This is a genomic window from Candidatus Endomicrobiellum agilis (assembly GCF_020328115.1).
In the GTDB taxonomy this organism is placed as follows: Bacteria; Elusimicrobiota; Endomicrobiia; order Endomicrobiales; family Endomicrobiaceae; genus Endomicrobiellum; species Endomicrobiellum agilis.
The window spans coordinates 1-115,343 of the sequence record NZ_JAIXMW010000004.1; the positions used below are offsets into that span (position 1 = coordinate 1).

The following is a 115,343-nucleotide window of genomic DNA, read 5'->3' on the forward strand; positions in this document are numbered from 1 at the left end:
ATTAGAGGCAACCCATTTCAAAACTGCACATCTTTTTTCCACTCTTCCAAACACCCGCCAGCGATACCCTTGCGGTCTCTTTTCATATTAGCCCCCATAGACTCAACAGCTCCAGAATCATAAACGAGCCATCAATTAAGTTGCCAAGCATAATAAACAATACCACAGGAGTTACTGTACATAGACAGATTACCACGATAGCAATCCTAGCTATTATACTCAGCAACTTGTCCCGATTCATTCTTACCTCTCAGCTACACACTCCCAAACGCAGACTGCAGACAGTTATAATCCCGTGATTATATACAGATTATGCGCATACCAGCCTCGCATTTCCTCTTCCGCATTCCCAAATCAATTTTCAGCCTCCCCTTACCAACGACAAAACGATTATAATGCATATTTCGGGCATTTCCGTGCGTTTTAAGCGTATGCCGTGAAGTTTATCGCCTCACCGCTATGCATATCGCACCGAGTTCGTCTCTCACTGTCTGCATGGTATGCCTCTCTATACGCCGACTTCAAATAAACAGCACATGTGTGGTTGTATAAACAGCAACGTCTTTGCTTTGAACACGTGTTGTTTGTGGTTATACGGCATGTATAACCACAACAACAAAGACAAACGGCTTCTGCTTTTAATAAAAAGACTTCTTTAACAGCAAAGACAACAACAAACGGCAAAGGCAAAGACTTTCGCCGTTAACAAAAAAGACTTCTTTTGTGACTGGTTGTGTCGGTTTGTGTGACACAACCTAGATACACCGCAAAAGTTTCAGTCGCCGACACAGAAGGTTGTATAACAACCAAACAAGCAGTAAAGCTTATTATAGGGATATATCTAAACAAGCTGTACACTACACAAGCCCTACACGAACCAATTAATTGGTTCGTATACAACCTACACACAAGAAAGCTACAAGGGTCGTTTGCCGTTCGTCTTTTTGGCAGTAGTGTGCCTGTTTCAAAAGGCACACTGCAACTGCCTATTAAATATATATTAAGTATATATTAAAAACATTAACTTCTTGATTTTTCTATTTTCTCGAAAACAACAGCATCAGTATTCACAGATAAAACTTTCAAAATATTAGTTTTTTTGTTATACAAAATGATACACGCATCAAAACGCCCGTGAAATACTTTTTCCGTGTCGCACAGTAAGAGTGAGAAACTAATATAACCTTTATCTTTAAGTTTTTTTTGCAACTATGTCATTTTTACAGACATAAATACGCACAGACACAGCCGCAACTATCAATACAAAAAGAATAAGAATTGATATTTTAATTATCTTTTTTACCATTTGAAACATACCAATTCCACGTATCTATAATTTGAGGACACATCCACATACTGTTGTTAACAACGTACTCCATTTTTTTTATAAGCGCTTCGAAGAAGGCTTTATTTAAATCATTCTTTGCCAAATTCCGTATTCTTTTTGCGTATTTCCACTTTCTATCGCGTGAAACATAATCCGCAACAAAGATTATTTTTTCGAGAACACTCATATTTTCTCTTCCGAGAGTGTGGTTTTTTATCGCATTTAAAATATCTTTGTCTTTTATTTTGAATTTTTCCCTGGCGACATTTCCGCCAGCGAAAGAATGTAAAAGATGAGGCGAAAATTTAGATATATCTTTGAAATATTTCAAAGTTTTATTGCGCTTTTTGAAAAAATCAATAAGTTCTTTATCAGTCATAAGCTTTGCACAATCATGCAAAAGCCCTGCAGTTCGGGCTTTTAGTGTATCGTTTGAACTGTGTCTCGATGCAAGGTCTGCCGCAAGCATTGCGACATTATAAGAATGCTCAAGTTTTTTAGGAGTTAAATTTTCAGATAAATAATTAAATATTTGTTTTTCAATGTTTTTACACATATTGTTTTCTTATTTTTATGATATTCATCATGTGAAATTGATGTTTAACGCCACTGTAGGCAAAACTAATTTGAGACATAATCGCGGGTTGACACTGTAGGGATTACATCACATCTGGCGTCGAATGTAAATTTTGACATAAGTTCTAAATAAATATAATAGTGCTTTATATGTTGTTGCCATAGGCAAGCTTAAAGATTGTCTATCGCGATGACGTGATAAACAATTTTTATTTATACAGTCCGTTTTGAATTATGTAATTATAAACCTTTTCGCTAAGCAGCGGAGCTGCTTTTTTGTGATCTTCTTTTATCAGTTTTCTTATTATTGTAGAAGAAATGTCTTCTATCCCCTTGTCTATAAAGACGCATCTGTCTAGATATTTTACATTCTTGTTTATTTCAATTCCCGCCCTCTTTGCCACTATAAATTTATAACGACTTGCCAGATAATCTATATTCTTCCAAGTGGGTAAGTCTAAAAGAGAATCCGAACCTATAACCATATATATTTCATCTGCGGGATGTAAATTTTGAAAATAGTCCAGCGTCTGGTATGAATACACTGTTTCCAGCTTTTGGGCTTCATAGAGACTGATTTCAGCTTTTTGTATATTCCCAGCGGCAAGTTTTAGCATAGAAATTCTGTCTTTAATGTGGGCATATTGTTTTATTTTATGCGGTGGAGTATAGGCTATAACAAAAATCAGCTTTTTTAAATCAAGAGATTTAAATGCGAGTTTTGCAATTTGAATATGCGACTTATGAACAGGGTCAAAAGATCCGCCGAAAATTGCTATTTTATCCATTGATGTTTCCTATAGCTTTGTTTTCAATCCATCCTGTAAGACTTTCATTCCCATATCTGACTTTTATATTATTCCAGTCTCCGCTTTTAACTATTACAGATACAACTTTTCCTGCTGGAATTGTAAAAATATCAGTATCGTTTTCACTGGGACCACTTCTGACATTTGATGTGTAGAGGACAACTGCTTCTTTTAATACAATTTCATTGTAAGCTTTTAAAGCAAAAAGCGGTATGCATATAATCAAAAAAACAACTAAAACTATCATAGTTTTTTTTAATATTGGCTTTCTTTTTATGATAAATAAAGACAGTACCGCAAAAAGCAGAATTACAAAAGCAGCAGATACTACAGTTATTTCATTTAGAGAAAAATACTGTAGAAAGGTATCTGAAAAATTTTTTTGACGAACATGTTCAGCAACAGCATTGAGATAATCAGCATTATTTCTTATTTCTCTATCACGAGGAGCAAGTCTTAACGCTTTTTCTATATTTAAAATTGCTTTGCCAATATTTCCATTTCTATAGTATGCATTTGAAAGATTATAAAAAATATATGGATTATTTACTTTTTCTATTTTTATGAGACTTTCATATATTTCAATAGTTTTAGAGAAGTTGTCTCTTTTGAAATTTTCTTCAGCATTGTCTATTTGCGTTTGGTGTATGTTTTCAGCAAAACAAATACTGAAACACAGACAAACAGTGATAAATCCTAAAAATTTTTTCATATTTGCTTTAACCTTAATTGTCATTGTTTTGCGCCCAAAATAGCAATAAAAATATTCTTATTATCATTTAAGATTTAATACTATAGTAGGTAAATCTTATTGCTGTTTCTATTAAATATATCTTTTTGAATGAATTTATGTATTTGTTTTGTAAAACTTCTTTGTCGTCTTTTGAAGTTTTGATGACTTTGTTCAAAGAAACCAGTACCCATTGGTCTAAATTATTTGAAGACCGAATATAAGTTAAAGAACCATATTATGATTCTTTATTTTTTTCGAAAAAATTAGAAAGATATAAAACAGGCTTTGATCAGTATTTTAAATCTACGAACTGAAGAGTTACAAGGATTTTGCCTATTCTGCCGTTGGTGTCGCAAAAAGAATATATTATCCCAAATTGATAATGCCTAATACAATTTTTATTAGATATAGTATATCTAAATTTTTATTATACTAAAATTTTCCTAAATCAGTAAGTAAACATGAAAACTTCTCTTTATAGTAAGAAATAAAAAATGCGTTTGTTAAATTAAAACTGCCTACTTAGATTTTGGTTTTTTCTGATTTTTCTTGGAAGTTTATACCTGCCTCCTACATTGACCTTCTCTTAATATAATTCCTTAGATGAAAAAATCGGACTATTTGAGTAGAAAACTTCCCAATTTGCTTTTTTTATTTAAAAATTTTAGATTCCGAATTTATGGTCTACATTTAGTCAAAATATAGCCAAGTATCCATTTACTGTTCAGAAATAGACATCAGCATACTATTTGTAAAAAGTCGTATTTTAAATTTGGTGTCAGACAAAAAGGAAGCTCATAGTTGTCTTCCAAAGCGAAGGAGTATGTTCCATTTTTAATAGGGATTATAACAATTTCTATAATTTCTATAATTTCTATAATTTCTATAATATTATATTCTAGATTTCCTTATTAGAAGATGTTTCTTTTTCTCATACAACTCCACTTCTTATAAGTTCATCATTATATTATGAAATTTGTCTGTATGAAATTTTTATGATATTATAAAGGCAGATTTAAAATTTTTGAAATTTTGTGGGTGCTTCACCATAGTTTTTTTTATCCACATGAGGCTGAGAGAAGGATTGAGTCCTTTAACCATTTGAACCTGATATGGATAATACCGTCAGGGAATATAAAACTTGTGCTTTATAATCCCTTTAGGTGTATTTCCTGAAGGGATTTTTTTATTGCCAGTTTCATTGGAGAGGCTATATATGAGCAAAGATATTTTCAATATTGCAGGTATGGAACTTAAAAGTAGAATCTTTATAGGAAGCGGCAAATTTTCAAACAATGAACTTATACCGAAAATAATAGAATCTTCACAAGCACAGGTTATGACTGTCGCTGTAAGAAGATTTGATTTTCAAAATCCGAAAGAAAACATTTTAAGTTATATACCTGAGAACGTACATATAATGCCAAACACTTCAGGGGCAAGAAATGCTGACGAAGCAGTACGGATTGCGCGTGTTGCGAAGGCAGCTGCTAAAACGAATTTAATTAAAATAGAGATAATAAATGACAATAAATATCTTCTGCCTGACAATTATCAGACTGCAAGAGCATGTGAAATACTTGCAAAAGAAGAATTTAAGGTTTTTGCGTATATGAATGCGGACTTATATGCTGCAAGGGACATGCAAAATTCCGGGGCAACAGCAGTTATGCCTTTAGGATCACCTATCGGAACGAATAAAGGGTTAAAAACAAAGGAAATGGTAAAGATTTTGATTGAAGAAATCTCATTACCGATAATAATTGATGCGGGAATCGGTAAACCTTCTGATGCTTGCGAATGTATGGAAATGGGATGTGCCGCAGTTATGATAAATACCTCAATCTCTTCAAGTTCGGATCCGGTTCTAATGGCTGAAGCTTTTAAAGATGCGGTAAATGCCGGAAGGAAAGCGTTTTTGGCAAAACTCGGAGTCGTATCAGACAGAGCGAAAGCATCGTCGCCGCTAACAGGTTTTTTGAACTAACCTTGCTATATGCTTCTTTTGCATTGCAATCTTTAGATAGGAATCCATCTTTATTTACTATACTGCGGCGACTATATTGGTGAGGTATCCAGTCTTTCCGTATCTTCTAAGATTGCGTCGTATCAAAAAAAAGTGACTTAACGGCAAAGATATAGCATATAAAAAGGAACAAATAATAAATTATGACTTTTTACGATATTAAACAACAATATGATACATTTGATTTTGAAAACTATATTGCCAAAGTTTCGGATATAATGGTCAAAGATTCTATACGAAAAGAAATTTTAAATAACATGGATTTTTTGAATCTTCTTTCTCCGAAAGCTCTAAGCTATATTGAAGAAATGGCACAAAAAGCGCATGAAATATCAGTAAAACATTTCGGAAAAGGTATACTTTTATATGCTCCGTTATATGTTTCAAATTTCTGCATAAATAACTGTGCTTACTGCGGTTTTTCAACAAAAAACAAAATAAAACGCAGAGTTCTTTCTTTTGAGGAAATTGAAGAAAACTGTAAAATAGTTTCAGACTATGGCATACGACATATACTTCTTGTTACCGGAGAAAGCAGCGTAAAAACCCCATTGAGCTATTTGAAAAAATGCGTTGAGATGTTAAAAAAATATTTTAATGGCGTCGATGTAGAAATTTATCCTTTAAACGAATCCGAATATAGAGAACTTGCAGATGCTGGAGCTGATGGACTGACAATTTATCAGGAAACTTATAATGAGCAACTTTACAAGCTGCTTCACACAAAAGGAGCAAAATCAGATTACAAGTACCGTTTGGAAACATGCGAAAGAGCAGGCAGAGCAAACTACAGGAATTTAAATGTAGGAGCGTTGCTAGGACTAAATGATTTTGTAAGCGAAGTATTTTTTGCGGGTATTCATGCAAAATATCTTCAAAGGAATTTTCCATCAGCAGAAATAGGTATGTCTTTCCCTAGATTTCGTCCTGCTGTAGGAGCATACAAGCCTAAAATCATAATATCTGATAAAAATCTTATTCAGGCAGTTTGCGCAGTTAGACTTTTTATAAATCGTATAAACATAACAGTATCCACTCGCGAGAGCGGAGAATTGAGAAATAATTTAATACCTTTAGGTATTACAAAAATGTCAGCAGCATCAAGCACCGAAGTAGGCGGTTATGCTGAAAAAGAACGGTCTATCGGACAATTTAAGATAAACGATACGGCTACGGTTGATGAAGTAAAAAGAATGATATATCAAAAAAACTATCAACCATTAATGAAGGACTGGACAATACTGTGAAAAAACAGATGCCAAAAGGACTATACGCAATAACGGCGGAAAATTTTTCAAATGGAAAAAATAATATTACTGTGGTAAAAGAAATGCTTGATGCGGGAATAAAAGTTCTGCAATATCGTGACAAATATAAAACGAAACTTGAAAAATTTAGGCAATGTGAAATTATACGCAGATTGACTTTAGATTATGATGTTTTTTTTATAATAAACGATGATATTGATATGGCTTTATCTCTTCAAAGCGAAGGCGTTCATCTAGGACAAGACGACTTGCCGATTATAAAGGCAAGAGAAATTGTCGGAGATGACATAGCCATAGGAATATCAACTCATTTGCCGAAGCAAGCGCTTCTTGCTGTAGAAAACGGAGCTGATTATATAGGTGTGGGACCTATATACAAAACTTTTACAAAAGATAATGTTGTAGATCCTGTAGGGCTTGAGTATTTGGATTTTTGCGTAAAGAATATTAAAATTCCAAAAGTTGCAATAGGCGGAATTAAACTCTCAAATCTTCTAGAAATTTACAAGTATAATCCCGAAAATATATGTATGGTGACTGAAATAACGGCATCAGGAAACATAGAGTTTACTATTAAAAAGATAAAGGAGACAATAAATGATTACTATTAAAGTCAACGGAGAAAACAAAGAATTGGAAAAAAGTACGGACATAATTAATTTTCTAAAAAGTAATAACATTGATCCTATAGGAGTAACAATAGAACATAATTTTGAAGTTATCAATTCAGAGAGTATTCCAGGAATTATGCTCAAAGACGGAGATACTCTTGAAATATTGAGATTTGTAGGAGGCGGATGAGATGAAAAATAATCTTGAAAGATACCAAAGACAGCTATTACTTAAAGATATAGGAGAAGATGGACAGCAAAAGCTTTTTGATTCAAAAGTGCTTGTATGCGGAGCGGGAGGACTCGGAAGTCCTGCGCTTACATATCTTGCAGCGGCAGGCATAGGACATATCGGTTTGTGTGATTTTGACGTTGTGTCTCCGAGCAATTTAAACAGGCAAATTCTTTATACTCCCACAGAACTGGGAAAACAAAAAGCGGAAATCGCAAAAACAAAACTTGAAAAATTTAATCCCGACGTTGAAGTTACGATATATTCGCAAAGACTTACAGAAGATAATGCTGGCGATATTTTTAAAAATTATGATATTTTAATAGACGCTGTGGACAACTTTCCAGACAGGTACTTAATAAATGCGTCGGCTTATAAAAGCTCCATGCCTTTGGTATGCGGTGCGGTATGCGAGTTTGAAGGAATTTTAACAACAATAGTGCCAAAAGAAAATACAAGCTGTTTTCAGTGCATATATCCTTTTAAGCCGTCAACTGATTTGACATCAAAAACATTCGGAATATTTGGAGCAATAGCTGGAATAATAGGATCCATGCAGGCTTTAGAGACAATAAAATTTATTTTAGGACTGCATTGTCTTAGAAATAAAATTTTGATTTTTAACGGTATCGAAAATACATACAGAGTTAAAGATGTGGTAAAAAGAAAAAACTGTAAAATTTGCCAATATTAACATTTCATAGGATTTGACTATATTGGGGCTTTAAGGTATAATTTTAAGTCGTCTATATTCTATATACATATGAAAACAAATATTTGAAGAGGAGTGCGGCAATGGCAAAGCTTAAAACAGGTAGGCATACATCTGCTCTTAAAGAAGCAAGAAAAACAATAAAAAGAACTGCAAGGAATTCAGCAATAAAAAGCAAAATAAGAACTTCAGTAAAAAAAGTTGAAGAAGCCGTGAGAAATAAGGATGCAAAAGCCGCTCAAGAACAATTGACTGTAGTTTTCTCAGAATGGGATAAAGCAGCAAAAAAAGACGTAGTGCATTTTAAAGCGGCTTCAAATCAGAAAGCGAGACTATCTAAACTCGTAGCAGGAATGGTAAGATAGTTTTCAATAAAATCTAAAAGACACCGTTTTATTTTTTTGATAAAACAGTGTTTTTTTTCTTAGCACCAGGTATTTAAAAGTTAGTTAGCGTAAAGGATAAGAGTATCTATTTGCATATAGATAATATAGTTTTCTCCAACGCTGATGTTGCGTCATTGCTTCCAGTTTTAATTGCAATATCGGCTTCTAGTATAATTTTTAGACTTTCTTTTAATGTTCTTGCACTGTGTTTTTTTAAATTTGTAAAAAAAGTTCCTGCATAAAAACTATGTATTCTGAGTGTTGAGGCAGTTTCAACGGCGGATGTACTTTGTTCTTCAATCATACTTTTTGCGCTCAGCATTTTCCTTACAGCTAAAGAAATTGCAGAGAGAATCATCATAGACTCTTCGCCTTCTTTTAAAAGTTTTTCCAAAACAAACATAGCCTTTTTTAAATCTCTCGCTTCTATGTTGGAAGACAAGTCGTATATATCTGCTTCTTTTGTATATCCGCTAATTTTTTCTAAATCCTCTTGCATTATGTCTTTTTTATTTCTTCCCGCAAATAATGATAATTTTTCTATCTCATTTGAAATGTTCAGCAAATCATTGCCATTTTCTTCAATGATTCTTGAAATTACACCATATGAAACCGCTTTACCTTTTTTGGCAAATTCATTTTTTATAAATTCTTTTACCTTATTTTCATATTGCTTCCTGCAGTTTACAGAAATACAGTTTTCTGAAGCAATACATTTATTTATAAATTCTTTTCTTTTTACAACGGTTTCTTTCTTATAATTATCAATGTACAAGAGTATAAGACACGATGTTTCAATTATGTTTGATAAATATCCCGTAAGTCTCTGAGCATCAGTTGCTTTTATCTTATTGACATCTTTAACGATAACCATTCTCCTCTCGCTTAGAAAAGGAAGTGTTTGAAGAGCATTTAAAATGTCCTCTGCAGAAGATTCAGTGGCATAAAAAATCTCCTTGTTTAAATTATCTGCAGCGATAAGTTTTTCTATTTTATCAAGACACATATTTATAAGATAAGGTTCTTCGCCTGTAAATAAATAGGCAGGCGATATTTTTTGGGAAGATACTAGTTTATTGAAATCCTGAACTTTTAAAATGGTCATAAAAGTATATTTGAGGTTTTTAACTTTTTTCGCTTTATTGCATTTACTTCAGTCTTGACTCATAGTTTGCGATTTGTTGTTTTATTTCTAAATATAATACTTGAATGCAATTTCAGCGAAGAAAATATTTTAGCTTTTAGGGATTATTCGTTTGCGCAGTTTAAAAAGTATTAATAGCGCTAAAAGTAGTCCGGCACATGCACTTACGAATAAATCACCATATTTTGTATAAAAAGTTTTAAAATCATTTTGGAGAAATTTACCTGTAAGCAGAACATTTTGTGATGACGAGGTTTTTTCAACGATTACGCCTGATGCTTCAACTATGCCGGAAATCCCAGAATTCGCAGATACTATAACGGCTTTGCGGTTCTCAACTGCTCTGAATATGTTCATAATAAAATGCTGATGCGGCGCAGCGGTGTTAAAAAACCATGCATCGTTTGTATGATTTGTAAGAACTTTTGCTCCGGAAAGAACAAAGTTTCTTGAAATGTCCGGAAAGAAATTCTCGGAACATATAGTTGCTCCGGCGTATATTTGACCATTGTCAAAAATGTCCGTGTCTTCACCTTTGGCAAAGTCTCCCATTTGGGTCAAAACACCAAAAAACTTTGAAAGCAGAGTTTTAAGCGGAATATATTCTCCAAAAAGCACTAGGTGATTTTTTTTATGCACCGCTTTATAATCACCACTGCTTTCGAAAGCCAAAGCAGCGTTAAATTGTCTATAATTTTCATTATATGGAGAACCGATAATATTGAAACTCCCCGTTGTCTTTACTATGTACTTTGTAATGTCATATAATTGTTTGTCTTCGGGAATAAAACCTGGAAGCACAGCCTCTGGCCATATAACCAAATCGGGTTTATTTTCAGCAATTTCAGAAGCATATTTTTTAAGATTAAATAAAATATCGTCTTTATAAAACTGATCCCATTTTTTATCCTGATCGATGTTGGGCTGTACAATGGCAACAGTAAATTCCTGATCGCCGAAAAATCTAAACTTATAAGTTCTGACTGCTCCAAATATTGAAAACGTGATTATAAGTGCCAAAGCTGTATATAAATATTTATTTCCTTTTTGCATTGAAATCCAAAAATAAAAACACAAATTGCAAAATATTATAAGAAAAGATACGCCGTACACGCCAGTAAACTCGGCTACTTGTATGATTTCAGTGAATTTAAATTGAGAATACCCAATAAGCATCCATGGGAAACCGGTTAAAAAATATGTTCTTATATACTCAAGCAGAACCCACATACATGCACTGAAAAGAATTAGAATAACGTTTGAATACGAATTATCTTGCAAAGTTTTGCGCAGAATGTTTTGTGAGAAATTTAGATATAAACACCACATCCCCCAGTACAACGCAAGATATATCCATAAAATACAAGCTGCTATTAATGCCTGTATATAAGAACCGGTATTGAACTGAAGCATCGGAACAAGCCAGTAAAGCCCTACCGCGTTAAAAACAAATCCAGAAAGAAGTCCATAAAAGAAAGAACCTTTTAATTCTGATCTGATTGTTACAAAAATAAGCGGAACAAATGCTATCCACGCTAAGAAAAATAGATTTATTTTAGGAAATGCACAGACTGCCAATAACCCTGTTATTATGCAGAATATAATTTTTTTTAAATTCATATATATTAAATTTTGTAAACTTCAGCTGTCATCTCAAGTGATACCTGAAGTAGCTCTTTAGCAATAAAACAATAAAATATTCAGTTCCATCAATCTGATAAATTTAAATTTTGGACATATAAATTGAGGATATACAGTTGTTGTGTCTTCTGTCACATTATTATTGCAAGCTTGAAATGGAAATACTTTCAGCTTGTTTGTTTTTTACCGATTTAAGTAAGGATAGGCACTTTACGCGTTTACCTGCCGCAACATTTTTTATACTTTTTTCCGCTTCCACACGGGCAGAGAGCATTTCTTCCTATCTTATTTACATTTCCAGTTTTAATCTGCTTAATTTTACCGCCGTCATTCTTTGTAAAATCAGGACTTTTTTGGGGTAGATTTGAATCCTGTGGATTTATTATTACTTCTTGAGACTTTGTATCAATCTGAACTTTAAATGTATACTCTACCGTATTTTCCCTTATCCTTTTCATCATGGATTCGAACAAGGCAAAAGATTCTTTCTGGTATTCGATTTTCGGATCTTTCTGTGCATAAGCCCTAAATCCAATACAGCGCCTTAGCTGATCAAGTTCGTATAGATGATCCCGCCATGAAGAATCTATCATTTGCAAAAGCACCATTTTGTGCATACTGGACATCAACCCCAGCGCAATCTTTTCCTTTCTTTTTTCATATACTTCAAAAGCTTTTCCGGTAATATCGGATTGAACGAATTCTCTGGTTATATTATTCATTTCGTTTTTATTTTTAATTTCATATTTGATACCAAAAGTTCTAAGCAACCATGCTCCTATGCTTATCCAATCCCATTCTTCCGCATATTTTCCGACAGTCCATTCAGTAATTTTTTCTTCTATTGATTCATTTATCATATCTTTAATTGTATTTGTTATGTCTTCTCTGTCGAGAATCCTGTTTCTCAACCTGTAAACAGCTTCCCTCTGCTTATTCATGACATTGTCAAAATCTATAAGTTGTTTTCTTATGTCAAAATTCATTCCCTCAACTTTCTTCTGAGCATTTTCTACAGCTTTTGATACCAATGTATGCTGTATATCTTCGCCTTCTTTTAAGCCTAGTTTTTTCATCATTATAGATATTTTATCGGAACCGAAAAGACGCATAAGCTCGTCTTCCATAGAAAGGAAAAATCTTGAAGATCCCGGATCTCCTTGTCTGCCCGAGCGACCTCTCAACTGATTATCTACTCTTCGCGATTCGTGTCTTTCCGTGCCTATTATGTGAAGTCCGCCGTATTTTTTAACTTGTTCATTTTGAATTGCATCGCCCGCCCCAAGAATAATATCAGTTCCCCTGCCAGCCATATTTGTGGCTATTGTGACCGCACTTTTTGCACCTGCACCTGCGATAATTTGAGCTTCAAGTTCGTGATACTTGGCATTTAAGACATGGTGTGGAATACCCTTTTTTCGAAGCATTGTCGCAATCTTCTCGGATTTTTCTATTGATCTTGTTCCCACGAGCACAGGCTGTCCTTTTTTCCATAAAGATTCAATTTCACTTACTATTGCGTTGTATTTTTCTTTTTCAGTTCTGTATATAACATCTGGGTAATCTTTTCTTATCATAGGATTATTTGTCGGCACTTCAACTACACCGAGCTTATAGATTTCCCAAAATTCCTCAGACTCCGTCGACGCGGTTCCAGTCATGCCCGCGATTTTTTTATACATTCTGAAGAAATTCTGAAATGTTATTGTCGCAAGTGTTTGATTTTCCTCTGCAATTCTTAGATTTTCCTTCGCTTCAATCGCCTGATGAAGTCCGTCAGACCATCTTCTCCCCGGCATAAGTCTTCCAGTAAATTCGTCGACAATGATAACCTCGCCGTTTTTCACTACGTACTCTACATCTTTACGGTACAAATTATGGGCTTTTATAGCCTGCGTTATGTGATGCACCCACTCAGACTGTAAATCATCGTAAATATTTTTTATTCCCAATATTTTTTCCGCTTTCTGAACGCCCTGTTCTGTTAGAACCGCCGAATGGTTTTTTTCATCGATGAGATAATCGTACCCTTCTGCCAAATCAATGTTGTCATATTTTGCCTTTATTTCTTCATTTTCTGTAATTTTTCTACCTTTAAGTCTAGGGATAATTCTGTCTGAAACATAATATTTGTCTGTTGACTGTTCGCCTGCACCTGAAATAATAAGAGGAGTTCTTGCTTCATCTATGAGAATTGAATCAACTTCATCTATAATCGCATAACTTAAAGGGCGAAGGACTCTGTCATCCTTCGCGATAACCATATTATCTCTTAAATAATCAAAACCAAGCTCGTTATTTGTGACATAAGTTATGTCGCAGTTGTAGGCTATTCTTCTCTCTTCGGTTTTCGTTTCTTGCCCCACACTGCCTACTGTAAGTCCGAGTTTTTCATAGATTGGACTCATCCACTCTTTATCTCTTTTTGCAAGATAATCGTTGACTGTCACTATATGGACACCAGTCTGAGGTAAAGCATTGAGATAGGTGGCAAGCGTAGCGACTAAAGTTTTACCCTCTCCGGTTTTCATCTCGGCAATCTTGCCTTTATGAAGAATATATCCTCCTATGAGCTGCACATCAAAATGCCTTAACCCTATTGTTCTTACCGAGGCTTCTCTGACGCATGCAAAAGCTTCGGGTAAAATATCATCTTGAGTTTCTCCTTTTGAGAGACGCTCTCTAAATTCAACGGTTTTTGCTTTCAACCCACTGTCTGTAAGTTTTTTTATAGAAATCTCAAAAGCATTAATTTGTTCAACTATCGGTTTTATAGCTTTTATATCTCTTTTGTTTTGGGATCCAAAAATCACGCCTAAAATGCTTTTTAACATATCTTGATATACCCTTTATTAATAATTGCTTATTTCGTTGATTATATAATTTATTTGACTGCTTTTACAATTTACCGATATACAGGTTTTACAATATTGAGATTGCAGGTTTTGCCGTTGTGAAATCCTCTGTAGGCAATAGCCAGAGATAATTTAAATTTTTTATTTTTTACTTTGTAGCGCTTTATCCTATGCTATGAATTTTGAAATGATTTGATTAAAAACGAAAACATATTCTTTGGCAAGTTTTATTTTGCCGTTTTTCATTTTCAGCAAATTGTTCTTCAAACATTCCGATAACGCGTTATGGTGTTTAGGATTGTTAAAAAAATTAATATCTATTCCTTCGTTTAAAAGCCTTAGTCCGAGCATAATAGTTTCTGTTTTATAAAGTTTATCACATATATACTCATTTTCTATTTTCAAAAGTGACAAATTGTCGTGTCGTTTGGAACAATATTCTTTCTTTTCTTGCAATAACAAACACAACTCAATATATTTTTCAATATTTTCAGTGTTTTTATATCTTCTTTTTTCCAAATATCCTGCGGCTCCAGCACCAAGACCTATGTATTCAAGATTGCGCCAGTAATTTGTATTGTGAACAGATTCTTTTTCTTTTTTAGACCAGTTCGAAATTTCATAATGACTGTATCCGTTATTTGCCAATATCTCTGTAGTTTCGTCGTACATATCTCTTTGAATATCATCGTCTGTAATTATGTCGTTTTTGTAAAAAGGAGTGCTTTCTTCTATTGATAATGGATAAAGAGACAAATGTTCGCTTTTAAAGAGCAAAGTTCTTTTCAGAATTTGTTCCCAGTCTTTTAATGTCTGATTTGGCAGACCGTATATTAAATCAATGTTGATATTGTCAAAACCTTCTTTTCTTGCCGCATTGTAAACATCGCAAAAATTTTTAAAATCGTGTATTCTTCCCAAAAATTTAAGAGGTTTATCTTCAACGGATTGAAGTCCTATACTTAATCTAGTTACTCCAAATTGTTTGAGAAGACACAATTTTTCTTTTGAAACCGATTCGGGATTTGCCTCGAATGTGAATTCTTGTACTGCCGACAAATTGAAAATAGCATTTAACGCTTGTAAAAGTTTTTGTATTTGTTTTAAAGATAGTACTGATGGTGTTCCGCCTCCGACATATATTGAAACTATTTTTTCATTTTTAAATTGTTCTGCGTGTTTTATTAAAGCATCGATATATTTATCTGCCAAACCAGCATCATATTTTACCGAAAAAAAACTGCAATAAGGACATTTTTGTTTACAGAATGGAATATGTACGTATAAACCTAGCATATCAAAAGTTATTTTTCTGTTCCCGTATATAGTCGAGCTTAAACCAGCGTTATTCAGCGTCCCGCCAGTAAACAAATATTTCCAGCGCCTTTATTTCTTTTACGGTTTTTAACAAATCTGGCATAATGTTCATAAGCTGCTCTTTTATTGTTCATTCGTACCCTTAGTTTGCCTTTAGCGGACGACAAAGAGACAGCTGCCTCGACTGGAGTGAGTTCAGCCGTGTAAAATATCTTTTCCTTCGGAAGTGATTCTATGATGGGATTGTCTTTCCACTGAAATAGCACGCCGTTCTTACCACCGCAATAACAAAACCAACCCAAATGACTCTCTATGTAACCGTTATTTCTTCTCTTAGAAGAGAGGTATCACGAGAAAGTTCTCTTTTAAAGTATTTCTTGTCTTATTATCTTTTGTAGCGCATGCACAAAAGGAACAAAAATAAGATAAAGTGGTTTGAACATCTTTTGCTTGAGTAACAGTGTTACCCGGTGAATTTTGTTTTTGCCAGTTTAGATGTGTCTTTAAACAATTCCGCTATACCGCCTATTGAAGCTGTGACACCGGCAGTTTCTAAAGGCAGGAAAATTTTGGTTGCCTGTCCGTCGGCAACTTTACCAAGCGCTTCGAGATACTTAATAGCAATAAGGTCATTGGTCGGTTTACCTTCGTGTATGGCGTTATAAACTACTTCAATTTTATATTTTTCAGCTTCCGCAACTTTTCTTATTGCTTCAGCTTCGCCAGTAGCTTCTAAAACCTGTTTTTCTTTTACAGCTTCTGCATCAAGGATGACAGCCTGTTTTGCGCCTTCCGCTTTAAGAATCGCAGCTTGTCTTAAGCCTTCGGCTTCTAAAATATTTGCTCTTTTTTCTCTTTCGGCTTTCATCTGTTTTGACATGGCGTCGGTAATGTCTCTGGGAGGATCAATTTTTTGTATTTCAACCCTTGTAACTTTTACGCCCCATTTATCTGTAGCTTCATCCATTACAACTCTCAGCTGAGTATTAATTTTCTCTCTTGATGTAAGAGTGCTGTCCAATTCCATATCGCCAATTACATTTCTCAAATTTGTTTGTGCAAGTTTTAAAGCGGCAATTGCAAAGTTTTCAATATTATAAACTACTTTTACGGGATCTGTAACCTGAAAATAAATGATGGCATCCACAATTACGGAAACATTGTCTTTTGTAATAACACTTTGCGGAGGGACATCAATAACGCGCTCTCTCATATCAACTCTCAACATTCTCTGAAATATTGGAATAATAATATTTGCTCCAGAAGCTTTTGTACCTGTATATTTGCCTAAGGTTTCAACAAGTCCCTTTTCGTATTGTCTTACTATCTTTACAGAATTCGCTATAAAAATAACTATAAAAGCTAAAACTGCCCAAATAAGCACTGACATTCTGCCCTCCACTTTTATTTATATTATGCTATATTTTTTAAACTAGGTGAAAATATTTCTCCTAAGTCCTCAAGACGCTTTGAACTCTCAAAAGCGATATTTTTTCATGTCATTTTTTAACTGTAAGAGTTGTTCCGTCTATCTTTTTTATTTTTACTATTTCACCTACTTCAAGTTCAACATCAGATTCAGCTCTCCATATTTCGCTTAAAACTTTTACAAAACCGATTTTTGAAGGTGTTATCCTTTCAGTAACTACGGCTACCATTCCTATAAGGACGTCAATATTTGAATTTACAGTTTCGGATTTATTTATCATTTTTTTAAATATCGGTCTTATAAGATATAGAGATAATATGGAAGTAACTATAAAAATAACAAACCCGATCCAACTTGAAATGCCAAAATAAGCTGCCAATGCTGCAAAAACAGAACCTACCGCAAGGCAGATGAAGAAAAAAATCGACGGCGTTGCTATTTCAAAAATTATAAGAACAACCGCAATTATAAGCCAAGAAGTCCAAGTCATATTATCCTCCAACGTTTAACTGGCCAATATAAGAACAATGCTTTGCCCTTTATGTATTTATCGGGCAGAGGTCCCCAAAAGCGTGAATCAAAAGAAAAATCTCTGTTGTCGCCCATCATCATATAATGCTTTTTAGGAACAATAATAGGCCCGAAATTATCTCTTACAAAAGACGTGGGAACTGAAATAAATTTGCCTTTTTCCCAAGCGTCCTGATATTCTCTCTGAGTATTGAATAAGTTGAATTTTTGAAAAACCATATGATCGCTAAAAGTTGCGTATGCTTCTTCGACGCGAATGTTATTTATATACAATTTTTTATCTTTTATTTCAACTACGTCGCCCGCAACAGCTACGCATCTTTTTATGTAGTCTTTTTTTGTTCCAGATTCTCTTTCGGAGATTGGCAAAGCTTCAGGCGGGCACTGAAAAACGACAATGTCTCCGCGTTTTATATTTTCTAAAGCTGCGTACCGCTTTCCGCTGTTAGTAAATGGAACATGAAAACCGTAAATAAATTTATTTGCAAAAAGATGATCACCCTCCAAAAAAGTTTCTCTCATGCTGCCTGATGGAATTTTGAAAGCCTGTATAAAGAAAAACATAATAAAAGAGGCTAACATAAGGGCACTCCAGCCCGTATCAATCCATAAATAAATGCTTTTAAAGAGTTTTTGTGATGACGGAGTCTTAAAAAGTTTTTTTATGGCGAGCATAAGCATAGCTATTGTAAAAAGGACACAACCTGCAAGAAAAAGTTTCAGTTCCATGATCATAATAATAAGCCTCTTTTAGTAAAACGACAAACCTCTGGCGACAGTACGGATTGTCACAGTGACTGTACAGTCCTGCAGTGATGCAAAGCGTATATTTCCTGCATATTTATTATTCATCTATTTTTAATACTGCGATAAAAGCTTCCGGTGGTATATCCACTTTGCCGAACTGTCTCATTTTGCGTTTGCCTTCTCTTTGTTTTTCAAGAAGTTTACGTTTTCTCGTTATATCGCCACCGTAACATTTTGCAAGAACGTCTTTACGCATTGCTGATATGGTTTCTCTGGCAATTATTTTATTATTTATTTTTGCCTGTATAGGGATTTCAAACATGTGTCTCGGGATAATGCCTCTTAATTTTTCGGTGAGATAATGTGCAACAGATTGTGCTTTGTCTTTATGAGCTATGACAGTAAAAGCGTCGACAACTTCTGCATTTATCATAATTTCAAGTTTTAACAAGTCGCCAAGCTGCGAATCAATATGCACATAATCAAAAGAGGCATACCCTTTTGAAGCTGATTTTAGAGCGTCATAAAAACCGACAATAATTTCTGCAAGAGGCATATGATATTTAAGTATCACAATTTTGGTGTCCATATATTTCATCAATGTTTGTTTTCCTCTTCTTTTCTGGCACAGATCAAACATGGAACCCAGATAATCTGTAGAGCAGATTATCGTTGCTTCAACATAAGGCTCCCATATTTCCTCAATATCTGCAATATTCGGAAATTTTGCAGGATTATCTATTGTAATAAATTTACCTTTATACTTTACTTTATACACGACATTTGGTGCTGTAACCAAAAGATTCAAACCAAACTCTCTTTCAAGTCTTTCTTTAACTATTTCTAGATGCAGAGACCCCAGAAACCCGCACCTGAATCCGAAACCTAAAGCCACAGAAGTTTCAGGGAAATAGACAAGTGAAGAATCCGAAAGTCTTAGTTTTTCTAAAGCTGTTTTTAAGCCGTCATATTCAGACGTACTGTTGGGATAAAGTCCTGCAAAAACAAAAGGATTTATTTCTTTGTATCCTTCATGTAGATGCTTTGTTGGATTTGCGCTTTCAACAATCGTATCACCGATTTTTATGTCGTGTATGTCTTTTATTCCTGCAATTACATATCCGACTTCGCCTGATGAAAGTTCATCAGATTCAATCATTTTTATTTTCATATATCCGACTTCAAGCACTTCATATTCTGCATTAGATGCCGTAAATCTCACTTTCATACCCTTTCTTATTTTCCCGTCAAAGACTCTTATAATAACTATAACACCTCGATAGGAATCGTAGAATGAATCAAAAATTAAAGCTGACAAAGGTTCTTCTTTTACGATTTTTGCTGAGGGAACGTTTGCGATCACGGAATCAATTATCTCGCTTATGCCTATGCCTTCTTTCGCACTTGTAAGTATAGGTTCTGCATCAATTTTAAGTCCTTCCTTCATCTGCTCATAAGTGCTGTCCACGTCGGCAGTAGGCAAATCTATTTTGTTTATCACCGGAATAATCTTAAGTTTTGCATTTCTTGCAAGCATAGTATTTGCAAGTGTTTGAGCTTCTACGCCCTGTGTTGCATCAATTACCAAAATCGCACCCTCGCAGGCAGCGAGAGATCTTGACACTTCGTAAGTAAAATCTACATGACCGGGAGTGTCAATCAAATTGAGTATATACTTTACACCTTTTCTATCTGTATAATCCATTCTCACAGCTTTGGCTTTTATAGTTATTCCCCTTTCTCTTTCAAGATCCATGCCGTCAAGAATCTGATTTTTCATTTCTCTTTGGGAAATTGTACCGGTATATTCAAGAAGCCTATCAGCAAGCGTACTTTTACCGTGATCTATGTGGGCTATAATGCAAAAGTTCCTTATATTGGACATTATTATTTTTTCCTTAAACACAACCTATTTGCTGAAAGCTTTATCTTTCGCATATGGTAAATAAAAAGACAATGAAAATAGCAGATTTGGGTAAAATCTCAGATTAAGTTTGTCCGAAATGACGACAAAAAATATAACAATAACGCATATCTTAAGTAGAAACATCCAGAAATATTTAAACATCTTCCATCTTCGAAAGAGAAGAGAGAAGAAATATATTATTGTATTTGAATGGTGCTTATAATCTTTGAAATTGAATCTCTATCGCCACATTTTAAAATTTCTTCTGCAACTTCTTGGACATTTTTAAAAGATATGCTTCTTATAACTCTTTTAATTTTCGGGATCTGTGCTGATGCTACGCTAAACTCATCAAGTCCGAATCCCAAAAGAATAGGGGCATAGTACGGATCGCTTGCCATTTCGCCACACATACCTACGCCAATTCCCGCTTTATGACTTTCATCTATAATATGTTTAATAAATCTTAAAATCGTAGGATGCAGGGGGTCATAAAGACTTGCAACGTTTTCGTTTACTCTGTCAACAGCAAGCGTATACTGTATTAGATCGTTGGTCCCTATCGAAACAAAGTCAACTTCTTTGGCGATAGCATCGATTATCATAGCGGCGGACGGTACTTCTATCATTGAACCCACATCCATTTCTTCGTCGAACTTTATATTTTCTTTCTTTAAATCTTGCTTTACTTTTTCGAGGATTTTGTTTGCTTCATGAAGTTCGGTAAGCGTCGATATCATGGGATACATAAGTCTGATTTTCCCATAAGCCGATGCTTTCAAAATACCTCTTAACTGATTAATAAAAATGTCGGGATATTTAAGGCAGAGTCTTATAGCTCTTAAGCCTAGAAAAGGGTTTGCTTCCCGTTCCATATTTAAAAGACCCATTTTTGTAAGTTTGTCTCCGCCCAAATCAATGGTTCTTATGATGGTTGGGTAAGGTGACATTGCTTCTGTGACTTTAGAATATTTTTCAAAATGCTCTTCTTCCGACGGCATAGTATTGCGGTTAAAGTACATAAATTCTGTTCTGTAAAGTCCTATGCCCGTAGCACCGCTGTCTAATACTGTCTGTACTTCGTCGGGATTATCAATATTTGCAAAAATTAAAACTTTGTGGTTATCGATTGTTTCAGCTGGTAAATCCTTTAATTTTTCAAGTTTTTTTCTTATTGCAAACTGTACGTTGTATTCTTTTTTATATTTTACTAAAGTTTCCGGCGATGGATTTAAGATAACTTCGCCTTTGTTTCCGTCAACAATTATAATGTCGTCAGCTTCTACCTGCGAGGATATTACTTTTAAACCCGCAACAGCAGGAATTGCAAGTCCTTGAGCGACAATTGCCGTATGTGAAGTTTTTCCACCAATATCCGTAGCAAAACCTTTGACCAATTTTTCTTTTATCGTAACAGTATCACTGGGAGTTAAATTGTGGGCAACCACTATTGAATCTTCATTCGAGTTCGCAAGAGTTTTTCTTTGTTTGCCAAGGAGATTTCCTATTATCTTCTTTCCTACGTCTTGAATGTCGAGTTTTCTTTCCCTGAAATAATCATCTTCTATGGTTTCGAAAGAACGAACAATTTTATCTATAATTTTAAAAATTGCATATTCTACATTGACGCCGTCATCTATAAGTTTATCAACATCTTTTCTTATTGTTGGATCTTCTAAAATTAAGAGATGAACATCGGCTATCTGTGCATAGTTTTTGCCAAGAACGTTGTTAATTTTATCATGGGTTATTTTAAGTTCAGCTTTAGTTTTTTCAATGGCATCGTTTAAACGCTTTTTTTCATCTTTCCTCGCATTCTCAGGTATTTCTTTGCGAATGAGGCAGATATCATCATTTTCAAGAAGAAAAACTTTACCAATGGCAATTCCCGGTGATGCCGCAACGCCTTTGATGATAATGTCTTTTTTATTAGGCATTTTCTCTCCTATTCACCAAATTTAGATTCAAACAAATTTTCAATCGCAATTAAAACTTCATTTTCATCGGGACCATCGGCGACAAAGTTCAATTCGCTTCCTTGCCCTGCAGCCAAAGTCATAACACCCATAATGCTTTTTGCATCAACTTCAAAATCATCTTTTAAAATTTTAACCGTAGACTGATATCCGTTCGTAGTTTGCACAAGCATAGCTGCAGGTCTTGCGTGTAAACCCATTTTATTTGAAACAACAATAACTTTTTTTTTCATCTTTTACATTCCTAAATATGACATTATAATACATGTCAATATTACGCCGTAAAACAGAGGAACTGAGCCAAATTTCTTTGATACAAGAACTGAAAGCGCAAGCACAGCGCTATATTTAAATACAATTTGTATATTAGCTCCGGAAGACACACTTTCAGGTCCAAATCCAAAAACTTTTAAGTATAAAAATAATACGGTGATAGGAATTATAACTTTGCCAAGGCGACCCATTTTCCACAAGAACTTAAAATCAAGTTTTGATAAATTGGCAATATTTTTTTTGTCAAATAGAAAACCCATAAAAATAAGACGATATCTTATGAGAATATGCACGGCATTATAGAGGGAAATAAACACTAAGGGAACTAAAACACCATACGCTGCAAATCGACTATCTGGTGCTTTTAAAATAATCAGTATAAATATGCTTATAAGTGCCATTAAAGGTCTTAATGTCCCCCAAAAAAATGAATCGCCTATTGCGGCTAAAGGTCCTTCCATTACGCTTTTAATCATATTTACTTCGGAAACTTTTTCGCTGCAGTTGCCTTTAGCTATTTCCTTTTCCATGTTTGCGATAACTATAATTATCATGTTAGACATATAAGGATGCGTATTAAAAAATCCTGTATGTCTTAAAAGAGCTTCCTTCCGTTTATCTTCACTCAAATAAATTTTATATAAAAAAGGTTTCAACACAAATAAAAGTCCAATGTTTTGCATTCTCTCATAGTTCCATAATGCCTGTAAAAAAAGTGCCCTTAAAAACATTTTGGAATATATTTTAATCATCCCAATGACTCAAAAATAGAATTTTTATGTTTCTACGACGGTTGTGGAAAAACCTTGGCGAGTTCCAATTTCGGCGTGGGTGACGATGATGATGATGGTGGTGATGGTGATTATGGTGCTTCAAGAATAGAGGCTTTACATTTGTGAGATTGTATATAACCATCCCCAAACCGGCTATGGGCAGTAGATACCAAGCCTTTTTAAAACCGATAAGAATGGGTTCCGGAAATTGTAAATAGATGCCTTTATATATCCATCCGCCGACAACCATTGCAAATACGTAAAACAGAAATGCTCTTGCAACAAAAAAGAACACGCCTACAATTATGCCTAGGTTTATTCGTCCATACTTTTCGTTTTGTATTCCTTTCTCCACCCAGTGCATTATCTTAATATTAAAATTTCTTCCAGAAATGTCTATTCCTCTGTATAAATATGCGAACGGTATAGCTAAAATCAAACCCCATATTGCAGCTTCCTGTGAATTCATAAAATATTTACAAACCCAGAAAGTAGATAAAATGCCTATAGGAGAGGCATCAATAGGAACGGCTACGCCCATAGGTATTGCATTTATCCAAATCATTTCTGCTATCATTCCTATCCAAAGTCCTGTACTGATATCACTCATAAAAAAGCCTATGAGAGGAGCACAAAATATTGGACGGCATATCATGAATTGTCCAAACGCAATTATGTCCACAGTACACAAAGCTGCAATAAACGCAAGAAAAACAATATTTTCCATTAGCGTATCCATTATTATTTAAAATTTATATCGCTCCAAAAGAAATTTCTTTGAGTTTTCCATGATTAAAAATAGTACACTTTACAAATATTGCAACTACTGTGTCCGCGACAAATTCCGTCATATTTGCTATCTGAATTTAAAATCATTTCCATTGTATCGCCTGATAAATTTTTTTAAAAGCACAATCGAAATTTTCATCTGTCTGGCAAATTGTGCGTAAAAGCGAAAAAGATAAATTTATCTTCGTTTTACCGCTTGCACATTGCTTTATATTCTCTTTCTATCAGAGGTATGATATTTATTCTCTCGTCTTCAGGGAGAACACGTCCTTCTATTTCAATAGCTCTAATACATATTTTGTAGAGATTTTCCACATCATTGTCGTTTACACAAAGATTATATAAAAGCTGTCTTTTCCCGCTTATAAAATGCATTCCACCGATGTTTACGGACTTAAAATTTGCTCCGTTTTCTATCATATATAGTATGTCAGATGGACTTACAGCCAAGACCATTACTCTTTCTTTATTGTATTTTCCGCTTATAATTGCATTTGTCGCATCTTTCGGGCTTTTTATATCAAGTTTTATATTGTGCGGTACGGCCATAGCCATAAGCATCTGCTGCATAGTATCCTGTACAACTATATCTGAAGCAATTAATATAGTGTTAACATCTATTGTTTTCAGCCAGCCTTGCACTATCTGTCCATGTACCAGTCTGTCGTCTATTCTTACCAAAACTATAGGCATTATACCCTCGTTTTATTCAACAAATCAAAGCTTAAGTCTTTATCCTCGTATACTCTCACAGTCTCATTCCTACCTGTTACATGACTGTGGGCTACATATCTTAATTTCCCCTCTCTGAGTCTGATGCCATTATCTTTAATTCGTTTTGTAATGGCATGATATAGAGAGCAGTGAGAGAAAAATATTTTTTTATTTTTTGAATAACATTTTTTTAACATTTATTATGCTTTTTTGTCCATCAAGTAAAACCTTTTCCACTAAATCTGAAACAGCTTTCGCATTTTTATTTGAAGATATCGCAGATAACACCATAGGAAGATTGACGCCGGAAAGAATTTCCGTATTAAAAGATCCGCATATTGAGGCCGAGGCATTGCAGGGAGTTCCTCCAAACATATCAGTAAGCACCAAAGTTCCATCTTCATCATCTATATTTTTTAAAAGATTACTTATTCTTTCCTGCATTTGTGCTAAACTGTCATTGTCACTTTTTTTAATAACATAGAGGTTGGACTGTCTCCCAGAAATAAGCTCTGCGGAATTTACCAGTTCCTGTGCCAGTTTCCCATGTGTTGCGATAACAATTTTAATCATCTTTCAGATTCTCCTGTGCAAAAAAACAAAATAAAAAAACTTTCTTTACAGTTTTAACGCATGTTTTATCGTTTTAAAATTTATAAATCGCATATTTTTTTTCATACATTTTTGCAAGTTTTCTGAAGGAGTCGTCCCTTTATTTTTGATGGCACGATCAAATATTCTGTACCGTGATTAAAGTTTTATATCGACACTGCACAATCTGAAAGTCTATAATCTTGATTCTCGATTCTCGTAAAACATACATCATAATGTCATAAATATAACAATTTTTATCAAACGTTAATTAGTGCAAAATATCTCTATGATTAATTTTTACTTTATACTTTCTGCTTTTTAAAAATCCGGCAAGTTTTTCAGCCGCAAAAACCGATCTGTGTCGCCCTCCCGTACATCCTATTGCTATAGTCAGATAACTCTTGCCTTCCTTAATATATCCAGGAAGAGTTTTCTCTATAAGTTTTGAAAATATGTTAAAAAAAACCTTAAATTCTTTTTGGGTTTCTATATATCTTCTAACGACTTCATCTCTGCCTGTCTTAAGTTTCAATCCGTGTACATAGTTTGGATTTGCTATAAAACGCACATCATAAATTATATTGGCGTCAGTGGGCAACCCGTATTTGTACCCGAAAGAAAGAACTGAAATATTTAAATGCTGTTTTCCGGACCGCTGAATGCCTGCAAGTGCTGAAATTACTTTTTTTAGCTCTCCTATCGTAATATCTGAAGTATCTATAACTTCGTCTGCAACCGCGAGAATTTTGTCCATAATTTTTCTTTCGAGTTTTATTCCTTCAAAAACTGATTTTCCAAGAGGATGCCGACGACGTGTTTCCGAATAGCGTCTGAGCAAAATAGAATCAGAAGCATTAAAAAAAATAACTTTATAACCAATATTTCTCTTTTTAAAAACGGCAAGTAAATCTTTGAAAGATTCAAGAGCTTCTCCGGCACGCGAATCTACGCTTATTACCACATTTTTGTATTTGCCAGAATTTTTAAGACATATATCGGTAAAATCAGCGACCATCTGAACGGGTATATTATCAACGCAGACAAAGCCAAAATCCTCAAAAATTTTGAGAGCCTGACTTTTTCCCGCACCTGACATTCCTGAGATTATATAAAATTTTGTCATAAACTATTTTTATTTATCTCTTTTTGCAGTTTGCCACTCAAATCTTTCATTGTAGAATATCCTTTGTTCTTAAGTCTTTGGTTTAAACTTGCCACTTCGACAAGTCCGGCAAGGTTTCTACCGGGAGCTACTGGAATCGTGATTTCAGGAACTTTTACACCTAAAAATTCAGTGTAATGTTCATCGAGACCCATTCTTTCGTATTTCTTCAGAGGATCCCATTCCTCAAGTTTTATTACAAGCTCTACACGGGATTCATCTAGAATATTTCCTATGCCGAAAAGATCTTTTATATTTACTATTCCTATGCCCCTTACTTCTATAAGATGTTTTACAATTTCAATACTGCTTCCCACTAAAGAGCGTCCGGAACGTTTTCTGATATTTATGACGTCATCGGCGACAAACTTATGCCCTTTTTTTATAAGTTCAAGAGCGCACTCCGATTTGCCTATCGCCGATTTGCCGACAAGCAAAATGCCGAGACAGTAAACATTTGTCATAACTCCATGTATCTTAATTGAAGGTGCAAGTTTCTTGTCTAAATAATAAATTAAATCCCCTATAAATGAAGAAGAACTTAATTTTGTCCTCAAAAGCGAGATGTTCAGGTCGGCAAATATTTTCATCATTGCCTCAGTGGGTTCAAGTCCTCTCGTTAGAATGCAGCATACGGCATTTTCATGAGAAAATATCTTATTTAAAATTTTTGTCTGAGCTTTATAGTCCAAATGTTTTAAATAAGTATACTCGCTTGTTCCTATAATCTGCGTGCGCTCATACGAGAAATGCTCAAAAAATCCAGTAAACCCAAGACCCGGCCTGTTAACATCGGGTACCGTAATTTTTCTGTTAAGTCCGCCGTATCCTGTCAAGAGTTCAAGTTTAAAATCTTTGCTTTTTTCTTTAAGAAGTGTGTCTACGTCCATAAGATTAATAAGTATCCTCTTGTTGTATTATTTTTATGATTTCTTCCGGCGTAACGGCATCTCTTATAGCTTGTCTTAGAAATTTGTTTTTAAAAAGTCTTGAAATTTTTGACAGTGCTTTCAAATGCTGTCCTGTCACTTCAATAGGTCCAACTAGAAGAAAAATTATATGAACCGGTTCTCCATCGAGAGAATTAAATTCTATGCCCTTACGCGAAATACCCAGTACTCCTATCTGTTTTTGCAAAATATTGATTTTGCCATGAGGTATTGCAATCCCCTGTCCGATTCCCGTAGAACCGAGTTTTTCTCTCTCCAAAATGACGTTAGTAATCTCATCTGTTTTTTTAACTTTTTTTGTGTCTTTTAGAATTTCCACAAGCTCAATAATTGCTGATTTTCTATCTGTTGACTTGAGATCTACAATAATTGCGTCTTGACTCAAAAAATCCATAATTTTCATTTTTTCTCCTCTCTCGTATTTACATTTCGTTGGGTTCTAAAAGGACTATTGATCCGCTCTCATTGCGATAAAGGACGTTTATTTTGTCGTTTGAGCTATCTTTAAACATATAAACTCTGTACCCGAAATTATCCATTTCATTGATAGCTTCTTCTGCAGTTACAGGTTTCAGGTCAAAATGTTTTATCTCGGAAATTTTTATTCTTGAATTTTCTACAGTATCATAAGAAAACACTTTTTTAGTGTTGTGTTTTTTATTTTTTAGAACTTTTAAGTTACCTTTTCTATGGAGTTTTGAAATCTCTTTCTGTTTTTTGAGTTGTTTTTCAAGTTTGGCTATTGACATATCTATTGAAACATATAAATCTGAGGATTGTTCTTTTGCTTTAAAAGCAAGTTTACCTATATGAAAAACGACCTCTGTTATATGTCTGTTTTTTTCAATGGACAATATCACATGCACCCATACATCTTCGCTGTCATAAAATTTACCAACTTTTATGATCTTTTTGCGGACATAAAAGTCGATTGAATCGGACAGTTTCAGATGTCTTGCTGTAATATTAATCTGCATTCCTTTCTCCTTTACCGCGTAAGCAAGTACTGTTTTCTTGTCATAAATGTATAAAATTCACTTTAATTATTACAATAATTTTATTCACTTCTGAATTGCACTAATTTGTTGTTTGTCTTTCGGAATCGATTTGTTCTTGTTTGCTCTGTTTTTCATTCTATTGCTTTGATGCTATTGTTGATTTCAATCTTTTAAATGTGGTTGACTACGGCAATCACATCTTAAAGTTGTTGCCTAAATAGAATTTTCTGGTTTTAGAATTTTCGAGTAATTCTTTTGCATTTCCCTCAAACAAAATTTTTCCTTCATGAATTATATAGGCTCTGTCAATAATCTCAAGAGTTTCTCTAACGTTGTGGTCTGTTATAAAAATGCCAAGGTTTTTCTCTTTTAATTTTTTAATGATTTTTTGTATATCATCAACCGTTATTGGATCAATTCCTACAAACGGTTCATCCAAAAGCAAAAATTTAGGATCTGTTATCAAGGATCTTGCAATTTCCAGCCTTCTTTTTTCTCCGCCAGACAGCGTGACGCTTAACTGTTTGCGTAGTTCTACAAGGTTGAAATCCTTAAGTAGCAAATTGATTTTTTCTTTTTGTTCGGCTTTTGAAATGGGAAGCATCTGAGCTATGGATATAAGATTATCTTCAACGGTAAGTTTTCTAAATATTGAAGGTTCCTGAGAAAGATATCCGACTCCGGCTCTTGCTCTTCGGTACATAGTCCAGTTCGTTATTTCCGTATCATCAAGATAAATACTGCCGTCATAAGGTTTTACAAGACCGACCGTCATGTAAAAAGTTGTGGTTTTTCCCGCTCCGTTAGGTCCAAGCAAACCGATGACTTCGCCCTGTTTTATACTTATGCTTACACCATTTACAACCGTTCGATATTTGTACTTTTTAAATAAATCTTTAGTTCTTAATATCATTGTGTTTATCTTCCATTTTAATTTTTCCTGTAACAGAACCGTTCATAATTATTTTTTTATCACCATCAGATCCTTGAAAAACTATCTCGTCCGCTTCATAATATCCTTTATTATCATCGTAAGAAATATCCACTACAGGTCTTTTTTCATATTTTTGGAAAACAGCGTTAAACGTTTTTCCATTAAAAGCGACGTTATCTGAATAAATTGTTCCACCCGTAGCCGTAACTACAACATCATTATAAGCGTTCAAAACTTCTAGGTTTCTGTCAATATAAATTTCTTGTGCATTTAAAGTGAACGGCGGTGACGAATTATTCTGCATAAAGTATTTGGCTGTGGTATTATCTCCCCAGAATTTTCCCTTTTTGTCATTTATGTAGTAATGTGCAAAACTTCCGTGTATTTCAAACTGTCTGCCGTCTTGCATCTTTGACGATAACATAACGTGGTCGAATGCTGAAAGAACAGAGTTTTTTTTGTCGTAAATTATTCTATGAGCTGTTATCGCATTTTGATCACTGACAACTTTTGAATTACCTTTTAAAATCGTAATTTCTCCAGCTTTTCTTACTTCCATTTCATCTCCCGTTATAGTAGTCTTTATGGAAGCACCGTCGGCAAAAGAAATAGCGGTAAATATAAAAATTATAAATAATAAGCCATTTAATTTAATCAATTGAAATCCTTTGATTTTTAATGACCATCTTATTTAATTTTGTGTCAGATCTAAAGCTTGTGCCATATACCTTTTCTCCGGGTCTTATAATCTTAACTGGATTATTGCTATAAATTAATCCTTCTTTTTCGCTGTACATCAAATCCACAGTCTGCAGATGTTCATTATTTGCACTATCTACAGTACACTTGCCATTGCCTTTAATGTCATACGAGGACATATTTATATCAGCGCTTTCGGCAACAAAAGTTGAAAGATAATTGCCTTCATTATAAAACTTTATTACAGGAAATTTTAGATGGGCGACATTTTTACTTTCATCTACAACAGCGGATTCCGCTTTCAAAACCATTTCCAGTTTCCCTTCACGCATTGCCGTTATTGTGAACTTCTCTATCATTTGTTCAGACGTAGGCGGAGTTCCTTCAATATCAACTTTTTCCGTATTACAACCAAAAAGCATGAAAACGGAAAGAATTGTTATAAGCCATATATTGTATCTTTTACAAAAATTCATACCGGTTACCCTTTCTTTTAAAGGACTACAGTCGGGAGCATAAAAAGAGAAATGAACAGGAAAATACAAATGTTATTTTTACTGCTAACTTCACTCTCAAGACTTGAGCTTTGCACTATCTTTTTAGATATTTGTCCCATTTTTTGGAGAAAATAAATGTTCTGTAATAATAAATTCTTGAGAATTCTTGTAAAATATCTCTCAGCATGTATATCTGTCCAAAGATTTTTTCCACTCACCCTTTGCTTTCATAATAAGTTCTATTACTTCTCTTACAATACCTTCGCCGCCGTTAAGAATTGAAACGTAATCGACATATTTTTTTACATCTTCGCAGGCGTTCATAGGGCATACTGAAAGTCTTGCCGCCTTTAATACGGATATATCTATTATATCATCACCAATATATGCCGTTTCAGACACTTTAAGTCCGCTTTCTTTTAATATTTTTTCCAAAGCCACCATTTTATTTATACAGTTTTGAATGAGATAATCAATACTCATATTCTTTGCATGTTTTTCAACTTGAGAGGACTGCCTACCTGTTATCCATGCGGTTTTAATTTTTGGAGATATTTTTGAAAGTTGATTGTATCCTGTTCCATCTTTAACATTCCATATTTTTATCTCTTCGCCATTATTTAATACTATCATTTCGCCATGCGTCAGGATACCGTCGACATCGCAGGCCAAAAGTTTAATGTTCTTTGCCTTTTTTACAATGTCTTTTTTATTTTTCATCGTTTCTCCACCGTTTCTTTACTATCGCTGTACTTAAATCGTGTCTTAATCGCAAAATTTTACCTCATACCGATTTCAAAATAATATCAGCACAATAATACACAAAAAAATATTCTCGGGGGTTCTTGTGTACAGTCTTATGCAGATTTCAATAAAATATTATTTTCGTATTTTTTCCTTTGGGGTTTATATACCGCTATTTTCCCTGATTCTTCAAACTGCGGTTTAACTTTTTTAAGAAATCTTAAATTTTATTTTGTCACTCCGTCTATAACTTTTGTATACCTGAGTATTTGTTTAAAATATTTTAAGTCGACGCTGTTTGATGCGTCGGAAAGAGCTTTATCAGGGTTTTCATGAACTTCCAAAAATAATGCAGCAATTCCTATCGCTGCCGCCGCTTTTGAAAGAGGTAAAATAAATTCTCTGTTTCCTCCACTGCATGTTTTATGATATCCGGGAAGCTGAACGCTGTGCGCCGTATCAAAAATAACCGGATATCCCGTTTGCTTCATTATTTCTAAGCCTCTGAAATCTACAATAAGATTGTGATACCCAAAAGAAGTACCTCTTTCAGTAAGTGCTAAATTTTTATTGCCAAAGTTTTCTACCTTTTTAACAATGTTAAACATATCTTCAGGAGCCAGAAACTGTCCTTTTTTGATGTTAACAGGCTTGCCCGTGATGGCGCATGCTTTTAGTAAATCTGTCTGACGAGATAAAAATGCAGGCACTTGCAGAAAATCTACGGCTTGAGCAGCTTTTGGAACCTGATTTTCATTGTGAACATCCGTAGTAACGACTAAATTTAATTCTTTTTTCACTTTTGTGAGGATATTAAGTCCTTCTTCGACACCAGGTCCTCTGTAGGAACTACATGATGAACGGTTTGCTTTGTCATAAGAAGCTTTAAAAATGAAAGGAATTTTTAATTCAGAAGTTATTTTTTTTAAATTCTCAGCTAATCTTAAAACATGTTTTTCGCTCTCAATAACGCACGGTCCCGCTATGACAACAAACGGTTTATCATTTGCAAGAATAACATTTTTACCGACTTTTATCTGTTTACTTTGCATTGGCAATCCTTACAAATACTTTTCAAGCTCTGAAGCATCTTCGGGTGTATCAACACCTATAGAATTATGTTTTGTGATAACAATTTTTATTTTTTTGCCGTTTTCCAAAATTCTCAACTGCTCAAGGCTTTCAGATTTTTCTAAAGGCGACATTTTATTTTTTGAAAACTCCAGCAGAGATTTTCTCTTGTATCCGTATATTCCTATATGCTTATAATATTTAACTTTTATATTTTCTCTATTGTAAGGTATTGCGAATCTTGAAAAATATAGTGCGTATCCATTTTTATCAAAGACGACTTTAATAGCATTGGGATTCTTTGTAAATTCTTCTTTGATTATCGGGGAAGCGGCAGTTATATATTCAAGAGATTTATCTTTTTTAAGCAAAAGTGCCAATTTATCTATAAGATTGGGTTCTATAAGAGGTTCGTCACACTGTACATTAATAAAAATGCCGTAATCTTTCAAAAATTTTAATGCCGTGAAGGCAATTCTGTCTGTGCCACTTTTACAGGTTTTTGGCGTCATAAAAACATTAAATCCCATCTTTTTTACAGCGTCATAAATACGCTCATCATCGGTTGCAACTGCTATGAAATCAACCTCTTTGCACTTTTTAACCCTCTCCAAAGTAAACTGTATGAGAGGTTTTCCTTTTATTAATGCCAAAGGCTTGCCGGGGAACCGACCTGAACCATATCTTGACGGTATAATTATAGATGTTTTCATTTTTTATAAGAATCCCTTATTGTTTTTTCAAGTTCACGTGGATTTGTCGTTGCTGTTCCAAGTTTTCCGACAACTATTCCTGCAGCAAAATTGGCAATCTCTGCAGCGTTTGCCAATTCTGCTTTTGCAGCCAATGCCAGAGTCATTGTTGATATAACCGTATCTCCAGCACCTGTAACATCATAAACCTCTTTTGCTCTTGTAGGAATATTTTTAATCTTATCGTTGCTTTGAATAAGTGTCATTCCTTTTTCACCGCGTGTAATAAGAACAGAATCAGAATTCAGAGTCTTAAGAATTTTTTTGCCGAGTGACGCTATATCTTCATCAGTTTCTATATTTTTTGCACTCATTCCTATAATTGCTTCTTTTTCATTTGGAGTTATTGCCGTAACTTTTCTATATTTTTTGAAATGCTTTACTTTGGGATCAACCGTAACCGGTATTTTATACTTTCTTGCAAGAGAAATCGTACTTTTGAGAACTTTAGAACTTACAACTCCTTTACCATAATCGGAAATTATCACAGCGCTTACTTTAGGTATCAGTTTCTCTATATTTTCTACGATTTTTAATTCAGTGTGGTGATTAAAAAAACCTTTTACTTCTTTATCTACTCTGGCAACCTGCTGACCTGACGCTATAATCCTCATTTTTATGATTGTCGGTCTTTGCGGATCATAGACCAAGCAATCCGAACTTATTCCTTTTTCTGAAAGCATTTTAACTAAAGATTTCCCGTTAGCATCTTCACCGATTGCACTCACTATAAATGCCTTACCCCCCAAAGCCGTTATATTATTTGCAACATTTGCTGCTCCTCCGAGAGTTTCTGTTTCTTTTGTAACCTCTATGATAGGAACAGGCGCCTCAGGAGAAATTCTTTTTACTTTTCCCCATATGAATTTGTCAATCATCACATCGCCAATAACTAAAACAGTCTGTTTTTTAAATAAAGATATCAATTTCAAAAGTTTCATATTCAGACCGCTATCATAAATAAGATTTATTTTTTTAATAGGAACAGTAGTCTTTAACGGAATCTTCAGACTCTATAAAAGGTTTTCTATAATCCGCATTTCTGAGACTATTCACTTTTACCTGCATAAAGTATTGATATTTTGACACTTTAAATAATCAGGTATTTCAATATATCCTATGTTTTCTTTTTTACTGACAGCTGCAAACATAGATTTTGCACATCATTCCATGTTCTTGATTTTCCCATACCAAGATTAAAAACTTTCATTTTTAACGGACTTTTAAATAAAAAATACTTGAATGGCACCTTTTATTGCAACTTCTGAGTTGTTCATTATCCGCGTAATTCTCACCGTAGGACTTATTGAGTAGTTTTATTGATTCCTTGTTAAAGACCTCATCGCGACTTTAACAAATTATGCTGCGTAATCGCCCTTATGGCATTCGTTCGAACTAAAAAGATGAAGAGTTTTATACCGGTAGCTTTATTAATATGACTGTTATTCAAAAGTCATAAATCAAAACATATGTTTTGAAAAAAAACGTAAATATTTAAATACGACAAGCTTTTTGCTTTTGATGTATTGTTGTCACAATTGCATTTTTCATCTCCGGGCGTTTCAGCAGACAAAGCATAAATGAAAGAAATTACAACTTCAAAAGTCCAAAGAAAAAAGGACTTTAGAATATTTATAATTGTTTTTGTGTAATAGTCTGCGGTGGAAAAAGTTGTAAAACTGTATGCGCTAATAAGATGTACAATAGCTTGGTGTTTGGAATTTGCCTGTTTATTACGGCGTTAAAAAAGTCAGTTTTTTGTGTATAATTGTAAAAATTTTTGCCGGGAAAAATTTTTCGTTTTCTACTGTCATTAAGATAATTAACAACGAAAATGTCTTTCATGTCTTCTTGATTTAATTTCTCAAAAAAACAGTTGCTCATATCGTCTGCTACGCCAGTCAATGCTATCATAAACTTCCCCTTATTTCCAAACGTATATTATATAAAAAGATAATTTTATCTGTCAATTCACACAGACTTTAACGAGAGTACCAATAATTGTTAAAAACTATAGGCTAAACGGCGTAATAGCAGTGTCTTTTATTATGACGTGGTTTTAGTGAAAAAGATTAAAAACAATAAAAGTGGATAGATGTTTTCTGCGGTGTCTTTTTTGGTTATAATATCCCGGTAACGCATAATTGTAGTTTTATAATTATTAAACTCGTATATAAAATCCGAGCCGGGAGAGGAATTTTTTGAGATATTCTAAACTATTTGCTATTATCATATCTTTTTTTAGTTTAAGCACATAATATTTGCCTGCTGTAAATTCTATTGTTTTTAAATAATCATTTGTAAGTTTTGTTATGTCTGCTTTTGAGAAATCAGCTTTTTGAGAAAAATACATATATATATAGCTATTATCCTCAGCTATTCTTTCAATATTAAGTTTTTCAGCAGCAATCCTTAAATTCATTATTTCAAATAACATTTGCGTTTCATCGGGAATTTTCCCAAAACGGTCGAGGAGTTCACTCTTTATTTTTTCTATTGCTTTGATATCCTGTGCATCGGAAAGTTTTCTGTAGAATAAAATTCTTATGTCTTCATCTTCAATGTACTTATGCGGAATTAATGCATTAATTTGTAAATCTATCACAATATTTTTCTTTTCTTGCGCTTCGGACAAATTTCCTTTAACTTTTTTACCCTCTTCTTCAAGAAGCTTTGCAAACATATCATATCCTATATCCCTTATAAAGCCGTGTTGACTCGAGGAAAGTATACTCCCAGCTCCTCTTATTTCCAAGTCTTTAAGGGCAAGGCTGAAACCTGACCCAAGTTCACTAAATTCTTTAATCGCTTCAAGTCTTTTAACAGCTTTATCGTTCAGAGTCTTGTCCTTGTAGAATAAGTAACAATGCGCTTTTTTTCTGTCTCTGCCTATTCTGCCCCTTAACTGATAAAGCTGTGAGAGTCCAAAATTTTCCGCTTCTTCAATTATCATGGTATTAACCGACGGTATATCTAAGCCCGATTCTATTATTGTTGTAGCTAACAAAGCATCCAGTTCCATGTTTGTAAATTTCCACATAATTTCTTCAATATCTTTTGCTTTCATCTGACCATGTACAACACCAAGTTTTATGTCCGGTACAAATTCTTTGATACTTGCGGCTTTTGTAAGAATTGTTTCAATTTTATTGTAAACGTAAAAAATCTGTCCGTCTCTTGAAAGCTCCGCTTCAATAATATTTTTGATGAGTTTTTCGTCATATAATGAAAGGCTTGTTTCTATAGACAATCTACCGGACGGTGGAGTTTCTATTACAGACAAATCTCTGAAACCCGACAATGCCGAGGACAATGTTCTGGGAATAGGTGTTGCTGAAAGCATTAAAATATCAATATTCTTTTTCATTGACTTAATTTTTTCTTTCTGTTTTACGCCAAACCTATGTTCTTCGTCAATTACCAATAAACCCAAATTTTTGAATTTTACATCTTTTTGTAAAAGTCTGTGAGTACCAACTATAATGTCAATCAGTCCATTTTCTAGATTTTGCATTATCTCTTTTTGTTTTGCTTTAGACTGAAATCTGCTGATCACGGCAACTTTTACCGGGAAAAGAGAAAGTCTATTATAAAAAGTATTGTAATGCTGTTGTGCCAAAACAGTAGTGGGCACTAAAACAGCGGTCTGCATACCATCTTGAGCTGCTTTAAATGCAGCGCGTACGGCAACTTCTGTCTTGCCATATCCCACATCGCCACAGACAAGCCTTTCCATTGGATAGGGTTTAAGAAAATCATTTTTTATGTCCTCAATTGCCTTGAGCTGATCAGGTGTTTCTTCATAAGGAAAAGTATTTTCAAGGTCTTTTTCCCATGTTGTTTCCGGACCGAAAGGCTTTCTTTTTATCAGACTTCTTTTAACGTAAAGTTTTAAAAGTTCTTTCGCAAATTCTGCAGCAGCTTTGCGTGCTTTTGATTTTACTTTTTCCCAGTTAAGAGTGTCCATAGAATACAGCTTAGGTTTAACGCCCTCAATACCTATATACTTTTTTACGGCTTTTATTTCTTCTGGCGGGACGTAGAGTTTATCGCCGTTTTTGTATTCTATGCACAAATATTCTGAACTGCTGTTTTCCCTGGAAATGATTTTCAATCCTATATAACGCCCAATTCCATATTTTTCATGAACCACATAATCGCCTGCCGATATTTCCCAGATACCTTCCAAGCGTCTACCGCCTTTTATTTTGGGGAAGCTTACGGGCTTTTTCCTGTACAGCATTTCTCGACTTGAAATACACAGTATTTTGGCATCTTCTAAATAAAATCCCTGTGATAAATTGCCATATAAAAATTCAGGACTTTTATAATTCCAACGGTTTTCATAGAATATATTTAAAATACGTTCGCGTTCGCTGTTGCTTGTACAATAAATTTTTATTGTTGCGCTATTTTCAGCGAAACTTTTAAGTAGATTTAAAAAAAAATTTATGTTGCCTTGAAATCCAGTAAAACTTTTGTACCCTTGACACTGCGACTGAGAATTTAACATATCATTTATGACGAGTTCATACTCATTAAACGATTTTTCCATTTCTTCATCAATCGGGTAATCAAAATAGAGTATAGTATTGCCTTTGCCGTTAAAGTTAAAGTAATCTTTGATTGTTGAATTGCATTCTGAAAGAGTTACAGGCAGTATTTTAACCTCATTGATAAAAACGTTTGAAAGCTGATTCCCCGGATCAAAGACTCTTATGGCTTCGACTGTATCATATTCAAAAAGTATTCTGAAAGGCGTCTCGCTTGCAACAGGCCAAATATCTATGATATCGCCCCTTACCGCAAATTGCAGTTTATCTTCGACAAAACATGTTCTCGTATAACCGAAAGAAGAAAGCGATGTTACTAAATTATTGAAATCGTACTTTTGATTTTGTACGGCAGCAATGCCGATATTATTTTTGGGATCTGATACGGGAGAATTAATTGAAATATTAGTAGCACACACAACGAAACTTTGCAAATTTTTTATTTTATCTATTGTAAAAGTTCTCTGTTGCATATCGTCCGATGGAAGTATGAATATATCAATAGCAGGGTATGAATGACTGGGAGCGGGATGAGAGTCTGAGTTAAAACCATAGCTTTGCCGAATCATTTTCTGGTATTGTGCGTCGAGTGAAGGAAGAGAGTTAAAAAAAGAATGTAAATCGTTATAAAAAGAATTGAGTTCCCCGTCTTTGACAAAAGCAAAAATACGCAAATCTGAAATTTTTCTTATACTGTCGTCGCCGCTTTGTATTTCAGATATGCGTCTAAATAAATAGTGAGCTTTAGCACTGCCGCCAAGTCCTGATAAGTACGTTTTGTTCAAATTATAACCTTTTGTGTCAACTTAAAATGCTTTCATAACTAGCTTCCCGTTTTTAAACTTTTTGTGCTTTCAAATTTTTATTTATCAATATAATGTGTTACTGCACACTAAACAACGCTATATCTCAGCTGTGTTCTTTTAGATATACTTTTATTCTATCATATCTTCAATAGCTTTTTTATAAAAAGGAAAATTTTTACAAAGTGTTTTATTTCTGACTTTAATTTTAGGTAGGGAAACTGCTAGTTTATAAATTCATTAAGTCTTTTAACTAATTTATAAACTGTAGTTGCAGGATTCTTTTTATGATTTGATATGTTATTTTTATGATGTTCATATAATAATCTCTCTGTGGAATTTATTACATCTTTTTTAAAAAAATTCGTATATTGTTTTATCATTTTTCTTATATGTCGTTTTAGAATCATCATCTTTAAAATTTTTATTAAGTTCGTCTTTTTATTGTTTTCTATTTAAGACTGGTATGTAATAGTGATAGTGAAGCATATACCAAATTTCAAAACATTCGTTTAATAATGCGGCAAACATATTAATTTCACCTTTTTCTTTGCTTTCTTCTATTTCTTAATTGCATTATCAAAATCCATGTTCTTATCAAAATTCATCTTTGTCAAAAACACACCAAACTCCACTGTATCTTTCAGGTTTTTCATCGCACTTTTTTATGGTAAATTCAACTAAACTCAGCGTATTTTTTACCAGTATCCCGTATTTCTAATTCAATATCTTCTTTATCTTCATCATTGATAATGCCCTTAAACGATTTAAAATAATTTGATTCTGTTCTTTTTAAAATCGTTTTAGTTTGATAAAATGGCAGAATCATGAATACATAGTTTTTCAAAGACTATGCCTCTCTGAGAATGATAAATAATGGTAAGTTATAAAAAATCTTTTAAAGTATATCTTTTGGAAATGACAGATGGTGATGCAATTAATTGAACTATCAGAACACTTTGTTGCGTTATTTCTGCGAAAAATAGATATCCTGTCTCTCCCCTTCATTTTGACAGTTGAGCCCTTTTCTTCTATCTTCGATTATTCTCTAAATGACTAGAAATAATGATAACTTAGACACCCGATATTTAGAGAATCTAGTTGTTATAGATACTTCAGTTACTCCATTCTCTTGATTATGATACGACAATGACAAAGTCTTTTATTTGCCCTTCATGTCCTCACATTCGAAGAAGAAATAGCAGAACCAATTAGCAGTATAGATTCCTGATAGAATTTCTCGAGAAGGATACTTTGTTTTTTATGCTCATGTCGGCAGAAAATTTTAAAGTCTCTTGAAGTTTTCTTCTGCTAAATATGAGCTGCGGACGTATCTGCCAGAAACGACTTGCTTTATTCCTATTGAAACAGCAAAATCTTCCATCATTTTAAATTCTTTTGGGGTATATTCTTTGATTACGGGGTAATGCTTTTTTGTCGGAGCAAGGTACTGCCCTATTGTAAGAGTATCGATATTTGTATTTTTTATATCTTTAATTGTTTCAAAAACTTGCTTTTCAGTTTCGCCAAGTCCCAACATTATACCTGTTTTAACTTTAAAACCTGAGACTTTTACATATCTTAAAATTTCAAGAGAACGTCTATAGTCAGCTCCTTTTCTTACTTTACTGTATAAAGCGTGGACCGTCTCTAAATTATGTGAAAAAACGTCTGGTTTTGCATTCAAAACAACATCAATGAATTTTGTATTACCTGAAAAATCCGGGACAAGAACTTCGATTTTATTTTCGGGAAGAAGGGCTTTTATTTCATTAATTGTCTTTGCGAAGTGTTCTGCTCCGCCGTCCGGCAGATCATCTCTCGTTACAGAAGTTATAACACTGTATGAAAGTCCGAGCTGTTTAATTGTCTTTGCAATTTTTGACGGTTCGTTTACATCCACAGGTTCAGGATTATATTTCTCTACAGCACAGAAATCGCATTTCCTAGTACAGTATTTACCTAATATCATAAAGGTTGCGGTTCTTCTTCTAAAACATTCTCCTATATTAGGGCATTTCGCACTTCGGCATACTGTATTAAGTCCTTTGAATTCGAAATCTTTTTTTAGCGCCACTATGTCTGAAATAGCAATTTTCTTTTTTTCTTGTTTCATTTTTTTATCAATATATATATTTATTTTTCAGTTCATTTAATTTTCTCTTATTTTTGACAGGGAAAGATTTAACAAAATTTTTCACGGCATACGTTTCAATTTCTCTAACAGTAACATCAGAATATTGCTAAATCTGGAAACCTCATCTTTACCTATCTGCTAAAGGAATTTAAAGATATATTGTAAATATTTTTTCACTGGGGTCAAGAGTAATAATTGAAAACATTACCGATTAAGATTTCCCTTGTTACATGCGTTATAAGTTTTCCTTTAAAAAATTTTTTAATTGAGTATTCCAATTTACATTTAAAACCTTTACTTTTGCAATTTGCCGTTCTGCGATTTCAGACTCTTTTTTTCTCTAGCAAATCAATTTTGTTAAAAACAACATCAAACTTTTTTCTATAATATTTACACTGTGATGGCTGCTGTAATTATGCAATGAAACACTATATACTCTATATAATATGCGTTCTAATTCCGATAATAGCACACCGAATAAGTTCTGCGTAACTGTGCTGATAATAATCTGACGTTGTCTTGTAATATGTGTCTTTTTATAAAAAAACAGAAAACACAGGGTTGAAATCGACGTAAAATCTATTTTCATATCAATGTTTGAAATGCCTCATACCTGTGGCAATCATCGCTATATTTCTCTCATCTGCGGTTTTAATTGATTCATTATCCTTTATTGAACCTCCGGGCTGTACTATTGCCGTAACGCCGATTTTAGCGGATTCTTCAACTACATCAGGGAATGGAAAAAAAGCGTCTGATGCAAGGATAAGCGGGAATTTTTTTTCATCTAATCCGCTTTTAACGCCCTTCATTTTTTCAGCCGCTATCTTTAATGAGTCAATACGACTCATCTGTCCCGCACCTATTCCTACCGTCTGTCTTCCTCTTACGAGAATAATAGCGTTTGATTTAACATGTTTGGAAACTTTCCATGCGAAATCTAAAGATTCGTTCTCCTCTTTTGTCGGACTGCGTTTTGTCATAAGTTTTTTTTCAATCAAAAGCTGATTGTCTCTGTCCTGCGCAAGCATTCCATGAGACATTATTCTATATTCAATAAGGTTTTTTTCTTCTTTATATAGTATTTCTTGTATTAAAATCCTGATATTTTTTTTCTGCGTTAGAATATCCAAAGCATCTTCAGAATAACCTGGAGCTATAATGCACTCAACGAATAATTTGCTTACTTCGGCGGCTGTATCTTTTTCAACAGGCTTGTTAAACGCTATTATGCCGCCAAAAGCACTCACCGGGTCGCAGGCTAAAGCTTTTAAATAGACATCTTTGATATCAGATAACTCATTAGCAAAATCGGTACGAAGCGGATTGCAATTGTAAGGATCAGGCTCCAAAGAGGTTATATCTGTACTTTCCGCACAACCACAAGGATTATTATGTTTGATTATAGCACACGCCGGATTATTAAATTCGCACACCAGTCGCCACGCAGCTTCCAAATCAAGATAGTTGTTGTAAGACAACTCTTTCCCGTGAAGCTTTTTTGCGGATATTACGACAGGTTTGTCCCGTTCTGTGCCGTTAGAATATAACGCTGCTCCCTGATGCGGATTTTCTCCGTATCTTAATTCTGAAAGTTTTTTAAGCGGTATTGCGGCTTCCGAAGGAAATTTTTCATAGGTTAAATAAGTTGAAATTAAGGAATCATAATATGCCGTATGACGAAAAGCTTTTGCCGCCAAAGTGAGTTTTAGTTCTTCTGAGATAGAATTATTTTTCAGGTTTTCAATAACAGTTTTATAGTCATTTACGTCGCATATAACAATAACATCTTTGTAGTTTTTTGCCGCGGCTCTCAAGAGAGCGACTCCGCCGATATCTATATTTTCTATAACGTTCTGATTTATTTTTTTATCTACCGGTTTTGGTATTTCGTTTATTGTTGCTTCAAAAGGGTATAAACTCACAACCACGATATCTATTGTTCCTATTCCGTGACGTTTTAGCTGTTCAATATGGTCGGCTTTATTCTTTACTGCAAGAATTCCGCCGTGGATTTTGGGGTTTAACGTTTTTACTCTGCCGTCTAAAATTTCGGGGAACTCTGTGACTTCAGATATTTCGCGGCATTCAATAGAATTTTCTTTCAAAGTTTTCGCTGTTCCACCGCTAGAAATTATATTCCAACCCAATGTTTTCAATTCCTTTGCAAAATCGATAATTCCTGTTTTGTCTGAAACGCTCAACAATGCTGTTGACATAATGTTCTCCTTATTATTTGATAAAAACATTTTTACATTCTATCTCAAAGTGAACGCGCTCTAAATGCTTTCGTTATATCTTGATAAGAAAAGCCTCTTCTTAATAAGAACGATGCTATTCTTCTCGCTTCATTTTTATCTTTTCCGCTAAATTTTTCAAATTTTGTTTTTAGTATCTTAATAATCTGTTCATAAGGCTCGATATTTGTTTTGATTATTTCCAAAGCTTCGTTTATTAAACTTTCCTCTATACCTTGTTCTTCAAGTTCAGCTCTTATTGCAAATTCTCCTTTTCCTTTTTGCGATAAATAATCCGCACAAATTTTTGCAAATTTTTTGTCGTTAATATAGTTTAGCTCTTTAAGTTTTCTAACAGCTTTTATTGCGTTTTCGGAATCGTAACCTTTCTGGATAAGTTTTGCGCATAGGCTTTTAGCGCTGTAAGATCTTTTTGACACCAAAACCAATGCGTCAGAAGTTGCTCTTTTTAATTTGTCGTAAGATGCAAGCTGTTTATAGTCGTTTTCCGAAATATTGATCCCTGTTCTGATCCCGAATTTAACGATGCTGTCAGCGAAAATTGCCAAGCTTTCGCTATTTTCAAAAAATACTTTGAACATATTTTTTTTAAATTTTATTTTTTCAATTTTTTCAATTCTCATTTTATTATGATGTAGTATTTATCAGATATCGCTTTAACGCAAAACCTTTAAGATTTTACTATCTCGTGTAATTATAAAATTAGTATTTTATCAGTTCATAATCTCTGGTTCCTAATCCCAATTCTTCCGCATATTTTAATTGAGTTGTGGAATCTATTTCAGGATATATTCCTTTAAAGAAATTTTTTCCGAAAGCTTTGTTTACCAAATCATAACTTGCCTGATCTACAGCAACGGGATCTATTCCGGCAACAATTCCGACATCGTCCATAAGAGACTCGTTTTGGGCAAGACCAAAGCAGTCGCAGTATTTGCTTATATGATTTAAAAAGTTTATATACGCACTTTTTTTATCTTTTAGAACTCCTACCGCATATTCAATTATTTTTTCTTGAACTGCAGGAGGATCTTCATTCCATTTTAGTTCAAAAACTTTAAACAGGCAATTTACTATGCACTGTCCGCACCCAACGCATTTTTCGGTGTCCATAACTACTTTTTTGTTTGCAAGCGACAATGCTTCTTGATAACAGTGTTTAACGCATGTCCCGCATCCCATGCAGAGTTTCTGATCTACTGTAGGTTTTGACAAATGGTGCATAGCGTATTTGCCAGCTTTGCTTCCGCAACCCATACCTATGTTTTTCAGCGTTCCACCGAATCCTGTTATCTCGTGACCTTTAAAATGGCTAATAAATATAAGCCTGTCGGCATTGTATATTTCCCGCGCTATGGCAACTGTTTTAAAGTGCTTTAAGTTAACTTCAATATTTTCTTCGGTGTTGCCTATTAATCCGTCTGCAATAATTACGGGACATCCGCATTTTTCAATGGTAAATCCATGTTTATTTGCAATAAGGAGATGGTGATATGCATCAGATCTTTTGCCTACATAAATCGTACTTGCGTCAGTTAAAAATGGATAAGCATTTTTTTCTCGGGTAATTTTCACAACTTGCGAAATATATTCAGGCTTGATATATCCTTTATTACCTTCTTCGCCGAAATGTACTTTTATAGCTATAAAATTTCTCGCTTCTACATAATTAAATATCATTGCAGATTTTAAAAAATTATACAGTTCGTTTCTTCTTTTCCAAGAAAGAAAATATACTCTGCTTGCCATTTTATATGCTCCTCATTTTTAGCTGTACTGTTTCCGTGGATTACAGCCGCCCTTTCCTTCCCGCCGTTAAATTGCGATCCCTCCGCATTACAATGGTAGAAAAGAATAGACAGAGTCAGAGGAGATAGCAAAACACAGTGATTATTTTCCGTATTTACGAAGCTGTTTTATTGTAATTTCAAAATCTTTAGGCAACTGTGCTTCAAAAGTTTTTTCGTCTTCATTGCCCGGCAACGTTAAAGTTAAAGTCGCAGCGTGAAGCGTAAGTCTTGAAATAAGCGGTTTTTCACTTCTACCGCTTTTTATTTTATAGTTGCGCTTGAGTAACGATAGGAATATTGGATCTGAGGTACCGTATTCATCGTCTATTGCAAGCGGATGCCCGAGACTCCAAAAATGTATTCTTATCTGATGTCTTCTACCGGTAAGAGGCAGAGCATTGACTAAAGTGTAGCTCTTGAAATTCTCTAAAACTTTAAAATTAGTTATAGATTCTTTCCCATTTATATCAATACGTACATCTCTTCCGGAAATAAGAATGGGCTTATTTATCGTCCCTTCGCCTTCTTCTAAAACTCCTGACAATAGAGCAATGTATTTTTTGCGGACTTTTGAGTTTTCAAATTGTATGCTTATGTTTCTGTGGGCTTCCGGGTTTTTTGCAAACACCAGAACTCCCGTGGTATCGCGGTCGATTCTATGAACCACCCATATTTTTTGCTTTAATCGGTTTTTTAGTATTCCGACAAGCGTTTCATTTTCACGATTATGTTGGTCTGGAATAACAAGCATATCGGACGGTTTATTTACAACTAAAATGTTCTCATCTTGATAAATTATTCCAATTTGCTGTTTCATTTTCTGCACCTTGTAGTCGTTGCAAAATTGCGCAGTTAAAAGAATCTGAATTTTTAACTAATATAGATTGCTTCTTTAGAATTTTGCATTTCCTGACAACTATAGGTAAATTCTGACGTTTATTTTCCGATTAATGTATCAAATTCTGTTTCATCAATAATTTTTATATTTAATTCTTTTGCTTTTTTGAGCTTTGATCCTGTATTTGCTCCAGCGAGAATATAATCTGTTTTTTTACTTACAGAAGAATTAACTTTTCCTCCGAGTGACTTTATAACTCCGCTTGCCTGTTCTCTTGTGCGGTTTTTGAGTTCTCCGGTTAAAACAAATACTTTGCCGTCGAGCTGCGTACCGGATTGCTCTGTTTCAGGTTCAAGCATATTTATGCCGGCATCAATCAGATTATCTATTACTTTCCGCACAGTTTTATTCTCAAAAAATTCTTTTAAGGACAATGCTAGAACGTCGCCGATTTCAGGAATTCTCGTAAAGTCCTCAATGCTCGCGTTAAACAGGGCATCCATATTTTTAAATCTCTTTGCAACAATCTCGGAAATTTTTCCCCCGATGTGGCGTATTCCTAAAGCAAACAACAGCTTACTCAAAGGTTGTTTTTTGCTTGCTGTAATTGCTTTCATCAAGTTATTGGTTTTCTTTTCTTTAAATAAGTTAAGCTCGATAAAGTCATCGTATTTTAAATGGAATATGTCGGCGAGAATCTGCAATTTTTTTTTATTGAGAAGCTGGTCTATTATTGCTTCGCCAAATCCGTCAATATCCATGGCATTTCTACTTACAAAATGTATTATATGTCTTCTAAACTGTGCCGGACACTCGGGATTAATACATCTGTATGCAACTTCGTATTCATTTTCTTTGACGATATTGCTGTTGCACGACGGGCAATAACGCGGAGGCTTAAAAACCCCCTTGCTCCTTTTTTTTGCGACTTTAACTATTTTAGGAATAACATCACCTGCACGCTCTATTAAAACAGTGTCGCCTTCGTTTGCGTTAAGACGCTCAATTTCTTCAAAATTATGCAATGTGGCGTGCGATATTTTAACACCCGCAAGCATAACAGGCTCTAAAATTGCCGACGGTGTTATTATTCCAGTGCGTCCTACCTGTATACGAATTTTACTTAACCTTGTCGTTGCCTGTTTTGCAGGGAACTTAAATGCTATAGCCCACCTTGGACTTTTATTTGTATATCCCAATTCCTTTTGCAGTTGTAAACTGTTCACTTTAATTACAATCCCGTCAATTTCATAATGCAGCAGATCTCTCTTGTCTATCATAATATCTATGAAATCCGTTATTTCTTTCAGAGAATGGCATATTTTGAAATTATCCTGTAATTGAAATCCACATTCTCGGCAGTACTGCAGAAAATCCGACTGATTTTCAAATTGCTTTTCGTCTATTTTTCCGAAAGAGTGTACAAAGAAGCGGAGTTTTCTTTCGGTCGTGACCTGTGGATTTTTTTGTCTTAAAGAACCTGCTGCTGCATTTCTAGGATTGGCAAATTTTTGTCCACATGACACAAGTATTTCTTTATTTAGTTTTTCAAAATCCAACTTATCTATGTAAACTTCACCACGCAATTCAAAGAGATGCGGAGGATTGTATGTTTCAAGTTTATGTGGAACATTTTTTATCGTTTTTATATTTTCCGTTATATCTTCGCCAGTTTCTCCGTCACCGCGAGTTGCGCCTGTGATTAAAATACCGTTTATATAAGTTAAACTTGCGCTCACCCCGTCAACTTTCGGCTCGATTGTAAATTCTATGTTTTTGTTGTCAAGATTTTTTTTGATTCTTTCATACCATTTTGCAGTTTCTTCCTGCGAATAAGTATTATCTAATGAAAGCATCGGAGAGGAATGTTTCACCTGCTCAAAAGATGATGAAGCAAAACCTGATACTTTTTGTGTCGGAGAATTCGACGAAGCAAAAAGAGGATTTTCTCTTTCGATTCGTTCAAGTTCTTTTACAAGACTGTCATATTCGCTGTCGGATATTTCGGGATTGTTCTTTTCATAATAAAGACTGTTATGCCGTAGCAGCTCTTTCCTTAAATAATCGATACGGCTTTGGATATTTTCCATAATCGTTGATATCACCCACCGAACAGACCGGGTTTGTTCGGAATGTCAGCAAACAACTTTTTTTACTTTGGATTTCTCTGCGTTCTTATGATTTTAAGTTTATCTAAAATACCATTGACAAACTTACTTGAGTCCTTTGTAGAATATTTTTTAGAAATTTCTACAGCTTCGTCTATTACAACTTTAATTGGAGTATCCGGAGTAGTCATGATTTCATAAGTTGCAAGTCGTATAATATTACGGTCAATAACTGCCATTCTTTCAAGTTCCCAGTTTTTCGCGTATTGCCTAATTATAGAATCTATATCTTCCTTATTCTTACAAACTCCCTTAAACAAATTTATTGTAAACGTTCTATAAGCTTCGCCTTTTGGGAAACACTCTATAAAAGAATCATATATGCTTTCAATCGGAGCATTACAGTTATCTACCACATAAAGCATCTGTAAAGAACATTCTCTCGCTTCTCTCCGGCTACCCATAGGTTCACCTATTACTTTTTAGTTAAAAAATTCTATAAAAATTAAAGCACGGTTTCAATGACCGAGTTGTCCGCAGGCGGCATTAATATCTGTCCCTTTTGCCTGTCTTATATTAACTGTAATGCCGTTAAGTTTCAAGATATTTTTAAATTTTTGGATTGATTCCTGATGCGGCGTTTGGAATTGTGCATCGGTTATAGGATTAAAAGGTATTAAGTTTACCTGAACGTCAGGGTTTAGAAGATTGTGCTGTTTTAACAGCCTTGCGAGCTTGTGTGCATCTGCTGCGGAGTTGTTAATTCCCTTTATAAGAACATATTCTATTGTAAGGCGTGAATTTGTTTTTTTAAGATAATACTTTCCCGTATTTAATATATCTTTAATACTAAAACCAAAATTATTCGGAATTAACTTTTTTCTTTGTTTTTCATCAACAGCATGTATGGAAATGGCAAGTCGAATGCCGGAATTACCATCTGCAAGTCTTTTTATTAACGGAACAATGCCTACGCTTGAAACCGTTATATGTCTTTTACCTATACCAAATTCTTTGTTTGATAAGAGTGAATCCAAAACAGAAGTGATATTATTAAAATTAAGCATAGGCTCGCCCATACCCATAAATAAGACTCCCGAAACTTTTTCTTTGGTATCGTTTTCAATCTGTAGAATCTGCTCTATTATCTCTCCTCTGCTTAAGTTTCTTGTAAATTTGACTTTTCCAGATGAACAAAAAGCACACATTACGGGACAACCTATCTGTGATGAAATACATACTGAATTTTTATCTTTTGCAGGAAGAAAAACAGCAAAAAAATATTTTTTATCCGCCGTCTGGAAAGTATATCTAGTTGTACCGTCGATTACAGATTTTTCTTTTTTTACTGTCTTTAATATCCTTAAGAAAAACCTTTCGCTGAGTTGTTCTCTCAATTCTTTTGGAAGATTTGTAAAATATTCAAAAGAAATAGCTCTTTTTACGTAAACCCATTCAATAATTTGATTTATTCTGTAATCTTGTCCAATTATAGACTTTACAGCTGTTTTCAACTGTGCGCTAGTCATGTCTAATATGTATTTTCTGCGATTTTGTTTTGACGGTTGCATACAGTTTATCATTTTATCTTTCCCTTCTAGCTTTATTCATCCTTCCTTTCCTGCAGAGCGAGGGAAAAGGGCAGAGGGATGGTAACTAATATGCAATTATTTTTTATTGTGATTGAAAATTCTTATTAGATTTTTTGTTGAATTATCATGTTTATTATCAGCTTGTCCTTTAAGTTCCGGCAGAATAACATTTGCTAAAACTTTTCCGAGTTCAACACCCCACTGGTCAAAACTGTTTATGCGCCATATAATTCCTTGAACAAATATTTTATGTTCGTATAAAGCAATTAAAGCTCCGAGTGTTTTAGGCGTAAGTTCATCAATTAATATACTGTTTGTAGGTTTATTGCCTTCAAATATTTTGTGCGGAGTTAGGATTTCTATATCCGCAAGAGAAATACCCGCTTTTTTTAGGTTTTCGATAACTTCGTCTTTGGTGAGTCCAAAAGCCAAAGCTTCTGTCTGAGCAAAATAGTTTGCCATAAGTTTTTCGTGATGATCTCCAACTTTTTTAGGCGGATTTACAAAACCTATAAAATCGCAGGGAATAAATTTTGTTCCCTGATGAACAAGCTGATAAAAAGAATGCTGACCGTTTGTACCCGGTTCGCCCCAAATTATCGGTCCAGTTTCATAATCGACTCTATTTCCTTCAAAGTTTATAGTTTTGCCGTTGCTTTCCATGTCCCCCTGTTGCAAGTATGCGGGAAACCTATGCAAATATTGACTATAAGGTAAAACTGCATGGCTTGAAGCTCCAAAAAAGTTATTATACCAAAACCCCAAAACAGCCATAATCACGGGTATATTTTTTTCGTAAGGAGTGTTTAAAAAATGCTGATCTATGTAGTGAGCGCCCTCTAAAAGTTCAAGAAATTTATCAAAACCTATATAACAGGCAATAGGTAACCCTATTGCAGACCACAGCGAATATCTGCCGCCGACAAAATCCCAAAATTCAAACATATTTTTTTCGTCAATACCGAATTCCTTGACTTTTTTTACATTTGTGGAAAGCGCGACAAAATGGTTTGCGACAGCTTTATCGCCAAGCTTACCGGTAAGCCAACCTCTTGCCGTTAAAGCGTTTGTAATTGTTTCAAGAGTTGTAAAAGTTTTTGAAGCAACTATAAAAAGAGTAGTTTCTGGGTTTAATTTTTTTAAAACTTCGTGTATATCCGCACCGTCGATGTTAGAAACAAAATAAACGTTTGGTCCGTCGGCATAGTATTTTAACGCTTCGCAGACCATTTTAGGTCCTAAGTCTGATCCACCTATACCGATGTTCACAACATCTGTAATTTTTTTGCCTGTTGCACCGCGCCATTTTCCGCCTCTTAAATCGTTACTAAATCTCTCCATTTTCTCGAGAACCGCATTAATTTCAGGCATAACGTCTTTCCCGTCAACACAAACAGGCGTATTACTTCTGTTTCTCAAAGCTGTATGCAGAACAGCTCTTTTTTCAGTCCAGTTTATCTTTTCTCCAGAGAACATCTTTTTTGCATATTCGTTTACTCTTGCAGCTTTTACAAATTCTATCAAAAGCTTGAAAGTCTCTGAATTTATAATATTTTTTGAATAATCAAAAGTTATGCCTAAATTGTTATCGCGTATAGAAAACTTATTAAATCTATTTTCGTCTTTAAACAAATCTCTCAAATGAAGTTTTTTAGTTTCTTTATAGTTTTTTTCAAGGCTTCGCCACTGCGGCGTATTTTTAAGTTCAAATTTACTCATATGCTTCTCCTTATATACAGAAAATCCTAAAGTAGAAAATAAAAAAATTAAACAAATGCTGATAATTAAAGATTTAAAGTATATACGCACCTATTCATCCTTGTTGTTTATTGTTTAGTATATTTTAAACCTCTCGGCAAAATCCACATTTATGTTTTAAATACTACAATGTCTGCAGAATAAAATATACTTTTGAGATATTTAGTTAATTTACATTTTATTTTTACATTATAAACGCAAAAAGTCAATAACCTATATTTGACTATATACATTGGCAAAATTTTAAAATTCTGGGACATAAACAACTTTAAACTTTAAGACGACAGTCTAACTCCTAAATCCGTAGTTACATCTTTAGCTGAGTCTTATAATTTACATACTGCTATAGGACTTTTCAATTCTCCGTCCAAATATTTATACGCTGATTTATTCTTTATTCAGATGTTTTAGATAATATTGCAGATAGTAGTTTATATTGGAGATTTTAATGTTGCGGTAAATTATGCCGGCTGTAATGTTGTTGCTGTCGTACCAGTCAGTATATTTTCCTCATTCTCATTTTGTCTGCTTCTTTCACATTAGCGAGATAGGATTGTCGCCACAGATTTAAATTATTTTGATTTGGAAACATTTTCTCAGTAATATTTTTTTAATGAATTAAACTTGGATTTATCTTTACAATTTTTGATTTTGCCATCGAATCGGCGTAATCTTGTTTTATAGTGTGTAACGTAAAAGTAAAGAACTTTTTCTATTAGTTCTTTATATTTTTTTCTGTTGTTTTCTATTTATTTTGCTACTTTTCGTCACAACCATAAGGAACCAGATGTGCCGACCAACCGCCGTCTTTTGCTTTTAAATATGCAGATATGGGGTTATCTTTGCCGCTCACCAACTGCGCTGAAGCTACTTTGCTTTCTATGTAATTAATCCCAGCTGCAATTGTCGCCAGAGAAAAGACAATGGCAGAAGCAGGTCCAAATAATTCTACTGCATTTGCAATTGCAAATTCCATAATCCCAAATTGCATAACGGATGCAGCTTCAACCATAGCCGCGGTTAGTCTTGTTGCTCCTGTGAAAGTATCTTCTTCTTTTGGAAACATTGAACCTTTTACATTGTACGTTGCAGCTGCAGAGTAAACTAGAATCTGAGGATATTTTATTCCCAGTAATTTTGCGAATAACGGTCTTTTATTATTACTTGTTTTTTGACGGAGAATAACTTTGACTTTTTGTTTATTGAAAGTATTTCCCTCGACGAGCCATGAATGACTGTCTTTTTTATACTCTTTCTTTTCCAAAAAATGAAAATGCTTATCAAAACTCAAATAAATACACCGATTAGTCGTAGAATAATATTTTATACCTTTTGAATTTCTTCTTAAACCTAAATTGTTTTCAAGTTTTACAGGAGATAATATGACGTTATAATCTTTGCTTAAGTTATCTATTGTAGGCACGCCGTAATAGTAAGCATAGTATCCTTTTATAGTCATATCCTGAATTTTCTGCAAAGTATTGATAATTTGTTTTATCTTTTGCACCCCGCTGTTGCTTTTCTCACCGAATATTATACCGGTCTTGTGTTTAAAATCTGACAAAGGATTTTCAAAGTGAAGATTCATTGTTGCGGGAAATCCGCCTATAATGTCAGTAGAATAGGAAGCCAACTGTATTCCTCTCGGATTCATTCCAAGAGACAGAACTACTCCCATAAGATAATTTGTTTCTCCGAGAAGATTTAAAACTCTGGCTTTACACGTAGCCAGCGATAGAGCTATATTGTCTGCTTCGTTTTGCATTGTCATTCTGTTCCTTATAAGATGAGCTATATTCAACATCATTGCCCAGCTGATGACAAGTATTATCACGAAAACTAAGAAATAATATAGTGTTTGTCCCTTATGACAAAATAACTTATGCTTACAAAAATTGATTTGCCATATATCAATTCTTTTCAAATTTTTTTGCTCCCGGAAAAGCTTTATAATAGTATTCTTCATCAGGTGACGGAACCATTCTGTTTCTTGCTGACTGATATCTTCTATTTTTAAAAGAATTGCCTTTTGAGACTAAACTGCCGAACAGCACCCTGGTAAAATAATATATTTTAACCGTTTCTTTAGCTATAATTTTCCCGGAATGATCTCTTGTAGTTTTTTCGCCTTTCCAAATTCTTACGGATTTACTTTCAGGATCTGAAGAATTGGTATCCGCAAAAATTTCTTTGGAATCATCTTTCTCATATTTGTCAGATTCTTTGAAGTATTTTTCAACAGTTTTTTTGTCAGAAAAAACAAAATGTGAAGGGGTAAAATTACTTGTTCCAAGACTCGAAAAGGGATAAAAAAATTTAAGATAATTTTTTGCTCTCTTCTCCGCTTCTTCAGCACGCCATTTATTTCTTGTAACAGCTGCTGAACGCATTGCAACAAATGCAGCCTCATTTGCAATCATATCGTCAACAGCTATAATACATATCTGTATAAATGCAAACATTATAATGGTCGTAAATACAACTACAAACAACGCCTCAATAAGAGATTGTCCTTTATTTTTAACTGTATTTTGTCTCATTTAACATAACTCATTTGAGATCCAGACATCTTTGCAGCAGTCGCGAGCATTCCCGAAGTAGTAGAAACCCGTTCGTACTTTCCTTTCCAAAACTTTCTATAGATAGCGAAAATACTCGACGTTGCCATAAGCAAAACGACAAATACGAGCAAAAACTCTGTTGAAGTCTGCCCTTTATTTATTTTCATTATTGTTTTTCTATTAATTTTGTGGTGACAAAAATAAGTACATTTGTTTTTCCTTCAACATCTTCAGTACTTCTAAATAATGCCCCCAAAATTGGAATACTGCTTAAAAACGGAATACCTTTTTTATTTTCTGATTTTGTGGTTTCAATAAGACCGGCTAAAATCATTGTATCGCCGTCTTTTATTTGAAGATGCGAAGAAGCTTGTCTTGTTAATATTTCCGGATAGCCTGCAACAGAGACGCCTTTGTTAATTTTTGAAAGTTCAGCACTAATAACAATATCAATCATGTTATCTTTCATGACACTAGGAGTAATTTCCATTATTATTCCGTGTTTTTTCCATTCTACCGAAGATTTTTCGGTAATTGCGTTTGACGATACGACGGGGAATTCTCCGCCGACCATAAATTTTGCGCTTGTGCCTGATTTTGTAATAAGTTTAGGTTTTGATAAAATTTTTGCAGCACCGCTTTCTTCTAAAGCTTTAAGAGTCGCAGAGAACTTTGCTTCCCCTTTAAAAAAGTCTGGTGTGACGATGCTTGGGATATTGGGTTTGGTTGTCAGAGCTGTACCTATACCTTCAATATTGAATTCAATACCGAGTTCTTCTCTCTTGTTTTCGTTGATCTCAGTAATTTCTACAGCGATTTCAATCATCTGCTCTGAGGCATTCGCGAGAGCTGCAAAAAATAAGAGTAAAATAATAATTAATCTTTTCACTTTTGCCTTTTATAGAAAGGTTTGGGAACTGTCTTTACCTTTCTTCTATTATTATGAATTTCAATTTCCAGTTCCTCTGTCTCAGCGTTTGCCTCAATCAATGCCATACCTATCGCTTTTTTTAATGTGGGAGAGAATGATCCACTTGTTACATAACCGACTTTTTTATTACATGAAAAAACTTCGTTTGTATTTCTTGCGATGCCAGACAAGCATTCAAAAGCTATTAATTTTTTCATAGGATTGTCTTTTAAAAGCAGTAATTTATTTTTACCTATAAAATCGTTGTCCCAATTTATTGTTTTTTGGAATCCGACGTCAATCGGGTTAATCTTCTCGCTGATCTCGTGTCCGTGCAAAGGCATACAAGCTTCTAATCTCAAAGTATCGCGACAGCCAAGTCCGCATGGCTTTACGGAAAAACTCATAAATTTTTCCCAAAGTTCGACTATATGCTCTTGCGAGATAAAAATCTCAAAACCGTCTTCTCCTGTATAACCAGTTCTTGCAATTCTGCAAAAATCTGCATTTATATCTTTTAACTTTAATTCTGATACTGTAAAGTATTTCATGTTTGCAATATCAGTTTTAGAAATACCTCGCAATATTTCAACAGCTTTTGGTCCTTGTATTGCAATAAGACAAACATCACCGCTCATATTTTTTATTTCTGCTTTTCCTGTTTTATATTTGTTTAACCAATCAAAGTCTTTTTCAAGATTCCCGGCATTTACAACAATCATATATTCTTCACCGCTGAATTTATAAACTATAATGTCATCTTTTATACCGCCTTCTTCATTCAATATCATTGAATATCTTGCTTTTTTATCCGGCAGTCCCGATATATTCCCAAGTGTGACATAATCCAAAAACTTTTCGATGTTTTCTCCAATTACTGTGAAAATTCCCATATGAGCTGTATCAAACATCCCAACACTTGTTCTTACGGCATTATGTTCGTCAATAATTGACGTGTATTGTACCGGCATTTCCCATCCACCAAATTCCGTAAACTTGGCCCCAAGCTTTTTATGCTCGTCATACAGACATGTTCTTTTCATTTTTTTTGTGTTCCTCTTATTTATTTCTCATAAGTTACTCAAAAATCACGCTAGTCTTCTATTATTTTTATTTTATCATTGAATCTTTGCTCTATTTTCCACCCTTAATTTATTTTACAGGATATATTGTTTTTAGACAACTTGCCGGAAATATGAGTTGATCTGCTACCATTACATATGATTTATTTTTTGTTCACAGTTTTAAGTTATTAAGCTTTTCCTTTTTTTCCAAGCCTTGCGCTTTTTTATTCAAAGTAATACAAGCATCGTTAATCGTCTTAACGATCATCGTATATTTCATAAAAAAAAATGCCGACATAATTGCTTAAAAAAGAAACTGGCAAACTGCAAATCTAAAAAAGCATCAAGTACAGTAAGAGTTCTATTTGGACTAAATTTACTTCTCCACAATAAATGAGCATGTTTTACTTCTAAATATTGCGGTGCAAAGAATCTGTAATTAAAATATTTATGTTCTTCAAAAAATATTTTGATCCTTTTTTTTAGCCAGTTCCGTGCATTTTCCGAATGCATCTTCATAAGCATTTAGCAAACTTTCACTAAGCGATGGATGGAATATAGTTTCCCGCGAAATATGTTCCATGCCGCTTTTGAGAATCTGTGAAGCTGTACTTATAAGTTCGTCGGAATGCGCTCCGACAATCCAAAAAGCTAACGGTTTTTTTGTCGCTCTATCAACAGCACATTTTACAAAGCCCGCACGCTCATTTTCAATAAAAGCTCTGCCACTTGCAGTGAATGGGAATTTTCCAAAAACTATATCCTTATATTTTGAAAAATCTGATACTTTTACAGAAGAGCTTTGCGGCATTGCAAAAACAGCTTGAGGAACAATAAAGTTATCAGTTGCAATAGAATTTCCTTTAATTGCATTTTCAGCAGCTATAGCTCCTTCGTTCTGCGCAGTATACGCAAGTAAATTTTTTCCTGCGATATCTCCCACAGCATAGATATTATCAATATTTGTTTGACAAAACTTATTTGTTTCTATGAAACCTTTCTTTACTGTTTTAATTCCAGCAATTTCCGAACATAAATCATTGTTTGGCGTTCTGCCGGCAACTATCAGTACTTTTTCATATTTGTCTGAATTATCTAGTGCATTAGAACACGAAGTCAACACATCAACGCCTTGTATTAATAGATTTTTTCTTATTTTTTCCGATATTTCACTATCTTCGTTTGGAAGCAAGCAATTTTCATATTCAGCTAAAGTCACCTGACAACCGAATCCAGAAAATATCGTCGCCATTTCAATGCCTATCGCACCTCCACCGATTATAAGCATATTTTTTGGTATTTCCTTAAGGTTTAAAGCTTCTGTCGAACTTATTATTTTATTGCCGTCAAAAGCAAAATCTTTTATTGCTGAAGGTTTTGTGCCTGAGGCTATAATAATTTTATTCGCAAACACCTCGAATGCTTCATTTTTTGAGTCATTTAGAACTATAAGAGTATTTTTATTTTTAAATGAAACAGTGCCATTTATAATATCTATGTTATTGTATGAAGACAATATAGTTTCCATACCTTTTCTGATATTGGCAATATTCCTGTCTTTTTTTATGATTATATCCGCAAAAATGACAGGTTCTAAAGCTGCTTTAAAACCGTACTCATAAGATTTCTGAATTTTTTGTTTTGTTTTTAATGACTGCCATAGAAATTTCGTTGGAATGCATCCGCAGTTTAAACAAGTCCCACCCGTAAAAGATTTCTCTATTATTGCAATTTTTGCTCCAAGCTGCGCTGCTCTCACAGCTGCAGTAAATCCGCCCGGTCCCGAACCTATAACAGCAATATCATACTTATTCACGCTTATTTTATCCTCAATATAAGATTTTACTTAGAATAACTGATTTTGGTCATTTTTACTATTCATGAGTTCATAAAACAGTTTTTTCATCGAGGTAAAAAAGTTTGGCAGTCGGTATTTCCTTTTTGACACTTAACCGCACTCATTATATAACTTTATTATCTGGTATGTTTTGCTCTCATTTTTTACTATTCTTATGAAACCATTATACTTATCTTCTAAAAGTATTTCAATTTATCACTAAGCTTGGTCTGTGCTTCATTTATTGATATAAGCGTATATAAAAATTGCATTACTTTTTAAATATTCTCAGCAGTTCATTTACAGTTTCTTCAGGACTGAGAATTTTAACGTCGTCCTTACCGCCTCTCCTTGCTTTTAATTCTACGTTTCCTTCTGCCAAATTTTTTTCACTGATTGTTATTCTGTAAGGAATCCCCATCAAGTCAGCATCTTTAAACTTAATTCCGGCCCTTTCATCTCTATCATCAATTAAAACATCTAATCCTTTTGAAAACAATTCTTTATATATTTTCTCTGTTATCTCTTTAGTTTTTCCATTTGTATAATTTAGAGGGACAATTATGACTTCAAACGGAGCAATATTGTCAGGCCATATTATACCATTGTCATCATGAGATTGTTCTATTGTGGCGGCAAGTATTCTTGTAACTCCTATGCCGTAACAACCCATAATAATAAAGTTCTCTTTTCCGTTTGTATCAAGGTATGTGGCGTTCATTGATTTTGAATACTTGGTCCCCAGTTTAAAGGTATGTCCTATTTCAATACCTCTTGAAAATCTTAATTCTTCTTTTTTACATCTTGGGCAAGCGTCGCCGTGCATAATTTTTCTTATATCAGCAACTATATCTGCATTATAGTCCCTTTTGTAGTTTATATTTTTTACGTGGCAATCTTTCTTGTTTGCGCCGGCTACCGCATTTGATACTTCAATAACGGATAAATCAGCTATAATTTTTGTATTTTTAAGTCCTGCCGGACCTGCAAAACCTATCGGTGCATTTGTAACGGAAACAAGAGTCTGTTCGTCCGCGAGTATTACTTCATTTGTACCAAGCAGGGTCTGAAGTTTTATTTCGTTTATCTCATGATCTCCTCTCACTAAAACAGCAACGGGTTTTTTGTCTACAATATAAATCATTGTTTTTATAAATTTCTCAGGAGACAAATTCAAAAATTTTGCAACATCAGCGACAGCACCCACATTCGGAGTAAATACTTCTTCCGCAGTAAGCGCTCCTTCTTGCGATTGTTCGATTTTTAAACACTCGGCTTTTTCACTGTTTGCACCGTAACCGCAATTACACCATGCTATTTCTTCTTCGCCGGTATCTGCCAGAACCATAAATTCGTGAGAAAATGATCCTCCGATTGCACCCGATGCTGCTTCAACAGTACGGAACTTAAAACCACATCTTAAACATATGTTTGTATAGGCGTCAAACATGATTTTATAGCATTTGTCTAAATCAGCCTCGTCAACATGAAATGAATAAGCATCTTTCATTAAGAATTCTCTTGAACGCATCACGCCGAAACGCGGGCGGATTTCATCCCTGAATTTTGCCCCAAACTGATATAATATAATAGGAAGCTGTTTATATGATTTAATATCTTTTCTTACCATATCGGTTACTGCTTCTTCTGCGGTTGGGACAAGACAAAATTCAGCGCCTTTTCTGTCTTTGAGTCTGAAAAGTTCTTTACCGTAAACGTTCCATCTGTCGGTTTCGAGCCACAAATCTTTAGGAAGGATTAAAGGAAAAATTACTTCCTGTCCGCCAGCGGCGTTCATTTCCTGTCTTATTATATTTTCAATTTTTCTTAAAACTTTAAGTCCCAAAGGCAAAAATTCATAAACTCCCGACGCAAGTTTGCGTATCATTCCCGCTCTTATCATTAATTTTGCGGAGATTATATCAGCGACTGACGGAGCTTCTCTCAGTGTTGGAATAAGCATTTTTGAAAAAAACATAGAATCCTCCTGCAGCTCCGATTAAATAAAAACGGTTCTCGCTGTTGACGTATTTTCATTTTATAATCTTGATTTTCCATTCTATCGGCAGTTATCTGTAAATCTTCAATATTTTAAATTTTGTTTTGCCTGCGGGCAACTCAACTGCGACTGTCTCGCCGGCTGTATGCCCTAGCAACCCTTGCACAAGTGGTGACTGTACCGATATTTTGTTTGCAGCGGGGTCCGCTTCTTCCAAATCCACAATGGTGTATTTATAATCGTCTCCGGATTCATCCTGTATTATTATGGTAACGCCTATAAATACTTTATCAGAATCAATATTTTGTTCTTCAATAATTTTTGCACTAGCTATTTTTGAATTAAGTTCCATAATTCTACGCATGAGATTAGTGAGAGTTTCTTTTGCAGCATGATATTCAGCATTTTCTCTTAAATCGCCATGTTCCCTTGCTTTCGCAATCTCATCTTGAATCAAGGGTTTTCTCTTTTGAAGTTCTTCTAATTCTTTGATAAGTTTTTCTCTACCTTCTCTAGTTAAATAAATTTCTGCCATTTTCTGCTCCCAAAGTCATCTTAACTGTTATAATCTTTTACCATAGATATAATCTTTGCGACCCATTTATCAGGACTAACCTTTCCTATGATCTCGCCGTTTTTAAATAATATTCCCATATTTTTTCCACCAGCTATACCTAAATCTGCATCTTTTGCTTCTCCCGGACCGTTTACGATACAACCCATTAATGCTACTTTTACAGGCTTAGAAAGTCTTTTTAGATTTTTCATTGCAAAAGTTTTTTTTTCAATTTCTGAAACTATTTTTATCAAGTCAATTTCGCATCTCGAACAGGTGGGGCATGAAATAATCTCTATTCCCGAATTGCGAAGTTCCATAGATTGTAAAAGAGAATAAGCTGCTTTAACTTCTTCGACAGGATTTGCGGTAAGAGAAACTCTGACGGTGTCGCCTATGCCTTCGTACATCATTATGCCAAGTCCTGCTGCGGATTTTATAGTTCCGCTAAATATTGAGCCTGCTTCCGTTATTCCTAAGTGTAGTGGATAGTTTCTCTTTGAAGCAAAAAGCTTATATGCTTTTACCGTTATATCAATATTTGAAGCTTTTAAAGAAACAACTATATCTTGAAAATTGTACTTTTCTAAAATTTTTACATGTTCTATTGCCGCATCCGAAAGAGCTTTTGCACGTGAAGAATTATCAGAAAAATTATGAATTTTTTTTAGAGATCCTGCATTAACTCCTATCCTTATAGGAATACGCGCTTTTTTTGCTTCCTTTACCAAAACACCGATTCTATCTTTTGAACCTATATTCCCCGGATTAATTCTTAGCTTATCAACACCCTGTTTTATTGCTTCAAGCGCTATTGCGTAATCAAAGTGAATATCTGCGACTAATGGGATTTTAACGTTTTTTTTAATTCTACTTACGCTATAGGCGGATTCTATGTCGGGAAGAGAAATTCGTACGATTTCGCAGCCTGCTTCTTCGAGCTGTTTTATTTGTCTTACGGTAGCTTTCCAATCTCTTGAGTTTGTATTTGTCATCGATTGGACTGCAATGGAAGACCCGCCTCCTATTATAACACCGCCGATATTTATTTTTCTCGTTTCAATTCTTTTGTAAAATTTCATTTTTAAATTAAATCAAAATTCAACTTATAAATAAAATTATTCGTTTTTTTCTCATTTTTCAATTTTATGTGGTACGCTTATCAAACGACTATCTGGTTTAGCTCTATTAAGGTTCTTTCTGAAACATATGAAGCATATTTTTATTTATAGACGCTAGAGTTAAATTTTTCGTAACGTATGTTTCCTTTCAAAGTGGTGATAACCGAATATCGCGCGAAATCTGTTTCTGATATTGCCCGGAGATTACAACGACAGTGGGAATCAAAACGCTAATATTAATAGCTCGCTAATATTATGAAAAATCTAAACTTGCGAAATCGACGGTAGCGGTAGCGACACAATCTCTCCCGTATAAGCAACGAGAGAGATAGCCTGTAGATATTAGCGAAGACGCGTTTTGGCTAGACGTTCTTAGATATTCCATTATCATTTGAGCTTTCGCATATAGAATACTTTGCATAAACAGAAAAAGAGAGCAAGAATCCTAAACATCCAAAGAACCGTCTAATTGGTGAACAGGGAGTGGAGCTAGTCCGACGAGATACGGTCATTGTAAACAGAAATTCGAGATAGCGAGACTAAAGTTCGAAAATAGATAGAGACAGCGATGCCGGACGACTAAATCTAAAGGATATGTTAAAGTCTGTGAAAAGAGGAAACAGCTAGAAGATTCTTACCGTTCTGCTGTCATTCCTTTCCAAGAACAATCAGACGCAAAAGACAATGAAATCTACGAAGTAAATTCAAAAGGGTGGCGGCTAACACAAGCGGTATTGCAGTTAAAAGATATGCTGTCTCCCGAAATTTAAATAAAGCAGAGTGAAAAAATATGACTTCCAACCTTCTCGCGAGTTATGTGCGCGACTGGATTCTTTCTTATAGCGAGGATATGCCTTAAAAAATATTCATTTTTTCATAAATACTTGCCAGCGTCTAGCGACTCTCTTCTTAAAATCGCCTGACACCGCCATTTACTCCTGCTTCGCCGATATTGGGCGATGTGGCAAGCTTTACAGCAGATGAGATTTACGTTGATATCTCTGGAGAAAAATATAAATCAGAATATGCTCTAAACATCTTACAAATGCAACAGTCTATCAATTCCCAGACAATTCTTGTTATAAACTCAGAGACAAATACTAATAGACGCAACGAGGGGAGCAAACGATTGAAGGTTTTAAATTTCTTAATCAATTTCTTATAAAAATATCTGAGGAAATTTGGAAAAATTCAAAATCTCTCAGCCACTCCGACTGTTGTTCCTTTTACTTCTGCTTCTGCCCCACACACACAAGTTCTTTCGCTTCTTCTAGTTCAAGTGTGGAATAGAAAAAATGAGAAAAAAACGTTTTTGCGAATATATTCGGTTCATGCTGATATTTGTTTTAAAAAAATCTTATAAATTATACTTTATTGATTAATTTCTCTGCATATTGTCTCGACCATAAGTCAGCTTCAATAAAATTATCTAACGATGTATTTTCCGAAATTTTATGGGCTTTTACGGTTTTTTCAACAATTTTTGCAATATCCGTAAACTTTATTTCTTTGTTTAAAAAGGCGGCAACCGCCGCCTCATTTGCGGCGTTCATTACCGCAGGCATAGTACGGCCTTTCTTTGCAGTATAATATGCAAGCTTTAAACAGGGAAACTTATTAAAATCAGGCTTGTAAAATTCCAGCTTATTAATCTCGACAAGATTTAACGGCTTAATATTTGATGGCAGCCTTTCCGGATAAGTTAAAGCGTACTGTATCGGAAGTTTCATATCCGGATTTGAAAGCTGCGCTATAACGGAACCATCTATGTACTCTACCATTGAATGCACTACAGACTGCGGATGTATAGCAATTTCAACTTTATCTATAGGTATTCCGAAAAGAACAGATGCTTCAATAGCTTCAAGCCCTTTATTCATAAGCGTAGCGCTGTCAATCGTTATTTTTTTGCCCATCTTCCACGTCGGATGATCTAAAGCCTGTTCGGCTGTTATTTTAGAAAAATCTTTATCATATTTATAAAATGGACCGCCGGAAGCCGTAAGAATTATTCTTTTTATCTGTGATTTTTTCTCGCCTGCACAGCATTGAAATATTGCCGAGTGCTCGCTGTCAACAGGAAGCACTAAGACGCCGTTTTCGGCAGCAAGTTTCATTATATAACTTCCCGCCATAACAAGCGTTTCTTTATTTGCGACAGCAATATCTTTCTTCGCTCTTATTGCTGCTATAGTGGGCTTTAAACCGATAGTTCCGACGACTGCGATGAGAATCATGTCGGCTTTCGGCATTGTTACAAGTTTCTCAAGTCCCGTATTTCCGCTATAAACATCGGTTTTTATATTATTTGAGACACACCATTTTCTTAAATTTTGAGCATCAGAAGAATTGTTTACGGATACTGCTGCAGGCTTAAATTTTCTAATCTGCGATTTTAAAATTTTTACATTAGAACCAATGGCAAGACCTTCAATAAAAACATTATCTTTCATTTTAGAAACTATATTAAGAGTCTGTCTGCCTATGGAACCAGATGAACCTAAAACCGTTATTCTTTTCATTTTAAGAGTTGTAAAGCGTAGTACATTGCAGGAGCGGCAAACATATAAGAGTCAAATCTGTCAAAAACTCCACCATGCCCGGGTATAATTTTTCCGGAATCTTTAACACTACCATCTCTTTTAATAAGCGATTCGGCAAGATCTGAAAATTGCCCCACAACAGCAACTACGAGACCAAGTATTGCGGCATTCTGCAGAGTTAAAATATCACACATAAATATATATCTACAAGCAACTGCCGCTAAAATGCCGAAAACAATTCCTGCCGCTGTGCCTTCTAACGTTTTTTTAGGGCTGACATTTTTTGCAAGTTTGTGTTTCCCAAAGACTTTCCCGAAAGCGTAAGCCATAGTATCTAAAGTCCAAACGACTATAAAGATGAAAAATGTAAGTTTCATACCGTTGGTTAAATTGCGTATATAAACTATGTGCATTAAAGTAAGCGGAATAAAAAAAGCTCCTAAAAAAGATGATGCTATTCTGCCGATGCATAGGACGGGGTTTTTTCCGAAAACCTCAATTCCGAAAAGAACGAGCATTATTGTAACAGCAGCAACCGCGACTTTATTTACCGGGATATCTTTGAAAAAATATAAAAACACAAAAAACGCAGCAGCCATTACTAACGACACAACGTTGTGCGGATTATATTTTTTTGAAATTATCAAATATTCATGAACGCACAAGAACGATATTATAAGCATCATTATATAAAACGGAACATTTCCGCAGTATACGCACATAAGAATAAGGGGCATTCCAATAATAGCTGTCAACATTCTAGTTAGTAACATCGCAAACTCTAAAAATTATATTTTAATGGCAGATCAAATTTACTACAAATATCTTGATTTAATTTATAGTTACGAATTGCTGATTACATCGTGCTTAGCGATCACGAAAAGAGTCGTAAACTGTAAATACAAAAACAACTGTGGTAGTCAGACATATAAACTGCCTGAGACGATACGTATAAACTTATTTAAAAGACAACAGTCTTTCTGATAAAGCAAGAAGATATCTTTATGAAAATGCTATATAATCAGCGACACAATCGCTATTGCTGTCATAATCCGCCAAAACGCCTTTCTCTTTTTTGAAATTCCGATATCGCGATCTCTAAGTCTTGTTGTGTAAAATCAGGCCATAATTTACCTGTTACGTAAATTTCAGAATACGCTATCTGCCACAGAAGAAAATTTGATATTCTGAATTCTCCTGAAGTACGAATAAGCAAATCTGGATCAGATTGTCCCGCAGTATACAAAAAAGACGAAACAATTTCTTCCGTAGGCTTTTTTATACCATGCTTTGACATCTCTTTGAAAGCATGTATAAGTTCTTGCCTCGCTCCATAATTTAAAGCTATATTTAATTCAAGTCCCGTATTTTGAGATGTAGTCTTGCGTGCATTTTCAACTTCAATTCTTATAGTTTCAGGAAATTTTGACAAATCTCCAAGTATTCTCAATTTAACGCCTAAACTACTTAAATCTTTTAATTCTTTTTTTATAAACTGTCTGAGTAAAGAAAATAATATTTTTATTTCAGATTGCGGTCTTTTCCAGTTTTCAGTAGAAAAAGCATATAGTGTCAAAACTTTGATTCCAAGACTGCTTGCAGCCCTGACAATATTTTTTATAGTTTTAACACCTTGTTTATGACCGAAAGCTCTGGGTAAGGATCTTTTCTTTGCCCATCTGCCGTTCCCATCCATTATGATAGCTACGTGTCCGGGTATCAAAAAAATTCCTTTATTGTTTAGAAATAGCACTTACCGGACAGGTCGATTCGCATGCTCCACATCCTTGGCAAAGCTTAGTATCAATTTCGTATTTATCGCCGTTCTCTTTAATAGCCGAAACAGGACAATTTCCGGCGCATGCTCCGCATCCCACGCAAGTATTTGCATCAATCTGATAGACCATTATGTTCTCCTGATTTTATTTATATCTGCATAACTTCTTTTTCTTTAACCGCTATATTGTCATCTATTTTCTTTATATAATCGTCGGTAATTTTCTGAGCTTTAGCTTCAAATTTCTTCTTATCGTCTTCAGTTATAACTTTATCTCTCTCAAGCTTCTTTATATTTTCAACCAAAATTCTTCTTTCATTTCTTACGGCAATTCTGAATTCTTCCGCCATCCTGCCTACAGATTTTGCTATCTCTTTTCTTCTCTCCTGCGTAAGAGAAGGGACAGAAATACGTATGAGTTTTCCGTCATTTACCGGAGTCATTCCTATGTCGGCTTTAAGTATCGCTTTTTCTATTGCGTTTAACTGCGAAACGTCCCATGGTCTTATTTCTATTGTTTTTGCGTCGGGGATGCTAATAGCCCCAATCTGATTTATAGGCATGAGAGAACCGTAACTTTCAACTTTTATTCCCTCTATTATAGCACTGCTTGCCCTGCCGGTTCTTATTGAAGACAATTCGCATTTTAATCTATCTATAGTTTTTTTCATAGCTTCTTCTGACGCTGAAAAAAAACTCTGAACTTGCATTTTATGCCTCCACCGTTGTACCTATTTTTTCCCCGTTTAAAACTTTCTTTAAATTACCATCTTTATAAAAATCAAACACGGTAATTGATATATTTGTCTGCATGCACAATGAAAAAGCTTCAGAATCCATTATTTTTAAATTTTTATCCAAAGCCTCTTTAAAAGTTAAAGAATTAAACTTTATGGCATCTTTATTTTTTTTGGGGTCTGCACTATAAACACCGTCAACCTGCGTGGCTTTCAATAACATATCAGCTTTTATTTCTGCGGCTCTTAAAGCGGCGGTGGTGTCCGTCGTGAAAAAAGGATTGCCCGTACCGCCTGCAAAAATAACCGTATTCCCTTGTTCAATGCACCTAATAACTCTTTCTCTGTTAAAGTTTTCGACAAAACCGCTTACACCGTTTGCCGAAAATAAATTTGACTTCATGCCAGCTTTTGCCAGAGCATCGCTTAAAGCAAGAGAGTTCATAACAGTTACAAGCATTCCCATTTTATCTGCAGTAACTCTTTCTATAAACTTGCATGCGCCTCTCCATATATTTCCCGCGCCAATAACAATTGCAAGTTGTACCTTACTGCGAGTGACGGCTGATTTAATTTCGTTTACGGTTCTTGAAAGACTGTCTGCGCTTATTAAAGACGAGTCACCAGAAAGAGATTCTCCAGAAAGTTTTAAAAGCACTCTCTTTGCAGGCATTATTATTCTTCTCCGAGTTTAAATCTTGCAAATCTTTTTATTATTATGTTCTCGCCGATTTTTGCAATGGCATTTGTCACCAAATCTTTTATTGTCTCTTTACCGGAAATATCTCTTATATAGATTTGGTCGTACAAACATACTTGAGTGTAAAATTTTTCAATTTTACCTTCAATAATTTTATCGTAGATTTTTTCTGGTTTACCTTCTTCCTTAAGCTGGGCTTTATAGATTTCTTTTTCCGCATCAAGAACGCTTGCAGGAATTTGTTCGCGCGAAATATAGGTAGGAGCAGCTGCAGCGACTTGCATTGCAATTTCTTTAACTAAATTCTGAAAATCTTCCGTTTTTGCTACAAAATCAGTTTCACAGTTTACTTCAATTAAAACACCCAGCGTACCATTGCCGTGTATATATGAATAGACAAGTCCTTGTTTTGCGAGTCTTCCCGCTCTTTTAACAGCTGATGCTATGCCTTTTTCCCTAAGCCATTGGCAGGCTCTGTCTATATCGTCATTTGATTCTTTTAATGCGTTCCTGCAATCCATTATTCCTGCACCTGTCATCTCTCTTAACTTTATTATAAGCTCGGTTGACATTATTTTGCTTCTCCTTCTCGCGTGTTTTCCTCTTTTTCCACAGTCGATGTCGCTTCTTTTACATCGTTTTTTTCTTTCTTACTGGCAATATCTTTACCTTCCAAAACAGCGTCTGCGATAATAGAGCAGAAAAGCTTTACGGCTCTTATGGCATCATCATTTCCGGGGATAGGATAATCAACCAGATCCGGGTCACAATTTGTGTCACAGACTGCAACAATCGGGATTTTGAGTTTTCTTGCTTCTAAAATAGCGGTTGCTTCTTCGTGAGAATCTACGACAAACATAAGTCCCGGAAGATTTGACATATTTTTAAGTCCTTCCAAAGATTTTTCGAGTTTTGTTCTCTCCCTTTCAATTTGAGACTGTTCTTTTTTTGAAAGAAGTTTAAAAACTCCATCCTCTTTCATCTTTTCTATTTCTTTATATCTTGCGATTGATTTCTTCAATGTTTCAAAGTTTGTAAGCGTTCCGCCAAGCCATCTTTCGGATACAAAATATGCTCCGCAACGCAATGCTTCTTCTTTTATGGTAAGCTGCGCCTGTTTCTTTGTTCCTACAAATATTATGCTTTTTCCTTCAGAGACGAAATCTCTTACAACTCTATAATTTTTTTTCAACTCTTTGAGTGTTTTCTGAAGGTCAACGATGTGAATTTTGTTCCTTACTCCAAAAATGAATTTTGCCATTTTTGGATTCCATCTTCTGGTTTGGTGTCCAAAGTGGACGCCGGCTTCCAGCAAAGCTTTCATTGTAATGTTTGCCATATTTTTCTCCTTCGGTTTTTTGCTGCGTTTGCAATGCAGCTTCCGCTCTTAGACAGCTTATATTTCTGTCTCACGGCTTCCACAATCTTCAATCTCCGAAACCCCAAAATTCGGTTTTAGAACTTAAACTTTAGGGACCTTTGGCAAATCCGACTGTGTGTTTATTTAATATGTTTTCCCCATGTAAATATCTATTATTTTATCAAAAAAAGCTTCGTTTTTCAAGAAATCTATCATTAATAAGTGAATACAACTTTCTAAGAGGCGAAAATACGGATTAAGTTTATCTAAACAATATACTTTTTTACCATACAGCGTTAATTTAATTTGCTTGTAATATGCGTTTTCGTCTTTTCCTTTTGGGTATCATTAATTTGTCACAGTTGATTTAGACAGCTCTTCTCCGCAGTTTTGTTTTATCCGGTAATTTAAAGTCTTTTGGTAAAATATTAGCAGTACGGCGAGATTAGTTAGCGATAGATTTTCATTACGTTTTTCTCGCCACCGATGACAGTGTATTTTATATGACAGTTAAAATTGCAATTGGCGTGTTTTCTTTGTCTGTTGATAAGTTAACAATAAGTTTAATCTTTTTTTAAGATTTCGTCGGTGATACTTTTTCCGTATCCGTTGTGTAAACAAATCGGTTTATGCAACTTCCGCTATGTTTTATTGTTGATTTGGTTCGAGATGTCTCGCTGCATATTGCGTTTTTGCCGGTGAAAATGATGAAGGTACGACGATTGTAGATGCAACAATTGATGTTATAAAATTTTTTGGCACAATTTTTTAATCTTCTTAAAATTTAAATAAATCTGACAAAACATTTTACATAAATCCCAATCGTGATTGTCTTATGTTTAAGGACGCGTCGTTATGAGTTAAATAAATTTTTTAGGTCTTTTAAATAAAAGTTATGAAATCTCTATGGATTTTTATTGACTGTTCTGAAAAATAAAAGATATTTGATATTTGAAAAACAGTATTTTAAAATCAAAGATTTTTTAACAGATACAAAGGAATAAACTAATAAAACTTTTAAATTCCTGCTGCCAAATATTTTTGCGTCGTCAATTGCGAATTCTCCGTATGTCGGCGCCGAGTTTTTTAAACTTTTTTTCAAGCATATCATATCCTCTGTCCAAATGGTAAATTCTTGAAACTGTAGTCTTGCCGTTTGCGGCAAGTCCGGCTAAAACAAGAGCCGCTCCGGCTCTTAAATCCGATACCATTACCGGCGCTCCCGAAAACTTTTTAACGCCTTTTATATTCGCGGTTTTACCGTCTATCGCTATATCAGCGCCGAATCTCTGAAGTTCGGCGACATGCAGAAACCTATTTTCAAAAACATTCTCTTCTACGCATGATTTCCCGTTTAAAAGACACATTAAAGCCATCCATTGAGCCTGAACGTCGGTGGGAAACCCCGGATATACTTCCGTCTTTACATTTTGCGGTTTTAAACTTTTTATCCACTTTACGAAAATTGTATCCTTCGTTTCTTTAATGTACAATCCGCATTTTTTCAAGTTATCATTTACAGATTTTAAATGCTGAGGAATGACTTTTTTAATAATAATTTCGCCTTTGGTAATCGCCGCGGCAATTACATACGTAGCAGCTTCTATCCTGTCGGGAATTATCTCGTGCGTAAAACCATGAAGTTTGTCCACGCCATCTATTGCAATCTTTTTTGTTCCTGCTCCCGTCACTCTTGCTCCCATTTTCTTTAAAACTTCTGCCAAATCTTCTATTTCCGGTTCACAGGAGGCATTAGTAATTGTAGTTTTACCTTTTGCTAAAACTGCGGCAAGCAATATATTTTCTGTCGCGCCGACGCTTGGAAATCTAAAGCTTATCTGTGCACCTTTTAGTCCGTTGCCGGCAAAGGTTTTTACATAACCACCTTCTACCGAAATCTCAGCGCCTAATTTCTTAAATGCGTCCAAATGCATATCTACAGGTCTTGCGCCTATAGCGCATCCGCCGGGCAGCGATACGTTGACTTTTTTAAGTCTTGCAAGCAAAGGACCCATTATTAAAACGCTTGCACGCATTTTTCTTACTAAATCATAAGGTGCTATATGCTTGTATTTATCTGAAGAATAAGCTTTTACTGTATTTCCTTCTTTAACAGTTTTTTTACCTATAAAATTTAAAAATGCTACCGTCGTCTCTATATCAGCAAGAGAAGGAATGTTCTTTATTGTTGCGGGGTCATCTGTGAGCAGAGTGGCAAACAATATGGGCAACGCGGAATTTTTTGAACCTGACACAATAACTTCACCTTTTAACTTCTTGCCGCCATATATTACTATTTTATCCATTTACAATTCCCAATGACGCGACTGTAAGCTCAGTCTTTTAATTCCTTTTTTTGTCACTTTATATTTAACGACACTAATAGTGATGTTAAAAAATAATCTGAGATCAAAATAAAAACCATTGAGGACATAACGGAACTTGTAGTTGCTTTCCCAACGCCTTCCGCTCCTCCTTTTGTATTGAAACCTTTGTGGCATGCGATTATTACGATAATCAAAGCGAAAAAAGACGATTTTATAATTCCGTGAAAAAAAGTCTTTATCGTCATAAAGTCCAAAACTTCAGACCAATATGAGCTTGGAGAGACTTCCCATAAGTTTGTTGTTAGAGTCATCCCGCCGTATACTCCGATTATGTTGGCAATTGCCGTGAGCGCAGGAAGCATAAAAAAACAAGCTAAAAATCTTGAAACGGCAAGAAATCTTACCGGATCTGTGCCGAGCGTATATAAAGCGTCAAGCTGCTCTGTAATTTTCATTGTGCCGAGTTCTGCCGTAATTGCGGCACCGACTCTTCCTGTTACAACTATTGCCGTAAGAACAGGTCCTAGTTCTACAACTAGAGAAAAACCCGTTATCGTGCCGACATAAATAGGCTCATTGAAAAGATTTGTGGTTGCAGAGCCTGTTTGAAGAGCCAAAACCATTCCGGTAAAAAAAGATGTGAGCGTTATTATGGGAATAGAGCGCCATCCAATTTCAACCATTTGTGAAATAGTGTTTTTTACGGGTATGCTGCCTTTGAATATCCATAAAATTGTCTCCGCTGTCATTAAAACTGCTTTTCCTAGTCCCTCTAACGACGGAACAAAAATTTTAGATGGTATCATTTTGCTTATTTTCATCTTAGAAAGTTTTGTTTTTATAAATTTTATCGTATTCCCTTTTAATATGCAACTGATAAATTTGCATAAAACTACTGCATTGCCCGGACATAATGAAAGATTTTACCTGTTTGAATGGTGGAATGCGAGTATATGAGGATTGTCGCTGCTATACCGTTTCTGCTCGTTGTGTTAACGTTCTACCTTTGGAGACTTTTAACTTCTGCCGTATCTCTGCTAATTCCTCGCATATATTTTTTTTCCATTTCCCTTTCTATTTTTGAATAACATATTGCAGTACTCCACCTTGATATAAAAGTCACCGCGTTTGCTGTACGTTTCTTGCTTTGTCTCATGCTAAGAACTACATTTGTTAGTTGATTGTTAAGGTCTCACGGCATTAATTATTATACCTAACTTTTTGCCTACCTCTAGTCTATTGCCTTTATCGGCGGTTTTTGTGCTGACATTGGCGGCTGTATCTTTTTTCCCTTACGAGAGGTTCCCTGTCGGTATTCCGTATAGCGATTAATATGCCATCGCCAACAATATGGGACCAAAAAATTTCCAACTAACATTTAATATATAGTTAAAAACAGAGATTATTTTTTTGTTTTAACTTCTCTCATCTCTTCTTAGATTATTTCTCTTACAGTATTAATTCCCATTAGTCTCTTGCAACCTGGGATAACGCACATAAGTAGACAAAAAATTAGTGCCTTCCCTAATACTCGGATTGGTCAAGCAAAGACTTCTAAGGCTCTAATGATTGGTCCACGCTAATTACCACATGTTTGTTTCCGAACTGACGTAATGTGAAGCAATACGTAAAATAGTTAATCAGTTTTTATTAAACAACAATTCTCGGCACTCGCACAGATATAGCACATATAACTTCATAATTTACCGTATTTTGTATTTTTGCAAGCTCGTCAACTTTTATCTGTTCTTTCCCTTGAGATCCTATCAAAACTACTTCGTCTCCGAGTGCAACGCCTTTTACGTCGGTTACATCTATCATTGTCATATCCATTGTAATTCTTCCCGCAATCGGACAGCGTTTTCCACACACCAAGACGTCGCCTTTATTAGACAACAACCTATTATAGCCGTCAGCATATCCTACGGGAATCGTGGCAATAACAGAAGCTCTGTTTGTAACAAAAGTCCTTCCGTAACTCACGCAAAAACCAGCTTGGACTCTCTTTAAAAACGTTATTTTTGTTTTCCATGAGAGAACGGGTTTAAGTTTTAACAATCTCTCTGCATGTTTAAAAGGCGTAAGTCCGTAAACGCTTAACCCTGGACGCACCATATCGAGATGCGTGCGCTTGTTTTTAAACAATGCCGCCGAGTTTGCGGCGTGCGCAACAAATTCTAGTCCGAGATTTGTGCGTGCAAATTTAATAATCTTCGTAAAAATATTTAGCTGCGATTGCGTAAAAACAGAGTCAATATCTGCGACGGGAAAATGAGTGAACATACCGGTCATGTCTATTTTGGACATTTGCGGAATTTTTTGCAGTATGGGATACGCAGCCTCTGGTATAGCGCCGATTCTTCCCATACCGGTATCTATCTTTAAATGAAAATTAATTTTTTTATTTAATCTTACTGCTAGATCTTCTAAAGCTATGAGTTCTGATATCTTAGAAATTGTGGGAGTCAGAGAATGAGCTACCGCAACCTGAAAATTTTCAAAAGGAAAAATATTTCCTAAAATCAAAATATTAGTTTTTATACCAGCTTCTCTAAGCTGTATTCCTTCTTCAAGCGAAGAAACGCCGAGCCAAGATACTCCGGCTTTTTGCGCTTCTTTTGCAAGTACAATTCCGCCATGCCCGTAGGCATTGGCTTTTATAACGAGCATAATTTTAGTGTCTTTTGCAATATACTCTTTTATTTTTTTTAAATTAAAATGAAAATCGCTTTTGTCAATTTCAATCCAATTCTGTCTGAAAAAAACTGTTTGTTTCGTCTTGTTTTTTACGGTTACTAGTACTACAGGAGGCAATTGCTTTTTCATTGATGATCATCCTGCATCTGTATTTTAGATTCATCGGAAAACTTTGTATATTCGCCTTCAAAAATCAAGTTCACGTCGCCTGTTGGTCCATTTCTCTGTTTACCTATTATAAGTGTGGCTTTTTTTTGTATATCGGGATCTTCTCTGTTGTAATAGCCTTCTCTATAAAGCATTGCAACCACATCGGCATCTTGTTCGATTGCACCGGAATCTCTTAAATCAGAAAGCTGCGGTCTATTATCTTTTCTTCCTCTGTCTTCCGTTCTCCTTGAAAGCTGCGATAAGACGACAACCGGTATATCTAAATCTTTTGCTAAGGCTTTAAGAGATCTGGAAATATCAGAAACTTCCTGTTGACGGGACTCAAATTTTCTACCTGAACCGTCTATAAATTGAATATAGTCTATTACTATCAAAGCAAGCGGATTGTTTTTTGCTTTAAGTTCCGTTGCAAGCTTTTTTGCTCTTATTCTGAGTCCTACGACGTTTATATTAGAATCGTCGTCAACAAAAATAGGAGCTTTGGCAATTTTTTCCGCTGCACCTGTAAGTTTAGGCCAATCTGTGCTGTTATATTGTCCATTTCTTAACCTACCGATATTAACTCTTGCTAAAGAAGCAAGAAATCTAATCATTAACGCTTCCTGTTTCATTTCGAGTGAAAAAATACCGACAGGTTTCTTTTTTACAACAGCCACATGTTCTATGATATTTAAGGCAAGGGCAGTTTTACCCATAGACGGACGCGCTGCTATAATTATGAGCTCCGCCGGATGAAGTCCGGTTGTTTTGGAATCAAAATCGGCAAAACCTGTCGAAAGCCCCGAAATTTCTTTTGGATCGGAATGTAGTTTTTCAAGTTTTTTAAGCATAGGGGTTACTAGCTTAGAAACGCTTGAAAAACCTTTTTTCCATCTCTGATATGAGATATTAAATAAAGCTGTCTGCGATTTATCCAATATTTTATCTGGATAGTCTTGTTCTCCAAAAGCATCATCTGCTATTTCAGAACTTATGTTAATAAGCTGTCTTAAAACTGATTTTTCGCGTATAATTGAAGCATGCCATTCTACACTCGCGGCAGTCTGTACGGAATCAACCAATGTTGTAAGATAATGTGTGCCTCCGATTTTGGAAAACATATCTTTCTTTTTCAAAGCCTCTGAGACCGTGAGTAAGTCGGCCGGCTGGTTTTCAAAATAAATATCACTAATTGCTGAAAAGATTTGTTTATGTATATCTTTATAAAAGTCATTTTCATCTATTATATCCACAACTTTCAAAATGGCTTCTTTTTCTATGAGCATTGCGCCTAATACGGCCATTTCTGCACCTATAGCCTGTGGTGGAATTCTTTTAGTTGGTTTTGCCATTTTTCTTATTAAAAAGTTGTAAATTTTGGCTTGTTTGCCAATATAAAATTATTCTTTCTCGTTTATAACAGAAAGTCTTATTTTTGTGGTGACTTCCGGATGAAGTCTCACATTTATTTCGTATTTCCCAATTTCTTTTATGTTATTTGAAAGAAGAATATCGCGCTTATTTACTTTAAACCCGTTATCTTCAAAAATCTTTATCAAATTTGCAGGCGTTATCGACCCAAAAATTTTGCCGTTCTCTCCGATTTTTACTTTTACGGCAAATTCTAAAGCTTCCATCTTAGAAGCAACTTCTTTTGCCGTATTAATTATTTCTTCTCTGCGTTTTGCCAGCTTTACTTTTTCTCTTTCCCAGATTTTAAGATTTTGGGCGTTGGCCTCCATAACAAGATTCTGAGGAATAAGATAATTTCTCGCAAATCCCGCCATAACATCTTTTATTTCGCCCTGCCGTCCGATATTAGTGATATCAGACTTCAGTATAACTTTCATTTTTTCCTCCGCTACGTATCGTAAATCCAGTTTACTTGCAGACACAAGCCGTCAATTTACCGTAAAAGGTAAAAGCGCAATCATTCTTGCTCTTTTAATTGCCCTATCAAGTTCTCTCTGATGTTTTGCGCACGTGCCAGTTATGCGCCCTGAAAGTATTTTTCCTTTGTCGGTTACAAACGTGCGAAGCAGACTTACGTTTTTATAATCTATCTCAATTTTATCAGCACAGAAACGACAAACTTTTTTCTTTATTGGTCCACCTCTTCTGAACTTTCCGCCGGGACGTTCTCGCCCACCAGCCGAAGGACTTTGAGGTTTTGCCGGTCCCACGTGTTTTCTCGTAAATGCCATATTTTTTCCTCCCGTCGTTTAAAACGGTATTTCATCGTTATCATTATTTATATTATCAGACTGTCCTTGCGATTCATTTATACTGTCAACAGGTTTTGCATCTATCGGCACTGATTCCTGCCTTACTATAAAAAGGAACTGTACTCTTGAAGCCACGACTTCTAAGCGACTTCTTTTAGTTCCATCGTTCCCCTCCCATTTATTACTCTGAAGTCTTCCCTCTACATGCACTGGAACTCCCTTTTTTAAGCGCTCTCCGCATCTCTCCGCTTGATCACCCCAGACAATAATGGGAACAAATGTCGGATCGGCGTCTTTCCATTCGCCTGTATCGGCATCTTTTATTCTCCTACCAATAGCTATATCAAACGAGCAAACTGCTTTTCCCGTACCTGTGCGTCTCAATTCGGGATCTCTTGTAAGTCTGCCCACCATAATAACATTGTTTTGATCAGGTAAGCGGAGACTGTTCTGTTGCTGGTTCATTTTGCTTTACCTCCGTTGCTTGTTGTAACTTTTCCACTTCCGTCGCTTCTACTTGTGATTCTGCTTTCACAGTCGGTTTTGCAATAACTTTCTTCTTTTCAACCTTAACCGTCAAAAATCTTATAATTGAATCGTTAAATTTAAAAAAGCTTTCAACTGCATTGACCGTTTCGCCATCACCGCTGAGTTCTATATAGACATAGCTTCCTTCACGGAGTTTATTGATGGGATAAGCAAATCTTTTTTTTCCAAGCTGCTGTATCGTTTTAACAGTCCCTTTCAAATCTTCAATGATTTTTGCTACTTTTGCGGTGAGTTCTTCAACTTTTTCTGTCGGTAGGTCGGGAGAAACAATAAAAGTGATCTCATAATTCATATTTTACACCTCCTTTTTGGAATTCCCTTAAGGGTTTTATCTTTGTAAAAACTCTGTTTTTTTGGGATTTAGCCTCACGCAATTGTACGCAAAGCAAAGTTTGTTCATTATTATATACAAAATAAACAAGTTTTTTCAATATACGGAATCGTGCTTAGATAAAGCGACGACTGAATAAAAAATCAAAATATCGTTTAAGAATGTTGATCAGCTGCGACAGAAGAATGCTCTCGTTGTGTCAGCAGAAAAGTAAAGAAGCACAACACAAAAAACTAAGCGAAGAGCAACAGCAGCAACACTATATCTGCACTAGAGCGGGAGCTGCTGGTCGTGAAAAAGTTGAGTACGGTGACGATTGTGCTAGTCTCAATGTCACTAATGCTGATGCTGATGAGAAAGTTGGTCGATGTCTTTTGTGATTCGGCGATGTTAGATGATAAATTGGCGCGTATTTCCATATGTAAATATTTAAAGGATTAAAGAATGAAAAATAACATCTCCTTAGTTTTTCTTGCATTAAATAGTTCTTATGAAAGAAATAGAACTTTTTCTGATTGAGATAAGTTGGTTTTTAATAATGAAAAAGTTAGCTTTTCTGATTATAAGTATCTCAGTAATTTGCTTTTAAAACGAGATGAAAAGCTACTCTAAATCTAATAAGAGCTTCTATTTCTTTAGTATCATTTGTGTACGCTTGCTTAATCTCTTCTTTTCCTGTTGCGATAAACGCTCCTCCATTAAATACTCCGATTAGTTTTATTCCATTATTGATATATTGCTGTATGTCTTTTGGTAACATATTGTTTCCGTTTATTGCATAACAACTTGACGGCTCGACGGCTTGTGATATTACAATCCGAGCGGTTAATTCTTTATAGTTTCTTCATTTAACGCATAGCGAAGCGACGACCTCGCCTTGTTTCCTTTTAGACAACATATATATGCTTTACAAATTACATATTTAATTTAAAATTAGAGTAGCTAAGTATTGTTTCTAAAAACGACCCATAAGTTTTGCACGTTCTCTTATATTGTTAAACTCCTAACTTCTAAGAGGCAAAAAATCTAGTATGAGTTCGGAATCAGTATCAAAATAGCCAAGAGATTTCATTCTTTTATAAACCATACGAAAAACAATCCTTTTGTTGCTCATTTCAAAATGATAGAGGTATTTCCGCCTAGCGTCGAAACGAACAGGACATGTCTGAAATTGATTATAAGAGAGGTATACAAAAATCAATTTTTTTATCCTCTTTCACGTTCTGCTTGTTCTGGATCTACTTCATTTTCTGCTGGGTCTGGTTCTGTGTCTATTATCAAAGACGTGTCCTCGTTTTTATCCGTACTTAATTCTTTGACAGGTGGTAACTTTCTTTCAAATTTACCTTTTAAATAATAAAGTACAATAAACTATAACCAAAGTAATCCCAATTATATTAAGCGGCTTTTTATACTACCCCAAAGCTGTAGACTCTGGCAGCTTAGGCTCATCACTAGCAAGATTATTATCAGCACTGATAACAGAATTGCCAGCAGGTTCAGCAGGTAAGTCAGCAGATAAATCTTTATGAACAATTTGTTCTTTTGGCTGACAACCAGACACCAAAAATATACATATAATCTTTTTCATTCTATTACTTAGACATTCCTAATTTTTTCATCAACCAAATTATCGGAGATTTCAGGAATTTCAGGTATTATATCTCCTTTTTACGGATTAGGTTTTTTAGGTTCATAAAGATGTCTAAAACGAGAAAAATCACTAACCTCTTCATTTAAAACAGGTTCCTCTTCAACCCGTTTATATGTATTATCGTCAACTCAATAACCATTTGGACAATCCCAATAACAACTTTTAAAACCAAATATTTCAACGCTATAAATAGCAATATTAACAGTTTTTTTAAAAGTGGGTATAGGAATATCCACATGCAATTCTTCAGGTTCAAAAAATTTAGATTTTGCATGTCCCTACAACTTATAAATACAATAAGACGCAAAAACGAGAATGAAGATATAAAGCAAAATATTAAAAAAAGTAAAAAAAAGGATTACCGATATTACTAACAGGAAAGTATCCATACCGAACAACACAAGAGGAAGAAGGCTTACCATTAGCGGGCGGATTTGGAACAGTTTCTTTCTGTGAAGGCTGTAACGTTGGTTCTAGTGTCGGCTTTGGAACGCCTTCGCTTCTTTTTTTTCAACAATAGTATCCGCAGGATTTCCATTATTGGAAGATTTGCCACAACCAAATATCAGACATATACATATATCTCTTTCATTTTATTTCTTAGATATTCCTAATTTTTTCATCAGCTGACCAATAATAAATTTCAGGCGAGTTATTATTCCTTTTTTAAGCATATAGAGAAATCTGTAAAATTCTGTATCTCCTCTCTTCACTTTCCAAATGGAAAACATTGCTAACAATGTAAGAAACTTCTGTTAAAACAGCTTCATCAGTTCTAAAATCACACCACCAATTATGATAATAATGCTAATAACAACAAGTTCTATAACCAAGCTTACCAAATTCGGAATTATCAATTTAAAGTTTAGTCAAAGTTTTTAAATCAGGACGAGGGTAATAAACATAAAGATTTTCCCTCTCATAGCACAACTTAAAAATGCTATAAGATACGGCGCAATCAAACAACCTATATAAATGCTATAAGATATAATAAAAAGCGTAAGGACATAAATAAAATCATTCAAAGCATAATTTTAGAATTGAGTTATCTGTATTAATCGTATGGAAATATCAAGAAATCCAAGAAGAAGGCACAACATTAGAAGGCAGATTTGGATTAGTTCTTTCGGCGCAGGTGGTAACATTAGTGTTGGCGCTGGTGTAATTGAAGACTTAAACATTGGCAGAAGTGGGGGCGACATAATGATAAAATTTAATACATAAAAACAGGGCAATCCATGCGCTAAAATTGCCATATGGCGCTTTGCCGCTATGTTCTTGCTCTTTATATGTTCGGCAGGTCGGCGGACGGTCGTGTGTCCGCATGCCATTTTTGTGAAGAGGAAAAGTTCGCAATTAGGTTATCCAAAAAAATAACCACAAAAAAATCATGAAAAGAATATTATCATTGTTCTTAATTACAAGCTTAATCGCAGGTTGTGGTAAACTTACTATCAATAACAAGGCTATTAACCTTTTCATTTCTATCCTATCAGAAAGAACAGCATAAGAATTTTTATTAACATTTTTGCATATTAAATACTTATCTCTTGCGGCTGACGCTTATTCGTCTGGCTTCCCGCACTGACACATTTCTTACTTTTGTATTTAAGAATTTGTTCTTCAATTACATCCCAACACATCGTCGTTAATGATACTTATTTCCTATTTGACCGCTCCTGCAGCTTCGCCCAAATCATATAATCAACTCTGACATTAATACGACATTTCTAGTCCATTTTCTCGTTACTAACTCGCCCAAAATATTCGTTAAACAACTGCTGCAAAACTCCGCTAACAGTTAATATCTTCCTGTTCTTTCACGATATCTTTTAAACAATTCATCGTTTGAGCAGTTCCCCAAAGTTGCACCAATTTACTCGCTCGGATTTTTCTTTCTTTTGTTGTTGGTTCTTTTTTTTTATCTTACCATATATCTTCTTAAAAAAATTTTCACTTTGATATTTAGCGTCTTTTGAAATTTCGCCCATAGATTTTGCATATTCAAAAAGTGCGCGTTTCTGCGCGTCACTCATAGATTTAGGAACAGAAATATTTATTTTAACATAAAGGTCTCCCCTGTTTTTTCTGCCAAGTTTAGGAAATCCCTGCTCTCGCACTCTTAAAGTGGTTCCGGGCTGCGTCGATGGCGGAATTTTTACTTTCACATACCCTTCTACGACAGGCACCTTATATTCAATTCCCATTGCTGCTTGCGAAAAAGAAATAGAAATTTCCGTGTGTAAATCGTCACCGTTTCTTTTAAAACCTGCGATTTGTTTCATATGCACTATAACGTATAAGTCGCCCGCTGGGGATCCATTATAACCGGCATTGCCGGAACCTGCGACTTTCAAAGAAACACCTTCGTCGACACCCGCTGGAACTCTAACCTTAATAGACCTTCTCTTTCTTACAGCACCTACACCTTTACATTCGGGGCACGGATTACTTATGATAGCTCCTTCACCTTTACATTGTGGACATTCCTGACTGAGCGAGAAAAAACCCTGTGAAAATTTTACCTGACCTTTACCTTTACACCTCGTACATTGTTTTGGTGCAGAACCATCTCTGCTGCCGGTCCCGTTGCAGACGGAACAGGTTTCTTTTTTAGGTACATCAATGGAAATTTCTGTTCCCTTCATTGCATCAAGATAAGAAACTTCTATATCATAGCGTAAATCTTCACCACGTCTTTGATAGGCTTTACTGCGTCCGGCGGAACCGCCGCTAAAAATATTGCTAAAAATATCGCCGAAAATATCGCCCACACTTTCTCCGCTGTACTGCGTATAGCCACCTTGTCCGTCAAAAGGATTTCCGCCGCCGGGCATTCCGCCGGTTGCATCGTGTCCAAAAGTATCGTATCGTTGTTTTTTCTGGGCGTCGGAAAGTATTTCGTAAGCTTCGTTTATCTCTTTAAACTTTTCTTCGGTTTCTTTATTGCCTTGGTTTTTATCAGGATGGTATTTCAAAGCCAGCTTTCTGTATGCAGATTTGATTTCATCTGCAGAAGCGGTTTTACTGATTCCAAGCACTTCGTAATAATCGCGTTTCATTTTGTTTTTTTCCTCAATTAATTCCTCAACTTATATTTCAAGCAGTTACACAATTTGTAATCAGTCCAATTTATTTTCTCTCTTTTATTGCTATTATACCCCTCGAGATAGAAAAAGAAAAAGAAGAAAGATGTACTATTTTATCCATTTGGTTCCGTATAAATAAATTTCAAATATCTAAAATTATTTAATATTTCATCTTATAACTTTAAAATTCTGTTTCTCTTAAATAAAATGGGAGAGTGTGCGGTTATCTAGTTGACATTCTCAATAATCACATCATAAACTCCTACCAAACTCTTTAGTATTTCTTTACTTCCAAAATGAATTACTCTAAAACCTTCTTTTTCTAAAAACTCAGTTTATCTGCAACTAATTTATCATGCTTCCACCGTCTATTTCAATAATTAACTTTTTTGCAAGACAAATAAAATCCGCAATATAATTATCTATTTAACGCCGTTTGCGAAAGTAACAATCTGTTTGTTCATCTCGTAAAATATTTCAAGTTTAATTTTTCAACTGCAGTTGAATTTTTGCGAGCAAGATATGACAAACGATACAAATTTTTATTAATTTTACTACTTTCCATCATCTTCACTTAGAGTTGAAAGCACAGCAGGAAATATCATTTTTTTGCAGCGCTGGAAAAGCTGAACTTTTTAAAAGTAGCTGACATTTTCTTTTTCTTTATTTTAAAGATTTTTTCCGACCTCACTTTTTCCTCTCTCTAGAAAAAAGGAAAATATGAATTTATATTTATTTGTTTTTATCGTCCACAACTTCAGCGTCAACCACTTTCTCTCCGTTACAGGCAGCTTGCTGTGTATCGCCTTGAGGCTGCCCTTGCTGGTTCCCTTGCGCTACGTCTTGGGAATTCTGTGTTTGTGAAGCTTTATATACTGCTTCGGCAAGTTTGTGCGAAGCTGTTGTCAATGTCTCTTTTGTAGATTTAATTGCCGCAACATCGCTGCCTTTTAAGGCTTCTTTTGCCGCAGTTAGCGCTTGTTCTATCGCAAGTCTCTCATCGGAAGAAATTTTATCGCCGTGATCTTTTAGACTTTTTTCAACTGAATAAACGAGATTATCAGCTTCGTTTTTTATTTCAATTTCTTCTTTATGTTTTGCATCTTCGGAAGCGTATTGTTCCGCTTCTTTTACATATTTATCTATATCATCTTTTGAAAGTTTTGTTGACGACGATATTTTAATAGATTGCTCCTTGCCTGTTCCTTTGTCTTTCGCTGAAACATGCAAAATGCCGTTTGCATCTATATCAAAAGTAACTTCAATCTGAGGGATTCCTCTGGGCGCAGGCGGTATTCCGTCAAGCATAAACCTGCCGAGTGATAAATTGTCTTTTGCCATAGGTCTCTCGCCTTGAAGAACATTAATTTCAACGCTCGGTTGGTTGTCAGCAGCTGTTGAGAATATCTGGGAACGTTTTGCAGGAACAGTGGTATTTCTATCTATCAAAGAAGTTCTCACGCCGCCCATGGTTTCGAGTCCAAGCGTAAGCGGAGTAACGTCTAAAAGAAGAATATCTTTGACGTCGCCTGTCAGCACGGCTGCTTGAACAGCTGCTCCAAAGCATACGCATTCCATAGGATCGATTCCGCGTTCCGACTTTTTGCCGACGTGGTCTTCAACGAATTTCTGAACGATAGGCATTCTAGTAGGTCCGCCGACCAAAATTATTTTTGTAACCGTTTCAGCCGCGAGTTTTGCATCTCTTATTGCCTGATCGATTGACGTCCTACATCTTTCAACGATAGGTCTTACAAGATTTTCAAGCGTCGCTCTTGTAAATTTCATCGCTAAATGTTTAGGTCCTGATGCATCAGCCGTAATAAACGGAAGATTGATATCAGTCTCCAAAACGTTTGAAAGTTCAATTTTTGCCTTCTCCGCGGCTTCTTTTAAACGTTGAACCGCCATTTTATCATTGCGTAAATCTATACCGTTTGTCTTCTTGAAATCTCCTGCAATATAGTCAATTAAAGCATTGTCCATATCGGTTCCGCCAAGCTGCGTATCGCCTGAAGTTGAAAGAACTTCGAACGTACCCTCAGCGCCCATTTCCATAATCGTTACGTCAAGTGTTCCGCCGCCAAGATCAAAGACCAATATTTTCTGCTCTTTGCCGACTTTGTCTATGCCGTAGGCAAGCGATGCCGCCGTAGGTTCATTGACGAGTCTCACAACTTCAAGACCGGCAATTGCACCTGCATCTTTTGTAGCTTGTCTCTGATTGTCATTAAAATAAGCGGGAACAGTGATAACGGCTTTTGTTATCGTCTCACCTAAATAAGCCTCCGCATCCTTTTTAATCTTTTGAAGAATAAAAGCCGAAAGCTGCTGCGGGGTAAATTCTTTGCCACTAACTTTGTATTTATAATCCGTTCCCATTTTTCTTTTGAAAGTGCTTATTGTCCCTTCCGGATTCGTAACCGCCTGTCTTCTTGCAGGCTCGCCGACTAAAAGCTGTCCATCTTTTGTAAAAGCAACATAAGACGGAAATGCCTTGCCTCCTAATGTTGTTCCTTCAGCTGAAGGAACAAGAGTAGTTTTCCCCCCCTCCATAACAGCTGCAGCAGAATTTGATGTTCCTAAGTCTATACCTATAATCTTTGCCATAATAGCCCCCCTACATTAAATTATTTAATCTGTTTATTTTTTTCTACAAAATGAATAAGCACATTTATATAAGAATTGCCGATTTTTTAATCACAGACACCGGTTTTTTTATTTTTTATCGTCCATTTTATCTTTATTATTTTTTGCTACTTTAACTTTTGCCGCTCTCACTAACTTCCCGTTCATCTTATACCCTTTTTGGTAAACCTCTAAAATTTTTCCGTCCTCTTCTTCACTTTCGGCATAGTCTAAAGCTTCGCATATATTCGGATCAAAATTTTCGCATTGTATTTCTTCGACGTCTTCTTCTTCCAGCATTTTTGAAAATTCTTTGCTTATCATTTCAAGACCAAGAACTATACTTTCTACATTGTTTCCTGATTTTGCACTTTTTAAAGCCTGCTGTAAAACGTCGTTAATGCCAATCTGTTTAAGAAGGATTTTTTCTTTTCCCCATTCCAAGTAATCTTTTTTCTCTTTTTCAGAACGCCTTCTGTAATTTTCAAAATCGGCTTTGAGTCTTAAAATCTGATCATAATAATCCTGCACCTGCTTCTCTTTCTCTTCAATTGACTGTTTTAGAATTTCAAGCTCAGAAATTTTTTCATCTCTTGCTTTATTGCAGTCGCAATTGTGCATTTTTTGCTCGTTTATAATTTTCTGTTCTTTATTTTCCAAAATAGACCTCCTCAATCGCTGCCCGTATCAATAATTGCGGACGCATGCAGCAAGTATTTTATTCATCTCATTTCTTTAAAAAACATGTTTAACATTTCAGAGATGCGATTTACGAGCGATATCATTTTTTCATACTCCATGCGTTTCGGTCCGATAATTCCTAAAACACCCACCGCACGGTCACCATTTTTATAAACTGTCGTTATCATACTTAAATCTTTAAGCCCATCAAGTGTATTTTCCGAACCTATTTTTACATTTATTCCTCTACTGTTAAAATCTTTGTTTATTATCTCCATAAACTTTTCTTTATCTTCATTAAATTTTATCAGCAGTTTTACAGGTTCAAAATCATTAAAATCAGGAATAGCAATTACGTTTGACGTGCCGTCTATATAAATATCATCCTGTATGTTGTAAAAAGCATCGCTTATTTTTTCCACAATTTTTAAAATCTCGGTTTCGGTTTCTCTATAATCTCGTATTTCTGAAATGATTTTTTTATTTGCCTGCGCAACCGATATGCCTCTTAACTTTTCGTTTAAAAAAATTTTTAACTTGTTCAGTCGCTCGTATGTAAGAGAAGCTTCTACTTTTTTATGTTTTACCATGCCACTTTGAGTAAGCAATATAACTAAAAGTTCGTCTTTTGAAATCTGTACAAGTTCAATATTTTTTATTTTGTCATACTGCGCTTTAGGAGCCACAACGAAACCCGTATACTGAGAAAGTCCTGACAAAATCCGAGAAGTTTCCGAGAGAATCTTTTCTATTTCATTGTGTTTTTGCTCATATTCTCTCCTTATTCTTTCTTCTTCTTCAATGGCACAAGTCTGAAGTTTGGCAAGATTGTCAACATAAGATCTATAACCTTTGTCGGTGGGAATGCGTCCTGCGGAAGTATACGGATGCGTTAAATATCCATCTTCTTCAAGTTCCGCCATTAAACTTCTGACAGCCGACGGAGAAAGAAGAAAGTTATATTCTTTTATTAAAACGTTTGATCCCACAGGTTTTCCGGTTTTGATGTAACGATGTATAACGGCACTTAATATTTTAGCTTTTCTTTCTTTGAAAACCTCTAACGCTATATGTCGCACTTCACCCTCTTAAAAGTTATTTTAGCAATCAATCAATCTTAGCACTTATGCCATCACAGTGCCAATATTGTAGCACTAACATTAAATTATGTCAAGGAATTATTATAGGCGGGATTTAGAATAATAATTGACAAAATAGACAATATATCGTACCATACTAAAGTATTTTTCAATAATAAATACTATAAAGAAAATAGGGTATTTAAGATGCAAAATGAAATAATAATAGCCGGTTTTGGCGGGCAAGGTGTTCTTCTAGCCGGAACTTTAATCGCACAGGCGGCAGTAGAACAGGGATTACATACGACGTGGTTCCCATCTTACGGAGCTGAAATGCGTGGCGGCACGGCAAATTCTACAGTTGTCGTATCAAGTGATGAAATAGGTTCCCCTCTTGCTTTTAACCCAAACGCCCTTATAGCGTTGAACGAGCCGTCACTAAACAAGTTTATGTCGAGGCTAGCCGGCGACGCTGTAATAATTGCAAATTCCTCAATCATACCACAGAATACGGAATATAAAGTAAAACCTTATTTTATTCCTGCAACTGATATTGCAGATAAAGAAATTAAGAATTTGAAAGCTGCAAACACGGTTGCAGTGGGGACGTTGATAAAAGCTCTTGAAGTACAGCGACTTAATATTCCAGAAAGACAAAACACTGATGAGAAAGGACTCATTTTAGAAAGCGTGCTATCCGCGTGCGAGAAGATATTTTCTTCAAAACCACAGCTTATTGAAGTAAACAAAAAAGCAATTCAAGCAGGATACGATTTTATAAAATAATCTATAAATTTTTCAGTCATACCAAACAAACTTAATTTGGAACTCAATTAAGAAATTGCCGTGTTTTTTTTACAACAACAGTTGCTCAAAGGTATTAAAGTCTTGAGTATTCCAAACTGATTTTGTTCAGCATGACAACGACTTAAGAGGATAAAATGAATATACGACCAGCAAGAGTTATGGACGTAAAGGAAATACATAAAATTGTTGAATATCACGCAAATAATAGAGAGATGTTGCACAGATCTTTAAGTGCGATATATGAAAATATTCAAGAGTTTGTCGTTCTTGAAGATGAGGGTAAAGTAGTTGCCTGTGGTGCATTGCACGTTTCGTGGGAAAATTTGGCGGAAGTAAAAGCTTTAGCAGTGTTAGATAAATATAAAGGACGAGGGTTTGGCAGAAAGATAGTTGAAAAACTTCAAGAAAATGCCAAAAATTTGGGAGTAAGCAGAGTTTTTGCCTTGAGTTTTAAACCTAAATTTTTTATGAAGATGGGTTACGAAATAATTCCTAAGGAAACTCTCCCTCATAAAATATGGAGCGAATGCATTAACTGTCATTTGTTTTCAGAATGCGGAGAAGTTCCATTGTTAATAGCACTCAAATAAATACTTTAAAAACCTAACATCACAAAGAGGGTGCATTTCCTATAAAGTAAAGAAAAACTTACAGGGCATCTTCATTTCAAAGCAGAAAAATACCTTTAAGAGAAATATTTTGGTTAGCTATATTACGGAAATTTCTAACTAAATATCACAAATTATTTTCTGGGTGACAATAGGATTTTGATGTAATCGGCAAAATATGCTTCAAAGACAGTCTTATTGTATTTATGCGGCTTGACTTTGATAAGAAAATATGAATGTTGTCAAAGTGAAGAAGTTTGAAAAAAAGGCTTTCTTTTTAAAGTAAAAAGTAGTAGAATTACTAGGTATAGGAGATAAAAGAACAATAAATTGTTTAATTTATTAGTTACTTAAAGAAAACAGTCGCTAATATCAAAGAATTAGTGATACCAACGGTTTTATTTTACCTTGTAATGACGTTTATCTCTGCTACGCTTGCTATTGCCGAATATCTGAAAAATACGTGCATGCTGAATTTATTGGCAGATGCATGCAAAAATATTTTTACAGTTCAAAAGTTAAACATAATGTTTTTTAAAGATAGATATTTGGTTTGTTTTATTATAAATCTTTCTTTATGCCCCGGCGGTTTTAGTAATTCAAACACACATTTATACATTACAGCTTGTGTCATATTGTACTTTTTAACAAAATCAACAGCAATATCAATGGAAGCAAAAACAATTAAAACAAATTTTTACGTTAAGAGAATTTGATGCGCCTTTTTTTCAAGCAAGATGTCGAGATATTTAAAGTATTATATTTGCAGATTTACGATTATTGTCACTTGTAAGTGATAAAATATGTAGTGTAAAAATTTTTAATGATTTCTTAAATATAGAACTTGTATGTTTTTTTACTGTTTTAATTCATCTTTAAGTTTACTTTGTAAGTCCGTTTATAAAAAGATTGTCAATTTGATAAATTTAAAATTTGTTATTTGCAGTTGCAAACAAACCGTACCTTTCAGACAGTCGGAAAATAGATAAGATAAGTTAATGCTTATACGCAAAAAATTCAATTATGAATAGTATGGGCAATTTAGTAAGAACGCTGTGTTAAGACAATTGAATGCTCTAAAAGAGTGCGATTAGCAAAGTGATGGTTAGCCAGAGATGGATTTTTTGTTATAAAATAATAATTTAGTTTATGAAGTTTGAGTTATTGAAAGCCGAGGTGGTGGAACTGGCAGACACGTGAGACTCAAAATCTCAAGTTGCTTAGGCGGCGTGCGGGTTCAACTCCCGCCCTCGGCAAAAGAATAAAATTTATTTATATTTATATGCAGAATTTTTATAAAAGAAGACGCTTATGCTAAAAGCGGTAACAAAGTGAAAATATTTGTCTATAGACGATATCTCGGCAGGTATAAAGAAAGCTTAGTGGTAGGTATAAAACAACAAAACCGCTTACTCCTGTGTGATTAACAAATCTGTAATTAATATTAATATGTGTCGGATTTCTCTAAGATGTAGACAATTGTATCTTTAAACATCCAAGGTTTCTCTTCTCTTGCATTGTTTACGCCTAAATCTATGCGTTTTCCCTTTATAAGGCTTCCCGTATCACCGGCATATCCGTAACCATATCCTGAAATAAACAAGCGTGTCTTTAAAGGTATAATTTTAGGATCAACAGCTACTATACCTCTCTGCATTTTTTGCCCAAGAAAAGTCACTGTTCCGTCTTTCCACGCAAGAGGATCGCCCGGATAGTAGGCTGTAGCAGTCATTTTGATTTTTTTTGCTTTTGATAAATCATAAATCTTCTCTATTGTGCCATTTTTGTTAAACAACACAAGACGGCAACATTCTTTTTCCACAGCTCGTTCATCTATAGTGTTTTTGTCGTGTAAAACGCCATTGTAAAAAATTTTATTGACAGTTCTTATTATGCTTTTTTCTATGCCTGTCTGAAATTCAACTTTCCTTAAATTTGAATTGTATTCGCGTCTTTGCGTCATTATAAACGGTATATTTTCAATGATTTTTTTCTGTTCTTTTGTAACATAAATAATTTTTACCGTCTGCAAAGGTTTGATGAGTTTATTGATATCATGTGAAATTATATCATCATCATTAAGCGCAATATTATTTTTATCCAAAATAGTTTTTAAAGATATGTTTTTATAAGGCGTTACAGTGTGAGTTATTTCACCAGCATTGATATAAGCCTGTGTGAATGTGGTAGCTATTGCTGAAAAAACGCTTGACAACATTAAAATTCCAAACGCAATAAACGATAATTTTAAGACATTTATAAAAAGTCTAGTCTTCATTATCTAAATAAGCTCGCGCTCTGAACTTTACACCGATTTCTTTTGCGATTTCTTCGACTTTTAAGATGTCAAACCCTGGAAATTTTACAGCGGTTATGACAACTTCTGGGATATAGTTTTTTGCTTCTTCAGCAAACTTTACTATTTCATGAAAAGATTCTTCTTTAAACATAGGCTGATTAAGCTCGTTGTGTTCTTTAGGATTTGAGCCATTCAGACTTATTGAAATAATGTCGACAAGTCCTTTTAATTCAGGCAAAATATTTTTACCGTAATAGCGATTCGCAAGGCCAGCAGTGTTAATTCTCACTTTACCGCCATTTTCTTTTATCCATTTTGAAATCTCTTTCACTGTTTTGAGGTTAACCAAAGAGTCACCGTAACCGCAAAAGATTACTTCGTTGTATTTTTTAGGATCTCCTATGGTTTCTATAACCTCTTTACAGGACGGCTCTTTTTCAAGTTTCAAATCGCTGCCTCTGAATTTGTTAGCCCATTTGTGCTTTATGCAGTATGGACATGCCATCATACATCTGTTAGTTATATTTAAATATAGATTATCTTCGAAAATGTAAGAAACAGTATTCATATAAATTCTCCGTTATTTATAAAGTTCTCGCGTGCTATTTAGTCTTTTGCCACAATGTCGTTTGCGGGATATTGTGTGCAAACGTATATATCATTGAAAAATGAACGTCAATATCACTGATAGCACCGGTGGTCTGAGGGTAGCACATACCCGACTTTGAGAAAGTGATACTTGAGGAAGCTTCGACCTCCATTTGGCAAACTTTTCGGATAAGATATCGCTGGGCGAATAACAACATGGACGCGGGACGAGCGGTTATTCCTTATGATCCTCATTTTTCTCTGCTTTCTTTGCGGAAAAGCCGAAACGAAGCGATTCCAGAAGAATAACAATAACGGAACCTATCGTCGCGCTAATCCAAAATAAAGAATGGCTCTCAGAAACAACTATTTCTTGAGGTATGTCTATGGGAGATTTTGCCTGAGGACAACTGCACTTGACAACTAAAAAACACAGTAATCATACGCAGAATCTTCTTAATTATTATCCGTACAGAATTTTCTTCTCTTCACCAAACCACATTCTCGCATTCGGTTTTTAGCGTGTATATTTATCGGAAATTCAACAACCAGCGTCTTTGTCTAATAAAAACAGATTGTGTTTACCATTCTTTTGGCTGTCCGCCATAATACTCAAGCTTCCTTTTGAGTCAAGATCGCTTTTTTTGCAAAACAATGCCCACAGACTTCTTTTTTGCTCCCGGTTGAAAATGATATCAAACCATTGGCGACAATAGAAAACAGCATAAGCCATCTTCATCGTATATGCCGACAGATATGCTATGTCTGCCCTTCTGTTTTTTTAATAATAATCCTTAATCAAATCTCAAACTGAGTATATTCAAAATAACGGCTTTAAAGTTAAACGCCAAAAAGGTTCAGAGCATTTTGTGTTGTCACCTGCGCTGCCTCGTCAATTGATATGTTTTTTATCGCTGCAATTTCTTTTAAAGTCTCAACTATATAAGACGGCTCATTTCTCTGTCCTCTGTATTTTTGCGGAGCAAGATACGGACAGTCAGTTTCAACCAATAATTTGTTTACGTCAGTTTCAGAAACAACTTGTTTTAAATTCTCTGATTTCTTATATGTCACCGGTCCGTCAATTCCAAGTAAAAACCCCATTCCAATAAATATTTTTGCTTGTTTAGAGGTACCCGAGAAACAGTGTATAACTCCTTTAGGAATAGCCTTATACTTTCTAAAAAAATTAATTATTTCATCATAGGCATCTCGGCAGTGAATGATAATCGCCTTGTTATACTTAGTTGCAATATCAATTTGTTCCGCAAGAGATTCTTTTTGAATATCAATATTTCGCGACGAAGAGTCATAATGAAAATCTAAACCTATTTCGCCGACGGCTATACATTTTTTATTTTGAACTAGGGTTTGAAGCTTATAGTAATCTTGTCGCGTTGCTTCCCACGCCTCAATAGGATGAATACCAAACGATAAAAAGACATTGTCCCATTTTGAAAGCTCTAAAGCTTTATCCCAATAACGCATCTCGCAAGCTATTTCAAAAATTTTCCCGACGCCGCAGTTAAAAGCTTTTCTTATCACGACTTCTCGGTCGCTGTCAAATTTTGAGTCTGCCATATGGGCATGCGTGTCAATAATCATTTTGTTGTCTTTCATTCAATTCCTCAAATGCGACATTCTCTTTTTTCTCAAAGGACATTGTTTTGTTTTCAACGGCAGATGAAGTTCGAACTGGTTTAATATCATATTTTTAAAATAAATATCACAGCGAAATCTTTTTTCCATCGGGATTGTATTTCTCTCTCGGAACTCTTTTTAAATTTTTTACATGAATAAAATATCTCTATTTCCGCTCTGCTCTAACGTTCTTTTACTTATTTCCTGTTTCCTCAATCAAAACACATTTCTATGATTTTTCCTATACTGTTAACCGTCAACTGTCCTTTTAAAAAATAATATACAATCGCACACTTCTCCACACATATAGCCACCGATACAAGAGCTATAACGAGGACAGTTAAAATTTTGTCAATACCTCATACTTTCACAGCAGTGTTCTCTCTCTTTACGGATTACAGATACTTTCTTTTCGCCCGCCTTTTTTCACTGCATGCATTACAATAGAGAGTTATAAGTTTTTTTATTATTTTAATTTTAAAATTTTGTCTTTACGGCAACATCGCTTTAACGACTGTATTGCGACTAATCCCGCATATAGGTTTGCGATGCTATCAACATATTTATTGTGTCTCAACCTCCACTCTTGGTTCCAATACAACTAATATGGCAAAACGGTTTTTGCGGCATAATACGAAAATAGGAATAATCATTATCTTGTATCTGCTGGTCTGGACTTGCCAATCGCTATAGCTTTGTCAAAAGTAACGAAATAGAAAATAAATGCAGTTAAAATAGAATGTTTTATTTTGATTTTAAAAAAGGCGCGGGAAGAGGATTCCTGGAGATTGTAATTGTGCATTTGGAATCGAGAATCCGTTTTCAGGAATTACGGTATTCTCAAAATATTTTTTCGCCGCCTCATTTATATCGCAGCCCGCACCTGTTATTTGCCATATTTTTTCAGACACTGTAGGCATAAACGGAAGCAAGTGCATTACTATAATATCTGTCGCCTGCAAATATGCATAAATACAAGATGCAAGTTTATCTAGGTCTGTTTTTGCGAGTTCCCATGGAGCATCTGTTTCAATCTGCCTGTTTACAAGCGCAATCGCACTCTGCAAGGTTTCAGCGGCTTTATGAAGTCGCATATTGTCCATATCCGAAACAAAATTTTCTTTAAGAATTGCAGCTACCTTTTTTGCAAGCTCTAGATTAGGAACGGTTTGCGGAACATGAAGATTAAAATACTTTTCAGTCATTTTTATCGTTCTTGAAATTAAATTGCCCATATTATTTGCTAAATCAGTATTATATTTCAACGTCAGCCCCTGCCATGAAATATCGCCATCGGGACCAAACGGCATAAGAGTTACCACAAGATATCTTGCGGCGTCGACACCGTACTTGTCAACAAGTTCCTGCGGAGATATAACATTGCCTAAAGACTTTGACATTTTACTTCCATTCAAAGTAAAAAATCCGTGAGAATAAACTCTTTTAGGAAGCGGAAGTCCCGCGCCTATCAAAATTGCAGGCCAGATTACAGAATGAAACCATAAAATATCTTTAGCCATTAAATGTATGTCGGCAGGCCAATATTTCTGAAAATTCGTTTCATTTTCCGTATATCCTATTCCAGTCAGATAGTTTATCAGCGCGTCAACCCAGACGTATGAGGTTTGTTTTTTATCAAAAGGAAGTGGTATGCCCCACTCAACAGCGGTCCTTGAAAAGCTTACGTCTTCAAGACCGAGTTTCAATTTTCCTATAATTTCGTTCCTTCTCTCTTCGGGCTGTATTTCTATGTATTCCTTATGGTTGGGATTTGTTATTCTCTCAAAAAGAGCGTTTTGAAAAGCCGATAGTTTAAAAAAATAATTTTCTTCAGATTGCAATACGGGTTTTGTCTTATGAAAATGGCAGCATCCATTTTCATCTAAATCCTTTCGGGCGTAAAATCTCTCGCAGCCTACGCAATAAAGCTCTTCGTATTTTTTTTTGAATATAAGTCCTTTATCAAACAACATCTGGAATATCTTTTCAACGGAAACAAAATGTCTCCGCTGCGTAGTTCGTATAAAATCTGTATATGAAATGTTTAAAAGTTTCCATGCTTCTCTGAATTTTTCACTCATTTCATCACAAAGTTCCTGCGGTGTCTTTTCTCTTTCTTTTGCCGCTGCAGCAATTTTTGCGCCGTGTTCGTCTGTTCCAGTGAGAAAAAAGACGTCAAAACCGTTTAATCTCTTCCATCTCGCCATAATATCGGAAGTTATAGTCGTATAAGAATGTCCTATATGCGGAATATCATTTACATAATATATCGGCGTCGTAATATAAAATTTCATTCACTTTCTCTTTTATTTCCGTTGTTGATCTGGTTTGCTGCAAAAATTTTAAGCGAGTTGTCGCCGAAGTCAACAGTCACTTCTTTTTTTATACAATTAATTGCCGTAACTTTTGCTTTGCCTTCAGGCGTGAAAACGGTCGTTCCTATCTCAGGCAGCTCTTTTTTTATCGACATGTATGTGTCATTTTCATAAGAAATGCAACACATAAGTCTCCCACAAAGCCCTGAAAGTTTTGCGGTATTTATCGACAACCCCTGTTCTTTAGCCATATCTATAGTTACAGAATTAAAATCTTTTAAAAAACTCCGGCAACATAAAACTCGTCCGCATATTCCTATTCCGCCGACTATCTTTGCTTCGTCCCTCACGCCTATCTGAATCATCTGTATTCTCGTCTTTAAAGCACGTCCCAAATCTTTGATAAATTCTCTGAAATCAATTCTCGTTTCAGAAGTATAATATACAAAGAGTTTCGTTCCGTCAAAAGTATACCGGACGCATATCAATTTCATATTGAGTTTGTGTTCGTTTACTTTCTGTTCCGATACATTATATACTTTTGAAATTTTTCCTTTATTTTCAGCAAGTTTTTTTTCGTCGTCTTCAGTGGCTTTTCTTAAGACTTTGCCTATTGGACAGCTGCCTTTCGGTATATTTTTTTCTTTTTCACACACTACTCCTAATTCAATTCCGTGTTCGGTTTCAAGTATAATCCTGTCGCTCAGTTTTAAATTAAGGCATCCTATGTCAGCATATACTCTGTCTCCAGTTTCTCTAACCATAACTCCTATAACAGTCGGCATAATCGTTGCATCCTTAAGTATCTTATATTTTCTTTAAGTCTAACAAATCAAAAAATAAATTATCTAAAACTGTCCGAGGATTTATATTTTTAAGGAGTAAAGTCCTTGAATCGCTTAACAGCTCGAGAGCGGACGCGGTTTTTTGAGGATGTATTCTGAAATCCTTTCCCGCTTCGGCTATCAGTGCGTCAACGCATTCTAAAGCGCCGCTCGGTGCAATGCTTTTTGAAAGTTCCAAAATATCTGAAATATAAAAATTCCGGGTTTTAAGTTTAAACCATAAAGATTCACTCTCTTTTTTATTTCTAGCGGCGAGTTTTTCTGCATTTTCCACAGATCCTTCGCTCAATTCCGCTATTTCTCGGGCTTTGACGGCGTCCATAGAATGATTTAGCACAAGCCAACTTGATATTTCATCCAGTTCTAAAGGCTGAAAAAACAGTATCTGCGAACGCGAAACTATTGTCTGCGGTATTGTCTCCTTATGCTCTGCAATTAAAATTATAATTGTATTTTCAGGCGGTTCTTCAAGCGTTTTAAGCAGAGAATTTGCGGCGGCAGGATTCATTTTTTCAGCGGGTTCTATAATAAAAATCTTCCATTTTCCTTCGCGTATTTTTGTCGCAATTTCCTTCTGCATATATCTTATAGTTTCAATTTTCAGCGTTTTCTGTTTTTCTATATCTCCTTCCTCAAGTTCAGTCTGTTTGGCAAAATCAATAAAATGTAAATCGGGATGAATATTTTTTGTTATCTTTTCGCAGGATATGCATTTTCCGCAGGCGCCCGCATCTGTCTCAGCGAAATCATTTACAGCGCAGTTTAAAATTTTAGCAAATTCGACGGCGACGAGTCGCTTTCCTACGCCGCCTTGTCCCATAAAAATATACGCATGCGCTACTTTGCCAATTTTTACCTGATTTGAAATTATTTTTTTTACTTTTTGTTGCCCTAATATATTTTCAAACATTTACAACACCGCATCTATAATTTTTTTTATCAGTATCTGCGTATTTTTAGGAGAACTCTGTATTTTAACAATCTTTATCCGTTCAGGATATTTTTTTGCTTGTTTGAGATATCCTCTCCTAACGTTCTTATGAAAGTCTACGGACTCTCTTTCAATCCTGTCGATTTCTTTATTTAATTTTTTTACCTTATTTAAACCTTCGGAGGATGCGATATCGAGATATATCGTTAAAAACGGCGTTAATCCAAACGATGCAAGCGAGTTGAGTTTATCTATAAGCTGCAAATTCAATTTTCTTCCGTATCCCTGATACGCGACGGTAGAGTCGATAAATCTGTCGCAAATTACAACTTTTCCGTCTTTTAAAGCAGGAAAAATAAGTTCTCTAACGTGCTGCGCTCTCGCTGCCTCGTAGAGAAAAAGCTCGCTTAACGAAATAATATTTAAGTCTGGATCTAAGAGAATACGTCTTAAAGCTTCTGAACAAATAGTACCGCCCGGCTCTCTTGTAAGCAGTACTTTATAACCTTTTTCTTCAAGATGCTCTTTTAAAAGTAAAGAGTGGGTAGTTTTACCGGAACACTCTCCGCCCTCAACAGTTATAAAAAAATGTTTTTTAATTTTTTTATTCATAACACAAACCATTATTTTTAATATAAAATTCCGTCTTTCAATGTTTTTTCGTTATTGCATACTTTTCTCATAATCCGTAAAATATTTATCCCATTATACCATTTATATCATTAAACATTACTTAAGTTAAGTATAAAAGTAGTATAATAATTAGAGGAGCTTGATATGAATATTTACACTCTTATGATAATTCTTATTATTGTTGTTGTATATCTCATTGAAACAACGGCGGATTTGCTTAATGTTAAAAATATTTCAAATGATATTCCTTCTGAATTCGACGGGTATTTTGACAGGGAAAAATATGCAAAAGCCCAAGAATATCTTAAAGCAAACACAAAACTCTCAGTAATTTCATCTACTTTCTTTTCAGCGGCGCAGATTATTTTTATAGTCTCAGGTGGGTTTAATTACGTAAATACAGTAGCCGTATCTTTCAGGTTTGGAACTATTCTGACAGGTCTTATTTTTACCAGCATTATTTTTTTTGCTTCCGAAATTCTAAAAATACCTTTTTCAGCTTATTCCGTATTCGTAATAGAAGAAAATTTCGGATTTAACAAAATGAATTTAAAAACCTTTATTTCAGATTTGTTAAAATCTTGGATTATAACCGCTGTAATCGGGACTGCTGTTTTTGCCGCAGTATTATGGCTTTTTGCGAACGCTTATAATTATGCATGGCTGTACGCTTTCGCGGTTGCTGTCGCTTTTGAACTCTTTATAACTTTTATTGCTCCCGTAGTCATAATGCCGCTGTTTAACAAATATACTCCTTTGGAAAACGGCGAACTCAAAAATTCTATTGAAGAATATGCAAAAAAAGAAAATTTTAAAATGAAAGGACTGTTCAAAATGGATAGTTCAAAACGCTCGACAAAATCAAATGCGTTTTTCACGGGATTTGGGAAATTCCGCAGAATAGTTTTATTTGATACTCTTATACAAAAACATACTGTAGATGAATTAACAAGCATTTTAGCGCATGAAATGGGACATTTTAAACTTGGACATATAGTAAAATATATGGTTTCTTCATTCGTTTTAACCGGGATAATGTTCTTTGTTTTTTCACTTTTTATAAATAAGATATGGCTTTACGACGCTTTTCTTATGCAGACGCAGCCCATATATGCCGGAATAATATTTTTCTCATTTCTGTATGCACCTGTTTCTTTAATAATCTCAACGGTATCAGCTTATTTTTCACGGAAGCACGAGTATGAAGCCGACGCCTACGCTGTGACAACTTACAGAAAACCGCAAGCTATGATAGATGCTTTAAAGAAACTTTCAGTTGACAATATGTCAAATTTGCATCCTCACAAATTAAAAGTGTTTTTGGAATATTCGCATCCGCCTGTTTTGGAAAGAATTAAAGCGATAAACAAAATTGTTTCTTCTAAAAGATATTAGTTTTTCCTCATCTTGCCGAAAAAACAGTCAGGACGTTGACGTCTTTAAAATGATATGGATAAAAGTGGAGCAGGTCTTAGAGAGCGAGATTATACCGCGCCAAATTATAATATTTTATTGACAGATACGATATCCGCGCTGACAACACTTTACGGCAAACTTAAAACAGAAAAAGCGAATTTTAATATTTTTGAATGTCGGACGAATTTTTTAGCTTTATCAATTCAAAAGCTGTGCGTATAAATATAACGGAGAAACGAAATGGAAAAACTGCTTAGAGATTTGCTGTTATCCGGCGGAGTTTCAGGTTATGAAGAAGATGTCGCAAGAATTATGACAGACGCTCTTTTCAAAGTTTGCGACAGTGTTGAAACCGACAATTTCGGCAACATTATCGGAAAATCTGGCAAGGGCAAAAAGAAAATAATGATTGCAGCGCATATGGATGAAGTGGGTATGGTTGTAAAACATATCGATGAAAAAGGGTTTATATACTTTATCAAAGTCGGCGGAATAAACGATTCGATCCTTCCCGGAAAAACTGTGGAAATTATAAATAAAAAAGGCGATCATATAACTGGAATAATCGGCACAAAACCGCCGCATCTAATGACTGCCGAAGAAGCAAAACGGCCAGTTAAATATGGCAACATGTTTATAGATATAGGTCTCTCTTCAAAAGACGAGGTGCTGAAAATTATAGATATGGGCGATCAGATAATTTTCGAACCAAGCGCAGGTATTTTAAACGGCGATTTCTTTTACGGGAAAGCCGCAGATAACAGAATAAGCTGCTATGCTATGGTAAGAGTTATGGAAGCCCTTGCGAAATCAAAAGATTTAGGCGTTGAAATTTACGCATGCGCTACTGCACAGGAAGAAGTCGGTTTAAAAGGAGGTAAAACTTCATCTTTTAGAATAGATCCCGATTTTGCTATTATTATAGACACTACCGTAGCCGGCGATATGCCGGGAATTGAAGGAAAAGTTTCTGCACTAAAACTCGGAAAAGGTGTTGCCATAACAATGATAGAAGCCTCCGGCAGAGGAACAATAGTTTCCCAAAAGGTACGCAGACTTATACTTGAAACCGCTCGCAAAAACAATATTTCTCATCAAATAGATGTAATTGACGGCGGTATGACAGACGGCGCAATAATATACACAAACAGAAGAGGAGTTCTCACCGGAATTTTAAGTATCCCCACAAGATACATTCATGCTCCGACATCTGTTTTTAACATTAAAGATATAAATTCTGCTGTTGACTTGGCAGTTAAAGTAATAGAAAAGGCAGCGGAAGAGCTTTGAGTTTAAGTTTTTGTATTCTTGCAAGCGGATCAAACGGCAATTGTTCGGTAATTTGGACTGAAAAAGCCACCGTTTTGATTGACTGCGGATGCAGCGCTAAATATATAACCGAAAATCTCGCCGCTTTAGGCATATTTCCTCGAAATCTAACAGCGGCGGTAATAACGCACGCACATGCAGATCACATAAGCGCATCCGGTATAGGTTTTTTACTTAAAAATAATATTCCGATTTATCTTCATGAAGATATTTTTGAAGACGCTTTTAGAAAATATGGCAAAAAGGTTGAAGAATATATAAGCATGCCTTTTTATGAAAATTTTAAGATTGGCGATATTGCCGTCGAGTCTTTTGAGGTTTATCACAGGGACAAAAATGTTTCCCGTACGTTCGGATTTACTTTTTCTCATGAAATGAACGCGAGACAATATAAAATAGGTTATGTAACGGATACAGGCATGATCTGCGGCAAAATCATAAGGAATTTAATCAACAGCAATATTTTAGTGTTAGAATCAAATTACAACAGAATAATGCTGAATTCAAGTTTTAGGCCTTATGACAACAAGAAATGGGTAGCAAGCAGTTGGGGACATTTGGCAAACGAAGACGCCGCGAGCGCTATCGCCAAAATTAAAATGCTATCCACAGGCAGAGATAGTTTAAAATATGTTTTTCTTGCACATATAAGCAGCCATCACAACACTCATGAACTAGCTCTGCAAACGGTAAAAGAAACACTTCTAAGCAAAGGTATTTTGGGGATAAGGCTTTTTACGGCTAAAAGAAAGCGGAGATGTCCAGTAGTAAGCATAAGATAATACAGAAAAAATGAATAGTCAATTTATTATTAAAAAATAATAAATTTTAAAATGCCGATAAAACTTTTTATTTAGCTATTGCTTGCAATATAAATTAAAAATATATATTATCTATTATATCAGGTGTTTGCGCGGTGTTGTTTTCAGCGGATAACACTCCCTTGCGAAAGACGGTTAAGTTTAAAAGAAACTCAAATTAATTTGGAAAGTAAAAGCTATACGATTTGACCTTAATCACTTGAATAAAGCTAAAGGATTTAAGAATTTTGTGTATGACTAATTAAAACGAAAATAGTATTGAGCTGATGCCAATACAGGCAGAGGTATATTTTGCCGCAACGAAAAAATGTCATTAGACTTAGAGGACAATTATCTTAAGATTACATAATTTGTTAAAAAAATCAAAACAGTCAAAACAATACTGTTTTGAAAGAAGACACTAAAAAAAGAGGGAGTAAAGAAATGAAAAAGTTGACTTGTTATTGTTTAATGTTGTGCCTTACGGTTTTTTGTTTTGTTGGTTGTAAGGATAAAAAAACCGATGACGCAGCCAAAACAGGAACCGGATCAGCAGGAGCCCAGCCGCAGCAGAATGCGAATCAGGGTAAATAAAAAGGACAGAATTCTCGAAAGATACAGAGAACAAACACGGCAAAAACAATTTAATCCACCATACTTTGAAAAGCAGAGTATTTTAATTTGGCTTCCTTATTATTGGATTATTTGTTTTTGCCGGAAATAGAGAATATTATTTCTGATATTAAAAACCGGAAAACGAATATGTAAGCAAAAAGTAGGAATATAAGTTTATATATCTCACAATTAAGCCCGACCAAAAATTACTGAAATGCAAAAGAAAAATGTTGAAAGACAAATTAAAGAGCGTTAAAAAAACTTACTCTTTAAGGAATATTGATAGTGTTTGAAAAGTATAAGGCGGTAAGCTGATTGAGGGGGGCATCTATTTTTTTTATCACAAGAAATGCAGAAAGCAAAAGTACATCATACTACTATAAAGCAACATAAAAAATTTTAACTTTACTATTACTTTTTCTATTTTTTTCTATATTTTACTTATCTAATTAGAGAGCAATAAAACCTGCAATTTAATGAAAATCCGGTTTATGACAATACTGAGGTAAACTCTCTATTTTTTAGCCTTAAAAGATTCTCTTACTAATTTCACATTCCATTAGATAGTTTAATTAATTGCTTAATTTGCACGTTTATTTAGTTGTTCTTGAACATCTTGCATAATATTTTTTCACATTTAAAGTTTTCTTTTTTTGCTTCTTTTATTTAAATAATCCATTCGTATCAACTTATATTAAGTAAATTCTTTATATTGAAAGAGAGAATTTTCCGTTTATTTTCTTCGGATATATTTAAAGATTTTATAAAACCAACTTCTTTTTCTGGATTTCCAAAAGGAAAATCTGAACCATAAACTATTTTATCAAACGTGTGCTTATTAAACAGCTTGTCAAGCAGTTCTCTTTTCATAACTCTTATGCTATCAGAGGTGTCAAAATACAAATTTTTACCCGCAAGTTTTTCCAAAACTTCTTTCCATATTAGAAAACCGCCCATATGAGCGCCAATAACTTTAAGTTCCGAAAATTTTTCAAGAATTTTTATAATCCTTTCGGGAGAAGAGCGAATTTCACCTTTAGAACTCAATTCTGCTCCACAATGGAATAACACAGGAATTCTAAATTTTTCAAGCTCTTCATAAAGGGCGAAAGCTCTCTCGTCGTCAACGTAAAAATTCTGAAATTCAGGTTGCAGTTTGATACCGGACGCACTGTCTTTTATTCTCTTTAATTCTTCCTTAAATCCCTCCAAGAATGGATGCATTGAAGCAAAGAGAACAAATCTTTCTTCTTTCAGCGAAAAAAGCCAGTTGTTTATTGGAATTACTTGCTCGGTATGCGAAGCAACTGATGATATAACGCTTTTTGAGATTTCAGCTTTATCCATATATGCCAACAGATTATCTGCAACAGGCAGCGCCATCATCCTATAATTAAAAACTTTTTCAAGATAATTTCTTGCCTTACAAGCTACTTTCTCAGGCCAGATGTGATTGTGTGCGTCAATGATATCCATAAATAGTACGGGGCGCTCCTTACTTCAAAAGCATAATTGCACAGATAAGACAGATATCATCGGCGCTAGCACCTCTGCTTAAATCGCTTACAGGAAGAGCAAGTCCCTGAATTATAGGACCTAAAGCCTGAAATCCGCCGTATCTTTCCGCAATTTTATAGCCGATATTTCCAGCGTTTAATTCTGGGAAAATTAAGATATTCGCATTCCCGGCAACAAAAGAACCGGGAGCTTTTCTCTTTCCCACATTTGGCACAACAGCAGAATCAAACTGAAATTCGCCATCCACATTTACGTCATTTTGCCCTGCAAAATGGGTTTTGACAAGTTCTGTCGCTTCTATTACTTTTGATAAAATTTTGTTGCTTGCACTTCCTTTTGTTGAAAATGAAAGCATTGCGACATTTACCTGCTTGCCCGGAAAGAGCCTTTTAAAATTTCCGACCGTCGTAACAGCGATATCTTTTAAACCTAGAACCTGCGGATCTGGATTTACGCCACAGTCCGCAAATAACACGGGTTCCTTCGCAATGTTATGCCCTTTGGGCGGTATCATAAGAAAATACGAAGAAATTAGTTTAATGCCTTCGGCAATTCCTATTGTCTGAATGCCGGCTCTTAAAACGTCCGCCGTATCATAAACGGCTCCGGCGACGCAGGCATCGCATTTTCCGCTTTTTAAATACATCATTGAAAAATATAGAGGATTACTTAAAAGATTTAATGCGTCCCGCTCCGACATACCTTTTTTTATTTTCGCATCTACAAATTCTTCAATTCTTTTTTCGTCGAGAAAGCTTCTGTCTATTTTAACTATTTCAATATCTCTTAAATCCACACCAGTTTCCGATGCAATCTTTTCAACTTCTCTTACGTCGTCTGCAGGCAAGACAACCGAAGCTATATCGTCCTTTATAAGCATCTGCGCAGCCTTCAAAACCCTTATATCGGAACTCTCAGGCAGAATTACTTTGCCTTTTGCTTTTTTTGCAGATTCCAAAATATACTCTCTTATGTCCATACATATATCCCCTTAGGACGACGACAAATATAACTGTTTTTATTTATTTTTACCACTTTCCCTTATTTCTTTCCGCTTTATTTTTCCGCTTATTGTTTTTGGAATTTCTTTTACAAACTCCACAATTCTAGGATATTTATAAGGAGCGGTTGCTTTTTTAACATAATTTTGAAGTTCCGTCACAAGTTCTGGGGACGGCTCATATCCTTTTGCAAGTATAACGGTAGCTTTTACTACGGCTCCTCTCTCCTTATCCGGAACTCCGGTTACGGCACATTCAAGCACGCAGGGATGTTCCATCAAGGCGCTTTCAACTTCAAATGGACCGATTCTGTACCCTGAACTCTTTATGACGTCGTCAGAGCGTCCGACAAACCAAAGATAACCGTCTTCATCTATATATGCTATATCGCCGGTGTCGTAAATGCCGTTGTCCCAAGTATTTTTTGTCAACACTTCATCTTTATAATATCCCGCAAATAAACCTATAGGCTTCTGCTCATCTGTCCTTATTACAAGCCGTCCCTCCTGTCCAGTATCACAGGAATTGTTTTCTCCGTCAACAATATTGATCCGCCAGCCAGCGGACGGTTTTCCAACAGATCCCGGCTTTACCTCCATCCACGGAAAAGTCGCTGCAAAAACAACTGTCTCAGTTTGTCCGAAGCCTTCTTTTATTTCAAGCCCCGTCATTTTTTTAAACTGATAAAAAACTTCAGGATTTAACGGTTCGCCAGCAGTTTCGGCATATTTCAATCTGGATAAATCGTGCTTGGAAATATCTTCTTTTATTATATGCCTATAAATCGTAGGCGGAGCGCAAAATGAAGTAACTCCATATTTTGCTATTTTCTCTAATAAATCTTCAGTGTTAAATCTTTCATAATCATAAGTGAAAATGCAAGCCTCGCAGAGCCATTGTCCGTATATTTTTCCCCATGCGGCCTTTGCCCAACCAGTATCGGCTACCGTAAGATGTAAGCTTTCGGCATCTAAGTTCTGCCAAAACCGCGCAGTAATAATATGACCCAATGGATATGAAAAATCATGGCATACCATTTTAGGCATTCCCGTAGTACCTGAAGTGAAATATAATAGAGATTTGTCGTTTATATTTATCGCTTCGCTACCAGATGGTCTTTTAAAATCATCAGGAAATTTTTCAATTTCTTTGTAATATTCAACCCAGCCCTTTAAACATCCCTTTACGGAAACCACAGTTTCCAATTCAGGCAAATCTTTTTTCGCCTCGTCAACAGCGTCCGTAATTCTTTTATCTGCTGCCGCAATAATCATTTTTATATTCGCAACTTTCACCCTATATTTTATGTCTTTTACAGTTAAAAGATGCGTTGCGGGAATCATCAAAGCGCCCAATTTATGAAGCGCGATCGCACAATACCAGTACTCGTAATGCCTTTTTAACATAAGCATCACCGCATCACCTTTTTTTATCCCCAAAGATTTAAGGAAGTTCGCGGCGCGATTGCTTTCTCTTTTGATATCGTTGAAAGTGAGTATTTTTTCTTCCCCTTCTGGATTACACCATACCATCGCTTTTTTGTCAGGTGAAGTATAAGCGATTTCATCAACAACATCAAAAGCAAAATTAAAGTTTTTAGGAACCCGTATTTTACAGTTCTTTATAAAATCTTCATACGATTTATAATGAGTTTTCACATATTTATCTATTAACATTGTTTTTCTCTTTTTTTCAATAAGTCTTTAATTTCTGTATGACGGAGGCGAGATGTAAACTCATCGCTTGTGGACGAAGTAAGTTTATGCCCTGCCGCCCGAAATACATTATATCTTTATGAAACATTCTTCAAATTCCTACTGACGACCTATAAGCATTATCTCAAAGAACCACAGCTAAAAACTTTGCCGGTTTGTCGTCGATTGAAAAAATCGCGTGGTCATATCTTGAATCAAAATAGACCGAATCACCGGGGTTCAAAATGTATTCTTTTCCATCAAAAATAAGTTTAAGAGTTCCCTCCAAAATATAATTGAATTCCTGTCCTGTGTGAGAATACGCATGTTTTGATTTATTTTTTAAAGACTCAGGCGTAACTAAAAAAATTTCTGCCTTTTTATTTATAAATTTTGACGCCAAATCTTGATATTTATATTCTTTTCTTCTCTCTATGCTTAATCCCTTGCCTTTCCTTACCACATTAATTCTTTGAAGGTGCGGCTCGTCACCCGTAAGAAGCGCCGTCATTTCAACATTGTAATTACTTGAAATAACAGAAAGCACACTTATAGGAATATCTGCCTCGCCTTTTTCATACTTCAAATACATCTCCGCGTCCAAATTTATACTTTTTGCAAATTCCTCCGCAGATAAATTTGATATTTCTCTGATGGCTTTTATTCGTGTTCCTATCTGCTTCAATATTTTTGACACTTCCCCTCCTAATATCTTTAATTACAGAATGTAAGCAAACACACACGGCAAGAATCACATGCTTAACACCATTTCTCCGTTGGATGTAACAACTTTTATTCTTTTAAAAGATATATTGTATTTCTCCGAATAATTTCTAACTTGTTCCTGCAAAATATTTTTGATTAAAGAAACATTCTTACTGTCAATAACATTAACATTGAAAATTGTCAGAATCAGAGTTTCGCTTTCCACATCAGCATACCGCAACGAAAGTCTTGATATTAAATCTCTAAGTCCCGGATCCGATGCTAAGAATATATTTAATTGCGAAGCAATTAACCTTCCCACGTACTCAAAATTCGTTATATCGTGTTTATCCTTAATGATATCTAATGCAGTTGATAGTTCTTCTGTTTCCAGAAGAGTTCTCGTCTCGAAGTCAGAACGCGATATGCGCATATGAAAATAGTCTTTTACATCGTCAATATTCTGCACTATTCTAAAAGCTGTTCTCTTATAGGAATTATAAGCTGTTACAACCATATATTTTATATCTGAATCGCTGCTTAAAACAACTCTTTTTATTGCAAGTCCCGCAGACTGCATTTTTTGTATCGCCCGCGAAATTACCTCATCATCTTCATACATAAGCTCGTCAAGCTCCATATCAAGATATAAAGTCTTGCCGACAATATACGCTTTTGAATCCTGATCACAGTCTTTTTTTACAAGTTTTTCCAAACTTTGTGCAAGTTCATTTTTAGGATAAGTTACGCCGACGCAGGCATTGAACGAAAAAACAATTATGAACAAAAGTATTATATATTTTAAAGTTTTCACAATAGCTACAATCCTTCATTCATAGCCCGTCCCGCACACTCGAATCAGCCGGTTTAGTCTTTCTTTTTCCGACAGTTTCCATTATTTCTTCCAACTCGTCAAAATCCAGCTCTTTTTCAGCTACAAGCTTTTTAGCGACGGCATCAACAGCAGTCCAATTTGTTTTTAGAAATTTTTCAATTTTTGCATAACATAAATTCATTATTGATATTGTCTCATTATTGAGTTTTTCTTTAAGACTCTGCGACATCTCTTCTCGCGGTATAGCGGAAAAATCGCCGATAAAACCATTGTTTCCCATTCCCATTTTCCATACCATGCTGTTTGCCGTGACCATAGCGTGTCTAAAATCCGCAGAAACTCCAGTCGTAGTTGTATTATACTTAATTTTTTCAGCGACATATCCTGCGAGAGAAACCATAATATCCGAAAGCAATTCTTCTTTATGCTCGCTATGAAGTTCCTCTCTGGGAACAGGAGCTACAAGTCCAAGCGACCCCTGATGGGATTTTACCGTAACTTTAAATACGTCGTCGGTGGGATGCATCAAATATATAGCTACTGCGTGTCCGGCTTCATGATATGCCGTCATCTCTAGCTCTTTAGGCGTCATATTAATATGTGTTTCAATACCCAAATCTATTCTGTCCATAGCTTCTGACAAATCTTTAGCATCAATAACTTCTTTCTTTTTTCTCGCCGCTATCAATGCCGCTTCTTTTATTATATTTTCAATGTCGGCAGGCGACTTATATACGGATTTCTTTGCAAGCCTGTCTATTTTTACTTCAGGCGAAACTTTTACTTTTTCAAAATAGAAATCAAACAGTTGCTCTCTTTCTTTTAAATTTGGCAGAGTAATAGCAATTTTTCTATCAAAACGTCCGGGTCTTAAAAGCGCTTTATCTAAAACGTTCTCATCTGCATTTGTAGCCGCTATAACAATGACATTGCTTTTCTTGTTGTCAATCCCGTCCATTTCTACAAGGAGCTGGTTTTGCGTGCTGTTTGTTTCTTCTCCTCCTCCCATATAAGAAAAAGTTCTGCCTCTTCCTATAACTTCGATTTCATCGATAAAAACCACACAGGCGCCGTCGGTGTAAGCGTATTCTCTGGCTTTTCTAAAAAGATTTCTCATTCTGCTTGCGCCTACGCCCACAAATACCTCGACAAATTCACTACCTGCCATTGAAATAAATGGCACTCCGCATTCTGTCGCAATAGCTCTTGCAAGCAGCGTCTTCCCACAGCCGGGCGGTCCTATTAAGAGGATGCCTTTAATGATTTTCCCACCGATTTTTTGGAGCTGTTTTCTATCCTTGATAAGCTGAACTACTTCAAGCGCTTCTTTTTTTGCACTTTCAAGCCCGATGACTTCTTTAAAAGAAATTTCTACGTCTTTATCTTTGATTTTGTTTTTCTTCAGTTTTCCAAAACTATTTCTAGACATTACGTACATATACATAAAAACAAAAGCGGCAGCACTTGCAAAGGCTACGAGGATGTTCATTGGCAGCGTTGCAACCGTCATGGTTCTGTAAAACGATTCGAGCTTACTCAATCCCCAAATTGAAAGACCTATAAGAATGACCACAACCAAAACCGCAATCACCCACATTTTATTGTTTATTAAAAACAATTTAAACTTACGCATCATTACAGTATCCCTCTAAAGCCATGCATTTATAATTTACAAACCAGCAATTATTTTTTCGCTTTACCTTGATTTGCCACTGCTTCCATAGCTTTTTTAACAGCTTCAGGATCGCCTAAATAGTAATTTTTAACAGGCTTCAAATTTTCATCAAGCTCATATATAAGTGGCATTGCGGTAGGTATGTTTAAACTCACTATATCGTTATCGCTTATATTATCAAGATATTTCACCAAAGCTCTCAGACTGTTGCCATGCGCCGCTATAATAATTTTTTTGCCTGATTTTATCTTTGGGACAATTTCTTTCTCCCAATAAGGCACAACTCTTGCAACAGTATCTTTTAAACATTCTGTTAGAGGAATTTTATCCTTTGAAAGTCCTGAATACCTTGCCTCTCTACCGGGATATCTCTCGTCATTTTCATCTAAAGCCATCGGCGGAGTATCGTAGCTCCTCCTCCAGACTTTTACCTGTTCTTCGCCATACTTTGCGGCTGTTTCAGCTTTATTTAATCCCTGCAGAGCGCCATAATGCCTTTCATTTAACCTCCAATTCTTAACAACAGGAACCCATAATAAATCCATTGTATTTAGGACATTCCAAAGAGTTTTAATCGCCCTTTTAAGAACGGACGTATATGCCAAATCAAAAGTAAAACCGTCTTTTTTTAACTGTCCTCCGGCTTTCAAAGCTTCTTCATTGCCTTTCTCGGATAAATCAACATCCGACCAGCCTGTAAATCTGTTTTCTTTATTCCAAACGCTTTCGCCGTGTCTGATTAAAACAATCTTATACATTGATTACACTTCCTCCCGAAATCTCATTTTTCAGATTAAATATTTAGTTAGATATACAACAATTTAAGGCAAATAACTTCTTAAACAGCGCATTAATAACTGTTAAATGAACGTACAAAACATTGTCATTTTCAACGTCCGCTTATCGCTTTATTTCTCATTTATCAAATATATTCGGATAAAACGCAATATAAAAAAGTCAGCTTTTTTATTTTTTACCTGATAAATCTACTAAGTTAAAACTTGTAAGAATTTGTGTTTTTTTACCTGCTTTCATATTATTCTGTCTGCGACTATAGTAGCAGTATTTTGTTGTTTCGTTGTCATAACTATTTTTAATAAAAAAATTAAATTATGAGGCAGGACTTCCGTTCATTCTCTGCCGCAGAAAAAATCTTTTATACTTTTTATGCGGAAAAGTTAAAAACAGAAATTATTTTTTTTGTATTTTTAACTTCGTAGAATTTTAGACTGCGACATGCAAGCTGCCACACAGTTTCACACGAATTGGAGTAGTTGTATTTTCTCTCGTTATTATATGAAAGAGAGATACCTTCTTTATATCCGTCAAGACAAATATATAAGAACTGAAAGTCCTATTGTTTTCATTAACTACTTTTTGTATAGCAATTTCTGACATTGTTTCTTCAATTTTTTTATCAAAAGTTTTCAGCTATGTTTCTTACTGCCGTTTTTACATCTGTGCCACTACAAAGACTTAACAGGAGAACAAGCACAAAATCGGAAGACTACGCTTTCCCACAATTACAGAAAACACGATTGGGTAGCAACTCTATTTCTTTTTATTGATATCCGCAGATTCCAATACGATATTTAATAAACCTATCGGGCTTCCTAATTCCATATATACTGGAATTCTCCTTTTATCGTCAGTAAGCCAAACAGTCACTCTGCTGCTTATTAAATCTGCTGCGTCTGCATCTTTTCGCATCAGGGGTTCAACCACAAAGCAATTGAACTTGCCCAATTTAGTTTCTATTGCCTCTTTCCTTAAAACTTTTACCGCCGAAAACCACATTGAATACCCGTAACAGTCGTCTAAAACACATTCGACTCCTACTTTTAAATCAAGTGTTCTTATATAGTATAATGCCGTTAAAATATCTTGCACATACTCATCGGCGTTTCCCTCTTGCGTTGAACCGTCGTCATACAACAAACACGTCTGTTGCGTAGGATCGAAACCAAGCTGCTCTTTTGCGATGTCGGACAAATAAGTATTATAAAAAGAATCAAGAAAAGGCTTCTTTTCCGCATAGAAATATATATGATGCGCTTTTCTTCTGCCTACCCTATTAAAACCCCTTAATTCCAAGTTTGCACAACCTAACGGAACGTAATTCCATAAAATAGTGTATGTAAGTTTTTCGTATTCAGAAAGCTGATATCTTCCACGTTTTTGCCAGATATATTTTCTTTTCTTTTCATTGGTTCTTTCACATTTTCCTTCAGGCTTTTTATAAACAGAAGAACTTTGTCCTTTTTTTGTCGTATGAAAATTACCATTGCCAAAACAGTATGACTCCGGAACAAAAACAAATAGACAAAACAACATCAATAATATATCAATTTTTTTTTGCATCTTTAATTATAAAATTTACAGCTTGTTTTAAAGTTTTACACACGGCAACAGGCTTCACTTTTTCTTTTGCTAACTTGTTCCGCTGCTTTTTGCCGTGCCCTGTAAGAACCAAAATACCTTTGCCGTTTATATTAAAACCAAGCAGATAATCTCTTACACTGTCTCCGACAGCATAAGATTTCTCAAGATCTATGTTAAACTCTTCCGCTCCCCGCAGTGCCATACCCGTTTTAGGTTTTCTGCAGCAGCACTTATCGGAATCGACGTGTGGACAATAATAAAGAGCATCTATTTTTGCTCCGACTGCTTCAAGTACGGACAAAAATTTTTCATTTACTTTTTGTAAATCTTTCTCTGTAAACATTCCCCTGCCAATGCCGGACTGATTTGTTACAACTATTATTTTAAAACCTGCAGCTCGCAATTTATTTATGCTTTTCGCAGCGAATGAATAAAGTTTTACCTGCTCGGGCGAACTTAAATAATTTCTGTCAAAGATGACCGTCCCGTCTCTGTCCAAAAAGACGGCAGGCACTTTAACAATTTCCGCTCCCATTGTTCCTTTCCCGTTTTAAACTGCAGTTTTACGACAAGAACCGCAATTCTTTCTTTTATATCCAAACTAATATTTTGAAACTTAACTGCGTCTTTTGCCGTGACAATAAAACACGAATTTTTTCCTTTCTGGTTCATTATCTTTTCAAGCATATTATTATTGTAAACGCTGTGATCTCTTAAAACTATGCTATCTTTTATTTCAATCCCGGACTTCCTAATAGAATTTTCAAAACCTTTAGCAAAACCTATGGCACTTAAGGAGTACACATCGGACTTTCTTAAAATCTCAAGATTGAAATCCGCAGCTAAATCCGCCGTTTTATATTCAAATCCGCCGTAATGAGTTATAACAGATATCTGTCCCGATAAAACAAATAGCGTTTTTTCCAATCTTTTTAATTCCTCGTATGAAACCATATCGGAATTCGTAATAATTACAAGTCCTGCTCTTTTTAAAGCTTTCGGTTTTTCTCTTAAAATCCCCGCAGGTATGAGCATTCCATTGCCGAAAGGGTTTGCCGCATTTACGCAAACTATGTCTAAATCTCTTTGAATATTCCAGTGCTGAAATCCGTCATCTAAAACATAGACATCAGGATTTATCTCTCTTTCGTATTTTAAAGCATTGTTATATCTGTCGGCTCCGACAATTACACAAGCTTGCGGAACACTTTCTGCAATTAAAAGCGGCTCATCGCCGCTGTCCGTCGCTCCGATACCGACCGCTCCATCTTTTAACATGACGGAAGCTTTATTCCTTCTACGGTAGCCACGCGTTAAGACCATAGGCTTTAAATTATTTTTTACAAGCAAATTTAAAAGTTCAATTACAACCGGCGTTTTGCCCGTGCCTCCCCACGTAATATTGCCCACGCTTATTACCGGCTTTGAAAATTTTTTGGGACGGCTGAACCTTCTATCCGCTTCGCATAAAATAGAGTAAATCAAAGCAAGCGGATACAAAAACTTACTCATTTATTTTCAAGTTCCCAAAGTTTTACGTATTTCATCAAAGTATAAAACGAAGAATACAACATCGCAAGCACAAATCCAGACAAACCGTCAAGAAATCCCTTTTTAATAAAATACATTTTTATAAAAATCACCAAAGGATTTATAAGAAGATTTAAAACTCGGAATTTCTTGCCATTTTTAAACATTTCTTTGGAACGCAAATCAGTGTATAAATCAGACTTCTTTACAAACTGTTTTACGCTGTCGCAAGTAAGATGCAGAATATCGCTTTTAAAATAAAATTTTCTGCCCTTGTAATCAATACTTTCATGCACCATCTGGTCTTTGTAATGCATTTTGTTTTTATTAAAAAACACAGGATGCGTATAATTCGGATAGCCCGAATGTAAAATCCACTTATTTATAAATCTGTTTTTCCTTGGAGCAACAAAGGCATAACCTTTCGGAGAATTTTTCAGCTCATACTCTATTTCCTCTCTTAATGCGGGTGTTATTCTTTCATCCGCGTCAAGACATATAACCCATTCGTAAGAGCATTGCGACAAAGCAAAATTTCTCTGTTTGCTGAAATATTCAAACTTATTTTGCACAACTCTACAACCCATCTTTTTAGCAATCTCTACAGTAGCGTCTACGCTGAAATCATCGACTATGATAATTTCGTCAGCCCACTTAATGCTTTCAATGCAGTCTTTAATATGTCTTTCTTCATTTTTTGTCAAAACATAAGCTGAAACTTTTATCATCGTTACCACCATTCATATTATACTAAATATTTCCGGCTTGCTGCCCGTAAGCGCTTTGTAAAGCAGATTGGGAACATACGGGCAATTTTTGTCTGCTTTTGCGAAAGAATAAAACAATTTCCATGATACCTCTCAAAATCTGTTACTTATGAGTTCTTCCTCAAATCGCTTACACAGGAATGACAGACTGAATATCCATTATTTTTTATACGCTTCCAATATGCTTTTAACATTTCTTCTACTGTAAAATTCTTTTTCACAAACTGCCTGACCGCTATGCTCATTCATTTTATAAAATTTATCAATAACTTTTTGCAGAGCATAAGGAAGTTAAAAGTTCAATCGAAATGCCTATTGCTTTCTAAATAAAAATTCTGGATTACCGCTTATTATGGAAACAACGGCTTATCAAATCAAAAAGGAAGAAATACAATATCGGGACTTGCTTTATTTATAACCAAATATTAAATTGTTCTTAGTATCTCTGCCATTATAAGAATCCCGTACAAGAATTGCATATAACTATTTCTCGAGAACCCACTATGACAGAAGCAATCTGCCCGTCTTTTTTCATTCTTTCGGAAGCACTTGATCGTCAGCGTAAAAAGCTATTTCTACTTAACTGACAGCTCTACTATGCTTTGCTGCAGCTTACAGTCTTACCGACATAATACAGTGACACAATCAAAACTTTACCGACTCAAAGTTTTCCCATTTAGAATTGAATAATTTAAACTGACACATTCTAAATGAATGGTTTTTTTCAAACTGCTTTAGTTTATTTTCAAAGCGTTTGTTGCGATAGGCAATAATTATAATATCGGTCATTTTTAATAGTTTACTATTTCTTTATATAAAAAAACTTGCGCAAATCCGGGCGAGTTCCGCGTTCTTTCAGAAAACAAAACTACCTTTCTTATGTTCACATTTAACAGCAATGTAAAAGCGTCTTTTGAGAAGTTTAAAAAACTGCTTATAAAATACCGCAAAAATAATACGACATTCTCTAAAATGTCAAGTATTATTGTAATGAATTTAATTGTCATTGTCTTGTTTTACTTTTATAACATTCTAAACATATTTGCTATACTGCCAATTATGTACGCTAATATTGAATCTATACTGGATAAAGTCGTCCAATCTCACACGTTATGTGAAAAAGAGATTTTATATCTTCTTGAAACGAAAGATACAAAGAAACTTTTTTCTGCTGCAGACGAAATACGCAAAAAATACAGCGGCGACGAAGTGCATCTGCGGGCGCTTATAGAATTTTCAAACTACTGTAAACAAAACTGTCTATATTGCGGTTTGAGAAGAGATAATTCCCATGTAACGCGCTACCGCGTAGAGCCGCAAGATATAATAGAATCAGCAAGAAAAGCAAAAAATTATGGTTATAAAACTATTGTCTTACAGTCGGGCGAAGATTCTTATTATACCGTCGAAAGAATGGCAAAAATTATTTCAGGCATTAAAGATTTCGATTTTGTTGTTACATTGAGCATAGGCGAGAAAACTTTTGAGGAATATAAGGCATATCGCGATGCCGGCGCCGACAGATATTTACTGAGAATTGAAACCACAGATGAAACTCTTTATAATAAGCTTAATCCCGGAATGAGCTTGAAAAATAGGATGCTGTGCATTGAAAATATAAAAAAGCTGGGGTATGAAGTTGGTTCAGGAATAATTGCGGGACTTCCGGGACAAACGCTGGAAAGTATTGCAAAAGATATTGTTTATCTTAAATCAATTCCCGTAGATATGGCAGGCATAGGACCTTTTATTTATCACCCCGACACTCCAATTGAAAATATAAAAGGCGACTTTTTCGAGCTGTCACTTAAAATTATAACAATTTTACGACTGCTTATGCCTGACATCAATATACCTGCGACAACAGCAATGGACACATTAAACAAAGAGGGGCGTTTAATCGCTCTGCAAAGCGGAGCAAATGTCATTATGCCGAGTATTACTGAAACAGTTTACAGAAAGTACTACGAAATATATCCCGGCAAAGTTTGTCTCGGCGCAACGCCGGCAGACTGTAGGTATTGTACAGAAAATAAAATTAAATCGATAAATAGAAGAATATCGACAGGAAAAGGATTTCATATCAGGCAGAGCGGGTTGTAAAGCGTAATAGATAAAGTCCGGGTTTCAAGAACAAAACAGAGTAAATCTGATTAAAACCACTAGTAGAATAATTCTTGTTTTGTTTGTTAAGCCTTATGATAATAATCTGTTGCCAAAAAGTTGAAGTAATTGCAATTGAAAACCGCCGTCCGAGAACTGTTGTTGATAAAATACGGAATAATCTGACTAAAACTACTATTTTTTTGTAGCGGCACTTAGCATGGCGGCAGCAAAAGAAAACGCTGCCGGAGTAGAGAAAATAGGCAGAGTAATGATGACGATATTTGTAGTTTTTTGTACAGCGTACGACTGCTATTGCAGAGATTAACTTGAAAAAATTGTGGTTTACAATAATTATGTGATTCGGGCAAAGCCGCAAGAGCGGTCAAAGAGGAAACAAGTATCATTAACAGCGATGTGCAAGAATGTGATTGAAGAACAAATTCCTGAATACAAAAAATGTGTCAGTGCGGGAAGTCAAACAAATAAGCAGTAATCGCAAGAGAGCGGAAGTTCTTTATAATACTCATATTGATATTCAACAGAGACACTCCACTATCATTTAAAGAGAAGATAATTTTATTACAAAGGTAATTTCTTGACGCTTTTCTAGAACGCGGTAGAAGATAAAATGAAAAAAGTTATATGTGTATATGTATGTATATTTTTGGCGGCGGGCTGTGGTAATGGTAAGCTGCATGATATTGGAAGCTCTGCG

The 115,343-nt window shown here is 35.0% G+C and carries 108 protein-coding genes, 1 tRNA gene and 1 riboswitch (1 of these 110 running past the window's edge); of the genes, 17 read left to right on the forward strand and 92 right to left on the reverse strand.

Going from position 1 to position 115,343, the window contains the following annotated elements; genetic code table 11:
• The first annotated feature begins 745 nt into the window (after window positions 1–745).
• Complete coding sequence (locus LE179_RS03020; RefSeq protein ID WP_374128893.1) at window positions 746–1,015, forward strand: hypothetical protein; 270 nt, start codon at window positions 746–748, stop codon at window positions 1,013–1,015.
• A 271-nt stretch (window positions 1,016–1,286) separates the two neighbouring features.
• On the opposite strand, the gene yqeK is transcribed toward LE179_RS03020, so the two are convergent.
• From yqeK to LE179_RS03035, 3 genes are all read right to left on the reverse strand, one after another.
• On the reverse strand, window positions 1,287–1,883 hold the full coding sequence (gene yqeK / locus LE179_RS03025; protein WP_374128894.1) for a bis(5'-nucleosyl)-tetraphosphatase (symmetrical) YqeK: 597 nt from the start codon (window positions 1,881–1,883) through the stop codon (window positions 1,287–1,289).
• A 229-nt stretch (window positions 1,884–2,112) separates the two neighbouring features.
• The gene (gene nadD, locus LE179_RS03030; protein WP_374128895.1) at window positions 2,113–2,691 is read right to left on the reverse strand and encodes a nicotinate (nicotinamide) nucleotide adenylyltransferase; all 579 of its coding nucleotides are present in this window, start codon (window positions 2,689–2,691) and stop codon (window positions 2,113–2,115) included.
• A complete protein-coding gene (locus LE179_RS03035; protein WP_374128896.1) occupies window positions 2,684–3,448 on the reverse strand; it encodes an SH3 domain-containing protein in 765 nt (254 codons plus the stop codon). The genes nadD and LE179_RS03035 overlap by 8 nt, the downstream gene beginning before the upstream one ends.
• Before the next feature lie 1,021 nt (window positions 3,449–4,469).
• Window positions 4,470–4,594: riboswitch (TPP riboswitch) on the forward strand.
• A gap of 67 nt (window positions 4,595–4,661) precedes the next feature.
• Between LE179_RS03035 and LE179_RS03040 the strand changes: the two genes are divergently transcribed.
• The 6 genes from LE179_RS03040 to rpsT all read left to right on the forward strand — a co-directional run bounded on the left by LE179_RS03040 (window position 4,662) and on the right by rpsT (window position 8,659).
• Window positions 4,662–5,432 carry a thiazole synthase gene (locus LE179_RS03040; protein ID WP_374128897.1) on the forward strand — a complete coding sequence of 257 codons (771 nt, stop codon included), beginning with the start codon at window positions 4,662–4,664 and terminating at the stop codon, window positions 5,430–5,432.
• A 182-nt stretch (window positions 5,433–5,614) separates the two neighbouring features.
• Window positions 5,615–6,718 carry a 2-iminoacetate synthase ThiH gene (thiH, locus tag LE179_RS03045; protein ID WP_374128898.1) on the forward strand — a complete coding sequence of 368 codons (1,104 nt, stop codon included), beginning with the start codon at window positions 5,615–5,617 and terminating at the stop codon, window positions 6,716–6,718.
• An 8-nt stretch (window positions 6,719–6,726) separates the two neighbouring features.
• A complete protein-coding gene (gene thiE, locus LE179_RS03050; RefSeq protein WP_374129008.1) occupies window positions 6,727–7,350 on the forward strand; it encodes a thiamine phosphate synthase in 624 nt (207 codons plus the stop codon).
• Window positions 7,337–7,540 carry a sulfur carrier protein ThiS gene (gene thiS / locus LE179_RS03055; protein ID WP_374128899.1) on the forward strand — a complete coding sequence of 68 codons (204 nt, stop codon included), beginning with the start codon at window positions 7,337–7,339 and terminating at the stop codon, window positions 7,538–7,540. The genes thiE and thiS overlap by 14 nt, the downstream gene beginning before the upstream one ends.
• 1 nt (window position 7,541) lies before the next feature.
• Complete coding sequence (locus LE179_RS03060) at window positions 7,542–8,276, forward strand: ThiF family adenylyltransferase (RefSeq protein WP_374128900.1); 735 nt, start codon at window positions 7,542–7,544, stop codon at window positions 8,274–8,276.
• A gap of 101 nt (window positions 8,277–8,377) precedes the next feature.
• Window positions 8,378–8,659 carry a 30S ribosomal protein S20 gene (rpsT, locus tag LE179_RS03065; protein ID WP_374128901.1) on the forward strand — a complete coding sequence of 94 codons (282 nt, stop codon included), beginning with the start codon at window positions 8,378–8,380 and terminating at the stop codon, window positions 8,657–8,659.
• 106 nt (window positions 8,660–8,765) lie between these two features.
• Here rpsT and holA read toward each other — a convergent pair whose 3' ends face one another.
• The 62 genes from holA to rpsF all read right to left on the reverse strand — a co-directional run bounded on the left by holA (window position 8,766) and on the right by rpsF (window position 76,418).
• Entirely contained in the window at window positions 8,766–9,785 is a 1,020-nt protein-coding gene (gene holA / locus LE179_RS03070) for a DNA polymerase III subunit delta (RefSeq protein WP_374128902.1), read from the reverse strand.
• A 129-nt stretch (window positions 9,786–9,914) separates the two neighbouring features.
• Entirely contained in the window at window positions 9,915–11,444 is a 1,530-nt protein-coding gene (lnt, locus tag LE179_RS03075) for an apolipoprotein N-acyltransferase (protein WP_374128903.1), read from the reverse strand.
• 239 nt (window positions 11,445–11,683) lie between these two features.
• Window positions 11,684–14,299: a preprotein translocase subunit SecA gene (gene secA, locus LE179_RS03080; protein ID WP_374128904.1), complete on the reverse strand. Its 2,616-nt coding sequence runs from the start codon at window positions 14,297–14,299 to the stop codon at window positions 11,684–11,686.
• A 189-nt stretch (window positions 14,300–14,488) separates the two neighbouring features.
• Window positions 14,489–15,691: a radical SAM family heme chaperone HemW gene (hemW, locus tag LE179_RS03085; protein WP_374128905.1), complete on the reverse strand. Its 1,203-nt coding sequence runs from the start codon at window positions 15,689–15,691 to the stop codon at window positions 14,489–14,491.
• Window positions 15,670–15,939: a hypothetical protein gene (locus LE179_RS03090; RefSeq protein WP_374128906.1), complete on the reverse strand. Its 270-nt coding sequence runs from the start codon at window positions 15,937–15,939 to the stop codon at window positions 15,670–15,672. Before LE179_RS03090 ends, hemW begins: the two co-directional genes overlap by 22 nt.
• A gap of 161 nt (window positions 15,940–16,100) precedes the next feature.
• Window positions 16,101–17,027, reverse strand: coding sequence for an SPFH domain-containing protein (locus tag LE179_RS03095; protein WP_374128907.1), 927 nt, complete (start codon window positions 17,025–17,027; stop codon window positions 16,101–16,103).
• 109 nt (window positions 17,028–17,136) lie between these two features.
• Window positions 17,137–17,556: an NfeD family protein gene (locus tag LE179_RS03100; protein WP_374128908.1), complete on the reverse strand. Its 420-nt coding sequence runs from the start codon at window positions 17,554–17,556 to the stop codon at window positions 17,137–17,139.
• The gene (lepB, locus tag LE179_RS03105) at window positions 17,553–18,332 is read right to left on the reverse strand and encodes a signal peptidase I (RefSeq protein WP_374128909.1); all 780 of its coding nucleotides are present in this window, start codon (window positions 18,330–18,332) and stop codon (window positions 17,553–17,555) included. The genes LE179_RS03100 and lepB overlap by 4 nt, the downstream gene beginning before the upstream one ends.
• A gap of 109 nt (window positions 18,333–18,441) precedes the next feature.
• Window positions 18,442–20,229 (reverse strand): translation elongation factor 4, encoded by a 1,788-nt coding sequence (gene lepA / locus LE179_RS03110; RefSeq protein ID WP_374128910.1) that lies wholly within the window; start codon window positions 20,227–20,229, stop codon window positions 18,442–18,444.
• A gap of 218 nt (window positions 20,230–20,447) precedes the next feature.
• Entirely contained in the window at window positions 20,448–22,187 is a 1,740-nt protein-coding gene (gene ptsP / locus LE179_RS03115; protein WP_374128911.1) for a phosphoenolpyruvate--protein phosphotransferase, read from the reverse strand.
• Between the two features lie 8 nt (window positions 22,188–22,195).
• The gene (locus tag LE179_RS03120; protein WP_374128912.1) at window positions 22,196–22,459 is read right to left on the reverse strand and encodes an HPr family phosphocarrier protein; all 264 of its coding nucleotides are present in this window, start codon (window positions 22,457–22,459) and stop codon (window positions 22,196–22,198) included.
• Between the two features lie 3 nt (window positions 22,460–22,462).
• A complete protein-coding gene (locus LE179_RS03125) occupies window positions 22,463–23,251 on the reverse strand; it encodes a PTS system mannose/fructose/sorbose family transporter subunit IID (RefSeq protein WP_374128913.1) in 789 nt (262 codons plus the stop codon).
• Complete coding sequence (locus LE179_RS03130; RefSeq protein WP_374128914.1) at window positions 23,244–23,999, reverse strand: PTS sugar transporter subunit IIC; 756 nt, start codon at window positions 23,997–23,999, stop codon at window positions 23,244–23,246. Before LE179_RS03130 ends, LE179_RS03125 begins: the two co-directional genes overlap by 8 nt.
• A 251-nt stretch (window positions 24,000–24,250) precedes the next feature.
• Entirely contained in the window at window positions 24,251–24,754 is a 504-nt protein-coding gene (locus LE179_RS03135) for a PTS system mannose/fructose/N-acetylgalactosamine-transporter subunit IIB (RefSeq protein WP_374128915.1), read from the reverse strand.
• Window positions 24,755–24,943: 189 nt separating this feature from the next.
• The gene (locus tag LE179_RS03140; protein ID WP_374128916.1) at window positions 24,944–25,348 is read right to left on the reverse strand and encodes a PTS sugar transporter subunit IIA; all 405 of its coding nucleotides are present in this window, start codon (window positions 25,346–25,348) and stop codon (window positions 24,944–24,946) included.
• Window positions 25,349–25,637: 289 nt separating this feature from the next.
• Window positions 25,638–26,492: an RNase adapter RapZ gene (rapZ, locus tag LE179_RS03145; protein WP_374128917.1), complete on the reverse strand. Its 855-nt coding sequence runs from the start codon at window positions 26,490–26,492 to the stop codon at window positions 25,638–25,640.
• Window positions 26,489–27,421: an HPr(Ser) kinase/phosphatase gene (gene hprK / locus LE179_RS03150; RefSeq protein ID WP_374128918.1), complete on the reverse strand. Its 933-nt coding sequence runs from the start codon at window positions 27,419–27,421 to the stop codon at window positions 26,489–26,491. Before hprK ends, rapZ begins: the two co-directional genes overlap by 4 nt.
• A gap of 4 nt (window positions 27,422–27,425) precedes the next feature.
• Window positions 27,426–27,884, reverse strand: a complete 459-nt coding sequence (locus tag LE179_RS03155) for a PTS sugar transporter subunit IIA (RefSeq protein WP_374128919.1) — start codon at window positions 27,882–27,884, stop codon at window positions 27,426–27,428.
• Between the two features lie 19 nt (window positions 27,885–27,903).
• Window positions 27,904–28,458: a ribosome hibernation-promoting factor, HPF/YfiA family gene (gene hpf / locus LE179_RS03160; RefSeq protein WP_374128920.1), complete on the reverse strand. Its 555-nt coding sequence runs from the start codon at window positions 28,456–28,458 to the stop codon at window positions 27,904–27,906.
• A gap of 214 nt (window positions 28,459–28,672) precedes the next feature.
• Window positions 28,673–29,392, reverse strand: a complete 720-nt coding sequence (gene lptB, locus LE179_RS03165) for an LPS export ABC transporter ATP-binding protein (protein ID WP_374128921.1) — start codon at window positions 29,390–29,392, stop codon at window positions 28,673–28,675.
• Window positions 29,376–30,071, reverse strand: coding sequence for a hypothetical protein (locus tag LE179_RS03170; RefSeq protein WP_374128922.1), 696 nt, complete (start codon window positions 30,069–30,071; stop codon window positions 29,376–29,378). Before LE179_RS03170 ends, lptB begins: the two co-directional genes overlap by 17 nt.
• The gene (gene lptC / locus LE179_RS03175; RefSeq protein ID WP_374128923.1) at window positions 30,064–30,588 is read right to left on the reverse strand and encodes an LPS export ABC transporter periplasmic protein LptC; all 525 of its coding nucleotides are present in this window, start codon (window positions 30,586–30,588) and stop codon (window positions 30,064–30,066) included. Before lptC ends, LE179_RS03170 begins: the two co-directional genes overlap by 8 nt.
• 201 nt (window positions 30,589–30,789) lie before the next feature.
• A complete protein-coding gene (locus tag LE179_RS03180) occupies window positions 30,790–31,329 on the reverse strand; it encodes a KdsC family phosphatase (RefSeq protein ID WP_374128924.1) in 540 nt (179 codons plus the stop codon).
• Between the two features lie 251 nt (window positions 31,330–31,580).
• Window positions 31,581–32,405 (reverse strand): 3-deoxy-8-phosphooctulonate synthase, encoded by an 825-nt coding sequence (kdsA, locus tag LE179_RS03185; protein WP_374128925.1) that lies wholly within the window; start codon window positions 32,403–32,405, stop codon window positions 31,581–31,583.
• Between the two features lie 9 nt (window positions 32,406–32,414).
• A complete protein-coding gene (gene kdsB, locus LE179_RS03190) occupies window positions 32,415–33,137 on the reverse strand; it encodes a 3-deoxy-manno-octulosonate cytidylyltransferase (RefSeq protein ID WP_374128926.1) in 723 nt (240 codons plus the stop codon).
• A complete protein-coding gene (rfaE1, locus tag LE179_RS03195) occupies window positions 33,134–34,117 on the reverse strand; it encodes a D-glycero-beta-D-manno-heptose-7-phosphate kinase (RefSeq protein WP_374128927.1) in 984 nt (327 codons plus the stop codon). The genes kdsB and rfaE1 overlap by 4 nt, the downstream gene beginning before the upstream one ends.
• A 1,220-nt stretch (window positions 34,118–35,337) precedes the next feature.
• Window positions 35,338–38,514, reverse strand: a complete 3,177-nt coding sequence (gene mfd, locus LE179_RS03200) for a transcription-repair coupling factor (protein ID WP_374128928.1) — start codon at window positions 38,512–38,514, stop codon at window positions 35,338–35,340.
• 694 nt (window positions 38,515–39,208) lie between these two features.
• Window positions 39,209–39,379, reverse strand: a complete 171-nt coding sequence (locus LE179_RS03205) for a hypothetical protein (RefSeq protein WP_374128929.1) — start codon at window positions 39,377–39,379, stop codon at window positions 39,209–39,211.
• 438 nt (window positions 39,380–39,817) lie between these two features.
• Window positions 39,818–40,648, reverse strand: coding sequence for a lipoyl synthase (gene lipA / locus LE179_RS03210; RefSeq protein ID WP_374128930.1), 831 nt, complete (start codon window positions 40,646–40,648; stop codon window positions 39,818–39,820).
• A gap of 611 nt (window positions 40,649–41,259) precedes the next feature.
• Window positions 41,260–42,888 (reverse strand): bifunctional phosphoribosylaminoimidazolecarboxamide formyltransferase/IMP cyclohydrolase, encoded by a 1,629-nt coding sequence (purH, locus tag LE179_RS03215; protein WP_374128931.1) that lies wholly within the window; start codon window positions 42,886–42,888, stop codon window positions 41,260–41,262.
• A gap of 44 nt (window positions 42,889–42,932) precedes the next feature.
• Complete coding sequence (locus tag LE179_RS03220) at window positions 42,933–43,550, reverse strand: regulatory protein RecX (protein WP_374128932.1); 618 nt, start codon at window positions 43,548–43,550, stop codon at window positions 42,933–42,935.
• Window positions 43,551–43,629: 79 nt separating this feature from the next.
• Complete coding sequence (locus tag LE179_RS03225; RefSeq protein ID WP_374128933.1) at window positions 43,630–44,676, reverse strand: DUF362 domain-containing protein; 1,047 nt, start codon at window positions 44,674–44,676, stop codon at window positions 43,630–43,632.
• A 141-nt stretch (window positions 44,677–44,817) separates the two neighbouring features.
• Window positions 44,818–45,543: an RluA family pseudouridine synthase gene (locus LE179_RS03230; protein ID WP_374128934.1), complete on the reverse strand. Its 726-nt coding sequence runs from the start codon at window positions 45,541–45,543 to the stop codon at window positions 44,818–44,820.
• 110 nt (window positions 45,544–45,653) lie between these two features.
• The gene (ligA, locus tag LE179_RS03235; RefSeq protein ID WP_374128935.1) at window positions 45,654–47,645 is read right to left on the reverse strand and encodes an NAD-dependent DNA ligase LigA; all 1,992 of its coding nucleotides are present in this window, start codon (window positions 47,643–47,645) and stop codon (window positions 45,654–45,656) included.
• Between the two features lie 62 nt (window positions 47,646–47,707).
• A complete protein-coding gene (gene nusB, locus LE179_RS03240; protein ID WP_374128936.1) occupies window positions 47,708–48,127 on the reverse strand; it encodes a transcription antitermination factor NusB in 420 nt (139 codons plus the stop codon).
• 54 nt (window positions 48,128–48,181) lie between these two features.
• Window positions 48,182–49,246: a 23S rRNA (adenine(2503)-C(2))-methyltransferase RlmN gene (gene rlmN, locus LE179_RS03245; protein WP_374128937.1), complete on the reverse strand. Its 1,065-nt coding sequence runs from the start codon at window positions 49,244–49,246 to the stop codon at window positions 48,182–48,184.
• 84 nt (window positions 49,247–49,330) lie between these two features.
• On the reverse strand, window positions 49,331–50,974 hold the full coding sequence (gene pgi, locus LE179_RS03250; protein ID WP_374128938.1) for a glucose-6-phosphate isomerase: 1,644 nt from the start codon (window positions 50,972–50,974) through the stop codon (window positions 49,331–49,333).
• Between the two features lie 796 nt (window positions 50,975–51,770).
• A complete protein-coding gene (locus tag LE179_RS03255) occupies window positions 51,771–52,937 on the reverse strand; it encodes a hypothetical protein (RefSeq protein ID WP_374128939.1) in 1,167 nt (388 codons plus the stop codon).
• The gene (locus tag LE179_RS03260) at window positions 52,924–53,553 is read right to left on the reverse strand and encodes a hypothetical protein (protein WP_374128940.1); all 630 of its coding nucleotides are present in this window, start codon (window positions 53,551–53,553) and stop codon (window positions 52,924–52,926) included. The genes LE179_RS03255 and LE179_RS03260 overlap by 14 nt, the downstream gene beginning before the upstream one ends.
• On the reverse strand, window positions 53,550–53,741 hold the full coding sequence (locus LE179_RS03265; protein ID WP_374128941.1) for a hypothetical protein: 192 nt from the start codon (window positions 53,739–53,741) through the stop codon (window positions 53,550–53,552). Before LE179_RS03265 ends, LE179_RS03260 begins: the two co-directional genes overlap by 4 nt.
• On the reverse strand, window positions 53,741–54,463 hold the full coding sequence (locus tag LE179_RS03270) for a hypothetical protein (protein ID WP_374128942.1): 723 nt from the start codon (window positions 54,461–54,463) through the stop codon (window positions 53,741–53,743). Before LE179_RS03270 ends, LE179_RS03265 begins: the two co-directional genes overlap by 1 nt.
• Window positions 54,460–55,527: a glycine cleavage system aminomethyltransferase GcvT gene (gcvT, locus tag LE179_RS03275; protein ID WP_374128943.1), complete on the reverse strand. Its 1,068-nt coding sequence runs from the start codon at window positions 55,525–55,527 to the stop codon at window positions 54,460–54,462. The genes LE179_RS03270 and gcvT overlap by 4 nt, the downstream gene beginning before the upstream one ends.
• A 478-nt stretch (window positions 55,528–56,005) precedes the next feature.
• Complete coding sequence (locus tag LE179_RS03280; protein ID WP_374128944.1) at window positions 56,006–57,364, reverse strand: NAD(P)/FAD-dependent oxidoreductase; 1,359 nt, start codon at window positions 57,362–57,364, stop codon at window positions 56,006–56,008.
• Between the two features lie 292 nt (window positions 57,365–57,656).
• The gene (locus LE179_RS03285; protein ID WP_374128945.1) at window positions 57,657–59,363 is read right to left on the reverse strand and encodes a proline--tRNA ligase; all 1,707 of its coding nucleotides are present in this window, start codon (window positions 59,361–59,363) and stop codon (window positions 57,657–57,659) included.
• A gap of 91 nt (window positions 59,364–59,454) precedes the next feature.
• Entirely contained in the window at window positions 59,455–59,919 is a 465-nt protein-coding gene (gene greA, locus LE179_RS03290) for a transcription elongation factor GreA (protein ID WP_374128946.1), read from the reverse strand.
• A gap of 20 nt (window positions 59,920–59,939) precedes the next feature.
• Window positions 59,940–61,022: a flavodoxin-dependent (E)-4-hydroxy-3-methylbut-2-enyl-diphosphate synthase gene (ispG, locus tag LE179_RS03295; RefSeq protein ID WP_374128947.1), complete on the reverse strand. Its 1,083-nt coding sequence runs from the start codon at window positions 61,020–61,022 to the stop codon at window positions 59,940–59,942.
• 1,403 nt (window positions 61,023–62,425) lie between these two features.
• Complete coding sequence (locus LE179_RS03300; protein WP_374128948.1) at window positions 62,426–63,583, reverse strand: 1-deoxy-D-xylulose-5-phosphate reductoisomerase; 1,158 nt, start codon at window positions 63,581–63,583, stop codon at window positions 62,426–62,428.
• Window positions 63,580–64,377 carry a phosphatidate cytidylyltransferase gene (locus LE179_RS03305; protein WP_374128949.1) on the reverse strand — a complete coding sequence of 266 codons (798 nt, stop codon included), beginning with the start codon at window positions 64,375–64,377 and terminating at the stop codon, window positions 63,580–63,582. Before LE179_RS03305 ends, LE179_RS03300 begins: the two co-directional genes overlap by 4 nt.
• A 272-nt stretch (window positions 64,378–64,649) precedes the next feature.
• Window positions 64,650–65,357: an isoprenyl transferase gene (locus LE179_RS03310; protein ID WP_374128950.1), complete on the reverse strand. Its 708-nt coding sequence runs from the start codon at window positions 65,355–65,357 to the stop codon at window positions 64,650–64,652.
• Window positions 65,338–65,511 (reverse strand): indolepyruvate ferredoxin oxidoreductase subunit alpha, encoded by a 174-nt coding sequence (locus tag LE179_RS03315; RefSeq protein WP_374128951.1) that lies wholly within the window; start codon window positions 65,509–65,511, stop codon window positions 65,338–65,340. Before LE179_RS03315 ends, LE179_RS03310 begins: the two co-directional genes overlap by 20 nt.
• A 19-nt stretch (window positions 65,512–65,530) precedes the next feature.
• A complete protein-coding gene (frr, locus tag LE179_RS03320) occupies window positions 65,531–66,052 on the reverse strand; it encodes a ribosome recycling factor (protein WP_374128952.1) in 522 nt (173 codons plus the stop codon).
• Between the two features lie 40 nt (window positions 66,053–66,092).
• A complete protein-coding gene (gene pyrH, locus LE179_RS03325; RefSeq protein ID WP_374128953.1) occupies window positions 66,093–66,791 on the reverse strand; it encodes a UMP kinase in 699 nt (232 codons plus the stop codon).
• Between the two features lie 2 nt (window positions 66,792–66,793).
• The gene (gene tsf / locus LE179_RS03330; RefSeq protein WP_374128954.1) at window positions 66,794–67,390 is read right to left on the reverse strand and encodes a translation elongation factor Ts; all 597 of its coding nucleotides are present in this window, start codon (window positions 67,388–67,390) and stop codon (window positions 66,794–66,796) included.
• Window positions 67,390–68,157, reverse strand: a complete 768-nt coding sequence (gene rpsB / locus LE179_RS03335; RefSeq protein WP_374128955.1) for a 30S ribosomal protein S2 — start codon at window positions 68,155–68,157, stop codon at window positions 67,390–67,392. Before rpsB ends, tsf begins: the two co-directional genes overlap by 1 nt.
• Window positions 68,158–69,227: 1,070 nt before the next feature.
• A complete protein-coding gene (murA, locus tag LE179_RS03340) occupies window positions 69,228–70,484 on the reverse strand; it encodes a UDP-N-acetylglucosamine 1-carboxyvinyltransferase (RefSeq protein ID WP_374128956.1) in 1,257 nt (418 codons plus the stop codon).
• Window positions 70,485–70,537: 53 nt separating this feature from the next.
• Window positions 70,538–71,326: an MlaE family ABC transporter permease gene (locus tag LE179_RS03345; protein WP_374128957.1), complete on the reverse strand. Its 789-nt coding sequence runs from the start codon at window positions 71,324–71,326 to the stop codon at window positions 70,538–70,540.
• 829 nt (window positions 71,327–72,155) lie between these two features.
• Window positions 72,156–73,331 (reverse strand): alanine racemase, encoded by a 1,176-nt coding sequence (gene alr, locus LE179_RS03350; protein WP_374128958.1) that lies wholly within the window; start codon window positions 73,329–73,331, stop codon window positions 72,156–72,158.
• Entirely contained in the window at window positions 73,328–74,704 is a 1,377-nt protein-coding gene (dnaB, locus tag LE179_RS03355) for a replicative DNA helicase (protein ID WP_374128959.1), read from the reverse strand. The genes alr and dnaB overlap by 4 nt, the downstream gene beginning before the upstream one ends.
• 48 nt (window positions 74,705–74,752) lie before the next feature.
• The gene (rplI, locus tag LE179_RS03360; RefSeq protein WP_374128960.1) at window positions 74,753–75,202 is read right to left on the reverse strand and encodes a 50S ribosomal protein L9; all 450 of its coding nucleotides are present in this window, start codon (window positions 75,200–75,202) and stop codon (window positions 74,753–74,755) included.
• 51 nt (window positions 75,203–75,253) lie between these two features.
• Window positions 75,254–75,556 carry a 30S ribosomal protein S18 gene (gene rpsR / locus LE179_RS03365; RefSeq protein ID WP_374128961.1) on the reverse strand — a complete coding sequence of 101 codons (303 nt, stop codon included), beginning with the start codon at window positions 75,554–75,556 and terminating at the stop codon, window positions 75,254–75,256.
• Between the two features lie 18 nt (window positions 75,557–75,574).
• Entirely contained in the window at window positions 75,575–75,991 is a 417-nt protein-coding gene (locus tag LE179_RS03370; RefSeq protein ID WP_374128962.1) for a single-stranded DNA-binding protein, read from the reverse strand.
• Between the two features lie 16 nt (window positions 75,992–76,007).
• Window positions 76,008–76,418, reverse strand: coding sequence for a 30S ribosomal protein S6 (gene rpsF / locus LE179_RS03375; protein WP_374128963.1), 411 nt, complete (start codon window positions 76,416–76,418; stop codon window positions 76,008–76,010).
• A gap of 200 nt (window positions 76,419–76,618) precedes the next feature.
• On the opposite strand from rpsF, the gene LE179_RS03380 reads away from it, so the two are divergent.
• Entirely contained in the window at window positions 76,619–76,837 is a 219-nt protein-coding gene (locus LE179_RS03380) for a hypothetical protein (protein WP_374128964.1), read from the forward strand.
• A gap of 191 nt (window positions 76,838–77,028) precedes the next feature.
• Here LE179_RS03380 and LE179_RS03385 read toward each other — a convergent pair whose 3' ends face one another.
• The 7 genes from LE179_RS03385 to hrcA all read right to left on the reverse strand — a co-directional run bounded on the left by LE179_RS03385 (window position 77,029) and on the right by hrcA (window position 85,588).
• Complete coding sequence (locus tag LE179_RS03385) at window positions 77,029–77,217, reverse strand: hypothetical protein (protein WP_374128965.1); 189 nt, start codon at window positions 77,215–77,217, stop codon at window positions 77,029–77,031.
• Window positions 77,218–77,871: 654 nt separating this feature from the next.
• Window positions 77,872–78,048, reverse strand: a complete 177-nt coding sequence (locus LE179_RS03390) for a hypothetical protein (protein ID WP_374128966.1) — start codon at window positions 78,046–78,048, stop codon at window positions 77,872–77,874.
• Window positions 78,049–79,952: 1,904 nt separating this feature from the next.
• Window positions 79,953–81,173 (reverse strand): molecular chaperone DnaJ, encoded by a 1,221-nt coding sequence (dnaJ, locus tag LE179_RS03395; protein ID WP_374128967.1) that lies wholly within the window; start codon window positions 81,171–81,173, stop codon window positions 79,953–79,955.
• A 372-nt stretch (window positions 81,174–81,545) separates the two neighbouring features.
• Window positions 81,546–81,626, reverse strand: coding sequence for a DUF559 domain-containing protein (locus tag LE179_RS03400; protein WP_374129009.1), 81 nt, complete (start codon window positions 81,624–81,626; stop codon window positions 81,546–81,548).
• A 306-nt stretch (window positions 81,627–81,932) separates the two neighbouring features.
• Entirely contained in the window at window positions 81,933–83,810 is a 1,878-nt protein-coding gene (dnaK, locus tag LE179_RS03405; RefSeq protein WP_374128968.1) for a molecular chaperone DnaK, read from the reverse strand.
• A gap of 108 nt (window positions 83,811–83,918) precedes the next feature.
• Entirely contained in the window at window positions 83,919–84,488 is a 570-nt protein-coding gene (locus LE179_RS03410; RefSeq protein WP_374128969.1) for a nucleotide exchange factor GrpE, read from the reverse strand.
• Between the two features lie 62 nt (window positions 84,489–84,550).
• Window positions 84,551–85,588: a heat-inducible transcriptional repressor HrcA gene (gene hrcA / locus LE179_RS03415; RefSeq protein ID WP_374128970.1), complete on the reverse strand. Its 1,038-nt coding sequence runs from the start codon at window positions 85,586–85,588 to the stop codon at window positions 84,551–84,553.
• 207 nt (window positions 85,589–85,795) lie between these two features.
• On the opposite strand from hrcA, the gene LE179_RS03420 reads away from it, so the two are divergent.
• The 3 genes from LE179_RS03420 to LE179_RS03430 all read left to right on the forward strand — a co-directional run bounded on the left by LE179_RS03420 (window position 85,796) and on the right by LE179_RS03430 (window position 88,259).
• Window positions 85,796–86,374 carry a 2-oxoacid:acceptor oxidoreductase family protein gene (locus LE179_RS03420; RefSeq protein WP_374128971.1) on the forward strand — a complete coding sequence of 193 codons (579 nt, stop codon included), beginning with the start codon at window positions 85,796–85,798 and terminating at the stop codon, window positions 86,372–86,374.
• A 155-nt stretch (window positions 86,375–86,529) separates the two neighbouring features.
• Entirely contained in the window at window positions 86,530–86,985 is a 456-nt protein-coding gene (locus LE179_RS03425; RefSeq protein ID WP_374128972.1) for an N-acetyltransferase, read from the forward strand.
• 1,188 nt (window positions 86,986–88,173) lie between these two features.
• Window positions 88,174–88,259: transfer RNA gene (locus tag LE179_RS03430), tRNA-Leu, on the forward strand.
• A gap of 188 nt (window positions 88,260–88,447) precedes the next feature.
• On the opposite strand, the gene LE179_RS03435 is transcribed toward LE179_RS03430, so the two are convergent.
• The 9 genes from LE179_RS03435 to tmk all read right to left on the reverse strand — a co-directional run bounded on the left by LE179_RS03435 (window position 88,448) and on the right by tmk (window position 96,234).
• Window positions 88,448–89,281, reverse strand: a complete 834-nt coding sequence (locus LE179_RS03435; RefSeq protein ID WP_374128973.1) for a 3D domain-containing protein — start codon at window positions 89,279–89,281, stop codon at window positions 88,448–88,450.
• Window positions 89,271–89,870: a TatD family nuclease-associated radical SAM protein gene (locus tag LE179_RS03440; protein ID WP_374128974.1), complete on the reverse strand. Its 600-nt coding sequence runs from the start codon at window positions 89,868–89,870 to the stop codon at window positions 89,271–89,273. Before LE179_RS03440 ends, LE179_RS03435 begins: the two co-directional genes overlap by 11 nt.
• Window positions 89,871–90,431: 561 nt before the next feature.
• Window positions 90,432–90,629: a hypothetical protein gene (locus LE179_RS03445; RefSeq protein WP_374128975.1), complete on the reverse strand. Its 198-nt coding sequence runs from the start codon at window positions 90,627–90,629 to the stop codon at window positions 90,432–90,434.
• 101 nt (window positions 90,630–90,730) lie between these two features.
• A complete protein-coding gene (locus LE179_RS03450; protein ID WP_374128976.1) occupies window positions 90,731–91,510 on the reverse strand; it encodes a TatD family hydrolase in 780 nt (259 codons plus the stop codon).
• Window positions 91,511–91,639 (reverse strand): hypothetical protein, encoded by a 129-nt coding sequence (locus tag LE179_RS03455; protein WP_374128977.1) that lies wholly within the window; start codon window positions 91,637–91,639, stop codon window positions 91,511–91,513.
• Between the two features lie 647 nt (window positions 91,640–92,286).
• Window positions 92,287–93,825 (reverse strand): class I tRNA ligase family protein, encoded by a 1,539-nt coding sequence (locus LE179_RS03460; RefSeq protein WP_374128978.1) that lies wholly within the window; start codon window positions 93,823–93,825, stop codon window positions 92,287–92,289.
• The gene (locus tag LE179_RS03465; RefSeq protein WP_374128979.1) at window positions 93,822–94,631 is read right to left on the reverse strand and encodes a stage 0 sporulation family protein; all 810 of its coding nucleotides are present in this window, start codon (window positions 94,629–94,631) and stop codon (window positions 93,822–93,824) included. The genes LE179_RS03460 and LE179_RS03465 overlap by 4 nt, the downstream gene beginning before the upstream one ends.
• Before the next feature lie 22 nt (window positions 94,632–94,653).
• Window positions 94,654–95,601 carry a DNA polymerase III subunit delta' gene (holB, locus tag LE179_RS03470; RefSeq protein WP_374128980.1) on the reverse strand — a complete coding sequence of 316 codons (948 nt, stop codon included), beginning with the start codon at window positions 95,599–95,601 and terminating at the stop codon, window positions 94,654–94,656.
• A complete protein-coding gene (tmk, locus tag LE179_RS03475; protein WP_374128981.1) occupies window positions 95,602–96,234 on the reverse strand; it encodes a dTMP kinase in 633 nt (210 codons plus the stop codon).
• Between the two features lie 165 nt (window positions 96,235–96,399).
• Between tmk and LE179_RS03480 the strand changes: the two genes are divergently transcribed.
• From LE179_RS03480 to LE179_RS03495, 4 genes are all read left to right on the forward strand, one after another.
• Entirely contained in the window at window positions 96,400–97,650 is a 1,251-nt protein-coding gene (locus tag LE179_RS03480; RefSeq protein ID WP_374128982.1) for a M48 family metallopeptidase, read from the forward strand.
• A 261-nt stretch (window positions 97,651–97,911) separates the two neighbouring features.
• Window positions 97,912–98,961: a M42 family metallopeptidase gene (locus LE179_RS03485; protein WP_374128983.1), complete on the forward strand. Its 1,050-nt coding sequence runs from the start codon at window positions 97,912–97,914 to the stop codon at window positions 98,959–98,961.
• Entirely contained in the window at window positions 98,958–99,782 is an 825-nt protein-coding gene (locus tag LE179_RS03490) for an MBL fold metallo-hydrolase (RefSeq protein ID WP_374128984.1), read from the forward strand. Before LE179_RS03485 ends, LE179_RS03490 begins: the two co-directional genes overlap by 4 nt.
• A gap of 462 nt (window positions 99,783–100,244) precedes the next feature.
• Window positions 100,245–100,394, forward strand: coding sequence for a hypothetical protein (locus tag LE179_RS03495; RefSeq protein WP_374128985.1), 150 nt, complete (start codon window positions 100,245–100,247; stop codon window positions 100,392–100,394).
• Between the two features lie 705 nt (window positions 100,395–101,099).
• Here the strand turns inward: LE179_RS03495 and LE179_RS03500 are convergent.
• The 11 genes from LE179_RS03500 to LE179_RS03550 form a co-directional block, all read right to left on the reverse strand.
• Window positions 101,100–101,891, reverse strand: a complete 792-nt coding sequence (locus tag LE179_RS03500) for an amidohydrolase family protein (RefSeq protein ID WP_374128986.1) — start codon at window positions 101,889–101,891, stop codon at window positions 101,100–101,102.
• Window positions 101,892–101,910: 19 nt separating this feature from the next.
• Complete coding sequence (locus LE179_RS03505; RefSeq protein ID WP_374128987.1) at window positions 101,911–102,912, reverse strand: phosphotransacetylase; 1,002 nt, start codon at window positions 102,910–102,912, stop codon at window positions 101,911–101,913.
• 39 nt (window positions 102,913–102,951) lie between these two features.
• Window positions 102,952–104,610 (reverse strand): AMP-binding protein, encoded by a 1,659-nt coding sequence (locus LE179_RS03510; RefSeq protein WP_374128988.1) that lies wholly within the window; start codon window positions 104,608–104,610, stop codon window positions 102,952–102,954.
• Between the two features lie 163 nt (window positions 104,611–104,773).
• The gene (locus tag LE179_RS03515; protein ID WP_374128989.1) at window positions 104,774–105,325 is read right to left on the reverse strand and encodes a helix-turn-helix domain-containing protein; all 552 of its coding nucleotides are present in this window, start codon (window positions 105,323–105,325) and stop codon (window positions 104,774–104,776) included.
• Window positions 105,326–105,379: 54 nt separating this feature from the next.
• The gene (locus tag LE179_RS03520; protein ID WP_374128990.1) at window positions 105,380–106,147 is read right to left on the reverse strand and encodes a hypothetical protein; all 768 of its coding nucleotides are present in this window, start codon (window positions 106,145–106,147) and stop codon (window positions 105,380–105,382) included.
• Between the two features lie 19 nt (window positions 106,148–106,166).
• The gene (locus LE179_RS03525; protein WP_374128991.1) at window positions 106,167–107,801 is read right to left on the reverse strand and encodes an AAA family ATPase; all 1,635 of its coding nucleotides are present in this window, start codon (window positions 107,799–107,801) and stop codon (window positions 106,167–106,169) included.
• A gap of 50 nt (window positions 107,802–107,851) precedes the next feature.
• On the reverse strand, window positions 107,852–108,601 hold the full coding sequence (gene gpmA / locus LE179_RS03530) for a 2,3-diphosphoglycerate-dependent phosphoglycerate mutase (RefSeq protein WP_374128992.1): 750 nt from the start codon (window positions 108,599–108,601) through the stop codon (window positions 107,852–107,854).
• A 793-nt stretch (window positions 108,602–109,394) separates the two neighbouring features.
• The gene (locus tag LE179_RS03535; RefSeq protein WP_374128993.1) at window positions 109,395–110,204 is read right to left on the reverse strand and encodes a DUF3108 domain-containing protein; all 810 of its coding nucleotides are present in this window, start codon (window positions 110,202–110,204) and stop codon (window positions 109,395–109,397) included.
• A complete protein-coding gene (locus LE179_RS03540) occupies window positions 110,188–110,760 on the reverse strand; it encodes a D-glycero-alpha-D-manno-heptose-1,7-bisphosphate 7-phosphatase (RefSeq protein ID WP_374128994.1) in 573 nt (190 codons plus the stop codon). The genes LE179_RS03535 and LE179_RS03540 overlap by 17 nt, the downstream gene beginning before the upstream one ends.
• Entirely contained in the window at window positions 110,682–111,737 is a 1,056-nt protein-coding gene (lpxK, locus tag LE179_RS03545; RefSeq protein ID WP_374128995.1) for a tetraacyldisaccharide 4'-kinase, read from the reverse strand. Before lpxK ends, LE179_RS03540 begins: the two co-directional genes overlap by 79 nt.
• A complete protein-coding gene (locus LE179_RS03550; RefSeq protein ID WP_374128996.1) occupies window positions 111,734–112,483 on the reverse strand; it encodes a glycosyltransferase family 2 protein in 750 nt (249 codons plus the stop codon). Before LE179_RS03550 ends, lpxK begins: the two co-directional genes overlap by 4 nt.
• Before the next feature lie 1,110 nt (window positions 112,484–113,593).
• Between LE179_RS03550 and hydE the strand changes: the two genes are divergently transcribed.
• Both hydE and LE179_RS03560 read left to right on the forward strand, forming a co-directional pair.
• Window positions 113,594–114,625: a [FeFe] hydrogenase H-cluster radical SAM maturase HydE gene (hydE, locus tag LE179_RS03555; RefSeq protein WP_374129010.1), complete on the forward strand. Its 1,032-nt coding sequence runs from the start codon at window positions 113,594–113,596 to the stop codon at window positions 114,623–114,625.
• 631 nt (window positions 114,626–115,256) lie between these two features.
• Window positions 115,257–115,343, forward strand: partial view of a hypothetical protein gene (locus tag LE179_RS03560; RefSeq protein ID WP_374128997.1) — the 5' end (the start) only. 504 nt of this gene lie beyond the right edge of the window; the window shows 87 of its 591 coding nt (coding positions 1–87); the start codon lies at window positions 115,257–115,259; its stop codon lies off the right edge, out of view.

What these genes read in the sequence shown, in the direction of transcription:
- LE179_RS03455 (WP_374128977.1), bottom strand. Translation starts at nt 91,639, where the DNA reads ATGGAAAAAAGATTTCGCTGTGATATTTATTTTAAAAATATGATATTA.
- LE179_RS03460 (WP_374128978.1), bottom strand. Translation starts at nt 93,825, where the DNA reads ATGAAATTTTATATTACGACGCCGATATATTATGTAAATGATATTCCG.
- LE179_RS03500 (WP_374128986.1), bottom strand. Translation starts at nt 101,891, where the DNA reads ATGGATATCATTGACGCACACAATCACATCTGGCCTGAGAAAGTAGCT.
- lptC (WP_374128923.1), bottom strand. Translation starts at nt 30,588, where the DNA reads ATGAATTTTTGTAAAAGATACAATATATGGCTTATAACAATTCTTTCC.
- nadD (WP_374128895.1), bottom strand. Translation starts at nt 2,691, where the DNA reads ATGGATAAAATAGCAATTTTCGGCGGATCTTTTGACCCTGTTCATAAG.
- LE179_RS03505 (WP_374128987.1), bottom strand. Translation starts at nt 102,912, where the DNA reads ATGGACATAAGAGAGTATATTTTGGAATCTGCAAAAAAAGCAAAAGGC.
- gcvT (WP_374128943.1), bottom strand. Translation starts at nt 55,527, where the DNA reads ATGAAAAGAACATGTCTGTATGACGAGCATAAAAAGCTTGGGGCCAAG.
- LE179_RS03440 (WP_374128974.1), bottom strand. Translation starts at nt 89,870, where the DNA reads ATGAATACTGTTTCTTACATTTTCGAAGATAATCTATATTTAAATATA.
- LE179_RS03095 (WP_374128907.1), bottom strand. Translation starts at nt 17,027, where the DNA reads ATGTCAGTGCTTATTTGGGCAGTTTTAGCTTTTATAGTTATTTTTATA.
- LE179_RS03435 (WP_374128973.1), bottom strand. Translation starts at nt 89,281, where the DNA reads ATGAAGACTAGACTTTTTATAAATGTCTTAAAATTATCGTTTATTGCG.
- LE179_RS03525 (WP_374128991.1), bottom strand. Translation starts at nt 107,801, where the DNA reads ATGCGTAAGTTTAAATTGTTTTTAATAAACAATAAAATGTGGGTGATT.
- LE179_RS03550 (WP_374128996.1), bottom strand. Translation starts at nt 112,483, where the DNA reads ATGATAAAAGTTTCAGCTTATGTTTTGACAAAAAATGAAGAAAGACAT.
- nusB (WP_374128936.1), bottom strand. Translation starts at nt 48,127, where the DNA reads ATGGGTAGCCGGAGAGAAGCGAGAGAATGTTCTTTACAGATGCTTTAT.
- rpsT (WP_374128901.1), top strand. Translation starts at nt 8,378, where the DNA reads ATGGCAAAGCTTAAAACAGGTAGGCATACATCTGCTCTTAAAGAAGCA.
- LE179_RS03260 (WP_374128940.1), bottom strand. Translation starts at nt 53,553, where the DNA reads ATGAGACAAAATACAGTTAAAAATAAAGGACAATCTCTTATTGAGGCG.
- LE179_RS03540 (WP_374128994.1), bottom strand. Translation starts at nt 110,760, where the DNA reads ATGGGAGCGGAAATTGTTAAAGTGCCTGCCGTCTTTTTGGACAGAGAC.
- rapZ (WP_374128917.1), bottom strand. Translation starts at nt 26,492, where the DNA reads ATGACAAAATTTTATATAATCTCAGGAATGTCAGGTGCGGGAAAAAGT.
- thiH (WP_374128898.1), top strand. Translation starts at nt 5,615, where the DNA reads ATGACTTTTTACGATATTAAACAACAATATGATACATTTGATTTTGAA.
- LE179_RS03425 (WP_374128972.1), top strand. Translation starts at nt 86,530, where the DNA reads ATGAATATACGACCAGCAAGAGTTATGGACGTAAAGGAAATACATAAA.
- holA (WP_374128902.1), bottom strand. Translation starts at nt 9,785, where the DNA reads ATGACCATTTTAAAAGTTCAGGATTTCAATAAACTAGTATCTTCCCAA.
- murA (WP_374128956.1), bottom strand. Translation starts at nt 70,484, where the DNA reads ATGGATAAAATAGTAATATATGGCGGCAAGAAGTTAAAAGGTGAAGTT.
- LE179_RS03060 (WP_374128900.1), top strand. Translation starts at nt 7,542, where the DNA reads ATGAAAAATAATCTTGAAAGATACCAAAGACAGCTATTACTTAAAGAT.
- LE179_RS03220 (WP_374128932.1), bottom strand. Translation starts at nt 43,550, where the DNA reads ATGAGAATTGAAAAAATTGAAAAAATAAAATTTAAAAAAAATATGTTC.
- LE179_RS03535 (WP_374128993.1), bottom strand. Translation starts at nt 110,204, where the DNA reads ATGCAAAAAAAAATTGATATATTATTGATGTTGTTTTGTCTATTTGTT.
- lipA (WP_374128930.1), bottom strand. Translation starts at nt 40,648, where the DNA reads ATGAAACAAGAAAAAAAGAAAATTGCTATTTCAGACATAGTGGCGCTA.
- LE179_RS03100 (WP_374128908.1), bottom strand. Translation starts at nt 17,556, where the DNA reads ATGACTTGGACTTCTTGGCTTATAATTGCGGTTGTTCTTATAATTTTT.
- LE179_RS03380 (WP_374128964.1), top strand. Translation starts at nt 76,619, where the DNA reads ATGTTGATCAGCTGCGACAGAAGAATGCTCTCGTTGTGTCAGCAGAAA.
- LE179_RS03120 (WP_374128912.1), bottom strand. Translation starts at nt 22,459, where the DNA reads ATGAAAAAAAAAGTTATTGTTGTTTCAAATAAAATGGGTTTACACGCA.
- holB (WP_374128980.1), bottom strand. Translation starts at nt 95,601, where the DNA reads ATGTTTGAAAATATATTAGGGCAACAAAAAGTAAAAAAAATAATTTCA.
- dnaK (WP_374128968.1), bottom strand. Translation starts at nt 83,810, where the DNA reads ATGGCAAAGATTATAGGTATAGACTTAGGAACATCAAATTCTGCTGCA.
- LE179_RS03135 (WP_374128915.1), bottom strand. Translation starts at nt 24,754, where the DNA reads ATGCCTATAGTTTTGGTAAGAATAGACGACAGACTGGTACATGGACAG.
- tmk (WP_374128981.1), bottom strand. Translation starts at nt 96,234, where the DNA reads ATGAATAAAAAAATTAAAAAACATTTTTTTATAACTGTTGAGGGCGGA.
- lepA (WP_374128910.1), bottom strand. Translation starts at nt 20,229, where the DNA reads ATGTCCAATATAAGGAACTTTTGCATTATAGCCCACATAGATCACGGT.
- LE179_RS03345 (WP_374128957.1), bottom strand. Translation starts at nt 71,326, where the DNA reads ATGAAAATAAGCAAAATGATACCATCTAAAATTTTTGTTCCGTCGTTA.
- LE179_RS03180 (WP_374128924.1), bottom strand. Translation starts at nt 31,329, where the DNA reads ATGAAAAATAAAAAAGACATTGTAAAAAAGGCAAAGAACATTAAACTT.
- pgi (WP_374128938.1), bottom strand. Translation starts at nt 50,974, where the DNA reads ATGAGTAAATTTGAACTTAAAAATACGCCGCAGTGGCGAAGCCTTGAA.
- lptB (WP_374128921.1), bottom strand. Translation starts at nt 29,392, where the DNA reads ATGATATTAAGAACTAAAGATTTATTTAAAAAGTACAAATATCGAACG.
- dnaJ (WP_374128967.1), bottom strand. Translation starts at nt 81,173, where the DNA reads ATGAAACGCGATTATTACGAAGTGCTTGGAATCAGTAAAACCGCTTCT.
- LE179_RS03125 (WP_374128913.1), bottom strand. Translation starts at nt 23,251, where the DNA reads ATGATTAAAATATATTCCAAAATGTTTTTAAGGGCACTTTTTTTACAG.
- pyrH (WP_374128953.1), bottom strand. Translation starts at nt 66,791, where the DNA reads ATGCCTGCAAAGAGAGTGCTTTTAAAACTTTCTGGAGAATCTCTTTCT.
- hprK (WP_374128918.1), bottom strand. Translation starts at nt 27,421, where the DNA reads ATGGACGTAGACACACTTCTTAAAGAAAAAAGCAAAGATTTTAAACTT.
- greA (WP_374128946.1), bottom strand. Translation starts at nt 59,919, where the DNA reads ATGGCAGAAATTTATTTAACTAGAGAAGGTAGAGAAAAACTTATCAAA.
- lpxK (WP_374128995.1), bottom strand. Translation starts at nt 111,737, where the DNA reads ATGAGTAAGTTTTTGTATCCGCTTGCTTTGATTTACTCTATTTTATGC.
- LE179_RS03465 (WP_374128979.1), bottom strand. Translation starts at nt 94,631, where the DNA reads ATGCCGACTGTTATAGGAGTTATGGTTAGAGAAACTGGAGACAGAGTA.
- rlmN (WP_374128937.1), bottom strand. Translation starts at nt 49,246, where the DNA reads ATGATAAACTGTATGCAACCGTCAAAACAAAATCGCAGAAAATACATA.
- LE179_RS03285 (WP_374128945.1), bottom strand. Translation starts at nt 59,363, where the DNA reads ATGTTTTTTTCAAAAATGCTTATTCCAACACTGAGAGAAGCTCCGTCA.
- rplI (WP_374128960.1), bottom strand. Translation starts at nt 75,202, where the DNA reads ATGAAAGTTATACTGAAGTCTGATATCACTAATATCGGACGGCAGGGC.
- LE179_RS03480 (WP_374128982.1), top strand. Translation starts at nt 96,400, where the DNA reads ATGAATATTTACACTCTTATGATAATTCTTATTATTGTTGTTGTATAT.
- rpsB (WP_374128955.1), bottom strand. Translation starts at nt 68,157, where the DNA reads ATGGCAAACATTACAATGAAAGCTTTGCTGGAAGCCGGCGTCCACTTT.
- dnaB (WP_374128959.1), bottom strand. Translation starts at nt 74,704, where the DNA reads ATGGCAAAACCAACTAAAAGAATTCCACCACAGGCTATAGGTGCAGAA.
- LE179_RS03510 (WP_374128988.1), bottom strand. Translation starts at nt 104,610, where the DNA reads ATGTTAATAGATAAATATGTGAAAACTCATTATAAATCGTATGAAGAT.
- LE179_RS03040 (WP_374128897.1), top strand. Translation starts at nt 4,662, where the DNA reads ATGAGCAAAGATATTTTCAATATTGCAGGTATGGAACTTAAAAGTAGA.
- LE179_RS03265 (WP_374128941.1), bottom strand. Translation starts at nt 53,741, where the DNA reads ATGAAAATAAATAAAGGGCAGACTTCAACAGAGTTTTTGCTCGTATTT.
- alr (WP_374128958.1), bottom strand. Translation starts at nt 73,331, where the DNA reads ATGAAAAAGCAATTGCCTCCTGTAGTACTAGTAACCGTAAAAAACAAG.
- gpmA (WP_374128992.1), bottom strand. Translation starts at nt 108,601, where the DNA reads ATGTATAAGATTGTTTTAATCAGACACGGCGAAAGCGTTTGGAATAAA.
- hpf (WP_374128920.1), bottom strand. Translation starts at nt 28,458, where the DNA reads ATGCAGATTAATATTACAGCAAGACATCTGAAACTGTCCGATTCAATC.
- rfaE1 (WP_374128927.1), bottom strand. Translation starts at nt 34,117, where the DNA reads ATGAAACTTTTGAAATTGATATCTTTATTTAAAAAACAGACTGTTTTA.
- LE179_RS03130 (WP_374128914.1), bottom strand. Translation starts at nt 23,999, where the DNA reads ATGGAAAATATTGTTTTTCTTGCGTTTATTGCAGCTTTGTGTACTGTG.
- ligA (WP_374128935.1), bottom strand. Translation starts at nt 47,645, where the DNA reads ATGGAAAATATCCAAAGCCGTATCGATTATTTAAGGAAAGAGCTGCTA.
- lepB (WP_374128909.1), bottom strand. Translation starts at nt 18,332, where the DNA reads ATGATCATGGAACTGAAACTTTTTCTTGCAGGTTGTGTCCTTTTTACA.
- kdsB (WP_374128926.1), bottom strand. Translation starts at nt 33,137, where the DNA reads ATGAAAACATCTATAATTATACCGTCAAGATATGGTTCAGGTCGGTTC.
- lnt (WP_374128903.1), bottom strand. Translation starts at nt 11,444, where the DNA reads ATGAATTTAAAAAAAATTATATTCTGCATAATAACAGGGTTATTGGCA.
- ispG (WP_374128947.1), bottom strand. Translation starts at nt 61,022, where the DNA reads ATGAAATTTTACAAAAGAATTGAAACGAGAAAAATAAATATCGGCGGT.
- LE179_RS03370 (WP_374128962.1), bottom strand. Translation starts at nt 75,991, where the DNA reads ATGGTGGGCAGACTTACAAGAGATCCCGAATTGAGACGCACAGGTACG.
- kdsA (WP_374128925.1), bottom strand. Translation starts at nt 32,405, where the DNA reads ATGCAAAGTAAACAGATAAAAGTCGGTAAAAATGTTATTCTTGCAAAT.
- LE179_RS03385 (WP_374128965.1), bottom strand. Translation starts at nt 77,217, where the DNA reads ATGTTACCAAAAGACATACAGCAATATATCAATAATGGAATAAAACTA.
- ptsP (WP_374128911.1), bottom strand. Translation starts at nt 22,187, where the DNA reads ATGCCTAATAAAAAAGACATTATCATCAAAGGCGTTGCGGCATCACCG.
- LE179_RS03390 (WP_374128966.1), bottom strand. Translation starts at nt 78,048, where the DNA reads ATGAAAAAGATTATATGTATATTTTTGGTGTCTGGTTGTCAGCCAAAA.
- thiS (WP_374128899.1), top strand. Translation starts at nt 7,337, where the DNA reads ATGATTACTATTAAAGTCAACGGAGAAAACAAAGAATTGGAAAAAAGT.
- LE179_RS03155 (WP_374128919.1), bottom strand. Translation starts at nt 27,884, where the DNA reads ATGAAAATTATGGATTTTTTGAGTCAAGACGCAATTATTGTAGATCTC.
- secA (WP_374128904.1), bottom strand. Translation starts at nt 14,299, where the DNA reads ATGTTAAAAAGCATTTTAGGCGTGATTTTTGGATCCCAAAACAAAAGA.
- LE179_RS03035 (WP_374128896.1), bottom strand. Translation starts at nt 3,448, where the DNA reads ATGACAATTAAGGTTAAAGCAAATATGAAAAAATTTTTAGGATTTATC.
- LE179_RS03450 (WP_374128976.1), bottom strand. Translation starts at nt 91,510, where the DNA reads ATGAAAGACAACAAAATGATTATTGACACGCATGCCCATATGGCAGAC.
- frr (WP_374128952.1), bottom strand. Translation starts at nt 66,052, where the DNA reads ATGAAAAAAACTATAGATAGATTAAAATGCGAATTGTCTTCAATAAGA.
- LE179_RS03485 (WP_374128983.1), top strand. Translation starts at nt 97,912, where the DNA reads ATGGAAAAACTGCTTAGAGATTTGCTGTTATCCGGCGGAGTTTCAGGT.
- LE179_RS03315 (WP_374128951.1), bottom strand. Translation starts at nt 65,511, where the DNA reads ATGGTCTATCAGATTGATGCAAATACTTGCGTGGGATGCGGAGCATGC.
- LE179_RS03140 (WP_374128916.1), bottom strand. Translation starts at nt 25,348, where the DNA reads ATGATTAAAATTGTTATCGCAACACATGGGAAACTGGCACAGGAACTG.
- purH (WP_374128931.1), bottom strand. Translation starts at nt 42,888, where the DNA reads ATGTCAACAGCATTGTTGAGCGTTTCAGACAAAACAGGAATTATCGAT.
- tsf (WP_374128954.1), bottom strand. Translation starts at nt 67,390, where the DNA reads ATGTCAACCGAGCTTATAATAAAGTTAAGAGAGATGACAGGTGCAGGA.
- LE179_RS03420 (WP_374128971.1), top strand. Translation starts at nt 85,796, where the DNA reads ATGCAAAATGAAATAATAATAGCCGGTTTTGGCGGGCAAGGTGTTCTT.
- LE179_RS03225 (WP_374128933.1), bottom strand. Translation starts at nt 44,676, where the DNA reads ATGGCAAGCAGAGTATATTTTCTTTCTTGGAAAAGAAGAAACGAACTG.
- LE179_RS03300 (WP_374128948.1), bottom strand. Translation starts at nt 63,583, where the DNA reads ATGAAAAGAATAACGGTTTTAGGTTCATCTGGTTCCATAGGCAGACAG.
- rpsF (WP_374128963.1), bottom strand. Translation starts at nt 76,418, where the DNA reads ATGAATTATGAGATCACTTTTATTGTTTCTCCCGACCTACCGACAGAA.
- LE179_RS03445 (WP_374128975.1), bottom strand. Translation starts at nt 90,629, where the DNA reads ATGAAGATGGCTTATGCTGTTTTCTATTGTCGCCAATGGTTTGATATC.
- yqeK (WP_374128894.1), bottom strand. Translation starts at nt 1,883, where the DNA reads ATGTGTAAAAACATTGAAAAACAAATATTTAATTATTTATCTGAAAAT.
- LE179_RS03305 (WP_374128949.1), bottom strand. Translation starts at nt 64,377, where the DNA reads ATGTTACTAACTAGAATGTTGACAGCTATTATTGGAATGCCCCTTATT.
- thiE (WP_374129008.1), top strand. Translation starts at nt 6,727, where the DNA reads ATGCCAAAAGGACTATACGCAATAACGGCGGAAAATTTTTCAAATGGA.
- rpsR (WP_374128961.1), bottom strand. Translation starts at nt 75,556, where the DNA reads ATGGCATTTACGAGAAAACACGTGGGACCGGCAAAACCTCAAAGTCCT.
- LE179_RS03495 (WP_374128985.1), top strand. Translation starts at nt 100,245, where the DNA reads ATGAAAAAGTTGACTTGTTATTGTTTAATGTTGTGCCTTACGGTTTTT.